Genomic DNA, 112,020 nt, shown 5'->3' with positions numbered 1-112,020 from the left:
TCCTTCCGCCACGCGGCCAGCGCCGGGTCTGCGTTTCCCCTTACCAATGAAAAAGGCCGCCCGAGGGCGGCCTTTTAAAACCATGTGACAAGAAGGCTTAATTTTTCGCCTTGTCGACCAGCTTGTTCTTGGCGATCACCGCGGCCCGCAGGCACAGCCGAGGACGCGCAGCCAAAAAACGTGGATCGTGATTAGTTCTTCGCCTTGTCCACCAGCTTGTTCTTGGCGATCCACGGCATCATGCCGCGCAGCTTCTCGCCGACTTCCTCGATCTGATGCGCATCGTTGCGGCGGCGGATGCCCTTGAAGCGGGCCATGCCGGAACGGTATTCCTGCATCCATTCCGAGGTGAACCTGCCCGTCTGAATATCGTCCAGAACGCGCTTCATCTCCTTCTTGGTCTCGGCGGTGATGATGCGCGGACCCGAAACGTATTCGCCCCATTCAGCGGTGTTCGAGATCGAGTAGTTCATGTTGGCGATGCCGCCCTCATAGATGAGGTCGACGATGAGCTTCACTTCGTGCAGGCACTCGAAATAGGCCATTTCCGGCGCATAACCGGCTTCCACCAGCGTCTCGAAACCAGCGCGGATGAGTTCGACGATGCCACCGCACAGGACGACCTGCTCACCGAAAAGGTCTGTCTCGCACTCTTCCTTGAAGTTCGTCTCGATGATGCCCGAACGGCCGCCGCCAACGCCGCAGGCATAGGAAAGGCCGAGATCGAGCGCGTTGCCCGATGCGTCCTGATGAACGGCAACGAGGCACGGAACGCCACCGCCCTTCTGGTATTCACCGCGAACGGTGTGGCCGGGGCCTTTCGGCGCAACCATCAGGACGTCGACGGTCGATTTCGGCTCGATCAGACCGAAATGCACGTTGAGGCCGTGCGCGAATGCAATGGCCGCGCCGTCGCGGATGTTCGGCGCGATCTCGTCCTTGTAGATGTCCGCCTGAAGCTCGTCCGGCGTCGCCATCATCATCAGGTCTGCCCACTTGGCGGCCTCGGCGACGGTCATGACCTTAAGGCCATCCGCTTCCACCTTCTTGGCGGTCGCCGAACCAGCCTTGAGGCCTATGGCGATATCCTTGGCGCCCGAATCTTTCAGGTTGAGCGCGTGTGCCCGTCCCTGAGAGCCATAGCCGATAATGGCGACCTTCTTGCCCTTGATGAGATTGAGATCGGCGTCGCGATCGTAGTAAACGCGCATGGTGCTTCCTTCCCTTGTTTGGTTAGTGTTTTGCCGTTGCTGACGGCGCATCCGATGCCCCGTAAAGGGCGAAGAACTGCTGCGTTGCGCGCGCGGCATCCCGCACGATCTCCGCTTCAGTCGTTTCCAGCCGGTCGCCGAGAAGCAACCGGATCTGAATGTCGCGGCCGACAAGGCCGAAAAATGTGCGAAACGCCGTCTCGGTGTCGTCGAACGACAAAAGCCCGTTCGCCCTTCCTGCTTCCAGCAGCGGCTTCAGGCGCTCGCCGATAGCGAAGCGGCCATTGTCCAGAACGATCCGGCCAAGATTGCTCTTGCCCGAACCGGCATGACTTACACCGACCCGGTTGAGCGCAATCGACGTACGGCTGGTGATGACGGAGAGCCAGTTGATCGCGAACGCTTCGAGGCTTTCGCGCAATTGAGAGGCGTCGAGATGTTGGGCGTCGAAATTGCCGGCGCGCACGCGCGACGCCTGCCAGCGCACGGTCGCTGCTAGCAATCCGTCACGGTCGCCAAACCATTTGTAGAGCGTTTCCTTCGAGCAATTCGCCTTGCGCGCGACGGCGGCCGTGGTCAGCCCATCGCCGCCGGAAACCAGAAGATCGAGAACGGCGTCCAGAACGTCTTTCTGGCGCTCCGTCCAATCCTGTTCGCTTCCGGTCAGGCTCATAATCGATACAATTCCCAATAAGTACCGTACGGTACGGTTCGGCAAATATCAGGAAACCTGCGTCGATGGCAAGCACGAAATCGATGTCGGGTGGCACTATCCTGTCGCCATCAGACTGCAGGTTCTTTGGAGCGTATTGTCGGTTGCGAGAACGACGCCCATTCATGTTCGGCCAACCCGATGGGACCGAATGGATCGATCGTCGTTCCAGCCACCATCGATGCCAGAAATCGCGGGACCGGCGAGACCTTGGCGAGACTTGCAACGAGCCGGTCCCTGAAGAAAGGCAGGACGATGGAATCCGACTGGTAAAATGGCGTCAGCAGATATGACAACGCCTGGAAAACGCGCACATGGTTCCGGCGCATGCGCGCATAATCTGCAAGGCCAGCAGCGACATCGTTCTCGCTGCCGAACGCTGCCCCCAAAGCGGCTGCGTCCAGCAATGCCATGTTCGCCCCCTGCCCCAGTTGCGGGCTCGTCGAATGCGCCGCATCGCCAATGACGGCGAAGCGAGGTCCAGTCGGGATTGCGAGCGTGTGGTGCCCGTAGCGCGCAAGCGCCAATTGATCGAAATGGTTGATCTGGTCGAGAAAGACGTACGTTTCCGGCCATATCGACGCGACAGTCGCTTTCCACGATTCAAGCCCCCGTGCGCGAACCGCGTCGGCGTTCTCCACCTTCACGCTCCAGAAAAACGCCGCTTGCCGCGCTCCCTGCGGCGAACTGCGTCCGATCGGCATGACGCCGATCATCGTGCTCGCCTTGTCGTATCGCTGCGTCAGCGCATGAGGATCGAAATCGTCATGCCAATCGAGCGAGGCCCAGAACGCGCCATAGGTCAAAGGCCGCGCTTCGCTCGGTTTTCCGACAAACGATTTCAGCCGTGAGCGCGCACCCGTCGCGTCCACAACCAGATCGAATTGTCCGATTGCCCGGTCGTCCGATCCTATGAGGCTCGCTCCGTCAGCACGACGCTCAATGGCCCCAACATCGGTTCCAGTGACGACTTCGATTCGCTCGGACGTCACCGCGCGATGCAAAACGGAAAACAGCGCCGCCCGGTGCACCGCTAGGCCGAACCGCATTCCCGGCGCAGCGTCGTAGCGAACGTCGAGAACGGTTCGCCCGCTTTTGGCGTCGCTGCCATGGAGCCTGTCGATCCTTGCGCCGAGCGCGAGAATGTCCGGCAAAAGACCCAGGGTTTCGAGGACGGTCAGGCCGGTCGGCTGCAATATCAGCCCTGAACCGACGGGCTTTGGCGTCTCGAAACGTTCGAAGCACCTAACGCGATGCCCGGCCCGATGAAGAAAAAGCGCGGCCGCAAGTCCTGCCGGCCCCGCACCGACCACCGCAATGTCAAGAAATCTGGAAGCCAATCAAATCACCAGTTGAGTGCCGATTTCGACCACCCGTCCGCTTGGAATCTGGAAATAAGCGGTGGCGTCGGAGGCGTTGCGCGCAAGCGCGATGTAAAGCCGATCCTGCCAGTTGGGCATCGCCGACTGGGTGGACGCCTTCAGCGTGCGGCGCGACAGGAAAAACGATGTCGTCATGATATCGAATTTCCAACCTTCGATCTGACAATGCGCCAGTCCCTTGGGCACATTCGGACGCTCCGCATAGCCGAAATGAAGAATGACGCGCGTGAACAATTCGTTGATCGGCTCGACCTTGATCCGCTCGTCTCTTTTGACACGAGGGGTCTCTACTGCCGCGACGGTCAGGATGATGTTGCGTTCGTGAAGCACCTTATAGTGCTTGAGGCTGTGCATCAGCGCGGTCGGCGCGCTCTCGGTGTCGCTGGTCAGGAACACCGCTGTGCCCGGCACGATGGTTGGTCGCTTCTTGGCAAGATTTCCCGTCAGGATTTCCAGCGGAACCTCGCTCTTTCGCGTCTTGCGGAACAGAAGCGCGCTGCCGCGCCTCCACGTTATCATGATGACCATCGCGGCAATGGCGACGCCCACCGACACCCAGCCTCCATCGAGAAATTTGAGCGAATTGGCGGCCAGAAAAACGAGGTCGAGAAGAAGGAATGGCACCACCAGCGCCAGCACGGCGAAGAGTGGCCATTTCCACGATTTGTGCATGACGACGATCAGCAACAGTGCCGTGACGACCATCTCGCCCGTAACGGAAATACCGTAGGCGCCGGCCAGCGCACTCGACGAGCCGAATTCCAGAACGAGGATCGTCACGCCGATCAGCAAAAGCGCGTTGACCTGCGGCATGAAAATCTGGCCCGATTGCGTATCGGACGTGTGAAAGACGGCCAGACGCGGCAGGATGCCAAGCTGGATCGCCTGACTGGCCAGCGAGAACGTGCCCGTGATGACAGCCTGGCTGGCGATGATCGTCGCCACCGTCGCCAGTATGACAAGCGGCAGGACGCCCCATTCGGGCACCATCTGGAACAGCGGCTGTTCGGCAATATCATCGTGAGCGAGGATGAAGGCTCCCTGCCCGAAATAGTTCAGCAAAAGCGCCGGAAAAACCAGTCCGAACCATGCCAGAACGATGGGTTTGCGCCCGAAATGTCCAAGATCGGCATAGATCGCTTCCGCGCCCGTAACGGCCAGAAAAGCCGCGCCGATCACAGCGAACGCGACGGTCGAATGCGCGAACAGGAAACCCACCGCATAGGCAGGGTTCAGTGCGGCCAGAACCTGCGGTGCGGAAAGGATGTGCCAAAGGCCGAGTGCGCCGAGAACGATGAACCACAGCGCCGTAATCGGCCCGAAAACGCTCGCCACCGATGCGGTGCCGCGTTTTTGGACGATGAAAAGTCCCACCAGAATGACGAGCGTGATGGGAATGACGTAAGGCGCGAAGGTGGGCGTCGCGACTTCGAGCCCCTCGACCGCAGAGAGAACCGAAATCGCTGGCGTGATCAGCGCATCGCCCAGGAAAAGGCCGGCTCCCGCCATACCGAGCAGCATCACGACCGGCGAAAACCGGCCGGCGTTCTGCCGGGCCAGCGCCATCAGCGAAAGCGTGCCGCCCTCACCGTTATTGTCGGCGCGAAGCACGATCAGCACGTATTTGATCGCGACGATGAGCGTTAGCGACCAGACGATGATCGACAGGACACCGAGCACTTCAATATCGGTCGACTGCTCCGGATTGGCCGTGGCGCGCATCGCCTCGCGCATGGCATAGATCGGGCTGGTCCCGATATCGCCATAGACGACGCCGATGGCAGCGAGCGCCAGAGCGCCGGTGCCCTGCGTTTTAGCCGATGGTGGCTGGGACGTTGCTTCGACGGACGCCTGCATCTTTAGCCCTTGAGGGACGAGCGGAAATCCTGCCTATCCTTCGCAGGAATGCAAGAACCGTCTCACCGTTTCGGCCATTCCGTATTCGAGAGCGTCGGCCGTCAACCCATGCCCGATCGAGACCTCGGCGAGACGCGGAATGTGTTTCACAAGCGGTTTCAAATTGGCGACGGTCAGATCGTGCCCGGCATTGACGCCAAGTCCGAGCGCGAATGCGGCCTCCGCCGTTTTCGCTAGTCTTTCCAGTTCCTTGCCTGCACCGGCGGAATCGGAATGGAAAGAACCGTAAGGCCCGGTGTAAAGCTCGATCCGGTCGGCGCCCGTTGCGCGCGCGGCGTCAAGTCCGCCCGGATCGGCATCGGCAAACAGCGAAACGCGCATACCGGCTCGCTTTAGCCGCGCCACGATCGGATGCAAAAACTCACCGTCCTTGGCGAAATCCCAGCCATGGTCGGAGGTCGGCTGCGCTGGATTGTCAGGCACGAGCGTCACCTGCTCGGGCGCATTCGCTTCCACCAGATCGAGAAAATCGGGCGTCGGGTACCCTTCGATATTGAACTCGGCCTTTGGGAATTCGTCATCGATCAGCGCGCGCAATTCGGGAAGGTCGGTAAGCCGCGTGTGCCGCTGATCGGGGCGCGGATGAACGGTCAGCCCGTGAGCGCCGGCCTGAAGCGCGATGCGCCCGATATGCGTCACGCTCGGCCAGGGCAGGTCCCGCCGGTTCCGCAGCATCGCGACAGCGTTCAAATTGACCGAAAGTTGTGTCGCCACGCTTCTGCCTTCCTTCGAGTTCTGCTCTCTTCTAATGCTTCATTAGCGGAACGAACAGGCTGTTAAAGGTGTTCACCGGATGAGATTTTTGGTCCAGCAACCGGAGTTCTGATGCATTCTCTCGACCGCGTGCCCGCCATTCGCCGTATCGAAACCGACCGCACCGACGTCTTTGCCATTGAGATCATCGGCTACGTTACGGGCGCGGATGTAGAAAACCTCTACGGTCTTATGGAAGGCGCCTACGCCCTTCACGACAAGCTCGACGTGCTTGTGCGCCTGAAAAACTATGAAGGCGTCGAATGGGAAAACGTTTCAGGCGACACGACCGATAAAGGTCGGCTCCACGCGCTTCAGCATGTGCGTCGCTGCGCGGCGGTCGGCGAGCCTGACTGGACTGGCCGCGTCGCCGGCTTCTTCGAACCTGAACTGCCCGTCGAACTCAGGCATTTCGATATGGACGACGAGGCCGAGGCCTGGAACTGGATCGGCGCGCGCGAAATCCCGGAGAAAATCTGACTGTCAGGCTCCGAGCCTCACCGCACGATGGTCAGGTTTTCTGCGGCGCGTGTAATGGCCGTATACAGCCAGCGCTGGCGTGTATCCTTGAACGCGTAGCTTTCGTCGAACAGCACGACCTTGTTCCACTGCGAGCCCTGCGCCTTGTGAACGGTCAGCGCGTAGCCATAGTCAAAATCGTCGAAACGCTTTTTCTGCTGCCAGGGGATATCCGCATCCGGATCGTCGAATGCGGCTTTCAAAAGCTTGATCTTCGCGATGCCGCGATCTGGATCGTCCTCTTCCGGCGAAACGAGAAGGTTGATGCCCGGCTTCACCGTCTCGCGCGATGAGGTCATGACCTTCCAGAGCGAACCGTTGAGAAGCCCCTTGGCGGGATCGTTCCTGAGACAAACCAGCTTGTCGCCGGCCTGCGGATATGCCGCCTCGAAGCCTTTCAACTGCCGCAGGCGCTGGTTGTAGCGGCGGCGTGTGCGGTTCGTGCCGACCAGCACCTGATCGGCGTCGAGCACCAGATCCTGATCCACAGCGTCGCGGCCGATGACCTGCGCCTTGCCGTAGTCGCCATTGACGAATTCACGGCCCTCGCGAACGTCCATCGCCAGCCGGATAATCGGATTGTCCTGTGCCTGCCGGTGGATCTCGGTCAAAAGATAGTCCGGCTCATGTTCGGTGAAGAAGCCACCGCCCGAGATCGGCGGCAACTGCGCCGGATCGCCAAGAACGAGGATCGGCGTGCCGAACGTCATCAGGTCGCGTCCCAGCGCCTCATCGACCATGGAGCACTCGTCGATGACGACGAGCTTCGCCTTGGCGATCGGGCTTTGCCGATTGAGCGAAAACGTCGGATTGATCGATGTCTTGCCGGTTGTCTCGTCCGCCACGGCTTCCTCGCCGCGCGGCCGGTAGATCAGCGAATGGATCGTACGGGCGTTTGTCGCGCCCTTGGACCGCAGGACTTGCGCCGCCTTGCCCGTAAAAGCTGCAAACTGAACCTGACCGTCGACGTGGTCGGCAAAGTGCCGCGCCAGCGTCGTCTTGCCCGTGCCCGCATAGCCGAACAGACGGAATATCTGCGGCCGGCCGCTTTTCAACCATTTGGCGACGGCCTTGAGGGCTTCATCCTGCTGGGGAGAAAATTTCATAACGTTCCTTGCTGATATCGCGGCAGACCTAACCGGAGTCGCGCGCGATGAACAGGCGTGCCTGAAAATCCCCTGCCGTTCAATTCTCGCCGATCTCGTCGAGCGCGGAGGTTGCGAACCGGCATGCCGCAAACGTATCGTTGGTTCCACAGGCGTTCTCGTAGGCGATCTTCGCCTTCTCGATGTCGCGAGGCGTCCCTTCCCCAAACCGATGAGCCTGTCCGAGCATGGCGCATCCCCACTCGCTATCTTCACCGCATGCCGTCTCAAACGTTCTGAAAAGGCAGGCGTTTCGGCCGCTCTCATCCATGGTGACGAACGGATCGTCCTCATATGAACCGTTACGAATTCCCGCGCCTCGATTCGTGCAGCCGGATGCATCGCCCAGCGAGCAGGCCCGCGTGAAAAGCTGCTGATGGTAGCGCCCGTCCTTATCGTCGTCGCTATCCTGCAATGCCAGAGCGAGCCCTAGACAAGCACCACCGGCTGACGATTGCGTGCAGCGTTGGTAGCAATGCATGGCATTTTGTTCGCAGACGAACTGATCGAGATCCTGATCCGGTACGATAATCCGCCAGATGGGCCGTTCGGATTCGAAAAGATCGGCCGGACATTGCGCGTATTGCTCGGCGAAAACGGGTTCGTTTTCCATCGCCTGCCGTACGTCCGCATAATCTGGGCCGTCCTGCGCCAGAACCGACGTGATCGCGAACAACTGAAGTATCATGACGGCAAGGCTGCGAAACATCGGCAAAATCTCCGGCTTTATCCTGCGAACGTCATAACGGAACCGAGGCGGGATGTCCCGCTCTTGCGCTACCGCAACATCGGCACGACTGACGCCGCAAGCAAAACGCCCATCGCGATGTTGAACCATTTGAGCCGCACCGGGTCCGCCAAAAACCCGCGCAGAGCCGTGCCGAATCCTGCCCATGTGGAAACGCTCGGAAAGTTGACGAGCGCGAAGGCGATCGCAACGAAGAACACCGAAAGATATGGCGCATCCGGCCGGGTGAAGAGCGCCATTCCCGTCACCGCCATGATCCACGCCTTCGGATTGACCCATTGGAACGCGGCAGCTTCCATGAAGGTCATCGGTCGGGCGCCTTCCGTCCTGTCGGAGGACATCGAGCGCGCCGTCGCGATTTTCCACGCCAGCCAGAGCAGATACGCGCCGCCGACCAGCTTGAGCACGACATGCAATTGCGGAAAGGCCGAAAACAACGCGCCCAGTCCGAAGCCGACACCCATCAGCAATGTGAAAAACCCGACGCCTATGCCACACATATGCGGGATGGTGCGGCGGAATCCGAAATTCACGCCCGAAGCCAGCAGCATGAAATTGTTCGGCCCCGGCGTGATCGACGAAACGAACGCGAAGGCGACCAACGCGAATGCGGTTTCCAATGTCATGATCCGATCCTTTCGATCGGCAAGGGCGCGCACCGAAGCGCACGCAACAATTCACTGAGCAAATTGAGAGGAAAAGCGGCCGGCGCTTCTACATGCCCTGCGGACCGCGGTTCATCGCCGCGACGCCCGTGCGACATACCTCGACCAGCCCGAGCGGCTTCATGATGGCGATGAACTGCTCGATCTTCGACACGCGCCCGGTGATCTCGAAAATGAAATGCTCGGTGTTCGCGTCGATCACGCTCGCGCGGAAGGCGTCGGCAAGACGAAGTGCCTCGACCCTGTCGTCGCCCGTTCCGGCAACCTTGACCAAAGCCAGTTCGCGCTCCAGCGGTCTGTCGTGGCCTAGTTCGTGCGCGATGACGGTCAAATCGTTGACCCGATGCACCGGCACGATGCGTTCGAGCTGGTGCTTGATCTGCTGCAACACATGCGGCGTGCCGCGCGTGACGATCGTAATGCGCGACAGATGCCGCTCGTGTTCCGTTTCCGAAACGGTCAGGCTGTCGATATTGTAGCCGCGCCCGGAAAAAAGGCCGATCACGCGGGCGAGCACGCCCGGTTCGTTGTCGACGAGGATCGAGAGTGTGTGTGTGACGGGCTTTTCTGTCTCGCTAGCGATGAAATAGGCGGAACCGGTCGGTTGAAGCTGGGCGTTCATTGGCTGAATCTCTTGATCAGGAAATCTGTCTATCTGGCTGGCGGAATCGTCTTTTCTCAGACCAGCGCCCTGCCCTTGGCGTCGATGGCATTCGCCACCGCCTCGTCCGTCGCCTCATCCGGCAGGAGCATCTCGTTATGCGCCTTGCCGGATGGGATCATCGGGAAGCAATTGGCCAGATTGGCGACGCGGCAATCGAAGATCACCGGCTTCTTCACGTCGATCATTTCCTGGATCGCATCATCGAGTTGCCCGGGCTTTTCACAGCGAATGCCGTGCGCGCCGAAGGCCTGAGCCATCAGGACGAAGTCCGGCATCGCCTCGGTGTAGGAATGGGACAGGCGGTTGCCATGCAAAAGCTGCTGCCACTGCCGCACCATACCCATATACTGGTTGTTCAGGATGAAGATCTTGATCGGCGCTTCGTATTGAACGGCGGCCGACATTTCCTGCATCGTCATCTGCACAGAAGCGTCGCCCGCAATGTCGATCACGAGCGCGTCGGGATGCGCGATCTGGACGCCGAGCGCCGCCGGCAGACCATAGCCCATCGTCCCGAGACCGCCAGACGTCATCCAGCGATTGGGATGGTCAAAGCCGAAATGCTGGGCCGCCCACATCTGGTGCTGGCCGACTTCGGTGGTGATGTAGGTCTCGCGCTCCTTCGTCAGTTCGTAAAGCCGCTGGATCGCATATTGCGGCATGATGACGTCGTCGTTCGGCCGGTAGGCGAGCGAATCGCGCGCGCGCCACTTTTCGATCTGTTCCCACCAGGGCCGCAGCGCAGCCTTGTCCGCGCGCACGGTCGCGCGCCACAGCCGCACCAGATCTTCGAGAACACGGCCGACATCACCGATGATCGGCACGTCGACGGGCACGTTCTTGTTGATCGAGGATGGGTCGATATCGATGTGGATTTTCTTCGAATTGGGCGAAAACGCATTGAGCCGCCCGGTGATGCGATCGTCGAAACGCGCGCCGATGCATAGCATGACGTCGCAATCGTGCATGGTCATATTGGCTTCGTAGGTGCCGTGCATGCCCAGCATTCCGAGCCAGTTCTTGCCCGATGCCGGATAGGCGCCGAGACCCATCAATGTGGACGTGATCGGAAAGTCCGTCAGATCGACCAGTTCGCGCAGCAGATGGCTGGCTTCCGCGCCCGAATTGATAACGCCGCCGCCCGAATAGATGACTGGCCGCTTCGCGTTGGCCAGCAACTCGACCGCCGCCTTGATCGCCTCCATGTCGCCCTGAACCGTCGGGTGATAGCTCGTGCGCGGCGCGGTTTGCGGCGGCGTATAGATACCCTTGGCGAACTGGATGTCCTTTGGAACATCGACAACGACGGGACCGGGGCGGCCGGTCGTCGCCACGTGAAAAGCCTCGTGCAGGATAGCCGCAAGCTCGTTGACGTCCTTCACCAGCCAGTTGTGCTTGGTGCAGGGACGGGTGATGCCGACTGTGTCGCATTCCTGAAACGCGTCGGAACCGATCAGCGGGGTGGGAACCTGCCCGCTGATGCACACGAGCGGGATGGAATCCATCAATGCGTCCTGAAGCGGAGTGACCGCGTTGGTCGCGCCCGGCCCGGACGTGACCAGCATGACGCCTGCTTTTCCCGTCGAGCGCGCGTAACCCTCGGCGGCATGCCCGGCACCCTGCTCGTGACGAACGAGGATGTGCTGGATATCGTCCTGCTGAAAGAGTTCGTCATAGATCGGCAGAACCGCACCGCCCGGATAGCCGAAGAGATGTTCGACGCCATTATCGCGTAGCGCCTGGACGACCATCTCCGCTCCGGTCATTTCCCGTCGTCCGCTATCGTGCCTGGCGCTGTTCATGGTTCTGGTCCGTCATCTGTTGCTGGCTTCTGGAAACAAAAAAGGCTCCCTTCGGGAGCCTGCCTTTGCGCATGGGGTGCTTTCGCCCGGCGGTTACACCGCCTTGCCCACGCGCCTTCCTACTACGAGAATGAGTGCTGTCTTGTTCATGGCGCGCACATTAGGCGCAGCACGAAACGACTGTCAATGCCTTTCACAGCGCAATTTCATTGCGCCCGATACTGTTTTTAACCGCCAATGAACCATCTGGCCGAACCCCCACTTAACCGGGACCGGCTAAGGTCCCGCTGTAATCGGGGACTACTTGCAATGTATGTTGAACGGACGGGGGCGCAGGGAGACGCAGTCAGTCAGGAGCGGCGTGATGCGCTGCAGCCGGATTCGCGCGTTCTTGGCCGCGTCGTCCAGTGCGATGGCGCGCGCGCGACGATAGCTGCGACAGCCGATGGCGCACAGTCGGCATCGGATGGTCTTTGGGCCGTTGGGCGCATGATCACGATCAATCTTGGCGCTGCCCGCACGGTCGGTCTGGTCTACGCGATCGAAACGCCGCATGGCGCATGGAAGAACGATGCCGACAACGCGCTGATCGTGCGCGTGGAACTCGTCGGCGAGGTGCGCGACGTTGCCAGCAAGCCCACCTTCGATCGCGGCATCACGATCTATCCGCATGTCGGCGCGATAGCCCATCGCATCCGCTCGCGCGATCTGGAAGCGGTCTACGACCTTGCCGGGCGGGCTGCCGTCTCGGTTGGCCGGTTGTCGCAGGACGAACAGATTTTCGCCCGCATCGCGATGGACACCACCTTAAGCCGCCATTTCGCCGTTCTGGGAACAACCGGTGTCGGCAAATCGAGCGCGGTCGCGCTACTGCTGCGCAAGGCGATCGAAGCCAACCCCGATCTGCGCGTCCTGATCCTCGATCCGCACAACGAGTTTCATTCAGCCTTCCCGCAACAATCGATCCGAATCGACACCAACTCGCTCGACATGCCCTTCTGGCTGTTTCGCCTCGAAGAGTTGTACGAAGTCCTGTTTCGTGGCCGCGAGCCCGTCGCCGAGGAAGTCGATCTTCTTCGCGACATGATCCCGATGGCGAAGAACCGGTACAATCGCCCGTCCGGCTCCGCTGCTCTCTTGCGGCGCGGCGTCGACGCCACGTCCGTTACCGCCGACACACCCGTCCCCTATCGCATGATCGACCTCCTCAAACTCATCGATGAGCGCACGGGTCTTCTGGAATCGAAGGCCGAACGGCCGCATTGCCGGGCGTTGCGGGCGCGTATCGAATCCGCGCTCGCCGATCCGCGCTACCGCTTCATGTTCGCGTCCCGGCTGATCGAGGACACGCTTCACGAAGCGATCGGCAAGATTTTCCGCATTCCGCATCATGGCAAGACCATCACCTGCTTCGAACTGGCCGGCCTTCCCTCCGAGGTGGTCAATTCGGTCTGCTCGGTGCTGTCTCGTCTTGCCTTCGATCTGGCCGCAGGCTCACAAGGCAAGCTCAAGCTTCTCGTCCTGTGCGAGGAGGCGCATCGGTATATGCCCGCCGACCACCGGCTTGGCTTCGCGCCCACGCGTCATGCCCTGTCGCGCATTGCCAAGGAGGGACGCAAATACGGTGCCTATCTCGGCGTCGTCACCCAGCGCCCTGGCGAACTGGACCCAACGGTCCTCTCGCAATGCTCGACCATCTTCGCGATGCGGCTCGCCAACGAGCGCGACCAGGACATCATCCGCTCGGCAATCGCGGACTCGTCGGCGTCCACCCTCGCCTTCCTGTCCTCCATGGGCCAACGCGAGGCGATCGCCTTCGGTGAAGGTGTCGCGACCACAATGCGCATGAAGTTCGAGACGTTGAAGCCGGATGAGTTGCCGGGCCGCGCCGTCGATACGAACGCTATCGATACAGCCAAAGGCGAATTGGACCTGCACGCGCTGGTCAGGGGACTGCGCGGCGACGTGCCTGTATTCGCAGCCGACGACTTTCCGGACAAGATCGGCGACGATCCTTTCGAACGACTGGCCGCCGCACTGGACGCGCCGCCGCCCGCCCTGCCGCGCTCCGGCACACGACGCTTTCCTGAGGATATGTCGCTCAGGCGCCTTTACGAGGATTGAGCGCCGTCAGGCGCAAACCCGGTTTCGACCAAGCCCCTTTGCCTGATAGAGCCGCTTGTCCGCACGGCGGTAAAGCGCGTCGCCCTTTTCAGTGCCGTCCCAGACGGCAAGACCGAGGCTTGCGGTCACCTTCAGCCGGACATTCCCGTTGACGACCGCCAGCGACGAGATCGCCTTGCGAACCCGTTCGGCAAAGGCAATCAGGCGCGCATCGTCCATATCGGCGGCCAGAATAGCGAACTCCTCGCCGCCTATACGTGCCACGACGTCATGGTAGCGCGTCAATTCGCGCAGGCAGCGCGCGACTTCCTTGAGGACCTTGTCGCCGATGTCATGACCATGGGTATCGTTGACGGACTTGAAATAATCGAGATCGATGATCATCAGGCCGACCGGCCGCTCGATCGGCCCGAACGCCGCGAGATATTCGCGCAGCGCCTCATCGAAAAACCGCCTGTTCTGCATCCCGGTCAAACCGTCGGTCAGCGCGGCATGTTCGAGCGTTTCGGAACGGGCGCTCAGTTTTTCGGTCATGGCGCGCAGCTTGCCATGCTCCTGCACCTGTTGGCGGATCAGCGGATAAATGAAAAAGGCACCGAAGAAGATCGCCATGGCCAGGAGCACGCTGATCGCGAAAAGCAGACGCGCGAGATAGCTGACCGGCAAGACGTCGACGACGCTACCACTGAGCGATTGTATCACCCCATAGGCATGAAACGCGGTCACGCTTGCTGCGATGACAACGGTGATGAAGACAAAAAAAGCCAGCTCGGTTTGGTGAAACCGCATGTAGTCCTCGACCTGAGACGGCTGCAAAATGGCGCATCTGTCCTTATCAGCCGTTAACGACTTCGGTCAGAAACGAATGATTTTGAAACAGAAATTCCGCATAAACAATTGATTTTATGATAAGATCTTAAATTACAGCATTTTCCGGAAAAAATTAATTTTCCGCAGTTTTGGACGACTTTGTCTGTTTCAGGCTAAAGCGGTTCCCAATCTGGCGTCAATTGATGACGAAACCACGTGTCCTGACGTTTGGCGTATTGCCGTGTCGCGGCCTTGGCGCGTTCGACGGCATCCACCAGTTGCGCCTTTCCTCCAAGAACATCGCCCAATTCTCGCACGCCGATCGCCTTCATGGCCGGCAGTGCGGGCGGCAAATCCATTGCAAGAAGTTCGCGAACCTCTTCCAGCGCACCGGCCGCGATCATCTGGTCGAAGCGCCGATCAATGTTGGTGCGTAGCAGTTCACGTTCGGGACGAAGAACGATCTTGCGAATGTCCTCTCCCTTTAAGAGGGGCGCGGAGCGGTCGCCCTGCCAGTCGACGATGGAGCGGCCGGATGAATCGAACACTTCGAGCGCACGAACGATGCGCTGACCGTCATTCGGGCGCAGCCGTCCGGCGGCAATCGGATCACGCTCAGCAAGTTGACGATGAAGCGCTTCGGCCCCGTCCTCGACCAACGCCCCACGCCATTTTTTCCGTGTCACCTCGTCGATATCCGGCATCTCGGACAAGCCTTCGGTGAGGGCGCGGAAGTAGAGCCCCGTTCCACCGACGAAAACGCGCGGGCGACTGTCCGTTTCGAGCGCATCGACATCACGCACCCACTGCGCGACCGAATAGGCGACGGACGGTGCCACATGCCCGAAGAGACAATGCGGAATGGCCTCTTCATCGGTAGCATCCGGTCGCGCGGTCAAAACCCGCAGAACCGAATAGACCTGCATCGAATCGGCATTGACGATAACGCCGCCGATCTCGCGTGCGATGTCCATCGCCAGCCGCGACTTGCCGCTGGCGGTCGGCCCCGCTATCAGAACCGCATTCTTCACACGTGCCCCGCCTGTTCTGGAAAGTCTGCCATGTCGTTCGTTGCCGTCCTGATCTCCAATCCGGCTCGCCCGGCGGTAACTGTCGAACTGGCCAATACGGCGTCGCAGACCCTCAACGCAAGCGCTCCGGTCCGTTGGCTTAACGCTGAAGTGGCCTGCGAGATCGACCTGCCTGCCGATATTGCACCTGATGCCGCGCTGATGGCGTTGCGCTCGCTTTTGGGCGACGTTCCCGTCGATGTTGCCGTGGTCAGGACTTCCGGACGCCGAAAATCGATCCTGATCGCGGACATGGATTCGACCATGATCGATCAGGAATGCATCGATGAACTGGCAGATATGGTCGGCATCAAGGACCACGTTGCCACCATTACCGCACGTGCAATGAATGGCGAAATCGCATTCGAACCCGCCTTGCGCGAGCGGGTCGCTCTCTTGCGCGATCTCGACGTCACCGTCATCGACCAGGTCATTGCCGAGCGCATCACGCTGGCGGCGGGTGGGCGCGAACTGGTTGCGACGATGAACGCCAATGGCGCGACGAGCGCACTCGTTTCGGGTGGCTTCGAAAGCTTCACGAGCCGCGTTGCGGAAAAGCTCGGCTTCCACGAACACCGCGCGAATACACTCTTGGTCGCGGATGGAAAGCTGACGGGCAATGTCGCCGAGCCTATCCTCGGGAAAGAAGCGAAGGCTGTTGCCTTGAACGAGCTCGTCGCCAGCCGGAACGTCGGCACCGACGATGTCATCGCCGTCGGGGACGGTGCCAACGATCTCGACATGATCCGCATTGCCGGCATGGGCGTCGCGCTTCACGCCAAGCCGGCGGTCGCGGCGCAGGCTGGAATCCGCATCGACCATGCCGACCTCACCGCCCTTCTCTATCTGCAAGGCTACCGGCACGTGGAATTCGTTGCATGATCCTCGAAACAGAGCGCCTGATCCTGCGCAACTGGACCGATGCGGACCGTGAAACGTTCCATCGTCTGAGTTCGGACGAGCGTATCATGCGTTTCTTTCCGTTCCGCCGCACACGTGCGGAGGCCGATGCGGTGATGGACCGCGTCGCTGCCGGATACGAACAGGAGGGTTTCGGATTTGGCGCTGTCGAGTTGAAGGAAACCGGCGAGCCGATCGCATTTCTCGGCCTCAATCGCGTTACCGATCTGTCGCCGATCCTAAACGGCGCCGTCGAGATCGGTTGGCGGCTGGTGCCCGAACATCAGGGGCGAGGCTACGTCACCGAAGCCGCCCATGCGTGGGCGAAATTCGGCTTTGAAAGCCTTCATCTGGAGGAAATCGTCGCGTTTGCCGTCCCGCAAAACGCACCGTCGATTGCCGTCATGAAGAGGCTGGGCATGACAGCCGATCCGTCGCGAGATTTCGATCATCCGCGTGTGCCGGACGAACATGCGGCCCTGAGGCCGCATGTCGTCTATTCGCTCAAACCGGAAGCGCTCAGTCGATCCGAAGCGTGACGAAGCGCAGCTCGCCTGTCGGGGATGCAAGCATCAACAGAGCGTTGCGCCGGCCCTGCTCGCGCAACGTGTCGATTCGCGCCTGAACGTCCTCGGGCGTCGAAACGGCTTCCTGCGCGATCTCGGTAATGACTTCACCGGCAGCGATATTGCGCTCGGCGGCTTGCGTGTCCATCCCGACATCCATGACGACGACGCCCGAAACGCCATCGCCGATGCCGAATTCGCCGCGCGTCGTCTCGTCGAGCGTCGCGAGCGTCATGCCGAGTACCTCGACTTCCTCGACCGCGACATCACTGTCCTCGTCGCCGTCGTCCGGCGTTTCGACCCCGCCCTGCGCCATGTTTTCGCTGTCTTCCAGGCGACCCAAGGTCACGCTCACCGTCTGTTCCTCGCCGCGGCGCACGATCACCACGTCGACCTCGTCGCCAACCGGCGTCTCGGCGACGATACGCGGCAGATCGCGCATCTGACGGATGGAACGGCCGTTGAAGGAAAGGATCACGTCGCCCGGCTGGATGGTGCCGTCGTCGACCGGACCGCCCTCGATGACGCCTGCGACGAGCGCACCCGACGTACCGGTCATGCCAAGGCTTTCGGCAATATCGTCGGTAACAGGCTGGATGCGTACGCCGAGCCAGCCCCGACGCGTTTCGCCATATTCGCGCAGCTGGTTGATGACGTTCACCGCCATCTGCGACGGGATGGAAAAGCCGATGCCGATCGAGCCGCCCGACGGCGATATGATCGCCGTGTTGATGCCGATGACCTTGCCGTACATATCGAAGAGCGGGCCGCCCGAATTGCCTCGGTTGATCGCGGCATCCGTCTGGATGAAATCGTCATAGCGGCCCGCATTGATGTCGCGGCCGCGCGCCGAGACGATGCCGATCGTCACCGATCCGCCAAGGCCGAATGGATTGCCGACCGCCATGACCCAGTCGCCGATCCGGATTTCCTGCGAATCGCCGAATTCGACCGCTGTCAGTTCACGGGCATCGGGATCGATCTTAAGCACTGCCAGATCGGTTTCCGGGTCCGCGCCGATCAATTCGGCCGAGAGGGTCCCGCCATCGGCGAAATTAACCTCGATCTGGTCCGCATCCGCGATCACGTGATTGTTGGTGATGACGATGCCTTCAACCGCGTCGATGACGAAACCGGAGCCGAGCGACTGCATCGGCCGGGCCGACGGTCCGCCTTCCTGCTGCTGATTGAAGAACTCGTCGAAGAATTCCTGGAACGGCGACCCCTCTGGCAGTTGCGGCACCGGCACGTTGCGCTGTCCGCGACGCGCGGCAGGCGCGCTTTGCGAGGTCGAGATGTTGACGACGGCGTCGAGCAACCCTTCGGCGAGATCGGCAACCGAGGCCGGTCCCTGCTGGCGCGGCTGCGCGCTGCCGGCTTCCGGCTGGGCCTGTGCGAAAGCCTGCGTTCCGGGCGTGGCAAGCCCCGTCAATCCAAGCGCCGCGATGGATACGCCAACGGCAAGTTTGCGGCGGATCGAGATTTTGATGGTCATCAGGCAGTTTCTCCCAGAGCGCGTTGTGCTGCGCATTGATCCGGCCAATTGCGGCGCGTTTGCGGCCTTGGTCAGCCCTTCACGAACCAGACGAGGCCGACACCGGCCACCATCGCAATGAGACCGGCGAAGCGCAAGGTGCTCTCCGGAAGCTCGATTATTTGTGAAGCCATGCGTTTGGCGAAGGCTGGCATGCCGCCATAAAGAAAGCCCTCGATCACGAGAACGAGACCGAGGGCCGTCAGGAACTCCGACACTACAACAACCTCAAGGCTGCGTCGCGCCGGTCGTCAGGTTTGCGCCGGCCGCCGGAGGCGTCGGCTGCGGCTGGGCCGGGTTCTGCACCTGCGGGACGCGACCTGCCGCGCTACCGAAGAAGCGGAAGAACTCCGAATCCGGCGACAGCACCATGGTCGTCGCGTCACCGTTCAGCGCGTTCGTATAGGCGGTCATCGAGCGATAGAACTCGAAGAACTCCGGATCGCGCGTGAAGGCTTCGGCGAAGATCGAGTTACGCTCGGCTTCACCCTCGCCTCGCAGGATTTCCGATTCGCGGCGCGCATCGGCGACGATTTCGACCACCTCGCGGTCGGCGCGAGCACGGATGCGCTGGGCAGCCTCACGGCCACGGGCACGCAGACGCTCCGCCTCGGCCAGACGTTCTGCGCGCATGCGCTCATAGGTCTGCTGCGAAACTTCGGCGGTCAAATCCGTACGGCGAATGCGTACATCGGTGATCTCGAGGCCGAGCGACGTCGCGTCTGGACGAAGCTGGTCGCGCACTTCGCGCATCATCGAGGAACGCTCGTCCGAAAGCGCCGCTTCGAAGCCACGCAGACCGTAGACCCGGCGCAGCGATGCGTCGAGACGGGTACGAAGCCGCTGTTCGGCAAGCGGAACGCTGCCCGACACCGCCTGGCGGAAGCGCCGCGCATCGGCGATACGGTAGGCGATGAAGGCGTCGACCTCGTAGAAACGGCCGCCCGAAACCTGAACGCGAATGTCGTCTAGGTCGAAGCGCATGACGCGATCTTCGATAAACTGCACGTTGTCGGCCTCGGCAAAGCCGAAGGGCAGCTTGAAGTAGAGGCCCGGCTCGGTCTTCACGTCGACGATCTCACCGAAGCGCAGCACGATTGCCTGCTGGCGCTCGTTGACCACGAAGAACGAGGACCAGGCGAGAATGAGAAGCGCCAGAACGACGATGGCGATGATTGGAAGACGATTGGCCATCAGTTAGCCCCTCCCTGGGTCGATGCGGTGGTCGAATTGCGGCGCGCGTCGAGTTCGGGCAGCGGCAGATAGGGAACGACGCCCTGCGCACCGTTGGTGCCCTGCTCCACGATCACCTTGTTGGACGTGCGCAACACGCCTTCCATCGTTTCGATGAAGAGACGCGAACGCGTCACGTCGGGCGCCTTGGCGTATTCGTCATAGACGGACACGAAGCGCTGCGCCTCGCCTCGTGCTTCCTGCACGACACGGTTCTGATAGGCGGCCGCTTCTTCACGAACCTGCGCGGCCTCGCCTCGTGCGGCACCGAGTTGCTGGTTGGAATACTGGTTCGATTCCTCGACGAAGCGGTCTTCGTCCTGCTCGGCACGCTGAACTTCCTCGAAAGCGTCGGCCACTTCACGCGGCGGCGCTGCGTCTTCGATTGAAATCGCGTTGATGGCGATGCCGGCACCGTAATCGCTTACGGACGAATCCATGATCTCGCGAACTTCTTCGGCGATGCCCTGGCGATCGTCGCGGAAAATGTCCTGGGCGGGCCGTCGGCCGACAACCTCGCGCATCGCGCTTTCGGCCACCTGCCGCAGCATGTCGTCCGGCGCGGCGACGTTGAACAGATACTGGGCCGGATCGGCGACCTGATAGGCAACCGAGAACCTGACATCGACGATATTCTGGTCACCCGAAAGCATCAGTCCGGTCGAGGAGCCACCGGAACGCGGCTCGCCGATCTGGATCAGTTGTTCGGCAACGGTTGCCTTTTCGACGGTTTCGACCGGCCACCAGTGGAAATGCAGGCCCGGCTCGGAAATCTCGGCCTTGGGCTTGCCGAATCTGAGCTCGACCGCCAGTTCGTCTGGCTGCACGGTGTAGATCGACTGAAACAGCCAAAGCGCCCCAAGCGCAACGACGCCAATGCCGATCATGGCCGGGCTCACACCGCCGCCACCGCCACCGGGAAACGCCTGCTTCAGGCGATCCTGTCCGCGCCGGATAATGTCTTCGAGATCCGGCGGCGTACCTTGCGGGCCGTTGTTCGGACCACGCGGGCCATTACCCCATGGACCGCCACCGCCGCCATTATTGCCGCCGCCGCCCCACGGGCCGCCATTGCCGCCACTTTGATTGTTCCAGGGCATGAACTTCCTCTTGTTCTGGAATTGTCAACGTTGCGGCGGAACCTCCGACGCTAACCAACGTTACAAAGCGTTATAGGGGTGTAATCTAGCCGTTTCAACGCAAGGCTTTGCGATATCGGCTTTCAGCGTCCGATGGTCGCGGACCTGCGACTGTAAACGACATACCTTGTCGCATGTGAATCCCGTTCCCCGGCCGGAACGTCTTCGCAAGCCCCCTCTTCCCAGACCTCGGGATTTATCGGGGGAAAGAAGGTGTCACCTTCGATGTTCGCGAGGATATGAGTCACATGGAGAACATCTGCGAACGCCATCGTTTCCGCGAAAATCTGCCCGCCGCCGATCACGCAGATTTCATCCGGGCTTTCGCTCGCCGCGAATGACAGCGCGTCTTGCAGCGAGGCGGCCCGCACGGCACCGTCAGCGTCGAAATCATCGCGCCGCGTGATCACGATATTGGTTCGGCCCGGTAATGGGCGCTTGGGAAAGCTTTCCCACGTCTTGCGTCCCATCACGATCGGCTTGCCGAGCGTCAGCGCTTTGAACCGCTTCAAATCCGTGGAGAGCCGCCACGGAAGATCGCCATCGCGGCCGATGACGCCGTTTTGCGATATCGCGACATAGATGCCGATCGGCGGATGCGTTCTGTCCTGCATCAAACTGCGATCGGAGCCTTGATGGACGGCTCGGCGACATATCCTTCCAGCCGGAAATCCTCGAACCGGAAATCGTAAAGGCTCGTCACGTCCGGGTTCAGATGCATCACTGGCAGGGCATGCGCCTTGCGGGTCAATTGCTCATGCGCCTGATTAAAATGGTTCGAGTAAAGATGCGCGTCACCCAGCGTGTGGATGAAATCGCCGGCCTTCAGCCCGGTCACCTGCGCGATCATCATGGTCAAAAGCGCGTAGGACGCGATGTTGAACGGCACGCCAAGGAAAATGTCAGCCGAGCGCTGGTAGAGTTGGCACGAAAGCCGCCCGTTCGCGACATGGAACTGGAACATGCAATGGCAGGGCGGCAGCGCCATCTGGTCGACTTCGGCCGGGTTCCAGGCCGACACGATGAGGCGGCGCGAGTTCGGATTGGTCTTGATCTGATTGACCAGATTGTCGAGCTGGTCGATCGATCCGCCGTCGGGCTTCGGCCAGGATCGCCATTGCTTACCGTAAACCGGGCCGAGTTCTCCGTTCTCATCCGCCCACTCGTCCCAGATCGTAACGCCGTTCTCATTGAGATACCGGACGTTCGTGTCACCCGCGACGAACCACAAAAGCTCGTGGATGATCGATTTCAGATGCAACTTCTTGGTCGTCAGGACCGGAAAGCCGCCCTCCAGATCGAACCGCATCTGGTGACCGAAGACGCCGCGCGTTCCGGTCCCGGTGCGGTCACCCCGATCCACGCCGTTTTCGAGTACGTGGCGAAGCAGGTCGAGATATTGCCGGTCGACATGGTTTTCGGGCGTATCCACTCGCTGCAGCATCGATCTCTCCGGCTCTTTCATCAGCCGATACCCGATTCTGTCATGTCACACCAATGCGCGAGCGAAATCTCACGGCAAGGCGGCAATCGTTCTTCACGCTATCCACTTTATGCCTGTGCAAAAGCCCCTACAAGCTGTGCACAAATTGTGGAACGAGCAAGGACAATATCAGTTCAGAGCCTCCAGCCGGCCGAGTTGTTTGGCAACCAGATAGTAGAACGTCACGCGGCGCTTGTCCGTGTCGGCCGCCATCGCGAGCGCGGCCATGTCGATGGCCATGCCGGCTTTATCTGCGTCTGCGCAGCCAAGCTTTTTTGCGCACCATTTTTCGCGCACGCGAACGGCCTGCTTTTCTTCGTGCGGATCGATGTGAACAGAGCGCGGGTTTTTAAGCGCGACACCGAGATATTTGATGATCCTCTCGACGGCTTCGGCGTCCGCCGTCGGATCGTAGCGACGGATATCAGCGAGATGATCGTCCATCATCCCTCCCTGTAACGACCGCCCCCTTTCGCTGACTGACCGCGTCGCGCGTTTCTGTCAAGCCGGCTGAAGGCTTGCCAAGGGATAAGGAAAAACCTATCTGTGAATTGCCGTCCTTGTGGCGGCTATGGTGCTAAACCGACTGTGCAATAGATGGACCGGACGCGGTTTCGAAACCGCCACCTCCACCAGGAACCCGCAAGGGGCTCCGCCTTCGGCGGGCTGCTGATGGGGGTGAAATGGGATCGACGGACGTTGAAAGACAGTACGCTGTACCCGGCATGGTACCACCGTCATCGGGCTACAATAGTAGTTGCAAACGACAACTATGCGGAAGCACGTCTCGCAGCGTAAGCTGTGCGATCGCTTCAAATTAAGCCCTAGGGGTTCGCACTTCTAGGCGGGGTTCGGAGGTACCTGGCAACAGAAACCTCCACTTTCTCCCCTCCCGACTTCTTTCCCGATCGCACGCCCCTTTTGCGCGCAAGCTGCGCCTGCGCGGCTTTGAATCCGTTTCTTCAGAAAGACAGATAAATGCTTTCCGTGAATCGTTTTTTCGTTCTGACCGGTGGTCCCGGCTCAGGCAAGACCACGTTGGCCGAGGCTCTCGGGCCGAGCGGCTTTCATGTCATGCCCGAGGCAGGCCGCGCAGTCATCCGGGACCGCCAGGCGGCAGGCTTTCCTCCGCGCGGCGAAAACCCGGTTCACTTTGCCGAACTTATGCTTGAGCGCGACCTCACGAATTTCGAAGAGGCAAGAATTCTGACAGGTCCGGTGTTTTTCGACCGGGGCCTGCCCGATCTCATCGGCTATTTGCGTCTGATGGGAGAAGACATCCCGTCTCACCTGATGGATGCGGCAAGGCATCGCCGCTACAACCGCATCGTCTTCCTTGCCCCGCATTGGCCGCAGATTTACGCGACCGACGCACAGCGGGACCAATCCCCAGACGAGGCGTTGCGAACATGTGCGTGCATTGCCGCAGCGTATCGCGAACTGGGCTACGAGACCGTCGAACTGCCGCGCACCGACGTTGCGGGCCGTGTCGCATTTGTCCAGCATATGATCGCTGATGCCGCACATCGAAGCTGAATCCGGTTTACGTCCGCATCAAGCTTGACTACACCATGAGCGAAACGATTCAGGACACGCAGTCGAACAATGGCCGAAGACCTCATCCGCTACGACATTCTGGCGCAGGAAGCCCTGCGCGGCGTCATGCGCAAGGTACTCAGCGAAGTTTCGAAGACGGGCCTGCCGGGAAACCATCATTTCTTCATCACCTTCCACACGCGCGCTCCCGGCGTGCGCATTTCCAGCCGCCTTCGCGAACGCTATCCGGACCAGATGACCATCGTGGTCCAGTTCCAGTATTGGGATCTGAAGGTGACCGACAGCGGCTTCGAGGTCGGCCTGTCTTTCGCCGACGTGCCGGAAAAGCTTGAAATCCCGTTCTCGGCGGTGCGCGGCTTTTACGATCCGTCGGTCAATTTCGAGCTGGAATTCGACGTTCGAGCCGAGGAAGACGAGGCCGAAGAGGCAACCGATCTGCCGGTCGAAACCGTGACAGATTTGAAGCCGGTCCCCGCGCCCGCAAAAAAAACGGCTGCGAAAAAGACCGAGAAGATCGAACTCGCGTCCAAAGACGACGAGGCCGCGGGCGAAAAGACGCCCGACAATACCGGCGCACAGGTCGTCTCCCTCGATTCCTTCCGCAAGAAGTAACGGCCCCGGAATGGGTGAAATCGTCAACCTTCGCATGGCGCGCAAGCGCATGAAGCGGAAGGATGATGAAACACGCGCTGACGAAAACCGACGCCGCCACGGCCGCACCAGGCTTGAAAAGGAACTGGAGCGGCGCGAGGCTGAATCACGCGCATCGCGTCTCGACGCGCATCGTCTCGACCGTGACGACGAAAAATGAGCGGCGTCACCAAACGCTCCTTGTCGATACGCGGCCACAGCACCAGCATTTCGCTCGAAGACGCATTCTTTGAGGAACTGAACCGGATTGCTGCTGAACGCTCGCTGTCCTTTGCGGCGCTGGTATCTATCGTCGACGAGGCGCGCGACCGGCGAACGAACCTGTCATCGGCCCTGCGGCTTTTCGTGCTCGACGACTTGAAGCGTCATTCTGCCTGAACATCACGGCTGCATCTGGAAAGGCGGCGCGTCATTGCCGAGCAGCCCTTCGATGGTAAGGTTGCCGGGCTGGAAGGGGTCGGAAGGCGGCACTTCGGGTGTGGGTTGCTCGATACTCTCCAGAGTTTCGTTCTGGCGCAAAAACTCCTCGACGTCGAACCGCAGCCTGTCGGTATTTGGCCGGGCAGCCTCCTCAGCCCTTTGCCGTTCATCCTCGGCCGCCCGGCGCGCTTCCTCGGCCTCTGCAGCCTCCCGCGCGTTGCGGGCAGCTTCGGCCCGCAGCCAGGCCTCCGCTTCCTCGCGGCGGCGCTCCTCGATGCGTTGCAGGCGTGCGCTCTCCAGCGCCGCATAGTAGCGATTTTCCCGGCGCAGCCTTTGCCCTTCGAGCAGCCCCGCCTGCATCGCCTCGACACGCGCCTGTTCGATTTCCAGCGCGCGCTGGATCAGAAACTGGGCGAGCGGCTGCGTATCGAAACGCACGCTCGGATTGCTCGGCGGACCATCGAGCAGAATGCGCACGGACGGCGACGAACCGACGAGTTCCTCGTTACCCGCATCATAAGCCATCAGGGCATCGACAAAGACGCGACCTTCTGAAAGGTCGGCGCGCAAATCAACGGTCAGATCGGCATCCGCGCCGGACAGGCTGATCGGCGGCGCGCGCAACTGGCCGCCTGCAATCGACAGCGCGACCTGCCCCGGCGTGGCTTCGAACCGGCCTTGCGAGATGATGTCTGGAGCGAACCCGGCGGTGCGCGCCTCGTCGATATCGCGGCCGATCCGGTCTGCCTCGGCGATCAGGGCTGGAAATGCGCCGCCGTCCAGCCCCTCGACGGTGATTTGCGGAACGGTCAGGCTCGCCGTGCCCGAAAGCGCGTTTGCCATCGAACCCAGCGTTCGCCCGCTCGCCGCAACGACGCTCGAAAAATCGAAGCGCCCATCGAGGGCCGGCTGGCCGAGTGCATCGGCAAGCGATGCATCCGAGAGCGAGAACTGCGCGGACAAAAGTCCCGTCCCGCCATTGTTCGAAAGCTCGGCAAAACCACGTAACGCACCGCCTGCAAACTGTGCCGTCATATCGTTGAGGCGAAGGCCGTCGCTGCCGTAGCGAATTTCCCCGTTCACGTCCCGCAGCACCTCGGGGCCGATGGTTGCGCGCAATGCGGACAATGAGATGTTGGCCGCGAAGAGATCGCTCGCGCTGGCGGCGAATGGGTGCTCGGCATCTGCGGTCGCATCCTCACCAAGAACGAGCGACGCCAGCCAATCGAGATCGATCTCCGGTACATCGAGCGATCCCGAAACATGAGGACGCCCATCCCGCATTTCGACATTGAGATCGCCGTTCACCGCCTGATCGAGCGCCGATCCGCCAAGGCCGGAAAGGACGGTCAGCCCGTCCTGAAAATCGAACCCTGCGCGAAGATCGAGCGGCAGCCCCGCCGTCATTGCCGGCAGGGACACTCCGGCCGTTGCCAGCCACCCGGAGAGATCGTCCGCGACAAGCGCCGTCGAACCGACAAGCTCCGGTCCCTTTGGACCAAGCCGCACGGTCCCGTCGAAAAGCGCGTCCAGACCGTCCCCGCGCAGGCGAAGGCTGGTTGCCGCCTCGCGGTACAATTCACCGGAAACGCGGGCAGTCACTTCGGCCGGACCGACAAAGCCGAGCGGCAGCCCCGGCAGGCCGGCAAGGGCATAGAGCGCCGCCGGCTCGTCGTTGCGCAGCGAAACATTCGCCTCGATAGGCAGTTCGGTCAAAAGGCGGTTCGTGCGCGGCGTGGTGAGATTTGCCTGAAACGTCGATCCGCCGAATTCGCCTTCGGCGGTAAAGGTGCCGCCCTCGCCCGGCAGCGCACTTGCAACGACATCGATCCGGGTATCTTCGAGGAGGCCCGGATAAAGATCGGCGCGCTCGGCAAGTCCAGCAAGGATTACGCTTTGCGGTAGTCGGCGCGACAGGTCGGCAACGAGCGGTGCAAGATCTACCGCGATCACCGACGCATCGATATGGCCGGACGGCTCGCTTCCAAGGCCGCGAAGCGAAGCCGTGGCGCTGACATTCGCGCCCGCAAGGTCGGTGATCGCGAGCCTGTCCACCTCGACCTGGCCGTCGCGAAGACGCACAGCCGTGTCGAGCGTGCCGGCGACAAGCCCGTCGAACTCCACCGGTCCGGCCTTGAGATCGATGTCGACGTCTCGCTCTTCCAGCCGCGCTGCGCCCTCACGGTCGACGAACAAAGATGCGAAGGCCTGCATGGCCGGAAGATCGAGCCGATCTCCATCGAGCGCAACGCGCAGCGACGGACGCATGTCGGCCGGCGTGGCGCTGTCGATCTCGCCCCGGAAAACGGCCCCGCCAAGCGCCAGTTCAAGTTCGCGGAAGGACTGGCGCTCGCGCGATAAAGCGACGTTGGCGCTGAACCCGCCGGGCGGCAGGCGGCGCACGGTGTCGTCCACGTCGCGGGCCAGCCACGCAGCGAAGCCCGAAGGCTGGTTGACCGCGAGAAGCAATTCGCCGCTGAAGCCCAGTTCGCCCTGCGTGACGAGACTGCCCCTCGCCTCGATGGTCGAACGGCCCGGCAATGTCGCGCGCAGATCGTTGACCTGCCATCCCGTATCGGCAGGCTCGGCGTTCAGCCGTAAATCGCGGATCATCGTGTCGCCAGCGACGAGCGCTGGAAGGTTCACCTCCACGGTTCCCGGTATCGTCGGCCTCGGCAAGGCGCCCAGAACGCGCTCGACCGTCGCCAGCCGCGTTTCAAAACTTGCGGTTCCCGCCTCGTCCGCCTCATCGAGGCGAATCTGCGCACCGTCCGCTACGACGAGAAAGCGCGGCTCGGCACCGAAATCGAGCGAACCGTGCCCACTTGCGACATACGGGTCTTCAGCCGGCCCGGTCTGGTAGGTGAACTCGGAAATTTCGAGCCTGTCGGCGTCCATCTCGAATTGCCCGGAGACCCGGTGACCGGGTGATTGCTGGCCCTGCCCGTTCCCGCTTTCGGCTGCCGCGAGTTCCGAGCGGAACTGGCCCGAATAAACGGCTTTTTCACCCGAAACGGTCACCGCTCCATCCGTTTCCACCTGAAACAGCGAGCCGGAAGGTGAAGCACGCACGCGAACGCGCATCGAGCCATCCGTGTAAGTCCCGGTCGAAATCGCCAGCGACGTCGCGACACCGTCGATCGATCCGGTTCCGTCGAGCCGCCAAGGCCCGGCCAGCGTCTGCGCCGAAACACGCGCGTCTATATCGGAAATGCGGTGCTCGCGCCCGCTCAGCCCGTGCAAAAGCCGAACTTCGCCATCGGCGACCGAGATGTTTTCCAGCGTAACCTGTCCGCCAGGAAACCCGCTATCGTCCCTTGCGGGCCAGTCAATATGCCCGTTGGCGTCGAGCGCGATTGTCATCACCGGCCGTTCGAGCCGCATGTCGAAGATCAGGATTTCGCCGCGCAGGAAGGGTGCCAATTCGGCGTCCATCCCGAACGTGTCGACATGGACGGCAGGCGCGCCATCGGGACCTCCGGCGACGGTCACATCAGCGAACGTGACCGATGGAAACGGCAAAAGCCGGGCGCTGGCCGCCCCCTCCACCGTGACCTCGCGCCCCAATATCCGGCTGGCCTCGCGCTCGAAATCGGCACGATAGGAGGTCCAGTCGATGAAATACGGGGCCACCAGCGCCACCGATAGCGCCAGGACCAACAAGCCGCCGATGAAGACGAACAGACGTGCCAGCGATCAGCTCCAGATCATGAATCGTGCATTTGACGGGTAGGATTACCCTGTCGGCGCAGATCGATACAGGGGCAAATCGAAACGCTGCTTCACGAATGCGCGGGAGGGAGGATTTTCCCCGGATTCATGATGTTGTTCGGGTCGAGCGCCGCCTTGATCGCGCGCATATAGTCGAGCCCTGCCCCGTGTTCCTTCTCAAGATAGCCAATCTTGCCCTGCCCGACGCCATGCTCGCCGGTGCATGTGCCGTCCATGCCGATCGCGCGCATGTTGAGCCGGCCGACGAAGGATTCGGCACGTTCGACCTCGTCGCGGTCGTCCGTATCGATCATGATCTGAACGTGAAAATTGCCGTCGCCGACATGGCCGACTATCGGCGCGACGAAGCCGTTCGCCGCGATGTCCGCCTCCGTCTCGGTGATGCAGTCGGCAAGGCGCGAGATCGGAACGCAGACATCGGTGATGAGCGCGTTAGCGCCCGGACGAAGCGCCATCCCGGCCCAATAGGCGTTGTGCCGCGCCTTCCACAGTTTTGCTCGTTCCTCGGCGACGTTGGTCCATAAAAACGGCCCACCGCCGAACTCGTCGGCGATTTCGCCGAAGCTTTGCGCCTGTTCGGCCACGCCGTTCTCCGAGCCGTGAAATTCGAGGAAAAGGCACGGGCTTTCCGCGTAGTCCAGTTGCGAATAGGCGTTGAGAGAGCGCATGCCGAGCGCATTGACCAGTTCGATGCGCGCGACCGGAATGCCCATCTGGATCGTCGCGATGACCGCCTGGCACGCCGCCTCGATGCTCGGAAACTGGCAGACCCCGCCGGAGACCGCCTGCGGGATGCCGTAAAGCTTCAAATTGAGTTCGGTGATGATGCCGAGCGTGCCTTCCGCGCCGATCAAAAGCCGCGTCAGGTCATATCCGGCAGACGATTTCCGCGCGCGCCGCGCAGTCTGCATCACGCGCCCATCCGCCATCACCGCACGCAGCGAAATCACATTGTCGCGCATCGTACCATAGCGCACGGCGTTGGTTCCCGACGCGCGCGTCGACGCCATGCCGCCAAGGCTCGCATTCGCGCCCGGATCGATCGGAAAGAAAAGGCCTGTGTCGCGCAGATAGGCGTTGAGGTCTTCACGCGTTACGCCCGGTTCGATCACGCAGTCCAGATCTTCGGCGTGGACCGCGACAATGCGATTCATGCGCGACAGGTCGAGCGAGATGCCGCCGCCCGGCGCGTTGACATGCCCTTCGAGCGACGTGCCCGTGCCGAACGCGATGATCGGCACGCGATTGGCCGCGCAAAGTCGCACGGCCTCCTGCACCTCCGCTTCATTCTCGGCGAAAAAGACGCCGTCGGGAAGCTGGGAGGGAATGTAGCTCGTCGTGTGCGAGTGCTGCCGGCGAATGGCCTCGCCGGTCTGGAAACGATCCCCGAAGCGCGCGGCAAGCTTTGCGACGGTGACTTCGATCCCGGTTTCGTTGCGTTCGATATCGATCAGTTCCGCCAGCGCCATCTCGTTCCTCCGGTCAATGTGGACCACTGCTTCCCGATTCTGTAACGCTATCCAGCCAACCTGCAAAACGCTTTCGATGGGAAGCATGCGTATCAAAGGAGAGAAGCAGAATGTCGATACCGGCCCCGCTCGTGTCCCGAACCATGGAAATCGAAAAGGATTGGATCGACTATAACGGCCATCTCAACATGGCCTACTACAACGTCCTGTTCGACCGGGCGGCCGACGAGGCGTTCGAGATGCTGGGCATGGGTCCGCGCTATGCTGAAGAGCGCAAGCTGACGACCTATACGGCCGAAGTCCACGTCTGTTACGTGCGCGAACTGCATCTAAGTCATCAGGTGAACGCCACGTTCCACCTTCTCGATTTCGACGAAAAACGGTTCCACTATTTTCAGGAACTGCATCATGTCGACGGCTGGCTGGCCGCGACATCGGAATCACTGACGCTTCATGTCGACATGACCGGCCCCAAGGTCGCGCTTTTTCCGGACGATATTCTGACGAATCTCAAAGGCATGCGCTCCGCCCACGCCGCCCTGCCGAAGCCGGAGCGCGCCGGCCGCTCGATCGGCATCAAGCGCAAAGGCTGACGATCAACGCTCGCACAATTGCCGGGCGCCGCCATAGGGTTGATAGCTACAATCGGACGCGCGAAATGAGCGATAGGCTTGCGCGCAAGCCTGCACGTTGCATGCCTGCGCGACGGTTCCGGCCTCAGTGTCGCTGTCCGAACGCGCCAGCGCGTCCATCGTGGTTCCCTCGATAAAGGCCTTCCAGATTTCGGCCGGCAGCGAACCGCCCGTCACGCCCTGCATCGGCGTGTCGTCGTCATTGCCAACCCAGACGCCGACGACGAGATTTTGAGTAAACCCGACGAAAAGCGCGTCACGGTAGTTCTGACTGGTTCCGGTCTTGCCGGCGGCAAATCCGTCGATCCGCGCGGCCTGCCCGGTCCCCTGCTCCACCACCATGCTCAAGAGGCGGATCATCTCGTCCTGAAACGGCGAGATGTCGATGTCCGGCTGCCGCGTCTGACCTATACGAAATGCCTGGCCCGTCTCTGCGGCGCGAAATCCGTCGATACCCCAAGGCTCCACCGGTGCGACGCCGGCAAGGATCGAAGCATACGCGCCCGTCAGGTCCAGAAGCGTGACCTCGGATGCGCCGAGCGCCAGCGCGGGCGTTTCGGTCAGTTCCGCGTCGATGCCCAGATCATGCGCCGCTGCGGCGACGTGGGTGAGGCCGACTTCCTGCGCAAGCACGACCGTTGCCGCGTTGAGCGAACGCACGAACGCCTCGTAGATCGGCACCAGACCGTAATAGCGACCGCCGAAATTCTCCGGCGTCCATCCGTTGATGGTGATCGGCTCGTCCGGCACCAGCGCGCGGGGATCAATGCCCGCCTGAAGCGCCGCGAAGAGAACGAAGGTCTTGAAGGTCGAGCCGGGTTGACGGCGCGCATCGACCGCCCGGTTGAAGCTGTTCTGGCGATAGTCGCGGCCACCGACCATCGCCAGAACGGCTCCATCTGGGCCGAGCGCCACGAGCGCGGCCTGCAGGCCCTCCGCCCGTTCGCCTGCCCCGTCCAGCACCTCGCGCACGACTCGGTCCGCGACGGCCTGCAATTGCGGTTCGATCGTCGTCGAGACGGTGATCGTGCCGCGATAGTCGGCGGCAATCTCGCGCGCCTCGCGCATCGCCCAGTCGGCGAACCAGCTTCCCGAGCGTGCGGCCGGCCGGCTCGGCTGCAACTGCGCGTAAGCGTCTTTCGCCGCTTGGGCTTCTTCCTCTGTGATCTTGCCGTTGGCCGCCATCGCGTCGAGGACGACGCGCGCCCGCTCTTCCGCCCGGTCGGCGTTTGCGATCGGGTTCAGCACGGACGGAGCGATGATCAGCCCGGCGATCGTCGCGGATTCGGCCAGATCGAGTTCGCCCGGTTCCTTGTCGTAGTAAATCCGCGCAGCCGCCGGCACGCCTGTCGCACCTGCGCCAAGATAGATATTGTTCAAATAGCGCGTCAGGACTTCGTCCTTGCCGAGACGCCGTTCGAGCCAGAGCGCGATGACGAGTTCCTGAATCTTGCGCCTGTAGGTCCGGTCGCGCTCCAGATACGAAATCTTGATGAGCTGCTGGGTGATCGTCGAGCCGCCCTGCACCACCTCGCCCGCATCGAGATTGCGCACGAATGCGCGCGCGATGCCGCGCCAGTCGATGCCCCAATGCTGGTAGAAACGCCGGTCCTCTATGCTCAAAACCGCATCGATCAGATGCTGCGGAAACGCATCGAGCGGCGTGTACGCGCCCTGATACGGACCTTCCTGAACGAGCGGCGTGCCGTCCGCACTTTCAAGAACGACGACCGGCGCAATGGTGCCGTCTGCGATCTCGTCCCATGGAACGTCGCGCAAGGCCCATGCCATCACGCCTGCGACGACCACGCAGCCAAGAACGAACAGCGCTGCCGCTGCCGCGAGGATGCGCCGTCGCCAGCTCCATCGGCGGATGTCGAATTTTCGCGAGCCGGACGAATCGTCGTCGTTACGCTCGGCAGTGCCGCTGTTTTCCATGTCCACTCGCGATAGGCCAATCGGCGTTCCCGATAGGCTACATTATGGCTCCTTGCCAAGCCTCTACATCGCCGCGCCCTGACGCTTTGAAATGTTCGCGTTCTGGTCTTTCGGTCCCGAATCACTACATTGCTGCCATCATGTCCGGATTTCCAGACGATATTCCCTTCTTCGACGAGGACGACGGTCCCCGCCGCCCATCTTCCACGCCCGCGCCCCAGCACGGGCAAGGGGGCATCGCCGCACGCGCGATGGCGGCCCGTCGGCCTTCCGCGCCGCCTGTCGATTATCTGAGCGGCCTAAACCCCGAACAGCGCCGCGCCGTGGAGACAACCGAGGGTCCGGTTCTCGTGCTGGCCGGCGCGGGTACGGGCAAGACGCGCGTTCTGACCACGCGCATCGCGCATATCCTGTCTTCCGGGCTTGCATTCCCGTCGCAAATTCTCGCCGTCACCTTCACCAACAAGGCAGCGCGCGAGATGAAGACGCGTGTCGGCGTTCTCGTCGGCGAGGCCGTGGAAGGCATGCCATGGCTTGGCACGTTCCACTCGATCGGCGTGAAGATCCTGCGCAAGCACGCCGAACTCGCTGGCCTGAAATCGGGCTTCACGATCCTCGACACCGACGACGTTATCCGCCTGATCAAGCAGTTGATCCAGGCCGAGGGGCTGGACGACAAGCGCTGGCCGGCGCGCCAGTTCGCGCAGATGATCGACGGGTGGAAGAATAAGGGCCTCGGCCCGAAGGAAATTCCCGAAGGCGACGCCCGCGCCTTCGCGAACGGCAAGGGCCGCGAGCTTTACACGGCCTATCAGGACCGGCTCCAGACGCTGAACGCCTGCGATTTCGGCGATCTCCTGTGCCATCCGATCCGCATCTTCAAGGGCCACCCGGATGTGCTGGCCGAATATCACCGGCGCTTCAAATACATCCTCGTCGACGAGTATCAGGACACCAACACCGCGCAATATATGTGGCTGCGCCTTTTGGCTCAGCGGCCTGGAACCAAGGCTGACCATCCGGCCGAAGGCCGAGCAGCCGACCGGCTGCCGCCCGACTTTTCGGACGCGCCCGCGCAGGCCAGCGAGCGAAGCGAGCGCTCGGCCGCGAGCGTAAACATATGCTGCGTAGGCGACGACGATCAGTCGATCTATGGCTGGCGCGGTGCCGAGGTCGACAACATCCTGCGTTTCGAAAAGGACTTTCCGGGCGCAGCCGTCATCCGTCTTGAGCGCAACTATCGCTCGACCGCGCATATTCTGGGCGCTGCCTCGCATCTGATCGCGCATAATGAGGGCCGGCTCGGCAAGACGCTTTTCACCGACCAGCCGGACCCGGACGATAAGCGCGTCATGGTCCATGCGGCTTGGGATTCGGAAGAGGAGGCCCGCGCGGTCGGCGAGGAGATAGAGGCGACCCAGCGCAAGGGCACAAACCTCAATGACATGGCGATCCTCGTGCGTGCTTCGTTTCAGATGCGCGAATTCGAAGATCGTTTCGTCACGCTCGGCCTGAACTACCGCGTCATCGGCGGGCCGCGCTTTTACGAGCGCCAGGAAATCCGCGATGCGATGGCCTATTTCCGCGTGGTCGCGCAGCCGGCCGACGATCTCGCCTTCGAGCGCATCGTCAACGTGCCGAAGCGTGGGCTTGGCGAAACGACGGTTCGCCTCGTTCACGATACCGCGCGCGCCCTGCGTATTCCCATGCTCGAAGCGGCCGCAAAGCTTGCCGAAAGCGACGAACTGAAGCCCAAGCCCCGCGCGAGCTTGCGCGAGGTCGCGGCGAATTTCGCCCGCTGGCAGGCCGCGCTTGAGACGATGCCGCATACCGAACTCGCGGAAATGATCTTCGAGGAAAGCGGCTACACCGACATGTGGAAGAACGACCGTTCGGCCGAAGCGCCCGGACGGCTCGACAATTTGAAAGAACTGATCCGCTCGATGGAGGACTACGAGTCGCTGCGCTCGTTCCTCGAACATGTCGCGCTTGTCATGGATTCCGAGCAGAAGGAAGAGATGGACGCCGTTTCCATCATGACGCTCCATTCGGCCAAGGGGCTTGAGTTCGACACGGTCTTCCTGCCCGGCTGGGAGGAAGGGCTTTTCCCGCATCAGCGCGCACTCGACGAAGGCGGGCGTTCGGGGTTGGAGGAAGAGCGCCGCCTCGCCTATGTCGGGCTGACGCGCGCCAAGAAGAACCTGCATTTGTGGTTCACGTCGAACCGTCGCATCCACGGCCTGTGGCAGACGACGATCCCCTCCCGCTTCCTCGAAGAACTGCCAGAAGCGCATATCGAGATCGCCGAGGCCGGCAATACCTATGGCGGATACGGCATCGACCATAATGGCGGGTTCGGCGGTAGGCGAAATCCCTACGGCGCATCGCGTTTCGACGACGCCGGGTCCTTTTCCAACACCTATGCGACACCCGGTTGGCAGCGCGCGCAGAAGAACCGCACCGAGGCAACCGACCGCAACTGGGGTTCCCGCTCGGGCCATCAAGTCGAGCGTATCGGCTATGGCGAACCGGATTCAGGCTTCGGCGCAGGTCGCGGCTCGGTCAAGGCGCGCACGATCGAAGGCGAGCTTGTCGCCCGGTCGGTCGCCGACACGCCTTCGGCGTTCTCGGTTGGGGACCGCGTGTTCCACCAGAAATTCGGAAACGGCAACATCCGCACGATCGAAGGCAACAAGCTCACCATCGATTTCGACAAGGCAGGTCAAAAGCGCGTGCTTGATGGTTTTGTCACCGCTGCATAGCGATTTGGTTGCATTATATTTTTAATACACTTTTAAGTTGCAAATGCAAATCTGCGCTTGCACGGCAATGGTGCCTTGCAAAGCTCCGCTTTCGGGCGGTTCGCTTCCGGGACCCCTTCCGTCACACCACCCCCGCGGCGGAAGGGGTTTCGCGGATTTAGCGACGTCGAACCGAGGTCCCATGCGCGCCGTCCTTCTTGCAGCCTCGATCCTGTTCGCAGCCATGCAACCGGGCAGCGCAACCGAAACGAAATCGAACCCGTTTCGCGCAGAAATATCCGCCTCTCGCCATGTCACCGACAACGCGCTCGACGATCCGCTCGCAGTTTCCGACTGGTACACGCTTTTGCGCGGCGCGCTGTCGGGTGATTTTGACCATGATCTCGGCCGCACGACGCTGACGCTCGACGGCGAATTGCGCCGCTTCGATACGTTCACGATCGAGAACGACGCCGCGATCGGCCTTCAGGGCAAGACGACGCTGCGCCTTACGCCGGACACCGAAATTCAGGCGAGCGCGTTCCTGCGGCACACGCGCGAAGGTGACGCCTTCGTCATCGACGATCTCGCGCTCGGCACGAGAACGGACAAGACGGTCGGCGGCGCAAGCATCCTCGTCGGCTTGCGGCTGACGCCCGCGCTCATTTCCACGAGCGAATTGAGCGGCTTTCGCGAACGGGCGGGCGACACGCGCTTCGAGGACGACCTGATCCCTGCGCTGCGCCTCGAACCCGACCGCGACCGTATCGCACTGTCGCAGGGACTGACGCAGACTTTCGACGGCGGCCGGACGCTCGGCATAAGGGCGAACGGTGAACGCACGACGGTCTCCGGCCTGTTCGAGGAAACGGTCGCGCTCGACCGGATTCGGCTTCGCGGCGAGGCGAGCCGTCAGCATTCGTCCGGCATCGCAATCGCTTTTGCGGGCGGTGCGGAATGGCTTCGCGCATCCTACGATTTCGTCGAGATCATCCGCCCCTCCATCGAAGCGAGCATCATCGCACCTGTCGGCGGCGTCGAATTGCGCGGCGCGATCCGCACCGGCTTCGACAGCGACGACACGGACGATCTTCTCGTTTCCTGGTTTCGGCGCGGCGAGGCCGAATTACTGATCCCCCTGGCCGAAACCCTTGCGCTGAAAGCCGGATTGTTCGTCGAGCGCCGGGACAATCTCGTCATTGCTTATGACGAGGACCGGCGCGGGCTTTACGGCGAGATCGGATGGAAAGCGGGCGAACGCGTCACCATGCTGTTCCGCGTCGACTATCGCGAGCAGGACGCGCCGGATATCGGCTTTTCGAAGTCGCGCCTTGAAGCCTCAATCGGCGTCAGAACACAGCTTTGACCGATGAAAAACGGGCGATCCATGCGGACCGCCCGTTATCCGTTACCTGTCCGGCAGATGTCAGCGGCGGCCCTTGACCGAATAGCGCTTGCTGTTGCCGCCGAGAATGCCGAGTGTCGATCCGTTCAGAACACCGCTCAGGATGCCGTTGCCGGTCTTGTTGCCGTTGAGGATGCCAGAAACGACATTGCCCGAGGCGATCGGCGAGTTGTTGAGGATACCCGTGCCGTTGAGCAGGTTGACGTTGCCGGTGCGCACGGTCGGCGAGACGTTGATCAGGCCGCTCGAATTGGCACTGGAATTGTGGCCGCCCCAGCTGCCGCCGCCCCAGCCGCCGGCATGTGCCGACATACCCGAAATGGCCATTGCAAGAGTTGCGGTCGTGACGATGATGAAGGATTTCATGTGGCTTCTCCCGTTGAAAAGATTGCTTCGAAAAACGCTTCGCTTCCGAGAACAAGAGAGCCAGACAAGCAGGGTTAATGCAATCTTAAATTGCAATAATTCATCAATACAACCTATATACGGAAGATTAACTTTACCAGTTGAGTTTAATAGAGACGATTTGAATTAATTTTTATTTTGTCGAAACCGTATATTTGCGAACGAATTCTTCGATCGATATCGCCTGCATGTCCGGAATCGCCGAGGCGAGCTGTTCCAGCGACCAGCCCCACCATGCTATCTCCCGCAGGGCAAAGATGATTTCAGGTGCGAACCGATAGCGCAGATGCCGGGCCGGTGTCCCCACGACCACTTCGTAAGGCTCGACATCGCGCGTGACCACGGCATTCGCACCGATCACCGCGCCGTCGCCGATCGTCACGCCCGGCATGACGACCGCACCGTGCCCGACCCACACATCATTGCCGATATTGACCCGCGCATCGCGGCGACGATCGCGAAAATCGCCGTCGACGCCGTGAAAACGGAAATACTCGTTCGGCCGATAGGTGATCTTGTGGGTCGTCACCCGCTCCATCGGATGATCGAGCGCATTGATGCGCACATTCGCCGCGATCGAACAGAACTTCCCGATCGAAGCATAGATCGCCTCGCCGTGACGCTCGAAATAAGAAAAATCGCCGATCTCGACCTCGCGCAGAATGACGCGCGCGCCGATGGAAACGAATTTGCCGAGACGGCAGCCTTTCAATTCGGCTGTCGTGTGGATTTTCGGCTCGGCGTCGTGCGGCAGGAACTGGTTCATCGCGAAAGCGTGTAAGGGCCATGCGCCATGGCGGCAAGATGACATCTTTCGGCCCGGTCTGTTGCGGTTTATATCAATCCGATGATCAAAGGTCAGTTCGCCACGCCCGTTCTTCTTTCCGCCGGAGCAGTTCTCGTCTCCGGCGTGACCGGGCTGGCCTTCGCCGGCTGGCTCGACAACGGCGCGCGCATCTTCATGGCCATGGCCGAAACCGGCCTTGCCTGGTGCTTTTGACCCCTCCCCACACGACTGGACGATTGCCGAAATGAAAACCCTGATTATCGCCTGCGTGATCGCTGTTGCCGCCGCCGTCGGCTGGGTCAGCTTCGACTGGTATTCGAGCCGCAATGCCGGCCAGCCCTTCGGCGATCCGTTCACGCTGGTCGACCAGCGCGGCGGCGAAATCACCGAGGCAGCCTTTCGCGGCAAACCGTCAGCGGTCTTCTTCGGCTTCACCTATTGCCCGGAAATCTGCCCGACGACCCTTTACGAACTCGATGGCTGGCTCGACGAAATAGGCAGCGAGGGCGAGGATATCGGCGCCTATTTCGTCACGGTCGATCCCGAGCGCGACACGCCGGATGTCATGAACGCCTATGTCGGCAACGTTTCCGAGCGCATCGTCGGCATCACCGGCGAGCCGGCCAAAGTGGAAGCGATGGCGAAGTCGTTTGGCATCTACATGAAGAAAGTCGAACTCGAAGGCGGCGACTACACGATGGACCACACCGCTTCGGTCATTCTTCTCGACAGCACGGGTGACTTCATGGGCACGATCGCCTATGGCGAAAACCCCGAGACGGCGCTCGCCAAACTGAAGCGCCTCGCTGCAAGCTGATCGACGAAGGACAACCGGTGGCCCAGACCAGACTTTTCTTCAGTGCCGCCAAGCCTCAGGCCGAAGCCGCCTATCGCAAGCTCGAAATCCTGCTCGAAGACGACGGATACCCGCTTTCCATCTTCGAACTCGACGAAGATGCCGGCATCGACGAAGTGTCGATCTATGCCGACGACGCAAACACCGGCCTTCGCCAGTTGATCGAAACCACCATCGCGGATGAAGCGCCCGGCGCAACGCTCGAAAGCGAAAATCTCGACGATGTGGACTGGGTCGCGAAATCGCTGGAAGGGCTGAAGCCTGTTCGGGTCGGCCGCTTTCTGGTTCATGGCGCACATGACCGCGACAAGAGACATATCGGCGATCTCGCCATCGAGATCGAAGCAGGGCTGGCTTTCGGCACCGGCCATCATGGCACGACCGCCGGATGCCTCGAACTGATCACCGAGGTCGCGCGCCGCGAGAGGCCGCGAAACGCGCTCGATCTGGGTACCGGCAGCGCCGTCCTGGCGATCTCGCTGGCGAAATCGTGCCGCATCCCCGTCCTGGCGACCGACATCGACCCGGTCGCGGTCGACGTTGCGAAAGACAACGTCCGGCTCAATCACGCGCACGCTTACGTGCATGCTGTCACGGCCGCCGGTTTTCATCACCAGATCTTCGCGAAATGGCGGCCGTTCGATCTGATCGTCGCCAACATTCTCGCCCGTCCGCTGATGACGCTCGCGCCCCAGATGGCCCGCCACATATCACCCGGCGGCTCGCTGATCCTGTCGGGCATTCTCGAGCGCCAGCGCGAGGCGGTGATCGCCGCCTATGTCGGCCAAGCCTTCCGGCATGTGAAGACGATCCGCCGCGAAGGATGGGTCGCACTGCACCTGAAGCGATAACCAGATTGCGCACATGAAAAAAGGCGACCCATTGGGCCGCCCTTTCATGTCGTCTCGCAATGCTCTGCTCAGTAAGGGTAGGACGTTGCCGCCTGCTTCCTGAGGTCCTCACGGCGATAACCGTGGACGCGGAGCGTCTCGTCATCGAGCATGAGAAGTGCGCTGTTTACGTAGCGGTTTGCCTGTCGGGTACGCGCCTCGATGAGTGCGTCCATCGCGTTGCGGAAAAAACCGCGCTTTGCTGCATTTGCCATGTCGCGTCTCCTTGATCTGGTTGGAAGAAGTAACCTCCACGACTTGAAAGGTAAGCAATGCTGACCTTTTTAACCAGATCGACAGCTGCATGGCTGCCATGTTTTTTTGCATGTGCGAAATGATGCTTCGCAATGCAGCATTTCCTTTTGAAGCTTGAGGGTTTCGAACGCCTGCGAGGCGCGCTAGATGTCGGTTCAGTCTGGAGATACCGCCATGTTTCAAAGCTTCGAAAGCCACAGCGATCCGCGTCAGGGAACGGAGCATATTCCTCTGCTGCGGCAGGAACTGGCCCGCATCGGCGTCGACGGCTTTCTGGTGCCTCGCTCCGACGAGCATCAGGGCGAATATGTCGCCGCCCGTTCCGACCGGCTGAAATGGCTGACGGGCTTCACCGGTTCGGCCGGCTCGGTGATCGTTCTGTTAAAGGAAGCAGTCATCTTCGTGGATGGCCGCTACACGCTTCAGGTCCGCTCTCAAACGGACGGCGAGACCTTTTCCTATGACAGCCTCGTCGAGAACCCGCCTGCGAAGTGGCTTGCCGACAATCTGCAATCCGGCGTCCGTCTTGCCTTCGACCCGTGGCTGCACACGGTCGCGGAAACGAAGGCGTTGCGCGCGGCCGTTGAAAAGGCGGGCAGTGAACTAGTCCCGCTCGCCGTCAATCCGATCGATACGATCTGGCAGGACCAGCCCGACGCGCCGAAGGGCGCGGTGGCGATCCAGCCCGTCGGCTTTGCCGGAGAACTGGCCAAGGACAAGCTGGTGCGTATCGCCGCCGCGGTCGGCAATGCCGGCTCGACGCATACCGTTCTCACCGATCCCTCTTCGATCGCGTGGCTTTTCAACATTCGCGGCGCTGACGTGGAGCACACGCCTCTCGCGCTCGCCTTCGCGATTCTGCCCGCCAAAGGCCGTCCCTCGCTCTTCATCGATCCGGCCAAGCTGGGGATCGAGGCAAAAGCCTACCTGACACAGCTTTGCGACCTGCATGCTCCGGCAGCGCTTGAGCCTGCCTTGACCGCGCTGGCAAAGGACGGCGCGACGATCGGGCTCGATCCGCAACTTGCCGCCGAGCGCCTGCGGATGATCGTGGAAGATGCACAGGGCAGGATCGTCGATCTGCCCGATCCGGCTCGTCTGCCCCGCGCGGTGAAGAACGAGGCCGAGCTTGACGGCGCACGCGCAGCCCATCGCCGCGACGGCGTCGCCATGGCGCGGTTTCTTTGCTGGCTGGATGCGCAAAAGCCGGACACGGTGGACGAGATTTCCGTCGCAACGCATCTCGAAACATGCCGCAGCCGCAGTGGCGAGGAAGTGCAGATGCCGCTGCGCGACATTTCCTTCGACACCATTTCGGGCGCAGGTCCGAACGGTGCGATCATCCATTACCGGGTGACGACCGGAACGAACCGCAAGCTGGCTTCGGGCGAACTCTATCTCGTCGATTCCGGCGGGCAATATCAGGACGGCACGACCGACATCACCCGCACGGTGGCGATCGGAACGCCGACGGACGGCATGCGCCGGCACTATACGCTGGTGCTCAAAGGATTGATCGCCGTGTCGACGCTGCGTTTTCCAACCGGCACGCGCGGCATGGATGTCGATCCGTTCGCGCGCCACGCCCTGTGGCAGGCCGGCCTCGACTTCGCCCACGGCACGGGCCACGGCGTCGGCTCGTTCCTGAGCGTCCACGAAGGCCCGCAGCGCATCGCCAGAACCGGCACGCAAGCGCTGCTCCCCGGCATGATTCTGTCGAACGAACCCGGCTACTACCGACCCGGCGAATACGGCATACGCCTCGAAAACCTGATCGTCGTGGAAGAAGCGTCTGCCATCGACGGCGGTGAGATAGCCATGCACGGTTTCGAGACGCTCACGCTTGCGCCTTTCGACCGCAGGCTGATCGATGTCGCGCTTCTGGATGTGTCGGAGATCGTCTGGCTCGACGCCTATCATGCACGCGTTGCGAGCGAACTTGGTGGATTGGTCGAGGACGATGTCGCAAAATGGCTTGAAGCCGCAACCGCGCCGTTGTCAAAATAGATTTCGGCCCACAATCAGGACAATCGCGCCGACGATGAACATCGTCATCAACCCGCTGCGCCATCCGACGATTGCTGCAGCGGCAAGCGCGACGAGTTCGACCGGTCCGCCGGTATAGGCGGCGGGCGCAACGAGCGTCGTCAGGACGGCCGCCGGAACAGCATCGAGTGCCGCTTCCACGCGCGGGTGGACGCGGCTGAAACGGGACAGAACCAGATGCCCGCCAATGCGCGACAGATAGGTCGCGACGGCCGCCCCGAGAATGATCCAGACAGTGGTCGTCATACGTTTTCGCCTCCGCTTGCCCGCACGGGCATAAAGGCTGCCAGCGCCATCCCGGCGATCGCGCCGACGGAAACATGCCAGGGAGAGCCGATCGTCTCATAAGCGATGATCGACGTGATCGCGCTTGTCACCACGATCGCCAGCCACATCGGCCGCATGCGGAACGAGAGAACGAGACCGAGGAAGTAGATCGGCAGCAGAAAATCGAGCCCCAACGCGTAGGTATCGGGAATAAGGCCGCCAAATGTCGCGCCGACATAGGCCTCGAGCACCCACAACACATAGACGGGCAGCACCATGCCGATGAACCAGGCAAACGTCACCGGCAATCCGCGTTCGCCCCGGGCTTCCGATTCGGCATAGGCCGGATCGACCAGAAAGAAGAAGCCGAACGCGCGTTGGGCGGATGTCCAGTGCGGTACGCGCCGTCCCACTGCCGCGGAATAAAGAACATGCCGGAAATTGACAGCGAAGATCGACAGAACGATCAGCCATGGCGCGACGTGCTGGCCGAACAGATCGAGCCCCACCATCTGGCTCGCGCCGGCAAAGACGGTCGCGCTCATCAACACCGCCTCGCCGGCCGTCATCCCGTTATCGACGGCGAGTGCGCCGAAAAGCACGCCGAACGGCGCTGACGACAAGATGACGGGGATGCTGCGGCGCGTGCCGCGCATGAATTCTTCTGTGAAGGACATGTGCCCTCTTAGGTCAGCCGTGCTGTCCTGTCACATGAAAAGACTTGGCACTATCATCATGCTTATAAAGCACTCAGCGTCCGACCCGCTCGAACCACTGGTCTTCGTCGATGACCTCGATACCGAGTTCGCTCGCCTGCTTCAGTTTGGAGCCTGCCCCCGGTCCGGCGACCACGAGATCTGTCTTTTTCGAGACCGATCCAGCCACTTTCGCGCCGAGACGCTCCGCCATCGCCTTTGCCTCGTCTCGCGACATCTTTTCGAGCGAGCCGGTGAAGACGACCGTCTTTCCCGCGACCGGCGACGACACCGCCTGTGGCGCCTCCTCATCGAGCGGCGTCACCTCGCCGAGCAGGTCGGCGACCGCCTGGCGATTATGGGTTTCGGCGAAGAATTCGACGAGCGCCTCGGCGACCACCGAACCGATGCCATTGACGCCGACGATCTCCTGCCATGCGGCATTGCCCGGATCGCCCTTACCTTCGGGCATCTTCGCGGATTCCGCCGCCGCGCGAAGCGCCTCGAAACTCAGAAAGTGGCGCGCGAGCCGTTTGGCGTTCGTTTCGCCGATATGGCGGATGCCCAGCCCGAACAGGAAGCGCGAATGCTCGACGCGGCGGCGCTCGTTGATCGCTGCGAAGAGTTTCTTGACCGACACCGCACCGAAACCGTCGACATTTTCCAGCTTTGCGAGCGATTTGTCCTGTCGCTTCTCAAGCGTGAATATTTCGGCGGGCGTCTTGATCGAAAAATTCGGATCGGAATGATTATAGAAGAACTCGATCTGCTTTTCGCCGAGCCCCTCGATGTCAAGCGCGTTGCGCGAGACGAAATGGCGGATGCGCTCGACGGCCTGCGCCGGACACACCAGACCGCCGGTGCAGCGGCGCACGACCTCGCCCTCCTCGCGCACGGCATGGCTGTCGCAGGCGGGGCATCGGTCGGGAAACACATAGGGCTTCGCGGCGGCCGGGCGTTTTTCGGGCAGTATGTCGAGGATTTGCGGAATGACATCGCCGGCTCGCTGGACGACGACCGTATCGCCGACACGGATATCCCTGCCCTCGCGGATCGGCTGGCCCGAATTGCCGATGCCCTTGATGTAGTCCTCATTGTGGAGGGTCGCGTTGGTGACGACCACGCCGCCCACCGTCACGGGCTTCAGCCTTGCAACTGGCGTCAGCGCCCCCGTGCGGCCGACCTGAATGTCGATCGCCTCCAGTTCCGTCATCGCCTTTTCGGCCGGGAATTTGTGCGCCGTCGCCCAGCGCGGGCTGCGCGAGCGAAAGCCGAGCCGCTCCTGAAGCGCCAGATCGTCGACCTTGTAGACGACGCCGTCGATATCGTAGGGCAGGTCCGCGCGGTCTTCTTCAATGGCGTGATAATGCGCCAGCATATCCTCGGTCGAGGAGCAGCGCTTCATCAGCGAATTGACCGGAAAGCCCCATTTTCCGAGCTTCGCCACCGCGTCGAACTGCGTTTCGGCAAGCGGTTCGGACGTCTCTCCCCAGGCATAGGCAAAGAAACGCAGCGGCCGCGTCTTCGTCACGTTCGGATCGATCTGGCGCAAGGAGCCTGCCGCCGCGTTGCGTGGATTGGCAAACACGCGCCCGCTTTCGGCCATGCGCTCGTTCAGCGCCATGAAGTCCGCGCGGGCCATGTAGACCTCGCCGCGCACTTCAAGGATCTCCGGCGCGCCTTTGATCCGATTCGGGATTTCGGAAATCGTGCGGATGTTTGCTGTGACGTTTTCACCGGTCGTCCCGTCACCGCGCGTCGCCGCCGTGACGAGTTCGCCATTTTCATAGCGCAGCGACATCGACAGCCCGTCGATCTTCGGCTCGGCCGTAAAGACGATCTCGTCTTCCGGCTTGAGCGACAGGAAGCGCCGCACCGACTGCACGAAATCCGCAAGGTCCGAATCCGAGAAGACGTTGTCGAGCGACAGCATCGGACGGGAGTGCCGCACGGATGTGAACGCACCGGCCGGTTCGGCCCCAACCCTCAGGGAAGGCGAATCCTCGCGCACCAGTTCGGGAAAGCGCGCCTCGATCGCCGCGTTGCGCTGGCGCAGGGCATCGTAGTCGGCATCCGAAATCTCCGGCGCGTCCTTGCTGTGATACGCCTCGTCATGCCGCGCGATCTCCGCGCTCAAAAACGCCAGTTCCTCCGCCGCTTCCTCCGGCGTCAGGTCGTCGACAGATTTTATGGAACGGGACATGGGCATAAACTTCCGGTGGAACTGACCGGCAAAATAGCCGGAAACGTCGCCGGCTCAAGCGCCGTTTCAGCCTGCCCCAAGCAAACGCTTCGCCGCCGCGCGCGCCTCGTCAGTAATCGTCGCGCCAGCCAGCATGCGGGCGATCTCTTCCTGGCGGGCATCGATGTCCATCGCCGCGACACGTGTGGCAACGCCGTCCGCATTGCCGGATTTCGAGATCAGGTAATGCGTGGAGGCGCGGGCGGCCACCTGCGGCGCATGCGTGACGGACAGCACCTGCACACGCTCGGACAGCCGTGCCAGCCGTGCGCCGATGGCGTCCGCCACCGCACCGCCGACGCCAGTGTCGATTTCGTCAAAGACGAGCGTCGGCGCGGAACCGCGATCGGCGAGCGCCACTTTCAGCGCCAAAAGGAAGCGGGACAACTCGCCGCCCGATGCGACCTTCATGATCGGCCCTGCCCGCGTGCCGGGATTTGTGCGCACCCAGAACTCGATCTGGTCGATGCCGAACTCGCGGCGATCTTCCGGCTCGGATTTCATTTCCACGATGAATTCGGCGCGTTCCAGCTTCAGGGCCGGCAGTTCGTCCATGACCGCGCGGGCGAGATATTCGGCTGTTCCGATGCGCAGTTCAGACAAATGCCGCGCCTTTTCGTCGAAGGCGTCCCGCGCTTCGCGCGCTTCTTTTTCCAGCGCGGCAAGCCGGCCCTCGCCCGCATCGAGATCGGCAAGATCGGCCATCATCGTGTCGCGCAGTTCGGCGAGGTCATCGACGCTGACCGAATGTTTGCGTGCCAATGCGCGCAGGGCAAACAAGCGTTCTTCCGCACGCTCCAGCACCTGCGGGTCAAACTCGATCGCGCGCAGCGCCTCGTCGACGGCGGTTTGCGCGGCATCGAGCGAGATCAGCGCCTCGTCCAGCGGCGTGATGATCGGGTCGAGCAGGCCCGGCGCTTCTTCGGCCTTGCGCTGCAGGCGGCGCAGGAGGCTCGCAAGCTGCGGCACGGACGAACCCTGCCCCGAAAGCACGTCGAGCGCATCGTTGATTTCGGTCGCGATCTTTTCGGACCGCATCATGTCGGCGCGCTGTTCGGCCAGATACGTTTCCTCGCCAGGCTGCGGATCGAGCTTGCCGAGTTCGTCCACCGACGCACGCAGATAGTCCGCCTCGCGCGCGGCCGCGTCCACCTTGGCGCGGTGACGCTGCAATTGCAGTTCCAGATCGCGCCAGTGCCTGTGGGAGCGCGCGACGCTCCGCGCCTCGCCAAGATGCCCGCCGAACGCGTCGAGCAGGTCGCGATGCGCGGTCACGTCGACCAGCGCCCGATCGTCATGCTGGCCGTGTATTTCCACCAGCGCGCGGCCTACTTCGCGCAAAAGCGTGACGCTTGCCGGCTGATCGTTGATGAAGACGCGGCTGCGTCCGTCGCCCGTCTGGATGCGCCGCAGGATGATGTCGCCTTCGTCCTCGACGCCGTTTTCACGCAGAAGTTCGCGTGCCGCATGCCCGGCGGGGATATCGAAAACCGCGGTGACGTTGCCCTGCCCCGCACCATGGCGAACGAGAGAAGCGTCGCCGCGCGCGCCGAGCGCGAGCGAAAGAGAATCGAGCAGGATCGATTTACCGGCGCCCGTCTCGCCGGTCAGCACCGAAAGGCCCGACCGGAAGTCGATGTCGAGCCGCTCGATCAGAACGATATCGCGGATCGACAGATGGGCGAGCATGAAGGTGCGTGGCCGTCAGGTTCCCAGGATCGCCGCGCCGGCCCGCGAAATCCACGAGCCCGCGTTCTCGCGCGGCTGAAGACCGCCCGATTGCAGGAGCGCGTAGGAATCCCGGTACCACTGGCTGTCCGGATAGTTGTGGCCGAGAACAGCGGCCGCCGTCTGCGCTTCGGACGCAAGGCCCATCGCGTAATAGGACTCGGTCAGACGCGCGAGCGCTTCTTCGACATGACGCGTATTCGAATAGTTTTCGACTACCAAGCGGAAGCGCTTGATCGCCGCGACATACTCGCGCCGTTCCAGATAATAACGCCCCACCTGCATTTCCTTGCCGGCAAGCTGATCGCGGGCGAAGCGGATCTTGGCGTTAGCATCCTCGACATATTCGGATTCCGGCCAGCGCTGCGTGACGGCTTCCATCGCCTCGATGGTCCGGCGCGCGTCGCCCTGATCCTGCGTCACGTCGGAAATCTGACGCCAGTAGCTCAGCCCGACGATGTACTGCGCATATGCCGCTTCGGAATCGTTCGGGTAAAGCTGAACGTAACGCTGCCCCGAATTGATCGCGTCCTGATAGTTGCCCTGCCGATATTGCGTGAACGCACCCATCACCATCGAGCGGCGGGCATATTCGGAATAAGGATGCTGGCGATCGACGGCCTCGAACTTGCGAGACGCCTCGCTAAGCCGTCCGGCTTCCAGATTGGCAAGACCCTGATTGTAGAGCGCATCGGCGGGCTCGACGCTTTCCACGTAGTTGGTCAGGTCCATCGCGTCGTCGGTCGATGCGCAAGCAGTCAGCGAGAATGGTATCGCGACTGTAGCTGCGATGAGCAAGGCGGCTTTGGCGCGACGGGTCTGGCGCTCTGTGCGTTCGAACGTGTCGATGGGCATTGCCCCTCCGGCAAAACTTGATGGCAACAGCACAGCCTTAGAGCATAACGCCCGGCTGGCAGCAACGCTATGGTCACTCAATCGCGCAATTTTGTGGCAGGCTCCACCACAATCGTTAAAGCGCACCTTCCGAAAGCGCGACACGGCTTTCGGATCAAGACATGCGTAAAACCAGATGATTAAAGCAGCTCGAACGCATCTGGCGACGAAAGAAGAGCGTCGAGCGCCGCCGCATTCATGCGGTGCCCGGCCTTGAACGAACGGTAAAGGCCGATGATCGCGCTGCCGCCAATTGCAAGGTCGCCGACCGCGTCGAGCGCCTTGTGGCGCACGAACTCATTCGAAAAACGCAGGCCATCGGCATTGACGACGCTGTCGTCCTCACCGATGACCACCGAGTTTTCCAGCGACGAGCCGAGCGCAAGCCCGGCCGCCCAAAGGCGCTCGACATCGCGCATGAAGCCGAATGTGCGCGCAGGCGCGATCTCGCTGCGATAGGTTTCAGCGTCGAGGTCGAAGGCAATCTCCTGCCGCCCGATGGCAGCCGAGGGAAATTCGATGGCGACTTCGAAACGGCTGCCCTCATGCGGGACGAACTCGGCCCATGCCGATCCGTTCTCGATCCGGACGGGGCGCAACACCCGGATCCGCGCTTTTTCCGCATCCTGCCGCGCGATGCCCGCCGCGTCGATCGCCGCGACGAAACCTGCCGCGCTGCCGTCGAGGATCGGAATTTCGTTCCCCGCGATCTCGATTTCGATATTATCGAGCCCGACGCCGCAAAGGGCGCTCATAAGATGCTCGACCGTGCCGACATGAAATCCGGCCGGATCACCGAGAACGGTCGACAATTCGGTGGAGGCGACGTTTTCGCGCCGTGCGGCGAGCCGCTGGCCACTTTTCGCATCGACGAAGACGATGCCGGTATTGGCATCGGCGGGGCGAAGAAGAAGGCGCGCTTCTTTGCCACCGTGCACGCCGACACCTGCGATGGTCGTCTCATTCGCCAGCGTTGTCTGAAATGTCGCCATACGCTTTCCCGTTGAAAGGTTTGCGCGAACATAGCGGCACGTCGGACGCACGCAAGCGCAAACGAAAACGGGCCCCGAAGGGCCCGTTTTGCAATGCTCGATCCTTGGCGGATCAGTTCGCCTGACGACGCAGGAACGCCGGAATTTCGAGCTGATCGTCTTCCTGCACCTGACGCGGTTGCACTGCCATGCGGCCGTTATCGTCCATCTGGCCGCGGCGCGGCGCATAGTGCTGTGCTTCCGCGCTTGGTGCACGGCGCTGCTCGGGAGCCGGCTGCTGCGGACGCAGGCGCGGTTCGCGCGGCTGTGCCGGCTGGAGACGCGCAGGCTCTTCCTCGCGGCGTGCCAGACCGTTCGTCAGGCGCTTCAGGAGACCCATCGGGCCGCGATCTTCGGCCTGCGGCTCGGGCGCGGCGCGCGTCAGTTCGGCCTGCACCATCGGCGGGAAGTCTTCCACGCGCGGCATGCGGGCCTGCGGAGCGGGAGCTGGAGCGACCGGCGCTGCCACCTGCTGCACGGGTGCGGCATGCTGAACCGGTGCTTCCACCTGACGGACCGGCTCGGCGAAGAGACGGCTCTGCGGGCGGAAATCGTCCTGCGGCGCGGCCGGGCGAAGCTGTGCGGCTTCCGCATCGGCCTGGCGGATCGCTTCGGCGACCGGATCGTGCGAAGCGGCAGCGACCGGCTGCGGACGCTCTTCGACCGCGCGCGGCGCGGGCTGCGGGGCGGCCGGTGCCTGCTGGACCGGAGCGTGAACCGGCTTTTGCTGTGCCTGGCGCGGCGTGATCGCAGGGGCTGCGATGTCGGCAGCGGCCTTATCGATGCCTGTTGCGACGACCGAAACCCGGATGACGCCTTCCAGTTCCTCGTCAAAGGTCGCGCCGAGAATGATGTTGGCGTCGGAATCGACTTCCTCGCGGATGCGCGTTGCGGCTTCATCGACCTCGAATAGCGTCAGGTCGCGCCCGCCGGTGATCGAGATCAAGAGGCCCCTGGCACCCTTCATCGAGGTTTCGTCGAGGAGCGGATTGGCGATCGCAGCCTCGGCAGCGGCCTGAGCGCGGCCTTCGCCGGAAGCTTCGCCCGTGCCCATCATGGCCTTGCCCATCTCGCGCATGACCGAACGAACGTCGGCGAAGTCGAGATTGATGAGGCCTTCCTTCACCATCAGGTCGGTGATGCAGGCAACGCCCGAATAGAGCACCTGATCGGCCATCGCGAACGCGTCGGCGAAGGTGGTCTTGTCATTGGCGATGCGGAAAAGGTTCTGGTTCGGAATGACGATGAGGGTGTCAACGCACTTTTGCAGTTCCTCGATACCCTGGTCGGCGGTGCGCATGCGCCGCTGGCCTTCGAAGTGGAACGGCTTGGTGACGACGCCGACGGTCAGGATGCCCTTTTCGCGTGCCGCGCGGGCAACGACCGGGGCTGCGCCCGTACCCGTGCCGCCGCCCATGCCGGCGGTGACGAAGCACATATGGGTGTTCGACAGATGGTCGATGATCTCGTCGATGCATTCTTCGGCGGCCGCGCGGCCGACTTCCGGCTGCGAGCCCGCGCCGAGGCCCTCGGTCACGTTCGCACCAAGCTGGATGAGGCGCTCGGCCTTCGTCATCGTCAGCGCCTGTGCGTCGGTGTTCGCCACGACGAACTCGACGCCGCGAAGACCTGCGGTGATCATGTTGTTGACGGCATTGCCGCCACCGCCGCCGACACCGAAGACGGTGATGCGCGGCTTCAGCTCGGTGATGTCCGGCTTTTGCAGATTGATGGTCATGAGTGTCGTCCTTTTTTCGCCTGTCCTGCCGCGACGCCGCTGCGGCCGCCGATGGGGCTAAACCCCGTCAAAAACTCAAAAACTGTCCCGTATCCACTGACTTACACGTTGGAAGCGTCCGCCCGTCCCGGTTGCCTGCCAACGCAAGCCTCCACCCCGTCTTAGCTGACTTTCCAGTTCCGAAACTTGCGGGTAGATCAAAAGCCCCGCCGCCGTTGAAAATGCCGGCCCCTTGGCCGCTTCCGGCAAGCCGCTCACGCCGAGCGGCCGCCCGAGACGGACATTGCGGCCGAGAATCCTGCGCGCCGCATCCGCCATTCCCGTCAACTGGCTTGCGCCGCCCGTCATGACGACGCGCTTGCCGACGATATTTCCGTAGCCGGACTTGTTCAGCCGGTCGCGCACGATCTCGAACGTTTCCTCGACGCGTGCGCGGATGATCCGGTTCATCACCGAACGGGGAACCTGGAGCGGCACGTCGCCATCCTCGCCCATCGGATTGATCGTGACGATATCGCGGTCGTCGCCGCCGACGGTCAGCGCAGAGCCGTGCATGACCTTGAGCCGCTCGGCATGGGAAAGGCGCGTCGAAAGCCCTTTCGCCAGATCCATCGTGACATGCGTTCCGCCGATCGGCAGGGAATCGACATGGGCGAGCTTGCCGTCGGCGAAGATCGCCAATGTCGTCGTGCCGCCACCAAGATCGATGCAGGCCGCGCCCATCTCCATCTCGTCTTCGACCAGTGCGGAAAGCCCGCTGGCATAAGGTGTGGCGACGAAGCGCTCGACCGAAAGATGCGAGCGGTTGATGCAAAGTTCCAGATTGCGCAGCGGCGCTGCGTCAGCGGTGAGCACATGCATGTCAACGCCGAGCGTTTCGCCGACCATGCCGCGCGGATCGCGCACGCCACGTTCGGCGTCGAGCGAAAAGTCGATCGGCATGGAATGCACGACTTCGCGCTCCGCACGCTGTACCTGCTTTGCGCCGGCTGCCAGCACGCGGCTGATATCGGATTCGTCGGCCTCGTGGCCGCCAAGATTGACGGTGGCACTGAAGACGCGGCTTTTCAGCCGGCCGGCGGACATGTTGACGATCAGCGAATCGACCGTCAGTCCGGCCATGCGCTCGGCCGCATCCACCGCGAGCCGGATAGCTTGTTCGGCGCGGTCGAGTTCGACGATCACGCCCGACTTGATGCCCAGCGACTTTTGATGGCCAATGCCGATGACGCGGGCCTGATGGGTGCGACCGGGCAGAACGTCGCTTTGCTCGCTCGGCTTCAGCTTCGCGATGATGCAGCAGACCTTGCTCGACCCAACATCGAGGACCGTGACAATACCCGAACGCTTCGCAGAGGCCGGCTTTCCGGAGGGCAACCAGCTCATGTGCGTTTCTCCGGAGAATAGCGTTTGCCCAGACGGTCCTTGAGCATCTTGTCGCGCTCGCCCATCGCCGCTTCGCTCAATTGCAGCACCATCTTTCCGTCGAGACGCATGTCGACGACGGATACGTCGCGGGCGAATAATTCCTGCGCGCGGTCGACATCGACAAGCGCGGCAAGCGCCTGCTCGTAATGTTCGGCCGGAAGCTTGACCGTCGTGCCGTTGCGCATGCGCAGATCCCAGCGGCGATCGGCGACACGAATATAAGCCCGTGTTCGCGAGGCAAGCTGCGGGAAGCCTTCCATGACTTTCAGGAAATCGGCGGCGTGCTCTTCCGCGCCGGAGCCGACCAGGACGGGAAGTTCCGCGTGTTGGCTACGCGCCAAAGGCGTGATCACGCGGCCGTCTTCTTCGATGACCCAAAGGCGCGAGCCCTGCTGCCATACGGCAAAAGGCTGGCGCTCCGTCATCGTCACGGCGAGCGTCGAGGGATAGACTTTCTGAACCTCCACCTTCTCGACCCAGGGCAACCCTGCGATGCGCTCCCGCGCTTCGCCAGCGCTAAAGCCGATCAGCGAGGTCCAGCCATCGAGGCCGACGGACTGGAATACGTCGATCTCCGACGTGTAGCGGTTGCCGACGATCTCGATATTGTCGATGGCGAAGCCGGTGCGCGCGGTGACGGACTGGACGACGCTTGGCATATGCCCGCCGACGATCGTCCCGTAGACAACGGACGAGCCGATCAACAGGGCGCTTGCCATCAGCGCTGCGAAGCGCGGCGGCTCGACCTCGCCCGAGGTCCAGCGATGCAGATGGCGCGCGGGCCGGCGCAGGAAGCGCGGCAGCACGAACGCGTCATGCGACCCCGTCGACCTTCCGGTCCGATCCCCTAACGCAGACACGATGCGTCCTCCACCATCCAACTCAGCAACTCCGCGAAGCTATGCCCCGCATGCACGGCCAATTCCGGCACAAGAGATGTCGGCGTCATACCCGGCTGGGTGTTCACCTCCAGCCAGATGATCTCGCCATTTTCGGAATGACGGTCGTCGTAGCGGAAGTCGGATCGGGAAACGCCCCGACAGCCGATTGCTTGATGAGCCTTGAGCGCGAGTGTCTGTATTTTTTGGTAAATATTTGGTGAAATTTTTGCCGGAAGCTCGTGTTTCGAGCCGCCCACGACGTATTTCGAATCGTAATCGTAGAAGGAATGGCCGACCGGGATGATTTCGGTCACGCCAAGCGCCACATCGCCCATCACGGCGCAGGTCAGTTCACGCCCATGGACGAATCGCTCGACCATCACAGTGTCGCCGTAGCGCCAGTCGGACGAGCCGATAATTTGCGGCGGATGCGTCTGGTCTTCCTTGACGATGACGACGCCGAAGCTCGACCCTTCATTGACCGGCTTGACCACATATGGCGGCCTCATCGGATGCACCTGACCGATCGAATGCCGGTTCATGACCTTCGCTTCGGCCACCGGAATGCCGGCCGCCTTCGCCACGCGCTTCGCCTGCTCCTTGTTCATCGCAAGGGCCGAGGCGAGGACGCCGGAATGCGTGTAAGGAATTTCGAGATATTCGAGAATGCCCTGGATGGTGCCGTCTTCGCCGAACGGACCATGCAACGCATTGAAGACCACGTCCGGCTTGAGCTCAGCAAGAACGGACGCGACATCGCGGGCGACGTCGATACGCGTCACGCGGTATCCCGCCCCCTCGAGCGCATCGGCGCAAGGCTCTCCGGAAGCCAGAGACACAGGCCGCTCGGAGGAAAAGCCTCCCATCAAAACGGCTACGTGTTTTTGCACCATGCCCGGAAATCCCCTCTTCCAACGGGCCAAAATTCACAGGTCACAAGACGTGACTCGACACCCGATCGACCGCAAAAGGCCAACCGTCCCCACACGCTCAAAGCGTGGCCGACTCAAATCAGATAACGCCGCATGCCCAAAGAATCAGATCGGAGATTCCGTGGCAAGGGCCTTGGATTCATGGAAGATTATTTTTTGCATTGAAGCGTGATCGCCAGCGCGACAAAGCTTCGGATCAAGCGCCGGTTTCGAGAAATTCGGAGACTTCATGACCGGGTTTGGCATGGCCAAGCCGCTTGATTTCCCATTCGAGCGCGATGCCCGAATTGGCCAATACATGTGCGCGCACGGTCTCGCCAAGAAGTTCCAGATCGTATGCGGACGCTGCGCCGGTATTGATCATGAAATTGCAGTGCAGCGGCGACATCTGCGCGCCGCCGATTACCAGTCCGCGTCCGCCCGCCTTGTCGATTTCCTTCCAGGCGGACGTGCCTTCCGGGTTCTTGAAGGTCGATCCGCCGGTCTTTTCCCTGATTGGCTGAACGGTCTCGCGGTGATGCTGGACTTCGTCCATCGCCGCGCGGATCGCGTCCTTGTCCTCGGCATATCCTTCCATGAGCGCGCCGGTGAAGATCAGCCCGGCGGGAGCCGCCGAATGGCGGTAGGCATAGCCCATGTCCGCATTCGAAAGCACGTGTCGCTTGCCGCTCCGGTCCAGCGCATAGACGTCCACGACCCGCTCGCGGGTTTCGACGCCGTTTGCGCCGGCATTCATTCGAAGTGCCCCGCCGATTGCGCCGGGAATGCCGTGATAGAAATGGAACCCGCCGACACCCGCATCGAGTGCGGCGGCGGCCACGCGCTTGTCTGGCGCAGCAGCGCCCGCGCGCAGGCGCGTTTCGTCAAGCACCTCGACCTGGCCGAAGCCCTTGGCCGAAAGCCGGATGACGACGCCGGGAATGCCGCCGTCGCGCACCAGAAGGTTCGAACCGATGCCGACGACGAGCACCGACACGTCGTCGGGCAAGAGCTTAAGGAAAGCAGCGAGATCATCCTCGTCGGCTGGCTGGAACAAAAGCTCCGCCGGGCCGCCGACGCGAAACCACGTAACCGTCTCCATCGGCGCATTGGGCGTCAGGCGTCCGCGAATGGCGGTCGTGTCGCCGAGGCGCGCCAGAAGCGCGTTGCCGTCGATCATGCGGCTGCCTCTAGCGAGCCGAGATCGGTCGCGAGCGCATAAGCCCACTGAGTGATGTTGCCGGCGCCCAGAAACACAACGAAGTCGCCCGGCTCGGCAAGGGCGCGGATCGCAGGCGCAATCGCGTCGGGACCGGCAATAATGCGTGCGTCGCGGTGCCCGCCCGCCTTCATCCGTTCGACCAGTGTTTGCGCGCTGATGCCGTCGATAGCGTCTTCGCCAGCCGCATAGACCGGCGCGATCATCACCGTATCGGCCTCATTGAAGCATGAGGCGAAATCGTCGAAGAGATCGCGAAGGCGCGTATAGCGATGCGGCTGTGCGATTGCGATCACGCGGCCGTCCGTCGCCTCGCGGGCCGCGCGCAAAACCGCCTTGATCTCGACCGGGTGGTGCCCGTAATCGTCGAAAATGCGCACGCCGTTCCAATCGCCGGCTGGCGTGAAACGCCGTTTGACGCCGCCAAACGCCGAAAGCCCCTTGCGAATGGCATCCGCGCCGAGGCCAAGCTCGTGCGCGACCGCGATCGCGGCCGTCGCGTTGGAGACATTGTGCCGACCTGGCATCGGCAGGCGCAGTCCCTCGATCGTCAGTGTCGCATCGCGCTTGCGGTTACGGATCATCACGTCGAACAGCGACGTCGCGCCGTCCATGCGGTGATTGTAGAAGCGCACATCCGCCTGCGGGTTCTCGCCATAGGTGATGACGCGCCGGTCTTCGATGCGTGAGACGAGCTGTTGAACCTCGGGATGGTCGATGCACATGACGCCGAAGCCGTAGAACGGCACGTTTTCGACGAACTGGCGGAACGCCTCGCGCACCTTGTCGAACGATCCGTAATGGTCGAGATGCTCCGGGTCGATATTCGTTACGACGGCGATTTCGGCGGGCAGCTTCAGGAAGGTGCCGTCGCTCTCGTCGGCCTCCACGACCATCCATTCGCCCTCGCCCATGCGCGCATTCGTGCCATAGGCGTTGATGATGCCGCCATTGATGACGGTCGGGTCCAGCCCGCCCGCATCGAGGAGGGTCGCGACCATGGAGGTGGTCGTCGTCTTGCCATGCGTGCCGCCGATGGCGACGGCCTGGCGAAAGCGCATCAGTTCGGCGAGCATTTCGGCCCGGCGAACGATGGGGAGCAGCTTTTCGCGCGCGGCCGCAAGTTCAGGGTTCGATTTCCTGATCGCAGTGGAAACCACGACGACTTCGGCCTGACCGAGATTTTCGGCACGATGGCCGACGAAGCATTCGATGCCCTTTTCGCGCAGGCGCTGCACGTTGGCGCTTTCCGACTGGTCGGAACCCTGAACCTTATAGCCCAGATTGTGCAGCACCTCGGCAATGCCGCTCATGCCGATGCCGCCGATGCCGATGAAATGCACGACGCCGATCGTCTGGGGCATTTTCATGGATTCGCTCCCTGCGTGAATTCGCTTGCTGTCTGGCCCGCCGCAATAGCCTCCGCGAGATCGGCAAGCAATGCCGCCGCGTTCGGCTTGCCGACGGATCGGGCCGCGTCGGCCATCTTGGATGCGCGATCGGCATCGGTCATGAAATCACCGATAAGCCCTGCGAGACGCTCCGCCGAAAGCTCCGATTGCGGCTCGACCATCGCGCCGCCCGCAGCTGCCAGCGCAGCCGCGTTCGCCGCCTGATCGTGATCGAGCGCATGCGGATAGGGAACGAGGATCGACGGTCGCCCGATCACCGCCAGTTCCGAAACGGTCGACGCGCCCGAGCGCGAGATGACGAGTTGCGCCGATGCGATGCGGTGCGCCATATCCTTGAAGAAGGGCGAGACCTCCGCCTCGATGCCGAGTTCCGCATAGGCCGCTTTGACCGCCAATTCGTCGTCGGGCCGTGCCTGCTGCGTTACCTTGAGGCGCGCTCGCAACTCGGCGGGCATAAGGCGGATCGCATCGGGAATGGCCTGCGAGAAGAATTGCGCGCCCTGGCTCCCGCCGAAGACGAGAAGGCGAAACGGATCGCTGCCGGCCGAAACGTCATATGGCGTCGACGACGCATGGATGACCGACGGGCGCACCGGATTGCCGGTAACGACGATGCGCTTGTCGCCTCCCGGTTCGAGAAAGCCGCCCGCGATCGCTTTCGCCTTTCCGGCCAGCGCCTTGTTGGCACGCCCCATCACCGCGTTCTGCTCATGCAGCATCGTCGGCACGCTGCGCCGCGTGGCTGCATAAAGCGGCGGCAATGTCGGATAGCCACCGAAGCCGATCACGACTTTCGGCCGGATCGTCTCGATGATCTTCGAGGCCTGCCGCACGCCTTTCCAAAGCGCGAAAAACGTCCGTGCCAACGCGATCGGGTTCTTCGACGCGATCGTCGCCGAATGGACCGGATGCACCCGTGCGGCAGGAAAATCGCCGGCAAAGCGACCCGCGCGGTCGTCCGTCGCCAGATGGACCTGCCAGCCGCGCGCGTTGAGTTCGTGCGCCAGCGCTTCGGCCGGGAAGAGATGTCCCCCCGTACCGCCCGCCGACAAAAGCATCAGACCCCGGCTCATGTCATTCCGCCGCCGGCAGGGGCTGCGCCCCGAACCCGCGCCCCGAAAGCACGCTGCGCTGCTCCGGCTTGCGCCGCGAGAGAGCAAGCACCATGCCCATGGAAATGGCGATCGCGACAAGCGACGAGCCACCATATGAGATGAACGGAAGCGTCATGCCCTTCGTCGGCAGAAGCTGGAGATTGACGCCCATATTGATGATCGACTGGAAGCCGAACAGCGCGACGAGCCCGCTGATCGCAAAGCGCGAGAAATCGTCGGGCTGGCGCGATGCTTTCGCGATGCCGCGCAGGACGACGAAGGCGAAAAGACCCGCGATGATCAGGCACAGGATAAGGCCGAATTCCTCGGCTGCGACGGCAAAGACGAAATCGGTGTGGCTATCGGGAAGGATGCGCTTGACCGATCCTTCGCCCGGCCCCTGCCCGAACCAGCCACCGCGCACCATTGCCTCATGTCCCATATCGACCTGATAGGTGTCGCCTTCGCCGGTCAGGAAGCGGTCGATACGCCCACGTACGTGGTCGAACGACGTATAGGCTCCAAGACCGAGCGTCATGGCAAGACCGCCCAAAATGGCGATCCAGATCCACGGCAGGCCCGCGAGAAAGAACATGACGCCCCACGTCGCCACGACGAGGATCGACTGGCCAAGATCGGGCTGGGCGACGAGGAGGGCCAGAACGACGCCGAGCAGCATCATGGCGAAAAGATTGCCCGGTATCGCGTTCGAGCGCGCCCGTTCCGCAAACAGCCAGGCGCAGATGACGACGAAGGCAGGCTTCATGTATTCGGAAGGCTGGAACGACATGGTGCCGATATGCAGCCAGCGCCGCGACCCCTTGATCTCCGCGCCGACGAACAGGACCATGACCATCGCCGCCAGCGAGGCGAGCAGCATGACGAGCGCCAGCCGCCGCACCATTCGCGGAGAGAGAAACGAAACGCCGATCATCACGCCCACTGCCGGGATCATGAAAATGATCTGGCGCGTGACGAAATGGAAGCTGGAAAGCCCGATGCGCTCGGCTACGGCCGGGCTGGCGGCAAATGACAGGACGACACCCAGAACCATGAGCGCCAAAAACGCCGCCAGGAACCAGCGGTCGATCGTCCACCACCATTGCGCGACGGGACTGCGGTCGACGCGGCTGATCATCTCGATATCCCCTCGTAAGAAACAAACCCGTCGAGCGCCTGAGCAGCGTTTCGAAAGGCATCGCCACGAATTTCAAAGTTTTTGAACTGGTCGAAACTGGCGCAAGCCGGCGAGAGCAGCACGACGGGTTCGGCCGCGTCGTCGCTGCCGGCATCGCGCGCCGCATGTTGAATAGCTGCGTCGAGCGCGCCAGAAATTTCGAACGGAACGGCGTCGCCCAGCGTTGCCGCGAAAACGGGCGCGGCCTCACCGATCAGGTAGGCGCGCGTCACGCGCGGGAAGAAGCCGCGCAAGGCCTCGATGCCACCTTCCTTGGGAAGGCCGCCGGCGATCCAGTAGATGTCGCCGAAGCTTGCCAGCGCAGGCGCAGCCGCTTCGGCGTTGGTCGCTTTGGAATCGTTGACGAACAGGACGCGTCCCTGATGACCGACGAGTTCCATACGATGCGCGAGGCCAGGAAAGCTCTTCAGCCCCTCGAAAATCTCTTCCTCGCCGAGACCGAGTTCGAGACATGCCGCGATCGCCGCCAGCGCGTTTTGCGCATTGTGCTGGCCGCGCAGCGTGCCGATGCCGTCGAGCGATCCGAACGCGCGCCGCACGCCACCGGAAGCGATGAAGAGCTCGCCATCCTTGGCGAACAGGCCAGTATCGAGCCCCGTGCGCTTGGAAATCCGCGCGACGTCGTAACCGGCGTTTTCGAGCCGCCGGGCGATGTCTTCGCTATGGATATCGTCGATGCCGATGACGGCGTGGTCGCTTCCCGCGACGAGCTTTTCCTTGATCGATGCATAGCGCTGCATCGTACCGTGGCGATCGAGGTGGTCCGGCGTCAAATTAAGAAGGATGCCGATGCTCGGGTCCAGCGATGGCGCAAGCTCAATCTGATAGGACGAACACTCGATGACGTAGTGCCTTTCGAGCGCGATCGGGTCGAGCGTCATCACCGCCTTGCCGATATTGCCGCCCATCTGCGCGTCTCGTCCGGCATGGCGCAGAAGATGCGCGATGAGCGCTGTGGTGGTCGACTTCCCGTTTGTGCCCGTGATCGCGATGAACGGCGCATTCGGAACGGTCGCACGGCGTTCGCGGGCAAAAATCTCGATATCGCCGATGATCTCGACGCCGGCGGCACGCGCCAGATCGACCGTCCAGTGCGGCTTCGGATGGGTCAGCGGCACGCCCGGTGCAAGGACAAGACTCGACACGCTCGACCAGTCGATCTTCCGCAGATCGCCAGTGGGAATGCCCGCAGCTTCCGCCTTCGCAACGCTGTCGGGATTGTCGTCGAACGCCGTGACGTCCGCCCCGCCCTCCACTAGCGCACGCGCGGTCGCCACGCCCGAGCCGCCAAGGCCGAAAAGCGCGACGCGTTTGTTTGCGAAGGAGCGGGCAGCGATCATGCCTCTACCTCAACTTCAGCGAGGAAAGGCCGACGAGCGCCAGGATCACGGCGATGATCCAGAACCGGATCACGACCTGGCTTTCCGTCCAGCCGAGCTTTTCGAAATGGTGATGGATCGGCGCCATCAGGAACACGCGCTTTCCGGTCAGCTTGAACCAGCCGACCTGAATGATGACCGACAGTGCCTCCATGACGAACAGACCGCCGATGATGGCAAGCACGATCTCGTGTTTGGTGGCGACCGCGATCGCGCCGATCAGGCCGCCGAGCGCCAGCGATCCGGTGTCGCCCATGAAGATGGCGGCGGGCGGCGCGTTGAACCAGAGGAAGCCAAGGCCGGCACCGATGACCGCGCCGAGAATGACGGCGAGTTCGCCTGTTCCCGTTACGAAATGGATCTGGAGGTAGTCGGCGAAGACAGCGTTACCCGACAGATATGCGATGACGCCGAAAGCGGCAGCCGCGACCATGACCGGCACGATGGCGAGACCGTCGAGACCGTCCGTCAGGTTCACCGCATTGCCAGCGCCGACGATCACGAAGGCGGCGAAGGGAATGAAGAACCAGCCGAGATTGAGAAGGAAATCCTTGAAGAACGGGAAGGTCAGCGACGAGGAAAACGGCGAGTCTCCAACATTCATGATGACAAAGGTCGCAATGCCCGCGATGAAGAATTCGGCAGCAAGCCGGGCCTTGCCCGAATAGCCCATATGCGACTGCTTCGTGACCTTGAGATAGTCGTCGTAAAAGCCGATCGCGCCGAAACCGAGCGTGACGAACAGAACGACCCAGACGTAAACCGAGCCCAGATTGGCCCACAGGAGCGATGCACCGACGATACCCGTCAGCATCATCAGCCCGCCCATGGTCGGCGTGCCGGCCTTCTTGAAATGCGTCTGCGGCCCGTCCGCGCGGATCGGCTGACCACGGCCCTGCCGGATGCGCAGCGCATCGATGATCATCGGCCCGAAGATGAAGACGATGAGCGCGGAGGTGATGAGCGCGCCGCCCGTCCGGAAGGTGATGTAGCGGAAGACGTTGAAGGCCGAGACCTGATCCGCCAGCGCTACGAGAAGCATCAACATGTTGGGTCCTGTCTCCTAGGCGTTTTCGCGCTGCGGATGTGTTTCGGCTGCCGGGAACATATCGCGCAAGGCTGTGACGAGCTTTGAGGCGCCAATGCTCTTCGACGACTTGATCATGACGACGTCGCCGGCACGCACCATGCCGGTCAGCACGTCCTGAAGTTCGGCAACGCTGTCGCGATGCTCGACGCGGATCGTATCGGGCAAGGCCGCCGCCAGCGTCTTCATTTCGGGTCCGACCAGAAGAACGATCCCGGTCGCCGCCGGATCGATGGTTTCGGCGAGTTCGGCATGAAGCGCGCGCGAGTGCTCGCCAAGTTCAAGCATATCGCCCAGAACGGCGATGCGGCGACCGTGGCCACCGACTTCCGTCGCCTGCAACACGTCCATCGCTGCGCGAATGGAAGCCGGGTTGGCGTTGTAGCTTTCGTCGATCAGGACGAAGGAACCCTTGCCCTGCTGGAGGCGATGGCGCGCGCCGCGCCCATCCTCCGGTCGCAAATCTGCAAGCGCGTGGGACGCGCGTGCCATATCCGCACCCGCAAGATAGGATGCAGCGAGCACCGCGACCGCGTTCTGCACCATGTGCCTTCCGGGCGCGCCGATCTTGGCGACCAGTTCCTCGCCCGCCATCTGGGCGGTGAAAGCCGATCCGTCCGCAAAAAGCTTCGTCTTCACGAGCTTGAACGTCGCGCGCGAGTGCTCGCCGAATCCCCAGACATTTTCGACGCCTGCGTCGCGCGCCGCCTTTTCAAGCTGCTTGAAATGCACGTCGTCGCGGTTGAGAAGCGCATGCCCTCCCGGCTCGACACCTTCGAAGATCTCGGCTTTCGCGGCGGCGATCTCCTCGATGTCCTTGAAGAAGCCGAGATGCGCGGCGGCGATCATCGTCACGATCGCGATGTGCGGGCGAACCATCTTCACCAGCGGACGAATTTCGCCGGGATGGTTCATGCCGATCTCGAACACCGCATAATCGATTTCGGCCGGCATGCGGGCGAGCGTCAGCGGCACACCCCAATGATTGTTGAAGGACTTGTCCGACGCGTGGACTGTGCCAACCGCCGACAATGCCGTGCGCAGGCCTTCCTTGGTGCTCGTCTTGCCCGCCGAACCGGTGACGGCAATGATCTTCGCCTTGGACCGTGCGCGGGCCGCTATACCTGTCGCAACGAGCGCGTCGAGCACGTCAGGCACGACGATCAGCGGGATATTGAGGCGGCCCAGAGCGGGCAGCTTGTTTTCCTGGACGACCAGAAGGCTCGCGCCGGCCTTGATCGCTGCGGTCGCAAAATCGTGCCCGTCGAACTGGTCGCCCTTGATGGCGAAAAACGCGTCACCCGGCTTTAGCGTGCGGCTGTCGATGGCAATGCCCGTCACGCTCGGCGGCATCGTGCCGACAGGCCGCCCCGCCATTGCGGAGGCAAGATCGGTTCCGGTCCAAAGCGGGCTCATGCTGCATTCTCCTTCAGCGCCGCCCGCACCTCGTCATGATCGGAAAAGGGCAGCGTCGTGTCGCCGATGGTCTGCCCTTCCTCGTGTCCTTTACCGGCGACGATCAGCGTGTCGCCCTTGCGCAGCATCGCGACAGCTTCACGGATCGCTTGTCGGCGGTCGCCGATTTCGGTTGCCTTCGGGGCCGCTTCCATGATCGCTGCGCGGATCGACGCCGGTTCCTCGGAGCGCGGATTGTCGTCCGTCACGATCACCAAATCGGCGAGGCGGGACGCGATCTCGCCCATGATCGGGCGCTTGCCCCTATCACGGTCGCCGCCGCAACCAAAGACCACGAGCACGCGCCCGGTGGTGAAGGGCCGCACGGCCGACAGCACGTTTTCCAGTGCCTCGGGCTTGTGCGCGTAGTCGACATAGACCGGCGACCCCTCGCCCGTCGTGCCGACGAGTTCGAGCCGCCCGGACGCTCCCTTCAGCTTGCGCAACGCGCCAAGCGCGACTGCTGCCGGCGTTCCCGTCGCGATGGCAAGGCCGGCCGCCACGAGCGCGTTCGAAATCTGGAAGTCGCCCGCCAAAGGTAGGTCGATTTCGTAAATCCGCCCCTCATGGCAAAGCTCGGTGCGCTGGCGGTGGCGCTCATGCTCGACGCGCTTCAGTTCGAGAAATGAACCGGCGCGTCCGACGGTCAGAACCTCCAGCCCGGCTCTTTTGCCCGCTTCGATCGCGCGTGCCGACCATGCATCGTCTGCAAAGACGATCGCCGGCCCGGATTTTTGCATCAACGTGTCGAAAATTCGCATTTTGGCGGCGAAATATTCGTCCATCGTCGGATGGTAATCCATGTGGTCGCGGCCAAGATTGGTGAAACCGGCCGCCGCCAGTTTCACCCCGTCGAGGCGGCGCTGCTCGAGCCCGTGGCTCGACGCTTCCATCGCCGCATGTGTCACGCCATCCTCGGCAAGCCGTTTCAGAAGCTGGTGCAGCGCCACCGGATCGGGCGTCGTCAGGGAGCCGTATTCGTTGAATTTCGGCGAGGTTACGCCTGTTGTGCCGATGCTGGCGGCCACTTCGCCCGCCTGCTCCCAGATCTGCCGCGTGAAGCTGGCGACCGACGTTTTCCCGGCGGTGCCGGTCACCGCAACCATCGTTTCCGGCTGCGCGCCGTAAAAAGCCGCGAGCGCCAGCGAGAGCGACCGGCGCGGGTCATCGGAACGGATGACGGGCACATCCGTCGTCACACTCGAACCGGGATCGGCAATGACCGCGCTCGCCCCGCGCGCGACTGCGTCGGCAACAAAATCAGCGCCGCTCGCCTTGGAGCCTTGCAACGCTGCAAATACGAAACCCGGCTCGACCTTGCGCGAATCGAGCGCGAAGCCCGTCACCTCGATCGCGCCCGCTTCGGACGGAACGACGGTTTGGGCGGTTGCGAGGTCGGCAAGTTTCATGCGTTTCCAATCGGATGGGTGCCGGCGGCCATTGGGCCGCAAGCCGGAATCACTGATAGGCGGCGAGCAAAGCCCCACTTTCATGGCTGAAATCTGGCCTGACGCCAAGAAGTGAGGCCGAGCGGCGCACAATGTTTCCCGCCATCGGCGCAGCGTTGAGGCCGGCGGTTGCGCCCTGCCCCGGCTTCTCGGGCTTCGGCTCGTCGATGATCGTCAAAACGACATATTCGGGATCGGTCAGCGGGAAGCCGGCGATGAACGCGTTGAAGCGCACGCCGCTCACATAGCGGCCATTGACGACCTTCTCGGCCGTACCGGTTTTTCCACCGACGAAATAGCCCGGCACCTCGGCTCGGCGGCCCGAACCGTTTTCCACATTGTAGCGGAAAAGATAGCGCATCTGATCACTGGTCGTAGGCTTGAGCACTTGAAGAGCCGAACCCATCGCCTGTTGCTGCGAACGCGGCAGGAAGGTCGGGTTGATCAATTGCCCACCGTTGAGGACGGCTGCCGCTGCAACTGCCGTCTGCAAGGGCGTCGTCGCAACGCCGTGACCGAAAGAGATCGTAATCGAGTTGATCTTCTTCCACGTCGCCGGTTCGGTCGGGCGCGCGACCTCGGGCAGCTCGGTCGTCATGCGATCGAGCAAGCCGAGTTGCTTGAGATAATTCCGATGGCCCTCGATCCCGAGGACATCGACCATGCGTGCCGTGCCGATATTGGATGAATAAAGAAAAATCTCCGGCACGGTCAGCACGCGGCCCTTGCCATGAAAGTCGCGGATTGTATGCCCGCCGATGCGGATCGGCGCGGTCGCGTCGAACCGGTCCGTCAGCTTGACCAGACCCGAATCGAGCGCCATCGCGGTCGTGAAGCCTTTGAAGGTGGACCCCATTTCGAACACGCCCGCCGACATGCGGTTGAGGCGGTCCTTTTCGAGCGCATTATACGGATTGTTGGGATCGTAGTCGGGCAGCGAGGCCATCGCGACGACTTCGCCCGTCTTGGCGTTGAGGACGACGGCGCCGGCTGCGATCGCGTCGTATTTCTCCATCGCCTGCACCAGTTCGTCATGAACGATGTGCTGGATGCGAAGATCGATGGAAAGCTGGACCGGGGAAAGATCGCCGGCGATCGCAAGCCCGCTCGCCTGAAGATCGGCGAGGCCCTGATCGTCGATATATTTCTCCATGCCCGCCGTGCCGCGATTGTCGACATTGACAAGGCCGAGGACGTGCGACGCGGTCGCACCGCCGGGATAAAAGCGTTTCTTTTCGGTGCGGAAACCAACGCCGGGAATGCCGAGCGCCATGATGTCGGCCTGCTGACGGGGCGACAATTGCCGACGCAGCCACACGAAACCGGCTTCCGTGGAAAGTCGCTGATAGGTGCGGTTGTAGTCGAGGTCGGGCAGAACCGTGCGCAGCTTCTCGATCGCCTCGTTCGGATCGACAATCCTGCGCGGCTCGGCATAGAGCGAAGCCGACTTGATGTCGGTCGCCAGTACCATTCCATTCCGATCGACGATGTCTGGCCGGTTGGCCGTCACGCGGGAGGGCGGTGGGCCGCCTGCGGGCAGGTCTTCGAGGCCGAGATAGACGAGACGGCCGCCGATCACCCCGTAAACGCCCATGAACAGCGCAAAGGTGATCGCCATACGCGCCCGCGTAGAGCCGCCGGAGCGCTTGCGCGCGCCGTCGAGGACGATGCTTTCGTCGTCCGCCTTGCGGGTGGATCGCTTGAGCATGGAGGAAATCCGGCTGACGATCCTCATTGCATGATGCTCCCCGTTGCGGTTTCGTCGATCAAGCCGTCGCCGGCGATCAGGTCTTCGATGGCCAGCGGTCGCCGCGTCAGTTCCGAAACGGTCGCGAACTGCCAGGGCTGCACCGGATAAAGCTTCAGTTCGTCGCGGAAATTGTCCGTCAGCTTCTGGAGCCGTGAAGGCTGCGTGAGCAGGCTCCAGTCCGCGTGCAGAACGTCGATGGAATCCCGCTCGAACGTGATCTGGCTTTGCAGCCGCCTTGCCTCGGCAAGATGGTTTTCGGCGTCGTGCTTGGTCTTGTAGGTAAAGGCCGCGGCCGAGACCATGACGACGATGAGAACGATGTCGGTGGTGCGAAACATGTCAGACCGCCTCCTCGGCGTCGCTGCCGACCGATGGCAGTTTTGGTAGACCGAACAGTGAAAAATCGGCGCGACGGGGCGGCACGGCATTACGAACCGCCGCGCGCAGCTTGGCCGAGCGCGCGCGCGGATTGACATCCGCCTCCGCATCGCTCGCCGCCACGACTTTGCCGGCCTGCGTGAATGTGGGCTCGATGTGGTGCGCCTCGGGCAGATGCCGGGAACCCGATGCCTTGCCGGCGCGGTCGGCGATGAAGCGCTTGACGATACGATCTTCCAGCGAATGGAACGTGACGACGACCAGCCGCCCGCCCGGCTTCAAGGCTCGCTCGGCCGCCAGAAGCGCACGCGCGAGTTCACCCAGTTCATCATTGACGTGGATGCGCAGCGCCTGAAAAACGCGCGTGGCCGGATGGATCTTGTCTTTCGGCCCGCGCCCGACCAGCGTCTGGATCGCGTCGGCCAGTTCAAGCGTGCGCGTGAATGGCCGGCGCGAGCGCTTGTCTTCGATCATGCGGGCGATGCGCCCGGCCTGCCGCTCCTCGCCGAGAAAGCCGAAGACACGCGCCAGATCGCCGATCTTGTAGGTGTTGACGATGTCGACCGCGCTCATCCCCCTGCCCGACATGCGCATGTCGAGCGGCCCATCGTTTCGGAAAGAAAAGCCGCGATCCGCCTCGTCGATCTGCATGGACGAGACGCCGATGTCGAGGACGACGCCGTCGACTTTCTCCTCGACATAGGCGTCGAGCTGCGAGAACGGCCCCTCGACGAGCCGCAAGCGGCCGTCGAACTCCGTTTCCATCGCCTTGCCCGCCACAATCGCGGTCGGATCGCGATCGATCGCGACGACATTTGCGCCACCTTCGAGAATTGCGCGCGTATATCCGCCAGCGCCGAATGTCCCGTCGATGATGGTCTCGCCGGAACGCACTTCGAGTGCGGCAAGCACTTCGGGCAGAAGAACCGGAATGTGGCGGGCCGGTCCGCCACCGGCGCCCATGTCGCCGTGACCCGCCATCATTCCGAAACTCCCTGAGCGCGCGCGGATTGCCTCAGTTTCAAAAGCCGCGCCCGCACCGCCTCTCCATGCGCCTTCAGGCGCGAAGGCTCCCACATCTGAAAGAAAGTCCCGCGCCCGACAAAAGCGACCTCGGTCTGGATACCGGTATGTTCGCGCAGGAAATCGGTCACCGTGATGCGCCCGTCCTGGTCGAGCTTCAGGAACGCGCCGTCCCCATGACAAAAGAAGGACATGTCGTCCGCCGTCTGCAGGAACGGGTCCTCCAGCGCGATGCGCTCCTCGTAGCGGTCCAGCAAATCCGGCCCGCCCACATCGAGCGCCGGAACGTCCAGCGCACGAAGCGCATAAAGGTCCGAATAGCCACGCTTTTGAACGACGGAGCGGAAATGCGCCGGAACGGAAACGCGGCCCTTCGCGTCGATCCTGTTCATGGCACTGGAAAGAAAGCGATCCATCATGCGGCCTGCCGCCTGATTGCGCTGAAATGGCGCGCCCGATCGCCCAAAAATTGCTCTCCCCTCTCGACGCATCCGCGCCGCCAGATTGCAGACAGCATCCGAACGCCAAGCCCGTGGCCCCGGTGTTGATGGACGCTGGAACGTGTACTGGAACGACGACTGAATGTGCTTCAAGGGTTATCATGGGCCACTATGGGCGTCAACGGGATTGAACGGGCTAAGCTTGTTCCAAAGCCCGTTTCAGGAGCCATCGAACCACTCTCGTTTATGATCGATTAAGACTAATGAAATCTTACCGCACGCGACCCGGAGCAACTTGTCGACAGGCACAAAAGCGTCGTTGCGGGAGTGCGGCGCCGGCTCTAGGTTGACGCCCGTTGGCAGCCAAGGAATTGAAGATGTTCGAAGACAGCGCACGACGCACCGCCGCCCTTTCCCACCTGCGTAGCGCAAAGCTGAAGAAGGGCGATCCGGTCGCGCTTCCGCTGACCATGGCGTCGATGTTTCATCTGCCCGGCGCGCCCGCCGGTTTCGCGCAATATGGCCGCTTTTCGAACGACACCTGGGAATCGGTCGAGGAAATGCTGTCGCATCTGGAAGACGCGCCGGCCCTCGGCTTCCCATCGGGAATGGCGGCGATCGCGGCCAGTTTCTTCGCCATCCTGAAAGCCGGCGACAAGATCCTGCTTCCCTCGGACGGCTATTACACGACGCGTGTCCTGACTGAACGCTTTTTGACCCGGCTCGGCGTCACCTTCGATCTGCGCCCCACGGCCACCTTCCTCGATGGCGGCTTCGACGGCTATCGTCTCGTCTTCATCGAGACGCCAGCAAATCCCGGACTGGACCTTTGCGACATCGCGGCGGTGGTCGAGGCCGCCCACGCAGCGGGTGCGATCGTCGTTGCCGATAACACCACGATGACGCCACTCGGCCAGCGCCCGCTCGATTTCGGCGTCGACATCGTCGTCGCGTCGGACACGAAAGCCCCGAACGGTCATTCCGACGCGCTTTTCGGACATGTCGCAAGCCGCGACAGCGAGATCATGACGGCGGTTTCCGACTGGCGAAAGCTTGCCGGCGGCATTCCCGGCCCCTTCGAGGCGTGGCAGCTCCATCGCGGACTGGAAACGCTCGACGTTCGCTTCCAGCGCATGTGCGATAGCGCTGAATTCATTGCCGAAAAGCTCGCCGCGCGTGACGATGTGGCCGCATTGCGCTATCCGGGCCTCAGCAGCGATCCTTCGCACAATCTGGCACGCGCGCAGATGCTGCGCTTCGGCTTTCTGATCGGACTGACGCTGGAAAACGAAACCAAGGCGGAAGCCTTCATCGACGGTTGCGAATATCTCCAGCCGGCGACGTCATTCGGCGGCGTTCACTCGTCCGCCGAGCGGCGCGCACGCTGGGGTGACGCGGTCGCGCCGGGCTTCGTGCGCCTTTCGGTTGGCTGCGAACCGGTAGCCGAACTTTGGCGCGCGATCGAAGCCTCGCTCGACGCCGCGCGGCGTTGAATCGAAACTTCGCGCTTTGCGTGCAAGCACTTGAAATAAAAGCGTCAGTCGGCCTGTAAGCCGGGTTCTGTATGGCCCTTGCGCCTTGCGGCGCAAGAACGTGGCGACCATTCCTCTGGGACGCATCTTGCGATGCGCCTCAAGCAACCAACCCGGACGGCCGGACCGGAAAAGCCCTGAAGGTTGCCCCTCACGCCGCCCCTATTCGGTTTTGCTCCCGGTGGGGTTTACCATGCCGCTCCCGTTACCGGCAGCGCGGTGGGCTCTTACCCCACCCTTTCACCCTTGCCTCGCTCCGAAGAACGAGGCGGTCTGCTCTCTGTTGCACTTTCCCTGGGGTCGCCCCCGCCGGCCGTTAGCCGGCACCGTTTTTCCGTGGAGCCCGGACTTTCCTCCCCGCGCGTTGCGCGAAGCGGCCGCCCAGCCGACTGACAGCGCGTATAAAGGCTGGCGGCGTCAAAAACGCAAGGCGTGAGGGTCAGGCACCGCCGATAATACGCTGAACCTTGGCGCAATAATTCGCCGAGATCGGGTTCATGCGCTTGGCCGCATGTCCTGCGTTGTATTTCAGGATGGTGCCGCAGGTGGTCCCGTCGCCGACGGACTGCGCCATGGCCAGATACTTCATTCCATAGCGAATGTTGACCTCGGGATCGTAAAGGCCCTTGGCGCTGCCGGAATAGCCCATCATCCGAGCCGTCGCGGGCTTGATCTGCATGAGGCCGACTTCACCGGCACGCCCCGTCACGTTCGGCCGGAAATTGCTTTCCACCTGAATGACCGCATGCGCAAGTGAAGCGGGAACCCCGTGTTCGGTCGCGTATTTCGATATGATCTGTGAAAACTGCCCGTTCGTGACCGCTGCCGCTTTCTTCTTCCCGGCAGTGTCGGTGGACGCAATAGCACCCGTCGTCGTCGGATCGACGCCCGGAAGGTCGGTCTTTGCGGGCGGGCCGGGAGGCATTGGTGCGTTGTCGCCGGACCGCGCCATGGAAATCGGCGCAAAGCAGGTCACTCCGGCGGCAAGAGCCACCGCCGCAACGGTCAGTTTGTTCATGAATTACCCGTTCGAATGATGCCGCACTGAACGCGCGGTCTGGTTGGTTTTTTTGACGCGAGCCGAAAACCCGCGCCGTCTGGACGGGCATCTGATGGAAGTCGAACGGGTCTCAAAAATGACCCGGCCAATCACAATGAATATCGCCCTGCAACGCGGCTTCAGCGCGTGGCGAGGCCCGATGGCAGCGTCGAAAGCAGGCGATGAAGCGTTTCGATCGTCGATCGGTCGGCAACGCCATCAACCCGCTTTTGACGAAAATGGCGCTGAAACGCCTCGACGACACGATGTGTCTGCGGGTCGAAAACGGAATTTATTTCAACGTCATAGCCATAAAGCGCCAGCATGGATTGCAGCGCCTCGACCGGCTCGCCCTGATCACCTGCCGCCAGAAATCGACCGCCTTGAACTGAACCCGGATCGACGTGATGTCCGATACCGGCAGCGGCGAGCCGGTCCCAGGGAAACCGCTCGCCGGGATCGATCTTGCGACCAGGTGCCACATCCGAATGTGCCAGCACGCGCTCCGAAACGATCGAGTGCCGGGAAAGAATGTCGCCGCAAAGCGCGATGACCGCGTCGATCTGAACGTCCGGGAAATCGGGCAACCCGCCATCATGTCCGGGATTGACGATCTCGATCCCGATCGAGCACGAATTCATGTCACGGCATCCGCGCCAGAATGACTGGCCCGCATGCCAAGCGCGATCCGCCTCGCGTACCATCTGCACGACGCGTCCGTCTTCATGAATGATGTAATGCGAGGACACGGCGCTTTCGGTGTCGCAAAGCCGGGCTTCCGCGCCCTCGCCGGTCGGCATGCCTGTGTAGTGGATGATCAGGCTGTCGATCTGGGCTGCGTCGGGGCGCGGGCCGAAATTCGGTGAAACACGAGGCTCGGCGGCACAATAGTCGCAGACGAAACCCGTCATGCGTGAACCTGCCGCTGTTCGATCATCTCGAATGCCGCATTGATGGTGGCCAGACGCGTGGTCGCGATTGCGACGAACTCTTCGGGAACGCCGCGCCCGATGAGCCTGTCGGGATGGTTCTCCGCGACGATCTTGCGGTAGGCGCGCTTGATTTCATCGAACGGCATGTCAGTCGGGACACCCAGCACCTGATAAGGGTCGCTTTCCGCACCGAATGTGTGGCGTGCCACGATGCGCTCGAAATGCATCTCGTCGATCTCGAAGATCGAGGCGATCTCGGCCAAAAACGTCAATTCACGCTCATGGATATAGCCGTCCGCTTTGGCGATGTGGAACAAGCCGTCGAGAATATCTTCGAGAAGGGCGCAGTTCGGCTTGCCCGAACCGCAAAGCGCGGCCATCTGGCGCGCATAGGCGTCGAAACCGGCGATGTCCTGCTTGGCAAGATTGTAAAGACGCGAAACGTTTCGAGCCTCATCCTCCGGAATTTCGAAAATTTCCTGAAACGCCCTCACCTCGCGCTCGGTGACGACGCCGTCCGCTTTCGCCATCTTCGCCGAAAGCGCGATCATGGCGACGGAAAACGCGACGCGTTGACGCAATTCAGGATTGGTGGCGAAGATCGAGCGGATGCTGTCCACCAGCGACGTGACCGCCGTGGTGGATACGCGGGAAACGAAATCTCCAAGGCGAAACCAGATCGACATTGCACCATCTGTAAGGAGAAAAATGCAGCTTGGCGACCCCCGGCAAAGCTGCAAACGAAAGGGGCCGGCAAAGCCGACCCCTTAAGGTACTCTAGTACTACCGACTTACTGAGCGGGGGCCGGAGCCATGCCGCCATCAGCCGGAGCCGGTTCAGACGGAGCCGCTGCCGGATCGTCCATCGTCGCCGGGGGCGGCGCCGTGTCGACACCCTGGTTGGCTTCATCCGCATCCGTGCAGGCCGCAAGGCCCATCAGAGCGATACCGGAAACCGAAGCAAGAATGATCTTCTTCATTTGAATTTCTCCTTCTCTCTCTTTCGTCGCCCGCCTTAGCGGACGTTCGAGATAGAAATGCCTCGTTCCCTCTATCGTTTCATAACGTTGAGTGACTCCATGTTACAGCGCTCGAATTACGGAACGTCTTGACCGAGCGTCTCGATGATCGATCCGATCATTTGAACGGGCGAGTAATTCAGTCGCGACGGTGTCAGTCCCAGGCGAAGCACGACGAGATCGTGTGAGGGAACGATGACCATGAACTGCCCGTCATGCCCGCGCAGCCAGTAGGCATCGGCAGGCAGCGCAACTTGTCCGCCACGCTCCGGCCCGGCGAGCCAGAGTTGGCCGCGTCCATACCGGCCGTTCGACGCAGGTGCCGGCTCACGCATCCATTCGACGAAACCCTGCGGCAGAATTTGCGCACCGTTCCATTGACCGTCCTGAAGCAGAAACTGGCCGAAGCGGACCCAGTCACGCGCCGTGGCGTACATATAGGACGATCCCGCGAAGGTGCCCCGTGCATCGGTTTCCAGAACCGCGCTTTCCATGCCGAGCGGCGCGAACAGCGCACGACGTGGCCAGCCCAGCGCCTGCTGCGGATCATCGAACCGGTCCTGCCACAATCGCGACAGCATGACGCTCGTTCCGCTCGAATAGCTGAACACTTCACCCGGGGTGCCAACGAGCGGCTTGTCGGATGCGAAATGCGCCATGTCCGGTTCCAGATAGAGCATGCGCGTGACATCGGTCACGTTCCCGTAATCCTCGTTGAATTCGAGCGCGCTCGACATGGCGAGGAGATCGGCGACCGTGATCTGAGCGCGATCGTCGGACCATTGCGGGAACAGTTCGGCCTCATCGACGTCGATGCGGTCGGTCAGCGTGCCATAGAGCGCGGCACTTACCGTCTTGGTCATCGACCACCCAAGAAGCGGCGTGCTTGCGTCGAATCCTTCACCATAGCGTTCGCCGACGATCCGGCCCTCATGCACGACAACCACCGCACGCATTCCGGAGCCAGTCATAGCGGGGTTATCGAGAATGGCGGTGATAGCAGGATCGTCAGCGTCGACAGCGTCGCCTTCCGGCCAAAGGGCAGACGCGTCTCGTTCTACGGGAGCGGTTCGCGCCGTCGCGCCCAGCGCGGGGATGCGTTCAGACGCCCCATCAGGTGCGCTCGCACAGCCAAGCCCCTCGCGATAGACGGCCTGATTCCTGCCGAACACTCCCAAAAGCCCCGCAGTCACGACGTTGCGCTCGCGGTCCACATCGACATCAATGAAGCGCAATAGCGGGTGGCCGGGCGCCTGCACATCGACCTCAAGTACCTCGTCCGGATCGCGCCCGGCGATAAACACGTTGGAGCAGACGATCTTCGCCGAATAGCCGGCGGCAATTCGGATCGGTTCCGGGGGCACGAGATAGAGCCAGCCGGCAAGCCCGGCAACGACGAGGACGAGCAGCAGCGCTGCCGCCTTCAAAAGCTTTTTCACGATTCGCATCAAATCCCCCTTGGTCGCACCTGCCGAATTCATCGCGTCGGCAGGAAGATTGCAAGTGTGACCGAGACGCCATCGCGCGGTGTGCCTTCGCCTGTTAACCTCGCCTCAACCATGATGACGCAAGCCTTCAGGCGGGACGATTCGGTTCGATGCGTGTGATTGCGTCAGCCGGCTTTTTCAGGAAATCCGATGCGCGCCATTGCAGCCTTGCTGACCTTCGCCATGCTCCTTTCGGGTTGCAACTCGACAGGGCTCGATCTTGCAGCCATCGCACCGGCTTCCGCCGTGCCGACACGAATGGCAGCGAATGTCGAAGCGCCGGTCAAGGTCACGAACCCGCGTTTCGGCGATCGCAAGCCGCATCCGTGGAGCGGTCGCACGCCATGGTCCTATGCCGTCCATGGCACTGACGTTTCGCGCTATCAAAGTGACATCGACTGGCCGACCGCGCGCGACGCGGGCATCTCCTTCGCCTTCATCAAGGCGACGGAAGGCGGCGACATGCTCGATCCGCGCTTCATGGAAAACTGGAACGCGACCCGCCGCCACGGTATTCCGCGCTCGGCCTACCATTTCTTCTATTTCTGCCGCACGGCGTCCGAACAGGCGCAATGGTTCATTCGCAACGTACCGCGCGAGGCAGGCACGCTGCCGCATGTGCTCGACATGGAATGGAACCATTTGTCGCCGACCTGCCGCGCGCGGCCGGACTGGCGCACCGTTCACAGCGAGATGAAAATCTTCCTCGACATGATCGAGCGCCACTACGGTCAGCGCCCGATCATCTATACCTCGGTGGATTTCTACGAGGACAACCGCCTTCACACCTTCAAGGGTTACGACTGGTGGCTCCGCTCCGTCGCCGATCATCCGAATGAACGTTACGACGGCGAGAACTTCCTGTTCTGGCAATATACCGGCACGGGCATCGTGCCGGGCAAGGTCGGCGATGCCGACATCAACGTCTTCAACGGTTCTGTCCGCGAATGGCGCAACTGGGTCGCGCGCAATACCTCGACGAGCTGAAGCTTCTAATCCGCCATCGTCTCGAGGCTGGCAAACCCTTCCGGCTTCGTACCTTCCTCGAACGGCGTCGTGACCTCGACGAACGTGTCGGGATAAAAGCCGTTGAAACGCGTCCTGAGCGACAGGGAATAGGCCCCGATATGGCCGATTTCGATCCAGTCGCCCGTATCGACCGTTTCAGGCAGCCAGAACGGACGCGAAAGAATATCGACCGAATCGCAGGTCGCTCCGCATACCTTGAACGGGACGATGTTTTCCGCATTGCCGTTTCGCGAGCGGATTGCGGGATCGGGAATGAACCGCGCCGGCAGCGTGATCTTGCCGGTCCATGAATCCGACAGCGACGCCCAGATGCCGTCATTGATGTAAAGCCGCTTTCCCTTGCGCAAAAGCACGCGCACGATCAGCGAAAAGGCACGCGCCACGATGACGCGTCCAGGCTCGGCCACCAGCGGCACGTCCGAAAAGCCCCATTCGTCGATGTCGTTTCGAAGCCGCGACATCAACTGCCCGAGCGAGGGCATTTCCGGCTTTTTGCGGTTGGGGTCGTGACCGTATTCGGCCGGGAAACCGCCGCCGACGTCGAGGCCGGCCAGCGGCACGCCGCAGCGGTTGCGCACCCAGTCGGCCGAAGCCAGCGCGCGCTCATAGGTATCCGGGTCCTCGATCTGGCTGCCGACATGGAAGCAGATGCCGACCTTATAGCCCTGCCGGTGAAGCCGCTGCATGAGTTCCACGGCCGCCGCCGGACCCGCGCCGAACTTCTTCGACAATTCGTATGCCGCATGTCCCTTGGTCTGGATGCGCACGAAAACGGTGATCTGGCCCGGATCGATGTCGAGCGCGCGCACGACGCGTGTCACCTTGGTGATCTCGTCCTCATGGTCGAGCGAGATGACCCGGATGCCGTATGTTTCGAGCGCAAGCCTTATGTCTGACTGCGCCTTGACCGGATGCATGTAGAGCATCTCGGCGTGAGGCGCGACGGAGCGAACCGCTTCGAATTCGGCCGGCGAAGCGACGTCGAAGGCGTCGACGCCGATCTCCGCAAGCGTCTTCAGAACCATCGGCTCACCATTGGTCTTGACCGCATAGGCCGTCTTGCCGGGAAACATGCCCATGAATTGCCGCGCGTCTTCCTTCAGGACCTCCGGGCGAAAGCAGTAGACCGGATCGTCGGGACGAAGGGCAAGAGCCGCTTCACGGGCATTTTCGAATTTCTGCATGGTCGCTCCATGGAAAACGTGGCGCAACCTAACGCACGAACATGACGGATAGAACCGAACGTATCTTCAAAGCGGTTGAAAACATGGTTCAGCATTTTCGGGTGGCGTGGCCTGCGCACCGGTCGTAGAGCAATGCGAAAGGATGCCTACATGACCGACACAACGCTGCCCCGCCTGACAACGCAGATGTCAACGCGCGAATGGAGCATGCTCCTGCTGCTGGGGCTGTTGTGGGGCGGATCGTTCTTCTTCGCCCGCGTCGCGGTTCTGGAAATCGCACCGCTGACGCTCGTTCTCTTGCGCGTCGCGCTCGCCGCAGCGGCCCTCCATATCTATCTTGCGCTACGCGGACCTTCCTTCTCGCTCGCCCTGCCGATGGCCGCGAGTTTCGTCCTGCTCGCGATCCTCAACAACATCATTCCCTTTTCGCTGATGTTCATCGGCCAGACGGAACTCGGCGCCGGGCTGGCGTCGGTGCTCAACGCGACGACGCCGTTCTGGACGGTGATTTTGGCGAACGCGTTCACCAGCGACGAAAAGTTCACAGGCCGGAAGCTCGCGGGCATCGCATTGGGCATCGCCGGCACGGCCGTAATGATCGGCCCCAGCCTGCTGGCTGATCTCGGCGGGCCTGTCTGGGCCAAGCTCGCGCTGATCGGAACCGCCTTTTCTTATGGCTGCGCGGCGATCTTCGCGAAACGTTTTCGCGCCCTGCCCCCGCCGATCGTGGCGACCGGGCAATTGACCGCGTCGACGATCATCATGCTGCCGGTCATTTTCGGTATCGGCGGCTTTGCCGAGCTTGGAAGCGTCAGCGGAGAAGCGTGGCTTTCGGTTCTGGCGCTTGCTCTCGCCTCGACCGCCTTCGCCTATATCCTGTTCTTCTCACTGATCGCTTCGGCAGGCGCAACGAACGCCTCGCTGGTCACACTTATCGTACCGGTTTTCGCGATTATTCTGGGCGCTCTGTTTCTTAGCGAGCGGCTTGAGGCATTCGAGCTCGCTGGCATGGCCCTTATCGCATCGGGCTTGATCGTCATCGACGGGCGGTTGCTGGGCCGCAAGTAACGTTACGATATGGCACAATTTCGTCACCCGCATGTCACATTTATGAACAGGTGGTTAAACGCAATTATAAATGTAAAAACAGGATGATAGGCCACGCATCGGGTCGTATTTTCTAAACCGGCGTCGCATTGCAGCAATATTTATCCTTGCCACGGCCGTGAACTTGCCTAGATTCCCGATCTGCGTAGTCTGTAGAGGAGGCACCGCTTATGGGACTTACACGGCCCGTCAACGCATTGATGATTTGTGCTGCGTTTGCATTCATCGGAGCCTTGGTTATGGGGATCGTCGTTTAATAACGGCTCCGCAAAGACCAATCAGACATGAAGGAAAGGCCGGGTTCGCCCGGCCTTTCTGCATTTTGGAGTTGGGTTAGGCTGCGATCCGCTCGCTTTGCGCGCCGGGCCTTATGCCGATGAGGTGGCAAATGGCGAAAACGAGATCGGCCTTGTTCATCGTGTAAAAATGAAAGTCGTCCACGCCGCGCTCGATCAGGTCGAAAACCTGTTCGGCTGAAACCGCCGCTGCGATCAGCGCATGCGTTTGTGGATCGTCGTCGAGACCGTCGAAGCGATCGGCCAGCCATTGCGGCACATGGGTTCCGCAACGCCCGGCAAAGCCCGCCATCTGCGTGAAATTCTGGATCGGCAGGACGCCCGGCACGATCGGGATATAGATGCCCGCCCTGCGAACCCGCTCCACATAGCGCTCGTAAACGTCGTTATCGAAAAAGAACTGGGTGATCGCGCGGGTTGCGCCCGCATCGACCTTGCGCTTCAGCACATCGATATCGGTGGCGAAGTCGGCGCTTTCGGGGTGCTTTTCCGGATAGGCGGAAACAGAAACATCGAAATCTCCGATCCGGCGCAGCGCGGACACGAGTTCCGCCGTGTTCTGATACCCGTCGGGATGCGGCCGGTACGTCGCGCCGACGCCCTCGGCCGGGTCACCGCGCAAGGCAACAAAACGGCGAACGCCGATGCGCACGAATTCCTGAATCACCTCGTCAACTTCCGCGCGGCTGGCATCGACGCAGGTCAGATGCGCGGCGGCAGCCAGGTCGCTTTCCGCGCATAGCCGCGCCAGCGACCGCGTCGTGCGCGCCTTGGTCGATCCGCCGGCACCGTAAGTCACGGACACGAAGCGGGGTGCAAGCGGTTCGAGCCGACGAACGGCTTCCCAGAGCCGGGCTTCCATCGCGTCCGTTTTCGGCGGGAAGAATTCGAAGGAAACGCCGATGCGGCTTCCAAGGTCGGAACGACGGGAAAACTGACTGTCCTTCATCACGCGAGAGCCTTCTGTGACGCGGTTTGCAGGGGAGACGCGATCAGAATGCGAGGATCGCGCGCGATCCATATCCTGACCGTCAATCGTTGGTCGCTTTGCGCATCGGGCGGCACGGTTTCGCTCGCCTCCAGGTCGAGACCGGCCTCTGCCAGCCAGTCGCCGATCTGCGCATCGGAAATTCCCAGCCGCACATGGGCATGCTTATCGCGCAGGAAATCGAGCGCATGCGGCGCGAAATCGATGATCGCCAGCCGCCCGGCGGGCCGCAACAGGCGCGCGGCCTCGCGAATGGCCAGCGCCGGTTCTTCCAGATAATGGAGCACCTGATGCATGGCGATCAGGTCGAAACCGTCACGTTCGACCGGCGGAGCGTATAGATCACCAAGGCGCACCTGCGCATTAGCAACGCCCGCCTTGTCGAGATTGGCGCGCGCGACGGCCAGCATCTCGCGTGACAGGTCGACGCCCGTTCCGCGCCTGTAAAGCGGCGCGAACAGTTCGAGCATCCGCCCCGTCCCGGTGCCGAGGTCCAGCATCGACTGGAACGGTGTCGTTCCTACCAGTTTCGTCAGCACAGCTTCGACTGCCTTGTCCGGCGCGTGCAGCGAACGCAGGCGATCCCATTCCGCCGCGTTGGCGCTGAAATAATCGCTCGCGCGGCTTTGGCGGCGCTGCTTGACGGCGTCCAGACGTTCCAGATCGCGTTCGATGGTCGGGTCCGAAGCGTCGAGCCGCGCAACCATAGTGGACAGGAAATCACGAACCCACTCACGATCCGACAGGCCGAAATACGCCCAGGAACCTTCCTGATAGCGATGGATGAGGTCGGCTTCGAGAAGCAGCTTCAAATGCCGCGAGACGCGCGGTTGCGACTGACCGAGAATTTCCGTCATGTCGGAGACCGTCAGGTCCCCACGCGACAGGAGAACGAGAATGCGAAGGCGGCTGGATTCGGCAGCGGCCTTCAAGCTATCAACGAGCGAGGTCAGGTTTATGGGATGGGAAGCGAGCATCGCCAACTCCGAAAAAGACATAAAGATATGTTTATGTATTCTGACAGATTTGGCAAGAGGCGGCCGGAGGTATTTTGCATGAGCGACATCCGTGACGGGGAAATGGCGCTGCCATTCGACCCGGCAGAACTGCCCGGTGACGCCCGGCTCGTTTTCATCGGGCACATAAGCTCGCCATGGACCGATCGCAGCGAGTGTCCGAAGAATATGGCGGCCGCGCGCGAAACGGGCCGCCCAGCGCGGGCACTGGTGGATGCGCCCTATCGGTCAGGTCTTGCCGGCCTCGACGAGGTTTCACACGTCATTTTGTTGACATGGCTGGATGCGGGCAGAAACCTCATCTTGCAAAAGCCGCGCCATCGTCCCGAACCGACGGGCACCTTCGCCCTGCGCTCTCCGGTCCGCCCCAATCCTGTCGGGTTGCATGTCGTGAAGCTTTTAGGCGTCGATCCGGAAGCGGGTGTCCTCGACCTCGAAGCCATAGACGTGCTCGACGGCACGCCGCTTCTGGACATAAAACCTTATTACGCCTCGACCGACGCCGTCCCCGGCGCAACGGTGACACGCCGATGAAACCATCGACCGGACGGCAAAAGGCGCTCGCCAAGGCGCTGACGGCGCTGATCCCGCTTGCGCCCTATTCGGACGCCGAAGCGATTCGCGAACTTGCCGGCCAGCGAAAGCTGCGCGCCCTGCCGCCGTCGATTGCGATGTGGATTTCGACGATCACCCATATCAGGCACGAGCACACGGACTACGACGCGCTGCTGGACGAAGGATATGACCGCGACTCCGCACGACACTTCGTCGTCGACGCGATCAACAAAGTGCTGACCACATGGCGCGCGACGCGCCTTCTCGACCCGGACGAGGACGAGGCGGACTAGGCGCGATAGACCCACTGCTCGGGCACGCGGACGGAAACGGCCTCGCCATCCTCGATCGTGCCTGGCTTTTCGACCCAGGCGACGAGGCCGCGCAGCCGGCGTCCGACTTTCGGAAAAAGAAGCGCACCCGCCTCGCGGTCGGGCATACCCGCATGGTCGGCAACCGAGCGCCCGGCCAGCCGGCACGGCGCGTTCTGCCCGTCGATCTTGAGCGTTACGCCGTTCTTGAAGAACAGCATCGTACCGGCAGGAAGAAACGAAAGCTGCGGTACGCCACCCAGCACCATATTTGCGCCGATCCATTCCGGCGCGATCCGCTCGATGCCCATGCCCTTTGCGATAGCGGCAAGCTCATCGGCAGCCACGATCGACACATGCCGCTCGTTGCGCATCTCCGTGCCGCGCGGATACCAAGGCTCCCGCCCGCCGGAACGCCGCGTATGCCCGCGATGGAAATCGCCGAGAACGCCCTCGAAATCGAGCGTCAGCCGGTCGACGCGCTGCGTGACGAAATCCCCGCCCGGCGCGTGGAACAGGCCGTCCACCGTGCCGGCAAGCTTTCGCGCCGTAACGATCTCGATCTCATGCGCATGTCGCTCGAAGAGTTGGTCCATCACTGCGCCTTTCGCTTCGCGTATCTTCATGACCGGCACGGAAGCCCACATCCAGTCAATTCGGCTGATGGACCCATGAATGCCGGTCAGTTCATCCGCAGAAGAACGCCGCCGATCGAGTAGCCTGCGCCGAATGCGCACAAAAGCCCGACATCGCCGGCTTTCATGTCGCGGCGGTTCTGGTCGAGCGCGATGATCGCACCGGCAGCGGCCGTGTTGCCGAGTTCGGCGAGTACCATCGGCGCGCGATCATTATCGACCTCGTGGCCGAAGGCCAGCTTGAGGATCATCGCATTCATGCGCGCATTGGCCTGATGCAGCCAGAAGCGCCTGATGTCGTGGACGGAATGACCGTGTTCCTTCAGGAACTCCACGATGAAGCGATGACCGGCGACCGTCACTTCCTTGAAGACCTTGTTGCCGACCTGCTTGATCATGTTGCCGGCCATCGGAACCGATGAAGGATCGTCCAGCCCGGCGCGGTTCAGGAAACCGAAATTGGTGCGGATGTTGTTGGAGAACTGAGTCCATCCGCGCGTATCGATCACTTCGAAGCACCCTTGCCGCTCCTCCGGCGCATCCGTCGCCTCCAGCAGAACCGCCGACGCCGCGTCACCGAAGATGAAATGCGTCTGGCGATCGCGAAAATTCAGATGGCCGGTGATGATCTCGGGCGTGACGACGAGCACGCGCCGTTGCGCCCCGGTGCGAAGCAGATTGAACGCGACGTGAAGGCCAGCCACTGCCGACGAGCAGCCGAGGCTCATGTCGAAGGCCGCACCGGATGTTCCGAGCTCTTTTTGAATCTCGATGGCCTGCGCAGGATAGGGCCGCTGCTGGTGCGAGGCCGCGCAGATCACCATGTCGATGTCAGCGGCGGCGAGCCCTGCGTCCGCGATGGCCTTTTTTGCAGCCCTGACGCCGAATTCGGCCATGACGGAAAGGTCGTCGTCATCGCGTTCGGGGATACGCGGGGTCATACGGTGCGGATCGAGAATCCCGTCTCGCGTATGGACATGGCGCGTTTTCACGCCCGATGCGTAGAGGATGAACTCGCTGTCGGATTTCGCCAAAGGCTCCTCGCCGCGCGCGATGCGCCCCGGATCCTCCAGATCGACCCACGCATTGAAGCTTTCGACGAGTTCCTCGTTCGAGATGACCTCGTCTGGAATCTCCGTTCCGATACCGCTGATGACGACGCGCTTCATGCCTACTCGCTCGTCGGGGCCTCCAAGATGAGACCCGCAAATATCCTGTCCGCCCCAAGAGCGGAGACGGCCGACACGTCATATCAAACGCGCGAACCGAATCATCGCATGAATAGGTTTAGTCAACGTTAGCCGCAAGACGAGCGAAAAAACGCCCGCAAAATCAGTTGCGTCCGGTCACTCTCGCCAGACTTTCCACTACATCGTCCATCGCATAGGGCTTTTGAAGGATCGTATGGCTATGCCAGGTGTCCGGCAGGCCCGCCTGCCCGTATCCGGTGGCGAAGATAACCGGAATACCTTTGCCGACCAATTTCTCGGCGACGGGAAAAACCGGTTCGCCGGCGACGTTGACATCGAGGATCGCAACGTCCGCATGGAAAGTGTCGTTCATCATTTCACTCGCCGCACCGAGACGCAGCGCTGGTCCAATAACCGTGCAGCCGAGTTCGCCAAGTATGTCCTCGAGATTGAGCGCAACGAGCGCTTCATCCTCCACGACGAAAATTTTGAGGCCCTGAAGCACGCCAGAACCATCAGACATCATTTTTCATTCCGTTATGAGAGCAAGCGACACGTCCGTAAGTTCGCGAGAACGCGCGCGCGGCTATCACGCACAAGAATATGTTCCTTGTAAAGCGCCGGCTGCCACGGGATCGTCACGGCAGCCGGAATTATGCTGTTTTATCGCGTCAGGCGTTTGTAGGTCACGCGCTTCGGGTTGACCGCTTCAGGGCCGAGACGGCGAATCTTGTCCTGCTCGTAATCCTCGAAATTGCCTTCGAACCATTCGACATGGCTGTCGCCTTCGAAGGCGAGGATGTGCGTCGCCAGACGGTCGAGGAACATGCGATCGTGGCTGATGATGACGGCGCAGCCGGCGAAATTCTCGAGCGCTTCTTCGAGCGCGGCCAGCGTTTCGGTGTCGAGATCGTTGGTCGGCTCATCGAGCAGCATGACGTTGCCGCCATCCTTCAGCATCTTGGCCAGATGCACGCGGTTACGCTGGCCGCCCGAAAGATTGCCGACCTTTTGCTGCTGGTCGCCGCCCTTGAAGTTGAACGCGCCGCAATAAGCACGACTGTTCATCTCGTGCTTGCCGAGCTTGATAATGTCGTTGCCGCCGGAAATTTCTTCCCAGACGGTCTTGTTCGCATCGAGATGATCGCGGCTCTGGTCGACATAGCCGAGATGCACGGTTTCGCCGACGCGGATAGCGCCGCCATCGGGCTTTTCCTGTCCGGTGATCATACGGAACAGCGTCGACTTGCCCGCGCCGTTCGCGCCGATCACGCCGACGATGCCGCCTGGCGGCAGCTTGAATTCCAACCCGTCGATCAGAAGACGGTCGCCGAAGCCCTTCTTCAGGTTCTCGGCTTCGATGACGACATTGCCGAGGCGTTCGCCGACCGGGATGATGATCTGCGCCTCGCCGGGCCGGCGATCGTTCGCGGCTTCGACCAACTCGTCATAGGCACGGATGCGGGCCTTGGATTTTGCCTGACGCGCCTTGGGGCTGGCCGCCATCCATTCGCGCTCGCGCGAAAGCGCCTTCTGGCGAGCGTCTTCCTCGCGGTTTTCCTGCGCCATGCGCTTGGCCTTGGCGTCGAGATAGGCCGTGTAATTGCCTTCATAGGGCACGCCCCGGCCGCGATCGAGTTCGAGAATCCAGCCCGTCACGTTGTCGAGGAAGTAGCGATCGTGGGTGATGAGCAGGACGGAGCCGGGATATTCGCGCAAATGCTTTTCCAGCCACGCGGTCGTCTCGGCGTCGAGATGGTTGGTCGGCTCGTCGAGGAGCAGCAGATCGGGCTGCGACAAAAGCAGCTTGCAAAGCGCGACGCGGCGCTTTTCACCGCCCGAAAGCTTGGTCACGTCCGCATCGGCCGGCGGGCAGCGCAGCGCCTCCATTGCCATCTCCACCTGGGATTCGAGGTCCCACAGGTTCTGGCTGTCGATGATGTCCTGAAGCTTCGAACCCTCGTCCGCCGTTTCGTCGGAATAGTTCATCATCAGTTCGTTGTAGCGGTCGAGAATCGCCTTCTTGTCGGCGACGCCTTCCATGACGTTGCCCATCACGTCCTTCGACGGATCGAGTTCAGGCTCCTGCGGCAGATAGCCGACGGTCGCGCCGTCCGCGAGCCAGGCCTCGCCCGTATATTCCTTGTCGAGGTTGGCCATGATCTTCAGGATCGTGGACTTACCCGCGCCGTTCGGCCCGAGGATGCCGATCTTGGCATCGGGGTAGAAGGACAGGTGAATGTTGTCGAGCACCTTCTTGGCGCCGTAGGCCTTCGAAAGGCCGGACATGTGATAGATGAACTGGCGTGCCATGGCGCGCGTCGAACTCCGTGTTGTCGTGGTTCGGAAATTGGGTTGCGCCGTATGTAGGCCAAAGCAGGTGCCGGAGCAATGAGGTCCCCTGCCGGCCTTTCCATATGGCCGGCGATACGCTAGAGGGACCGCCCTTCCAACTCCCCGCACCGGATCGCGCGTCCTGCGCCCGCGCGGTATATTCAAGAGCGCGTCATGTCCAAAACCGCCTTCGGCATCGATTTCGGAACCACCAATTCCACGGTCGGGCTCGCCGTTCGCGGACAGACGCCGAAGCTTCTCGCGGTCGAGGGCGCGCATGTGACGATCCCCTCGGCGCTGTTCTTCAGCCTCGAGGACGGGAACACCTATTTCGGGCGCGAGGCGGTATTCGAATATATGGACGGCGCGGAAGGCCGTTTCATGCGCGCGCTCAAATCCATTCTCGGCACATCGCTGATGAAGGAGACGACGCAGGTCGGACGCACGCGCATGTCCTTCGAAATGCTGATCGGGCGGTTCCTGCAGCGCCTGCGTGAGAGCATCGAGCGGGAGCATGGACAGATCCCGGACGCTGTGGTGCTGGGCCGTCCCGTTCGCTTCGTCGACGAAGACGACGCGGCCGACGCCACCGCACAGAACCAGTTGGAAGCCGCCGCCCGCGTCGAAGGGTTCGCGCATGTCGAGTTCCAGTTCGAACCGGTCGCGGCCGCGCTTCACTACGAACGGCAGATCGCAGCCGAGGAACTGGCGCTCGTGGTCGACATCGGCGGCGGCACGTCAGACTTTTCGGTGCTTCGACTTTCGCCCGAACGGGCAACGCGCCTCGACCGGTCGGACGACATCTTGAGCACGTCCGGCGTCCATGTCGGCGGAACGGATTTCGACCGCCTGTTCAACATCGCCAAGGTGATGCCGGAATTCGGCCTCGGCTCCGGCACGAAAGATGGTAAGCGTGCCCTGCCCGTCTGGTACTTCAACGACATGGCGACGTGGCACCGCATCAACACGCTCTATACGGCCAAGAACATGCGCGACATCCAGTCGCTCGCGCGCGAAGCGGCCGAGCCGGAAAAGCTGGAGCGTTACGCGCACCTTCTCGCCAACCGCTCGGGCCACCGGCTAGCAGCGGCGGTGGAAACCGCCAAGATCGCGCTGACAGATGCCGAAAGCACCGAGATCAGCCTGTCGGAACCGGGTCTGACGCTCGATATCCCCGCCACGCGCGCGGAGTTCGAGAATGCGACCGCCGAGCTCGTCACGCGCATCGACGCTTCCATCGACGACGCGATACTTACCGCCGGTGTCGATGCGGAAGATATCTCCACCGTCATCCTGACCGGCGGCGGCGCGCTTGTCCCTGCCGTCCGCATGGCTGCCGAGCGAAAGCTGAAAGGCGCACGCATCAGCCATGCCGACCAGTTCGGCGCGGTCGGGCTTGGCCTTGCTATCGACGCGGCGCGCCGTTTCGGCTGATCATCAAACTCTCGCCATGGTCGTCGCCCATGGCGGAAGGATGATGCGGGGATGCAAAGCGAAATCAGCACTCGCCAGGTTCGGCGCTCTTGCCGTGACCGGGCTTGCTCTGGCGGCTTGCCAGTCGGGTGACGGCGAAAATTCCATGGCAGCCGAGCAGGCGTCGTTTGTCGGCCCCATGCAATGCGCCATGCCGCTGCCTTCCGGCCCGCCTGAAAAGCCGGCGCGCGCGGCAACGTTCGGCACGGCGACGGCGTTGAATGTCGGTCGCAATGTGGGCCGCAGCGCCATCACCGGCGCAGGCACGTTCGTCGCCGGCCCGATGGGCGGAGCCGTCGCGGGCAATCTGGCCGCCCGCGCGCTTCCGTCCGAATTCGACATTCGCGGCAACTGGACCGTCACTGACGGCGCCGCCAATTGCGGCTGTTCGCTCGCATTCGCTGCGCCTGGAAGCTGGTCCGGCGCGAACCCGCCGCGTGGCACGGCGCGCACCTCCGGCTGCAACAATCCGCTGCTGGCATCGGCGGCCGACTGGCGTCTGGACGAGACGATGACGGGACTGGAAGCAGAAATGCTTGTCTATGCGCAAAACGGCAACCGTATCGCCGTCCTCAACCGTGACGGGCCGGACTATTATTCGGGCCAGCTTTCGACGGGACAGACGATCACGGTCTGGCGCGACTGACCCTGCTGGACGCGCCTTCTGCAAGCTTCTACACGAGGCGCAGCAAGGAGACATGCCGTGATCCCCTGGGTTGAACTGGATACGGCCGACGCACCGGGCGGCAGGGAACGCCTGCGCCTGAAGCAGCGCGGCACTGAATTTTCCATCATGCTCGGCACGAACGAGTTGATGAACAGCCGCCTCAGCGGGTCGGAAGAAGCGTTGGCGACATTGTCGGTCGAGCGGATCGGCCATGCGCAAAAACCATGCATCCTGATCGGCGGCCTCGGCATGGGGTTCACCTTGCGCGCAACGCTCGGTGTCCTGCCGGACGATGCCCATATCGACATCGTCGAACTCGTGCCGGCGGTCGTGCGCTGGGCGCGCGGGCCGATGTCCGGCATCTTCGCCGGCAGCCTCGATGACCGCCGCGTCACGGTCATCGAAGACGACGTAGCCCGCGTGATCGGTCAGGCGCGAGCGCGATACGATGCGATCCTTCTCGATGTCGACAACGGACCGGACGGTCTGACCGTCGACGCCAATGACGCGCTTTACGCCCATTCCGGTCTCGCAGCCGCCAGCACGGCACTGAAACCGGGTGGCGTGCTCGCCGTCTGGTCGGCGCATCCCGACCCGCGCTTTACCGCACGCCTGAAGAAATCAGGCTTCGAGGTCGAGGAAAAACGCGTGCGTGCCAGCCGCTCGAAACGTGGGGCGCGCCACGTCATTTGGCTGGCGACACGCCCCGCCTGACCGGGCGTTTATGCATAGACCGTTTGCAGCCAAGCCGATTGCGGCATTCCCCGGTCGGCCATAGCTTGCCGTGACGTGCGTCGGAGGAGCCGCACCTTTCATTCGGGAACAAGCTCCATGAACGACGCATCGGTCACGGCCGCCGCACCGGCCGACATTCCAGCCGCCGAACTCGCCGTCACGAATGTACCGCTGACCATCCTCGCGCTCGCGATGGGCGGCTTTGCCATCGGTACGACCGAATTCGCGGCCATGAGCCTTCTGCCCTATTTCGCCGAGGGACTGGGCGTCAATGAACCGATGGCCGCGCATGCGATCAGCGCCTACGCACTCGGCGTCGTCGTCGGTGCGCCGATCATCGCGGTCGCATCCGCGCGCATGTCGCGCAAATTTCTTCTGATCGTCCTGATGGCCGCCTTCGGCCTGGCAAATTGCCTGAGCGCGATTTCGCCCGGCTACGTGTCGCTGATCGGCTTTCGCTTTCTCAGCGGCTTGCCGCACGGCGCATATTTCGGCGTTGCGGCGCTAATGGCCGCCTCGCTTGTCGAGCGGCGCAAGCGTGCCCGCGCAGTTTCGTCGATCATGCTCGGCCTGACGGTCGCCATGATCTTTGGCGTCGCGCTCGCGACCTTTATCGGCCAGAATTTCGGCTGGCGATGGGGTTTCGCATTGCCCGGCCTGCTCGCACTTGCGACCATGGCGATGATCGCAACCTTCGCGCCGAAGGACGAGGCCGATCCGCAGGCAAGCCCGCTGCGTGAACTGTCCGCGCTGAAAAACCGGCAGGTCTGGCTGACGCTTGCCACCGGCGCGGTCGGTTTCGGCGGCTTCTTCGCGGTCTATTCGTTTACCGCATCCACTCTTCTGGAAGTCACCTCGGTCGATCCGTGGCTGGTGCCGCTCGTCATCGCCATCTTCGGCGTGGGCATGACGCTGGGAACCATCGTCGCGGGCATGGCTGCCGACCGCAATCTGATGGCGACGCCGGTCGTCTTCATGATCGCGAGCGCGGCTTCGCTGGCGGCGTTCCCTTTTGCCGCAGGCCAGTTGTGGTCGATCTGTATCGTCATATTGCTCATCGGCTTTTTCGGCAGCCTCGGCGCGGTTCTTCAAACGCGCCTGATGGATGTGGCGAGCGACGCGCAGACGCTGGCGGCAGCATTGAATCACAGCGCTTTCAACGCCGCGAACGCGCTCGGGCCGTGGCTGGCGGGGATCGCGATCACCATGGGATACGGTTTTCCGTCAGCCGGATTTGTTGGCTCGGCTCTGGCGCTGGCCGGGCTTTGCGTGTGGCTTTACGCCTGGCATGACGCGCGGCGCGCGGGGCAGCTTCCCGCTTAACGGCAGGTGAACGGGCGCTTCAGCCTGCGTTCGGTTCCGGTGGACGATTATCGAATTGTCCAAACGACGTCCCACCGGGACCGGAACCGAACAACAGGAGCGTTATCGCCATGACCGCCAAGCTCGTCTTCGCCGCTGCCCTCGCCGCCCTCATGGGCGTTTCCGCAGTCCCGGCTTCGGCCAACTCCATCTGGATCGATCAGTACGGCTCGCGCAACGAGGCGGGCGGTTCGCAGGATGGATACCGCAACGACACCGGCATCTATCAGGAAGGCCGCCGCAACAGCGCCGCCAGCCATCAGAATGGATGGCGCAATACGGTCGCCGTCGGCCAGAACGGCTGGCGCAACCGGGCCGTCGTCGAGCAGCGCGGCCGCATGAATTCAGGTGGCGTCGCCCAGTTCGGCACGGGTCACAATGCCGTCGTCATCCAGGATGGACGCGGTAACATCTCGGCCGGTGTCCAGGTGGGCCGCAATTGCGACGCCTCGACCCAGCAGACCGGTTCGGGCAACGTCGCAGCCTTCGTCCAGACCTGCCGCTGAGCCTTGACGGGGCGGCCAATGGCCGCCCTCGGCTCCCCCTGAAGAAAGGCGACCTCGATGACCATCAATGCACGACCTAGACATTCCCGCATGGCGGCAGGTTTCGCCATTTTGGGTTCCACGATCCTCATGGCCTGTACGGCCGGCGCCACCGACACGGCCCAGATGGGCGTGACCGCATCATCGCCGGCCTGCGAAATCATCACCCGAAACCTTGGCGGGATGACCGTCATCGAGGGCGTGGTAACGAGCGATAAAGCCGTTTCCGGCTCCTACACCCTGCGCGTCAGCGGAAGCGGCACCAACATCCGGCAGGGCGGCGAATTCGACGCAGCCGCCAACCAGAAGACCGTTCTCGGCAAGGTATCGTTGGGCGGCGGCGCGCGCGCCTACGATATCGACCTGAATGTCGAGGCGGGCGGGCGGACATTGCCTTGTAAGACCCGCGCCTGAATCTTTTTCTTTCAACAAGCGCCCCGGCTCATCCGGGGCGTTTTTCGTTGCGCTAGGCAATGGCATGAACGGCTTGTGAACGTCCCATTCGACGGCAGTTCAGCCGGTGCAGGGCATGATGGTTTCGAAGCATCGGGCCAGCCCCCCGCAACATTAAGGAAATGCCAGCATGAACCGTTTCGCCGCCGCGCTCGCCCTTGCGATCATCATTCCCGCGACAGCCGTCCCTGCCTCGGCGAACGGCCAGTTCTCCTTCCATGTCGCGCCGACCAACAGCCAGGAAGACCGCGCGATGCGCACGGGACTTGCGCTCTACCAGATGTACCGCGACGTTCGCGGCGGGGCGTCGATCATCCAGAACGGCCGGAACAATTCGGCCGGCGTCGCGCAGGACGGACGCGACAATCTCGGCATCGTCAGCCAGCGCGGCAACGGCCACAACGGCACCGTCTCGCAGACCGGCAATGGCAACAGCTACGGCCTCTTCCAGTTCGGGCGAGGCACCAGCGGACAAATCGTCCAGACCGGCAGCAACCGTACGGGCGCGACCTTCCAGTGGGGCTGGTAGGCGATCAGGCGTTGGCGAGCTGGCTGCGATGTGCCCAGCCGGTCATCCGTTTTTCCACCCACGCCATGAGCGCGTACATCACGATGCCCTCGACGGCGAGCATGATCAGCCCGGCGAAGACGAGCGGCACGTTGAACTGCGATTGCGCGGCGGCCATCATGTAGCCGAGGCCGGAATTGGCCGCGATCGTCTCCGAAATCACCGAGCCGACAAAGGCGAGCGTGATCGCGATCTTCAGCGAGCCGAAGAAATAAGGCATCGAGCGCGGGATACCGACCTTGAGCATGATGTCCATCTTCTTTGCGCCGAGGGCGCGAAGGACGTCCTCTGTTTCGGGCTCGATCGTGGCGAGGCCCGTCGCCACGTTCACCACGATCGGGAAGAACGCGATCAGGAATGCCGTCAGCACCGCCGGGATCGTGCCGATACCGAACCAGATGACGAGGATGGGCACGACCGCGACCTTCGGGATCGCGTTGAAGCCGACCATGATCGGATAAAGACCCGCGTAAATCATGCGCGACCAGCCAACGAGAAGGCCGAGTGCCAACCCGCCGACCACTGCGAGGCCGAAGCCGAGTGTCGTCGTGAATAGCGTTTGGAGCGAATGGCGCTGGATCGCGGGCCAGTATTGATAAAGCGCGCCGGCGATGGCGGAAGGCGCGGGCAGGATGGTCGGGCGGATGGCGAAGAACCAGACCGACGCCTCCCAGACGATGAAAAGCGCGGCCGTATAGAGAAACGGCGCAAGCTTGATCCAGTCGACCGTCCAGTTGCGACGGCGTTCTTCGAGGCGCGTCGCGCCGTGATCGGTTTCGCCCGCGCTCATGCCGCCTGCCTCGCACCGGCAATTTCGCCGCGCAGTTCGTGGACCTTCTCGGTGAAGGCCGGTTGGTACATCAGTTCCAGATCGCGCGGACGCGCAAACTCTATGCGGTGTTCGTTGAGAATGCGGCCGGGACGCGCGCTCATGACGAAGACACGGTCGGCAAGATAGACGGCTTCGCGCAGATCGTGCGTCACGAGCACGATCGTCACGCCCTGAGCTGCATGAAGATCGCGGATCACCTGCCACAATTCCTCGCGGGTGAAGGCGTCGAGTGCGCCGAACGGCTCGTCGAGCATCAAAAGGTCCGGCTCATGGATCAACGCGCGGCACAGATTGGCGCGCTGCTGCATGCCGCCGGAAAGCTGCCAGGGGAACTTGTCGCCGAAGCCTTTGAGGCCGACCATGTCGAGCAGCGCCTCGGCCTTGGCGACATATTCGGCCTTGTGCTTGCGCAGCCTCTTGCGGTGACGTTCGACGATTTCGAGCGGCAGCAAAATGTTGTCGAGCGTCGTGCGCCACGGCAGCATGGTTGGATTCTGGAACGCCATGCCGACGATCGAAACCGGTTTCGTCACGCGCTCACCGGCAACGGTCACCGCTCCCGTCTGCGGAATATGCAGGCCGGTAACGAGACGCATCAGGGTCGACTTCCCGCACCCAGAGGGACCAACGACGGCGGCGAATTCGCCCTTGCCGACATTCATGGTCAGGCCGGAGACGGCGAGAACGCCGCCTTGCCCGCCATAGCGCATATCCACATTTTCGATCGTGACGAGGTCGTTCATGGCTTTTCACATAATGAAGCGCCCGGCATCGGCCGGGCGCTGGCGTCCTGCGGACGGGATCAGTCGAACATCCGCTCTTCGGCCGGCGGCAGATATTGCAGGTCGACGACGTCTTCGGGCGACACGGCACCCGTCAGGTCCATCGAAACGGTCAGTTGCTCGAAGGCGCGGCCGAGACGATCCATGTCGATACCGCCGAAACCGTTTTCCTGAACATAGGCCGTGTTGATGTTCATCTCGTTGGCCATCGTCAAACGCTCGGTCTCGACATCGACGTCGAGAATGTCGTTGCGCGTCAGAACGGCTGCGGCACCGGCCGCCGGATCGTTGACCGCATCGCGGAAGCCTTTGACCAGCGCGCGCAAAAAGCCCTTCACCGCTTCCGGGTTCTGCTCGGCGAAGTCGGTGTTGACGAGGATCGCGTTGCCGTAAAGGTCGAGACCTTTCTCGGCCATCAGGATCGGCACGATATCGTCGTCCTCGATGCCCTGCGCCTTCAAATTGAGGATCACGGAAAAGGCAAAGCCGAAGACCGCGTCCACGTCGCCCTGCGCCAGCATCGGCTCGCGCACCGGGAAGCCGATGCTCTCGATAGTGACGGTTGAGGTGTCGATATCCGCGACGTCGACGAAGGCGGGCCACTGCGCGTAGGCGCCGTCCGGCGGCGGCGCTCCGAGTGTCTTGCCTTCCAGCGACTTCGGATCTTCCGTCACGCCCAGCGAACGGCGTCCGACCACGGAAAAGGTCGGCACGTCATAGACCATCATCACCGCCTTGACGTCGGTGCCCGGGTCCTGGTCGAGGAACTTGATCAGCGAATTGATGTCGCCGAAGCCCATCTGGTAGGTGCCGGTCGCAACGCGCGGGATCGCCTCGACGGAGCCAGCGCCCGTATCGATGGTGACGTTCAGACTCTCTTCTTCGAAATAGCCGTTGTCCTGCGCCAGGAAGAAGCCGGCCGCTGGTCCTTCGAAGCGCCAGTCGAGCGTGAAGGCGATGTTGGTGGTTTGCGCGAATGCGGGTGCGAAGCCGGCTGCCGATGCGGCAAGCGTGGTCGCCGCAGCAAGCGTGAACAAACGTCTTGATATCATTGTCGTTACCCCTCTGGCGCTCTGTGGCGCGATGACCCGCATCAAAGCGTCGGGGACATCGGTTTGCAAGCAGGTTTTGCCCAGAGCTTCATCAAAATTGTGCATTGCACATGTACTGCGCAGCTTGCCGGCACTTCGACGCTCTTCTCAATCGCCGGACGCGGCGGTACCGTCACGCCAAAAGGCCGAGGGGGCATATGTCTTTCCAATCTAGTTTTACCATCCGCTCATCGACCGACGCGCAACTGAACGTCTTTCATGAAGCGCCCGCGGCTGCGGCTCGTGGGGTCATCCAGATCAATCACGGCATGTCCGAACACGGCGCGCGCTATGCGCGCTTTGCCGAAGCGATGGCGCGCGAGGGTTTTCATGTCTATGCGCACGACCATCGCGGACACGGCCACACCAAGGCTCCCGATGCAGCGCTTGGCCATTTCGGGACGGAGCCGGCAGCCGCGAAGGTTCTGGCCGATGTCGATGCGGTGCACGATCACATCGAAAAAACACATCCCGGCCTGCCGGTGATCCTGTTCGGGCATTCGATGGGCGGCCTCATCGCGCTGAATTACCTCTTCGCGCATTCCGAGCGTGTCGCTGCCGCAGCCATCTGGAACGCCAATTTCTCTGCTGGCATTGCGGGCAAAGCGGCGCTGGCGGTTCTGGCATGGGAGCGCTTTCGGCTGGGATCGGACGTGCCGTCGCGCATTTTGCCGAAGCTCACCTTTCAGGCGTGGGCTAAACAGATGCCCGACCGGAAAACCGATTCCGACTGGCTCTCGCGCGATGATGCAGAGGTAGCGAAATACGTTGCCGATCCGCTTTGCGGCTTCGATGTCTCGATCGGCGCATGGCGTACCGTCTTCGGCTTCATCCTTGCCGGCGGCGGCGACGGAAACTTTTCCACCATCCGCCGCGACTTGCCGGTGCTGCTCGTCGGCGGCGAGAAAGACCCGGCGACGGACGGCGGCAAGGCCATCGAAAAGCTCGCTGCGCGAATGAAGCGGATGGGCTTTTCGAATCTGCGATCAACGGTTTACGCCGAAACCCGCCACGAATCCCTCAACGAGTTGAATCGGGACATCATCACCGCCGATTTCGTCAAATGGGCGAACGCGTCGCTGGCCTGACCGATACCGGGTTCCGTGGCCCGTTCCGGTCTGCTACCCACGACCGGAACGAAACGGAGCTCGTCGGAAAATCCATGTCCCAGCCGCCGCTTAAAGGTGTCCGCGTCATCGAACTCGCCCGTATTCTCGCCGGGCCGTGGGCCGGTCAGGTGTTGGCTGATCTGGGCGCAGACGTCATCAAGGTCGAAAATCCCGATGGCGGCGACGACACCCGCAAATGGGGACCGCCCTTCGTGATGAGCCATGACGGCGAGAACCTTTCTGCCGCCTATTACCATTCGACCAATCGCGGCAAGCGCTCCGTTGCGATCGATTTTTCGAAGCCCGAAGGAGCTGAGCAGATCCGCAAGCTCGTTGCCACTGCCGACGTTCTGATCGAGAATTTCAAACTCGGCGGGCTGAAGAAATACGGGCTCGACTATGAAAGCCTGAAAGCGATCAATCCGCGCCTCGTCTATTGCTCGATCACCGGCTTCGGGCAGAACGGCCCCTATGCACCGCGCGCAGGCTACGACTTCATCATCCAGGGCATGTCCGGCATGATGTCGATCACCGGCGAGGCCGGGCGCGAGCCGCAAAAGGCCGGCGTCGCCATTTCCGACATCTTCACCGGGCTTTATTCCGTTATCGCCATTCAGGCGGCGCTGCGTCATGCAGAAGCGACCGGCGAAGGCCAGCATATCGACATGGCCCTGCTCGACACGCAGATTTCCGTACTCGGCAACCAGAACTTGAACTACCTCGTGTCTGGCAACGCACCCGTTCAGATGGGGAACGCCCATTTGAACATCGCGCCTTATGAAGTCCTGCCGACAAAGGACGGCCATTTCATTCTCGCTGCCGGCAATGACGGCCAGTTCGCGCGCTTCTGCAAGGTCGTCGGCCTCGATGAATTGCCGCTCGATCCCGATTTCGCAACCAATCCCGCCCGCGTCGTCAATCGCGTCCGCCTGCGCGAAAAGCTCGTCGAGACGCTGGCGAACTGGACCCGCGCCGATCTTTTGCCGAAGCTCGACGCGGCAGCGGTCCCGGCGAGCCCCATCAACAACATCGCCGAAAGCTTCGCCGACCCGCAGACAATAGCGCGCGGCATGCGCATCGACCTAGACGACGGCCACGGCAACTCACTGCCGTCGGTGCGCGCGCCGATGGTGATGTCGGGAACGCCCCTGCAATACGACCGTCCCTCGCCCCGCCTTGGCGAGCATACGGACGAAATCCTTTCAGAAATCGCGGAGAAGAACGTATGAGAACCGGCGGCCAGTTGATCGTGGAAGCGCTTGAGGCAAACGGCATCGAGCGGATCTATTCGGTGCCGGGCGAAAGCTACCTTGCCGTTCTCGACGCCCTTCACGATTCGAGCATCGAAAACGTCATCTGCCGTCAGGAAGGCGGCGCGGCGATGATGGCGGATTGCGAAGGCCGCCTGACCGGCAAACCCGGCATCTGCTTCGTCACGCGCGGCCCCGGCGCGACGAACGCGTCGGCAGGCGTTCATATCGCCGCGCAGGATTCCAATCCGATGATCCTGTTCATCGGTCAGGTCGCGCGCGGCATCAAGGAGCGCGAGGCGTTTCAGGAAGTCGATTATAAGGCATTTTACGGATCGATCGCCAAATGGGTGGTCGAGATCGATGATGCGACACGCATTCCGGAACTCGTCACCCGCGCCTTTGCGGTCGCCACATCAGGGCGTCCCGGCCCAGTTGTTATTTCCCTGCCCGAGGACATGCTACGCGACGAGGTCGAAGCACCGAAGCCCCTGCCCTTCACGCCGGTCGAGACCCGCCCCGGCCAGCCGGAAATGGAGCGCCTCGTCGAACTTTTGAACGGCGCGGAACGTCCCTTCCTCGTCCTCGGCGGCACGCGCTGGAGCGAGGAAGCGGTCAAACAGGTTTGCGCCGGCATCTCGAAATGGAAGCTGCCGGTCGGCTGCTCTTTCCGCCGCCAGACTTTGTGCGATCAGTTGCACGAGTGCTACGCGGGCGACATCGGCATCGGCGCGAACCCGAAGCTGGCGCAATACATCAAGGACGCCGATCTCGTCGTTCTCGTCGGCTGCCGTTTCGGCGAGATGCCGTCAGCCGATTATACGCTTTTGAAGAGCCCCTACCCGGACCAGAAGCTCGTCCACATCTTCCCCGACCCCGAGGAATTAGGCCGCGTCTATCGTCCCGATCTGCCGATCAACGCCTCCAACACCGCGTTTGCCGCAGCTTTTGCCGAGACCGCGCCGAGCGGAACGCCAAGCTGGGCGAACCGCACCGAGGAGCTTCATCAAAGCTACCTTGAATGGTCGACCCCGCCGCAAGGCGGCGCAGGCGACGTCAAGATGGGCCGTGTGATGGAGTGGCTTGAGGCAAATCTGCCCGAAGACGTGATCGTCACCAATGGTGCGGGCAATTTCGCGACATGGATGCACCGCTTCCACCGCTATCGCCGCTTCAACGGCCAAGCCGCGCCGACGTCCGGCTCGATGGGCTATGGCGTTCCAGCCGGTGTCGCGGCCAAGGGCATATTCCCCGAGCGCGAAGTGGTGGTCTGGGCCGGCGACGGCGATTTCCTCATGCACGGGCAGGAATTCGCGACCGCCGTTCAATATGATCGGGCGGTGATCGTGGTGATCCTGAACAACGGCATCTATGGCACGATCCGCATGCATCAGGAGCGCGACTATCCCGGCCGCGTTTCCGGCACGACAATCAGGAACCCCGACTTCGCGGCCTATGCTCGTGCTTTCGGCGGTCACGGCGAGACTGTGGCGACGACGGACGAGTTCGCTCCCGCATTCGAACGCGCTCGCGCCAGCGGCAAGCCGTCGATCATCGAGATTAAGCTCGACCCGGAAGCCCTGACGCCGATGAAGACGCTGACGCAGATCAGAAACGGCGCATGAAATTGTAGGACTGCAACGAAACAGGATATTTTGAGCAACGCTCTAAGGATGACGACTTCTGCCGATGATCAGGACGTGAAGGTGAAAATATGAGCTGGGATCAATGTCGATTAATAGATTCAGCCATTCATCAAGCCAGTGAGATCGCATCAACTCCCTTTCAAGATGCCGAACCCAGTTGGTCTTCGGAGGCGGCGCTAGCACTTCTGTTAATTAACTTGAAGGACGCCCTAATCACACTGAAAGCGATGGGGCATCCTATAACATTTACAGATGATATTAGCGATGGCAAGAATATTACTGATCTGATTGCAACCATGAGAAATACGATCTGCCATATCGGATCGCCACAAAGATTGTTTGACGCGGCAAGAAATAACAGCCTTACGTTTGGCCGCGTTCATGGCGCAGGTATTCTTCTAAAAACTGAAACCCTTGAGATTGGCAGCCCGTATTCCGATGATGTTGCTTTTTTCTATGGCCCACACCGGATATTTCTCGTTAGGCATATTTATCGCGCTATTAGAGAGGCGGATAAAGCATTTGCCAGAGTTGCAGATTGCCATAATTACCAGCGCCGTCCAAGATATGACCGCTCGTAGCTCTCTCATACCGCGTCGAAATCGAGCACCAGTCTTTTCGAGGTCGGGCGCGTCTGGCACGCCAGCGTAAACCCGGCCTCGATTTCCCACGGCTGGAGCGAATAGTTCACGGCCATTTCCGACTGGCCTTCGACCACGCGGCAGCGGCAGGTGCAGCACATGCCGTTCGCGCAGGAATAGGGAAGTTCCAGCCCCTTGCGGTGCGCGGCGTCAAGCACATTGGCGTCTTGCTCGATCATGTCGAAGTTACGGCGTACGCCGTCGACCACCACCTCGATCTGAACCCCATCTTTCACCGCCTGTTCGGCCTCGACCGAACGCGCACGCGGCGGCGGCGCGTCGCCGGATGGGGTAAAGCGCTCGAACCGGATCTTGTCCTCGTCCACGCCCAGCGCCTTCAACGTGTCGGTGACGCTATCGATCATTTCGCCCGGCCCGCACAGGAAAACGCCGTCCGCACCCGCCGGATCGATCGCGCCACGGGCCGCAAGTTGGCGAATGCGCTCGCCGTCGATGCGGCCGTTGAGCAGGTCCACATCCTGCGCTTCGCGCGACAGCACATGGATCAGGCTGAAGCGCTGCATCTGCCGATCTTTCAAATCCTCAAGCTCTTCCAGAAACATGATCTGGTCGGATGCGCGGTTGCCGTAAACAAGGGTGATCGTGCTGTCCGGCTCATGGCGAAGAACCGTGCGTGCGATCGACAGCATGGGCGTGATGCCCGATCCGGCCGCGATCAGGATATAGTCGTGCCGCTCGCCGATAAGCGAAGTAAAACGCCCTTCCGGCGGCATGACACGGATGACGTCACCAACCGTCAGATGTTCATTGACGAAGCTTGAAAACCGCCCGTCCGCAACGCGCTTGACGCCGACGCGCAGATGCGGATCGCCCGGCGCCGAACAGATCGAGTAAGACCGCCGAGCTTCCTTCCCGTCGATGTCGGTCGCCAGCGTCAGGTACTGGCCAGGCGTGAACACGAAAGCATCGCGCAATTCAGCCGGCACCTCGAACGCGACAGCAACGGATTCAGCCGTCTGCCGCTCGATTCCGGCCACCTTCAATTCGTGAAAACGCGCTGCCATCTGAGCCTCAGATACATTTGAAATAGTCGAAGGGTTCGCGGCACGCCGTGCAGCGATAAAGCGCCTTACACGCCGTGGAGCCGAATTCGGAGACGCGTTCCGTCTCGCTCGAGCCGCATTGCGGACAGGCTACTTGCGTTTCACCGAACAGCGCACGCACGGAGTTGAAGGCGTTCACCGGCGGCGCGATACCATAAGCCCGCAGTTTTTCGCGGCCCTCCGCCGTGATCCAGTCCGTCGTCCATGGAGGCGATATCACACGCTCCACCCTTGTATCGAAACCGGCATCGAGAAGCGCGGCCTCCACGGCAAGTTCGATGGCCAGCACGGCCGGACAGCCCGAATAGGTCGGCGTGACTTTGGCCACCGCTATGCCCTCCACGATTTCGACCGAGCGCAAAATGCCAAGCTCGGCAACCGTCACGCACGGGACTTCGGGATCTGGCACGGCGGCAGCGGCGTTCCAGGCACGCCGGCTCTCGAAGGATGTGTCGAGCATCGCCAGCATCGCCGTTACCACACTGCTCCCGGATAGGTCCGCTGCATGTATTGAAGATCGGCGAGCAGGAACCCCATCGCCTCCCCGTGTCGTCCGTCGCGCCCGCCACGCTGCGCGAATGGCGCGGTCGGCATGTCGAGAAACGCCTCGGCAAAGATGGTCGCGACAGTCCGGTCGAATTCGGCGCGCAGGCTCGCCGGATCAGGCGCTATACCAGCTTTCACCATCGCCTGCGTTACATCATCTGCGTCGAAAAGCTCGTCGACATAGGGCGCAAGGTCGTCGACGGCCTGCGTCATGCGCGCCGCGCTTTCCTCCGTACCATCGCCGAGACGGATCACCCATTCGCCCGCATGGCGAATGTGATACGCGACTTCCTTCACCGCCTTTTGCGCGATCCCCGCCAGTTTCTCATCGCTCGACGTCGCCATCGCGCGCCACATCGGCTCCATGAAAGCGGCGAAGTAAAGCTGGCGCAGCATGGTGTGTGCGAAGTCGCCGTTCGGCCGCTCCACCATCAGGCAGTTCGTGTATTCGCGCTCGCGCCGCAGATAGGCGAAGTCGTCTTCCGTGCGTCCTTCGCCTTCGAGTTCGGCCGCATATTGATAAAGCGCCCGCGCCTGCCCGATCAGATCCAGCGCCATGTTGGGCATGGCAAGGTCTTCTTCCAGCATCGGCGCATGGCCGCACCATTCCGACAGCCGGTGGCCGAGGATGAGATGATCGTCGGCAAGCCGAAGGACGAATGCGAGAAGCGGATCGCGACCGGCCATCACATATGCCCTACTTCGTCGGGGATTTCGTAGAAGGTCGGGTGACGATAAATCTTGGACGCCGCCGGCTCGAAATTCTCAGCCTTCTGGTCCGGGTCCGACGCCACGATAGAAGCCGACGGCACGACCCAGATGGAAACGCCTTCGCCGCGCCGCGTATAGACATCGCGCGCCGCTTGCAGCGCCATTACCTCATCGGCTGCATGAACCGAGCCGCAATGCTTATGCGACAGGCCATTACGCGGCCGGATGAAGACTTCCCAGAGCGGAATTTCATTCTTTGCCATGTTGCTTACTCCGCCGCCATCTTTGCCGCCTCGCGGCGCGCCTTGCGCTTTTCGCCATGGGCAAGCGCGGCCTCGCGCACCCATTCGCCATCGGCCCACGCCTTGCGGCGCATTTCGATGCGCTCCTTGTTCATCGTCCCGCCGCCCTTCACGACACGCCAGAATTCGTCCCAGTCAATCGCGCCGAAATCGTAATGTCCGCGCTCTTCGTTCCATTTCAGGTCCGGGTCGGGCAGCGTCAGCCCGAGATACTCGGCTTGCGGAACGGTGGAATCGACGAATTGCTGGCGCAGTTCGTCATTGGTGAAGCGCTTGATCTTCCACGCCATCGACTGGTCGCCATGCTGGCTGTCGCCGTCATGTGGGCCGAACATCATCAGGGATGGCCACCACCAACGGTTCAGCGCATCCTGCGCCAATTCCTTCTGCTCCGGCGTCCCTTTCGCCAAGGTCATCATGATCTCGTAGCCCTGACGCTGGTGAAAGCTTTCCTCCTTGCACACGCGGATCATCGCGCGCGCATAAGGACCGTAGGAGCAGCGGCAAAGCGGGATTTGGTTCATGATCGCCGCGCCGTCGACCAGCCAGCCGATCGCGCCGATATCGGCCCATGTCTGCGTCGGGTAGTTGAAGATCGAGGAATATTTCGCCTTTCCGGACAAAAGCTCCTCGGTCATCTGCTCGCGGGAAACGCCTAGCGTCTCGGCAGCGGCATAAAGATAAAGCCCGTGGCCGCCCTCGTCCTGCACCTTGGCGAGCAGCGCGGCCTTGCGCTTCAGCGACGGCGCGCGCGTGATCCAGTTGCCCTCCGGCAGCATACCGACGATTTCGGAATGCGCGTGCTGGCCGATCTGGCGGACGAGCGTGCGTCGGTAACCCTCCGGCATCGGATCGTTCGGCTCGATCTTTTCCTCGGCATCGATCCGCGCCTGGAATGCGGCAAGAAAGCCTTCATCCTCTTTGGTGTCGGTCTTCGCGCCAATCAGGCCCTGACTGTACATCGCTTATCCTCCGCGTTCGGACTGTATCCGACGCCCAATATGTAACAATAAATTTGCGTAATTGCAAATTTTCGTAACATATTGGGAAATGCTCGTGAGGACGTGATCTTGCTTCGAATGTCAGGAAAATCGGCGTGTGGCCTGCGGCTTGGGCAATCCGGCGCGATCGAGCCAGTCCTCGCTGGTTGGCGCGAGGACGGCATAGACATTGCGAACAAGCGCGCGCGCCTTTTCCCCCGGCCAATCGCCCGGCTGAAGCGCCAATGGCAGGCCGGGATCGCGCAACACGATACGCCGCCAGCCATGGATGACGAGCACCCTCGCAGCCATCGCATCGATCGGGGAAAGTTTTGCTCCGCCACCAAGCGCGGCGGCCAAGGGTTCGAGTTCATCGATGAGAGCACGATAGGCGTCGGCGACTTCATGGGATGGCCAAAGCGCGTGGAACGCTTCGGGGTGTTCCGCGCTCGATCCATGAACGACGAGTGCGCCGGCCAATGCATCCGCGACGTCTGGTGCTCCTTCGGTCTCGGGCCGGATATGGACGCCGCCATTGACGCGCACGAAACCGAGGCCCGCAGCACCAGCCAGAACATCGTTCTCGCTGTCGGGTGGCGCGATTGCGACCGTCCACGTGCCGTCCCATTCGGGCGGGCCACCCGCGTAGATGCGGCGGGTGGCAAGGTCGAAAGCGTGGCGACCGTTTTCGGCGAGGCGGTAGAACGCGTTTCTCCCCTCACGCTCGCGGATCACCCACCCGTCGGAGGCCAGCCGCGACATGGCCGTGCGCAACGCGCCGGGCTCAACCCGCAGCCGTCCCATGACATCCTGCAATACGCCAAGTCCCACGCGTCCGCCGCGCGGCATGATCGCATCGCCGAACATGGTGACGACCAGCGACCAGACCCGCAGCCTGCCTCTTTGGTGGAGCCGGTCGATCAGGGCTTCAAGCGGCCGCTGCGCAGGGTTCAGGGGTTGGATCATCTTGTCGCCTTCGCACGGAGAGAAGCGCCTCGCAAGCTTCATGCCGAAGGCTGCGGCTCACTCTTCAACGTCGAAATGCCGTCCGCCGATGGTTCGCGATGCGCCGCGAAACTCCGCGATCACGTCGCCATCCTGATTGGTCACGCGCACATCGTAGAGACCCGACCGGCCCGAGCGCGTCAGTTCGCTTGCATTTGCAATCAGCCTGTCGCCCAATCGCCCCGGCCGGAGAAAACTGATCGTATTGTGCTGCGCCACGGCAATCTCGTTATAGGAGTTGCAGGCAAAGGCGAACGCGCTGTCGGCCAGCGTGAAGATGAAGCCGCCATGGCAGATGTCGTGCGCGTTCGTATGGTGAGGCTCGACAGTCATGGACATTGCCGCCGTTCCCGGCCCCACGCCGTCGAGCGAAAGACCGAGCCATTTGGAGGCGTCGTCGCGCGCCCACATGGCTTTTGCGCTCTTGTCTGCGATTTCGGCGTCCGTCGGCATCGTCTCATCCTTGGTCATGCGCCTGCGCTCACATGGCAGCACCGCGATTCAATAATAAACACGGAATTCGAAGGGAGGATTCACAATGCTGTCCTTGCAAAGCTTTGCAGCGGGCGAATGGGTCGCGCCGTCTGGCCGCATCGCCAGACTGAAAAGCGCTATTTCCGGCGAAGTCTTCGCTGAAATCGGTTCCGGCGATCTCGATTTCGCGGCGATGGCCGATCACGCACGGAATGTCGGCGGCCCTGCCCTGCGCACGCTCACATTTCATCAGCGCGCGCTTTTGTTGAAGTCGCTCGCGCAATATCTGAACGATCGCCGCGAAGCACTTTACGAATTGTCCTACGAGACTGGCGCGACAAAAGCCGATTCCATGATCGACATCGACGGCGGCATCGCAACACTCTTCGTCTACGCTTCGAAGGGACGGCGCGAACTGCCAGATGACACGATCTATATCGATGGCGGATTGGAACAGCTCTCGCGCTCCGGCAATTTCGTCGGCCAACACGTCGCGACATCACTGCAAGGCGTGGCGCTTCACATCAACGCGTTCAATTTTCCGGTCTGGGGCATGCTGGAAAAGCTGGCGCCCACACTGCTTGCCGGCGTTCCCGCCATCGTCAAGCCGGCGTCATCGACAGCCTGGCTCGCGGAGGCCGCGTTTCGCTTGATCATTGAAAGCGGCCTTCTGCCGGAGGGCGCGGTGCAGTTCATCGCCGGATCGACCGGCGATCTTATCGACAGGCTGACGGGACAGGATGTCGTCTCATTCACGGGCTCGGCAGCTACCGCGTCGATGCTGCGCGCCAATCCCAATGTGATCCGCCAATCGGTGCGTTTCGTCGCCGAGCAGGATTCGCTCAACGCTTCCATCCTCGGGCCGGATGCAGCGCCCGGCACGCCTGAATTCGACGCGTTCATCCGCGAGGTCCATCGTGAGATGACTGCCAAGGCCGGCCAGAAATGCACCGCCATTCGCCGCATCATCGTGCCGGATGCTCGTAAGGCTGCGATCATCGAAGCACTGTCCGATCGACTGTCGAAAACCATCATCGGCAATCCGCGTGACGACGCAACCGGCATGGGCGCGCTCGCCAGCCTCGCCCAGCGCGACGATGTGCGCAAAAAAGCCCGCCTGATCGGGCGCGAGGCGCGGCTGGCCTTCGGCAGAATCGACACGGTCGAGGTGGCGAATGCCGACGCCAATGCCGGCGCGTTCGTCTCACCGCTTCTCTTCGACTGCGCCGACCCGGACAGCGCGAAGAGCGTTCACGAGGTCGAAGCCTTTGGTCCTGTTTCGACCGTAATGGGCTATCGCGATCTCGGTCACGCACTGGCGCTGGCCAATCGCGGACAGGGCTCGCTCGTCGCATCTATCTTCACGCGTGACGGCGCGGTCGCGCGCAAAGTCATCGAGAATGCCGGCGCGTTTCACGGCCGTCTCTATTTCGCCAACCGCGACACCGGCAAGGATGCGACAGGCCACGGCTCACCGCTGCCCCACATGGTCCATGGCGGGCCGGGACGCGCCGGCGGCGGCGAGGAGATGGGCGGCATACGCGGGGTGATGCACTACATGCAGCGCACGGCGATCCAGGGCAGCCCCGATCTCCTGACGGCAATCACGAAAAGCTGGACGCCGGGTGCAACGACGCTGGAAAAGGACACGCACCCATTCCGCATGACTTTCGGCGATCTCGAAATCGGCCACACCTTCTGGACGCCGATACGGACGATATCGCTCGCAGACATCGAGCATTTCGCGAACTTCACCGGTGATATTTTCTACGCCCACATGGATGAGGAAGCGGCCAAGGCGAACCCGTTCTTTCCCGGCCGCGTAGCGCATGGCTATCTGATCCTCAGCTTCGCTGCCGGTCTTTTCGTCGAACCTTCCCCCGGTCCGGTGCTCGCGAATTACGGGCTCGACAATCTGCGCTTCATGAAGCCGGTTTCCCCCGGCGACACGATCAAGGTCCGGCTGACGGCGAAGCAGAAGACGCGCCGAAACGACGATTATGGCGAAGTGCGCTGGGATGTCGGCGTCTACAACCAGGACGACGAGCAGGTGGCCAGCTACGAGCTTTTGACCATGAACGTGATGTGATCAGTGGCGCGGCTGGAATTGCAGGCCGTCAAGCAGTTTCAAGGCAGTGTTCAGCGCCGTCCCGGTCGCGATCACCATCTGCGGCAGCAGCATCCATTCCAGCGTCCACGCCGCGCCCGACCGTTCGTTCTCGTGAACGAGCGAATGGTGCATCCCCGAAACGAGCGTCGCGTTGAAACGGGCGAGCGATACCAGCGTCTCCGCGCCGACCGGGTTCTGTTTGTGCGGCATGGCGGACGACCCGCCGCCGCCGGAAAGCTTCACCTCGCCCACCTCGTTCTGCGCCATCAGCGCGATGTCCTGCCCCATCTTGCCGAGGCTTCCGGTGACGAGCGACAACCACGATGCGAATGCGGCAACGCCGTCGCGCTCCGAGTGGCGCGGCGGCATCGCCTGCGACAGGCCGAAATGTTCGGCAAGCAACGCCGAAACCGTCTCGCCCTTGTCGCCGAGTTTTTCGAGCGTTCCAGCCGCCCCACCGAACGACAGCACGCGAACGCCTTCGACCGCATCCGCCAGCCTTTCGCGGTGACGGATGAGCGGATTGCGCCAGCTTGCGATCTTGCGGGACGCGGTTACGGGAATTGCCGCCTGCATGCGCGTATGCGCCATCGTCTCGACTTGCCCGTCGCGCGTGTCGATTTCGCCAAGCAGATCGATGATCTTGCGCAACCGTATGTCCAGAAGCGCCGATGCTGAGGTCAGGCGAAGCGCGAGGCTCGTGTCGATCGTGTCCTGACTGGTCGCACCGAAATGCACATAAGCGGCATTCGGCTCACCGACTGCGCGCCGCAATTGCCCGACAAGCGACGGGATCACCACGCCGTCGCGCGCTGTGCCTTCTCGCAGATCGTCCATATCGGGAACGAATGCCGCCAGTTTCGCCTCGATAACCGGCGCGGCATCGGCTGGGATCACACCGGCTTTCGCCTGCATTTCCGCCAGCGCCCGTTCGAAAAGAACGATGGTACCGATATCGGTTTCGGCGGCGAACAGCGATCCGATTTCCTCGTCACCGAGAAGGCCGGACAAGAACGGATGATCGAAAGGCGATATGCTCAACAAAGACCTCAAAGACGGCTTGAGAATTCGCTTCCGGCAAGGCCGCCGGTATGGTTTTCGAGAACCGGAACGCAATTGGCGGTCTGGTCAATGAGCACCGGAAGCGCAGCAATCGCGTCAGATGCCCGTCGGAGTAGAACTATCAACCCGCCTCTTAAATGTCGAAGAAGATCGTTTCCTTCTCGCCCTGCAAATGAATGTCGAAGCGATACGTATCGCCCTCGCGCGGCGCGATCAGCGTTGCGACGCGGGACCGATGTTCGACACGGGCCAGAACCGGGTCCTTGTCGTTCGCCTCGGCTTCGTCACCGAAATACATGCGCGTATTGAGGCCGAGATTGATCCCTCGCGCCACGATCCAGAACGATACGTGCGGTGCCATTTTCCGACCGTCCTTGAACGGCACCTGGCCCGGCCTGATCGTCTCGAAGCTAAATTCGCCGGTGTTCATATCCGTCGCGCAGCGGCCCCAGCCGGTGAAGTTCGGATCGGCCGAGCCGCGCATTTCGGACGGCGAGTTGTAGATCCCTTCGGCATCCGCCTGCCAGATCTCGACCAGCGCGTCCTTCAATGGTGCCCCGGTTCCGTCGAAAATGCGCCCGACGATGGTGATGCGCTCGCCCTTGGTCTTGTCGTTGACCATGGAGATGCCGAGGTCTTCGCCATAGACGCCGCCGATTTCGGCGAAGTTCGGCGTCAGCCCGATATGAACGTAGGGGCCGGCCGTCTGCGACGCGGATTCTTTCAGGCGGTTGAGCGTCTGAGCCATGTCAATTTCCTCCTAGCGGTAAACTTCCCGGCGATGGCCGATGTCGATGACGAGAACCACCACGCGGTGATCCTGAATTTCGCAGATCAGGCGATAATCCCCGACGCGGTAACTCCAGAGTTCGTTCAAAACGCCTTGCAGCGGCTTGCCGAGTTGACGCGGATCATCAAGTTCTTAAAGCTTATGATCGATGAATTTCCCGATCCGGCGCGCCGCCTCTCGGTCGAGCTTTCGCAGAGCTTTTTCCGCCGTTTTTGAAAACTCAATCGCCCAGGCCAAGGTCGCGCCTTACGTCCGCCCAAGGTCGGGTCGTTTCCTCTCCGCGCCTGATGCGTTCGGAAATTTCTTCTGCACGATAGTAATCTTCGAGATCGTCAATCCCGTCCTCGACCATCTGCCTGAGATAAAACGCTTTCGTCCGGCCTGTCTTCGCGGCGAGTGCGTCAAGGCGCGCTTCGATTTCGGGCTTCAACCTCACGGAAGTCGGCATCGTCGCCTCCTCATTGAATACATGTATTCAATGTATTCAATATTGCAAAAATCGCAATCAATTTCCTTCCATGCGGTTTTCGAACATGGTCGAACGGCGGCCTCGCAGCACCATATCGAATTTGTAGGCGCGTGAATCCATCGGGATGGTCGCTTCGCGATCGAGCGCGGCCGTCAGCCCCTCGATCGCCGCGCGGTCGTTGATCGTCTTGACGATCGGGCACTGCCAGATCATCGGGTCGCCGTCGAAATACATCTGCGTGATGAGCCGCTGCGCGAAACCATGCCCGAAAATCGAGAAATGGATGTGCGCGGGCCGCCAGTCATTGATCCCGTTCGGCCACGGATAAGGGCCGGGCTGGATCGTACGGAACGCGTAGTTCCCATCCTCGTCGGTGATGGTACGCCCGCAACCGCCGAAATTCGGGTCGAGCGGCGCGATATAACCTTCCTTGCGATGGCGATAGCGACCGCCGGCATTGGCCTGCCAGAATTCCAGAAGCGCACCCGATACCCCCTTGCCGCGCTCGTCGAGCACCCGGCCATAGACGACGATGCGCGGGCCGATCGCCATTTCGCCCGGTTTGGCGAAATTGGTGATGAGGTCGTCGTCAAGTTCGCCGAGGATGTTGTGGCCGAAGACCGGCCCGGTGATTTCCGAAAGCGTGTTATCGAGCGAAAGCAACGCCTTTTGCGGCGAACGCAAAACGGACGTCTTGTAACCGGGCGTGAACGCGGCCGGATGCCAGTCGCGGTCACGCTGGAAGAATGCGCCCGTCTCCGGCTTAAGATTGGAATTGCGAATGTCGCTCATGCCTTTTCCTTTTCCATCTCGGCCAGCACCTGCTTCACGATCTTGATCGCATGGTTGGCACGCGGAACGCCGGCATAGATCGCGACATGCAGCATCGCTTCCATGATGTCGTCGGCGCTGGTGCCGGTATTGGCCGTCGCGCGCGTATGCAGCGCGAGTTCCTCGTAATTGCCGAGCCCGGCAAGCAGCGCCAGCGTCATCATAGAACGCTCGCGCTTGGTGATCGTGTCGCGCGACCACACATGGGCCCATGCGGCTTCGGTGATCAGCGTCTGGAACGGCTCGTCATAGCCGCTCGCCTTCTTCGTCGCCGCATCCACATAGGACGCGCCGAGCACCGAGCGGCGTGTCGCCATTCCCTGATGAAAACGTTCCGATTTTTCGCTCATCTGTCCTCTCTCAGTATGGCAATCCGACATAGTTCTCCGCCAGCGACGTCGATGCCGCAGGCGAATGAACCAGATAATCGAGTTCAGCTTCCTGAATGCGCTGGCCGAAGGCACCCGTATCGGGAAAGCGGTGCATGGTCGAGGTCATCCACCATGAAAACCTTTCGGCCTTCCAGACGCGAGACAGCGCCTTGGCGGAATAATCGTCGAGGCCTGCACCCGATTTTTCGGCATAGTGCTCGCGCAATCCGTCGAAAAGATAGCGCACGTCGCTGGCAGCGAGATTCAGCCCCTTCGCGCCGGTCGGCGGGACGATATGGGCCGCGTCGCCGACGAGGAAAAGCCGCCCGAACCGCATCGGTTCGGCCACGAACGAACGCAGCGGCGCAATGGATTTTTCAATTGAGGGTCCGGTCGTCACGCGCTCGGCCGAATCCGGCGGCAGACGATGGCGCACCTCGTCCCAGAAGCGCTCATCCGACCAGTTTTCGACCTTGTCGTCGAGCGCGCACTGGACGTAATAGCGGCTGCGCGTCGTGGAGCGCATCGAGCAAAGCGCGAAGCCGCGCGGATGATTGGCATAGATCAGTTCGTGATGGACCGGCGGCACATCGGCGACGATCCCAAGCCACCCGAACGGATAGACCCGCTCGAACGTCTCCAGCCCCTTCCCTTCGACAGCCCTGCGCGACGCGCCGTGATAGCCGTCGCACCCGGCGATGAAGTCGCAGTCGAGCCGGTGGGTTACGCCGTCCTTTTCATAGGTCAGATAGGAACGGTTGCCATCGAAATCATGCGGCTCGACATTGCCGGCCTCATAGATCGTCGAGGCTCCGGTCTCGGCACGCTTGTCCATCAGGTCGCGCGTCACTTCCGTCTGGCCATAAACCATGACGCGCTTACCTGTCAGCGCATGGAGGTCGATGCGATGATGCCGGCCGCCGAAAGCGAGATCAAAACCGTCATGCGGCAGGCCTTCGCGATGCATGCGCGCGCCGACGCCCACCTCGTCGAGCATGCCGGCCGTTCCCTCTTCGAGTACGCCGGCTCGGATCCGTCCGAGCACATAGTCACCCGTCTGACGCTCGAGAATGACGTTGTCGATGCCCGCATTCGTCAGGAGTTGGCCAAGCAGCAGCCCGGACGGTCCAGCACCAATTATGGCGACCTGCGTGCGCATCGATTTCCTCCCGAATTCCTCGCTGCCACGAATGACGCAGGAAACGCACGCACTCAATGGACATAAGCGGCATCTGATTGCACTATCCGACCATCATGCGCCAAATACCGAAAATCCCCTCCTATCGCCTATATGCCGAAAAGCCCGACGATCCCGCCGATTTTTGGCTCCATTGCGAGCCGATGGCGGATCGCACACACCTGCACAATTGGGAAATTGCGCTTCATCGCCACGAGCAGTTCTTCCAGATATTTTTGCTGCCAACCGGCTCCGGCGAAGTCGTTACTCCAGACGGCACGCACAGTTTTCAGGCACCCGTGATCCTGTTCATCCCGCCCGACACGGCGCATGGCTTTCGCTTCGCGCGCGACATTGACGGGCGCGTGGTCACCGCCCTTGCCGACCGGTTGCGCGCACTGACCGCCGCCGACAGGGAAATCGCGGGTTTTGCCTCGCGCCTGCGCATCTTGCCGGTCGGGGCGCACGACGCAGAGGCGAAGAAGGCCGTCGACGCCATCGAGCGTATGGACGCCGAACTTGCGGGACGCGGTGCCGGGCGAGCGCTTCTGCTGGAGCCACTGATGATCGAGGCACTCGTCGCGTTGACCCGCAGCGCTGGCGCGAGCGCACCTGTTGCAACCATCGACCCGGAACACAGGTGCGTCGAGACGCTTTTGACCGTGATCGACACGCATTTTCGCGACCGGCCCCCGATCGCCTTTTTCGCCGAGCGTCTCGGAATCTCGCCCACCCATCTTGCGCGGATCGCGCGAAACGCCACGGGCTTGAGCGTTCAGATGCTTCTCGACCGCCGCACGCTGGAAGCGGCGCGGCGCGATCTCATCTTCACGCCATCGCCGATCCAGAAGATCGCGTTTTCGCTTGGCTTTTCCGACCCCGCCTATTTCAACCGTTTCTTTCGACGCCAGACCAGCATGACGCCAGGTGCTTTTCGCGAGCGCGAACGCAAGAGGCTATCGACATGAAAAAGGGGCGGTCGCCCGCCCCTTCCAATCGATCTGAATGCCGATCAGTCGAGCTGATCGGTCACGACCGTCGAGAATGCGCCTTCCGGCTCGGCGGTGATCGCCGGATTGTCGGGCGAAACGGCCGACAAAAGCGTCTGTACGGTCTGCTCGTAGGAGGCCGGATCGAGCGCTGCCGTATCGCCGACGAGGCCGGCCGCGACTTCCACCTGCCAGACCTGACCGTCCTCGGTCAAAGCGCCCGAAAGGTCGTTCTCCAGAACGATATTGGCGGCTTCCTCGACATTGTCTTTGGCATAGGCCCAGCCTCGCATCGAGGCGCGTGTGAAGCGGACCATTTGGTCGACGAATTCAGGGTCTTCCAGCCGATCTTCCATCACGTAGAGCCCGTCTTCCAGCATGCCGACGCCTTCATCCGCATAGTTGAAGACCTTCAGGCTGTCTTCCGGCACGCCCGCGTCGAGCAATTGCTTGAACTCGTTATACTGCATGGTCGAGATACAGTCGGCCTGGTTCTGGAGAAGCGGATCGACGTTGAACGCCTGACGCAGAACCTCGACGCCATCGTCGCCGCCTTCGGTCGACAGGCCCAGCTTCGCCATCCACGCATAGAACGGATATTCGTTTCCGAAGAACCAGACGCCGAGCGTCTTGCCGGGAAAGTCGTCGGTCGACTGGACGCCGCTTTCCTGCGAACAGACAAGCTGAAGCGCCTGACGCGCGAAGGGCTGCGCGATGTTGACCAACGGGACGCCACGTTCGCGCGCCGCGAGGCCCGCCGCCATCCATGTCGTGATGACGTCGGCGCCGCCGCCGGCGATTACCTGTTCAGGGGCGATGTCCGGCCCGCCCGGATTGATCGTGACGTCGAGGCCTTCTTCCTCGTAATAGCCGAGATTCTTGGCGACGAGGTAGCCGGCGAACTGGCCCTGATTGACCCATTTCAACTGGAAGGTGAGCGCGTCCAGATCCTGCGCCATCGCCGGCAGCGCTGCAAGCGCAACGGATGAGGCGAGCGCACCCATGATAAGCTTTTTCATGTCAGTTCCCCTTTTTATTATTCACGCCTTTCCACCACGGATCGACGGATGCCAGAAGGTCACGCCGCGCTCGATCAGCGCGATGAGACCGTAAAAGACCGAGCCGGCAAGAGCGGCTACCGCGATTTCAGCCCAGACCATGTCGACATTCAAGCGCCCGATGGCCGACGAGATGCGAAAGCCCATGCCGACGACCGGAGTGCCGAAGAATTCGGCCACGATCGCGCCGATCAGCGCCAGCGTCGAGTTGATCTTGAGCGCGTTGAAGATGAACGGCCAGGCGGCCGGCAGGCGCAATTTGAACAGCGTGTGCCAGGTGCTCGCCGCATAAGTGCGCATCAGATCCTGCTCCATGCGGCTTGCGGCGTTGAGGCCAGCAACGGCGTTCACCAGCATCGGGAAGAAGGTCATGACGACGACGACCGCCGCCTTCGACTGCCAGTCGAAGCCGAA

At 62.0% G+C, this 112,020-nt stretch carries 112 protein-coding genes and 2 other RNA genes (2 of these 114 only partly in view); 35 read left to right on the top strand and 79 right to left on the bottom strand.

The genetic code is table 11. The features are described from left to right. Positions 1-50: the end of a BA14K family protein gene (locus ACX82Z_RS03865; protein WP_459586832.1), read on the top strand. 367 nt of this gene lie to the left of the window's left edge; only the last 50 of its 417 coding nucleotides appear in the window; its start codon lies off the left edge, out of view; the stop codon is at positions 48-50. A 141-nt stretch (positions 51-191) separates the two neighbouring features. On the opposite strand, the gene ilvC is transcribed toward ACX82Z_RS03865, so the two are convergent. The 5 genes from ilvC to ACX82Z_RS03840 all read right to left on the bottom strand — a co-directional run bounded on the left by ilvC (position 192) and on the right by ACX82Z_RS03840 (position 5,936). Continuing rightward, positions 192-1,211, bottom strand: coding sequence for a ketol-acid reductoisomerase (gene ilvC / locus ACX82Z_RS03860; protein WP_459586831.1), 1,020 nt, complete (start codon positions 1,209-1,211; stop codon positions 192-194). Positions 1,212-1,233: 22 nt separating this feature from the next. Then, positions 1,234-1,884, bottom strand: coding sequence for a TetR/AcrR family transcriptional regulator C-terminal domain-containing protein (locus ACX82Z_RS03855; protein ID WP_459586830.1), 651 nt, complete (start codon positions 1,882-1,884; stop codon positions 1,234-1,236). A 110-nt stretch (positions 1,885-1,994) separates the two neighbouring features. Beyond that, positions 1,995-3,263, bottom strand: coding sequence for an FAD-dependent oxidoreductase (locus ACX82Z_RS03850; protein WP_459586829.1), 1,269 nt, complete (start codon positions 3,261-3,263; stop codon positions 1,995-1,997). Beyond that, the gene (locus ACX82Z_RS03845) at positions 3,264-5,162 is read right to left on the bottom strand and encodes a potassium transporter Kup (RefSeq protein WP_459586828.1); all 1,899 of its coding nucleotides are present in this window, start codon (positions 5,160-5,162) and stop codon (positions 3,264-3,266) included. Positions 5,163-5,195: 33 nt separating this feature from the next. Beyond that, positions 5,196-5,936: a pyridoxine 5'-phosphate synthase gene (locus ACX82Z_RS03840; RefSeq protein WP_459586827.1), complete on the bottom strand. Its 741-nt coding sequence runs from the start codon at positions 5,934-5,936 to the stop codon at positions 5,196-5,198. Between the two features lie 111 nt (positions 5,937-6,047). Between ACX82Z_RS03840 and ACX82Z_RS03835 the strand changes: the two genes are divergently transcribed. Then, positions 6,048-6,455 carry a SpoIIAA family protein gene (locus tag ACX82Z_RS03835; protein ID WP_459586826.1) on the top strand — a complete coding sequence of 136 codons (408 nt, stop codon included), beginning with the start codon at positions 6,048-6,050 and terminating at the stop codon, positions 6,453-6,455. Positions 6,456-6,472: 17 nt separating this feature from the next. Here the strand turns inward: ACX82Z_RS03835 and ACX82Z_RS03830 are convergent, their stop codons facing one another. The 5 genes from ACX82Z_RS03830 to ACX82Z_RS03810 all read right to left on the bottom strand — a co-directional run bounded on the left by ACX82Z_RS03830 (position 6,473) and on the right by ACX82Z_RS03810 (position 11,518). Next, complete coding sequence (locus ACX82Z_RS03830) at positions 6,473-7,600, bottom strand: ATP-dependent DNA helicase (protein WP_459586825.1); 1,128 nt, start codon at positions 7,598-7,600, stop codon at positions 6,473-6,475. Positions 7,601-7,679: 79 nt separating this feature from the next. Next, positions 7,680-8,348, bottom strand: coding sequence for an SEL1-like repeat protein (locus ACX82Z_RS03825; RefSeq protein ID WP_459586824.1), 669 nt, complete (start codon positions 8,346-8,348; stop codon positions 7,680-7,682). A 68-nt stretch (positions 8,349-8,416) separates the two neighbouring features. Then, positions 8,417-9,013 carry a LysE family translocator gene (locus ACX82Z_RS03820; RefSeq protein ID WP_459586823.1) on the bottom strand — a complete coding sequence of 199 codons (597 nt, stop codon included), beginning with the start codon at positions 9,011-9,013 and terminating at the stop codon, positions 8,417-8,419. An 88-nt stretch (positions 9,014-9,101) separates the two neighbouring features. Beyond that, complete coding sequence (ilvN, locus tag ACX82Z_RS03815; RefSeq protein ID WP_459586821.1) at positions 9,102-9,674, bottom strand: acetolactate synthase small subunit; 573 nt, start codon at positions 9,672-9,674, stop codon at positions 9,102-9,104. Positions 9,675-9,730: 56 nt separating this feature from the next. Further along, complete coding sequence (locus ACX82Z_RS03810) at positions 9,731-11,518, bottom strand: acetolactate synthase 3 large subunit (RefSeq protein ID WP_459586820.1); 1,788 nt, start codon at positions 11,516-11,518, stop codon at positions 9,731-9,733. 309 nt (positions 11,519-11,827) lie between these two features. Between ACX82Z_RS03810 and ACX82Z_RS03805 the strand changes: the two genes are divergently transcribed. Beyond that, the gene (locus ACX82Z_RS03805; RefSeq protein ID WP_459586819.1) at positions 11,828-13,642 is read left to right on the top strand and encodes an ATP-binding protein; all 1,815 of its coding nucleotides are present in this window, start codon (positions 11,828-11,830) and stop codon (positions 13,640-13,642) included. A 6-nt stretch (positions 13,643-13,648) separates the two neighbouring features. Here ACX82Z_RS03805 and ACX82Z_RS03800 read toward each other — a convergent pair whose 3' ends face one another. Both ACX82Z_RS03800 and miaA read right to left on the bottom strand, forming a co-directional pair. Beyond that, a complete protein-coding gene (locus ACX82Z_RS03800; protein ID WP_459586818.1) occupies positions 13,649-14,431 on the bottom strand; it encodes a GGDEF domain-containing protein in 783 nt (260 codons plus the stop codon). Positions 14,432-14,625: 194 nt separating this feature from the next. Beyond that, positions 14,626-15,483 (bottom strand): tRNA (adenosine(37)-N6)-dimethylallyltransferase MiaA, encoded by an 858-nt coding sequence (gene miaA / locus ACX82Z_RS03795; protein ID WP_459586817.1) that lies wholly within the window; start codon positions 15,481-15,483, stop codon positions 14,626-14,628. 30 nt (positions 15,484-15,513) lie between these two features. Here miaA and serB point away from each other — a divergent pair, with 30 nt between their 5' ends. Continuing rightward, entirely contained in the window at positions 15,514-16,404 is an 891-nt protein-coding gene (serB, locus tag ACX82Z_RS03790; protein WP_459586816.1) for a phosphoserine phosphatase SerB, read from the top strand. Next, positions 16,401-16,961, top strand: a complete 561-nt coding sequence (locus ACX82Z_RS03785; protein ID WP_459586815.1) for a GNAT family N-acetyltransferase — start codon at positions 16,401-16,403, stop codon at positions 16,959-16,961. Before serB ends, ACX82Z_RS03785 begins: the two co-directional genes overlap by 4 nt. Here the strand turns inward: ACX82Z_RS03785 and ACX82Z_RS03780 are convergent. From ACX82Z_RS03780 to ACX82Z_RS03750, 7 genes are all read right to left on the bottom strand, one after another. Next, on the bottom strand, positions 16,942-18,483 hold the full coding sequence (locus ACX82Z_RS03780) for a Do family serine endopeptidase (RefSeq protein ID WP_459586814.1): 1,542 nt from the start codon (positions 18,481-18,483) through the stop codon (positions 16,942-16,944). The genes ACX82Z_RS03785 and ACX82Z_RS03780 overlap by 20 nt on opposite strands. Positions 18,484-18,554: 71 nt before the next feature. After that, positions 18,555-18,740 (bottom strand): DUF2065 domain-containing protein, encoded by a 186-nt coding sequence (locus tag ACX82Z_RS03775; RefSeq protein ID WP_459586813.1) that lies wholly within the window; start codon positions 18,738-18,740, stop codon positions 18,555-18,557. A 10-nt stretch (positions 18,741-18,750) separates the two neighbouring features. After that, positions 18,751-19,716 (bottom strand): protease modulator HflC, encoded by a 966-nt coding sequence (hflC, locus tag ACX82Z_RS03770; RefSeq protein WP_459586812.1) that lies wholly within the window; start codon positions 19,714-19,716, stop codon positions 18,751-18,753. After that, complete coding sequence (hflK, locus tag ACX82Z_RS03765) at positions 19,716-20,855, bottom strand: FtsH protease activity modulator HflK (RefSeq protein WP_459586811.1); 1,140 nt, start codon at positions 20,853-20,855, stop codon at positions 19,716-19,718. The genes hflC and hflK overlap by 1 nt, the downstream gene beginning before the upstream one ends. A 122-nt stretch (positions 20,856-20,977) precedes the next feature. After that, complete coding sequence (locus ACX82Z_RS03760; protein ID WP_459586810.1) at positions 20,978-21,508, bottom strand: dihydrofolate reductase; 531 nt, start codon at positions 21,506-21,508, stop codon at positions 20,978-20,980. Next, positions 21,508-22,338: a thymidylate synthase gene (locus ACX82Z_RS03755; RefSeq protein WP_459586809.1), complete on the bottom strand. Its 831-nt coding sequence runs from the start codon at positions 22,336-22,338 to the stop codon at positions 21,508-21,510. The genes ACX82Z_RS03760 and ACX82Z_RS03755 overlap by 1 nt, the downstream gene beginning before the upstream one ends. 168 nt (positions 22,339-22,506) lie before the next feature. Next, complete coding sequence (locus tag ACX82Z_RS03750; RefSeq protein WP_459586808.1) at positions 22,507-22,821, bottom strand: DUF2853 family protein; 315 nt, start codon at positions 22,819-22,821, stop codon at positions 22,507-22,509. 70 nt (positions 22,822-22,891) lie between these two features. Here ACX82Z_RS03750 and ssrA point away from each other — a divergent pair. The 5 genes from ssrA (at position 22,892) to ACX82Z_RS03725 (ending at position 24,963) form a co-directional block, all read left to right on the top strand. Continuing rightward, positions 22,892-23,259: a transfer-messenger RNA gene (ssrA, locus tag ACX82Z_RS03745) on the top strand. A 96-nt stretch (positions 23,260-23,355) separates the two neighbouring features. Further along, entirely contained in the window at positions 23,356-23,913 is a 558-nt protein-coding gene (locus tag ACX82Z_RS03740) for an AAA family ATPase (protein WP_459586807.1), read from the top strand. A gap of 69 nt (positions 23,914-23,982) precedes the next feature. Further along, positions 23,983-24,546, top strand: coding sequence for an SspB family protein (locus ACX82Z_RS03735; RefSeq protein ID WP_459586806.1), 564 nt, complete (start codon positions 23,983-23,985; stop codon positions 24,544-24,546). Positions 24,547-24,556: 10 nt separating this feature from the next. Next, positions 24,557-24,745, top strand: a complete 189-nt coding sequence (locus ACX82Z_RS03730) for a DUF4169 family protein (RefSeq protein ID WP_459586805.1) — start codon at positions 24,557-24,559, stop codon at positions 24,743-24,745. Next, positions 24,742-24,963, top strand: coding sequence for a ribbon-helix-helix domain-containing protein (locus ACX82Z_RS03725; RefSeq protein WP_459586804.1), 222 nt, complete (start codon positions 24,742-24,744; stop codon positions 24,961-24,963). The genes ACX82Z_RS03730 and ACX82Z_RS03725 overlap by 4 nt, the downstream gene beginning before the upstream one ends. 3 nt (positions 24,964-24,966) lie before the next feature. On the opposite strand, the gene ACX82Z_RS03720 is transcribed toward ACX82Z_RS03725, so the two are convergent. Together ACX82Z_RS03720 and ACX82Z_RS03715 are read right to left on the bottom strand one after the other, a co-directional pair. Next, the gene (locus ACX82Z_RS03720) at positions 24,967-28,677 is read right to left on the bottom strand and encodes an AsmA family protein (RefSeq protein WP_459911610.1); all 3,711 of its coding nucleotides are present in this window, start codon (positions 28,675-28,677) and stop codon (positions 24,967-24,969) included. A 110-nt stretch (positions 28,678-28,787) separates the two neighbouring features. Beyond that, complete coding sequence (locus ACX82Z_RS03715) at positions 28,788-30,206, bottom strand: FAD-binding oxidoreductase (RefSeq protein WP_459586803.1); 1,419 nt, start codon at positions 30,204-30,206, stop codon at positions 28,788-28,790. Positions 30,207-30,316: 110 nt separating this feature from the next. Here ACX82Z_RS03715 and ACX82Z_RS03710 point away from each other — a divergent pair, with 110 nt between their 5' ends. After that, a complete protein-coding gene (locus tag ACX82Z_RS03710) occupies positions 30,317-30,799 on the top strand; it encodes a thioesterase family protein (protein WP_459586802.1) in 483 nt (160 codons plus the stop codon). 3 nt (positions 30,800-30,802) lie between these two features. Here the strand turns inward: ACX82Z_RS03710 and ACX82Z_RS03705 are convergent, their stop codons facing one another. Beyond that, positions 30,803-32,776: a PBP1A family penicillin-binding protein gene (locus ACX82Z_RS03705; protein WP_459586801.1), complete on the bottom strand. Its 1,974-nt coding sequence runs from the start codon at positions 32,774-32,776 to the stop codon at positions 30,803-30,805. 140 nt (positions 32,777-32,916) lie between these two features. Between ACX82Z_RS03705 and ACX82Z_RS03700 the strand changes: the two genes are divergently transcribed. Together ACX82Z_RS03700 and ACX82Z_RS03695 are read left to right on the top strand one after the other, a co-directional pair. Continuing rightward, on the top strand, positions 32,917-35,538 hold the full coding sequence (locus ACX82Z_RS03700) for an ATP-dependent helicase (RefSeq protein ID WP_459586800.1): 2,622 nt from the start codon (positions 32,917-32,919) through the stop codon (positions 35,536-35,538). A 181-nt stretch (positions 35,539-35,719) separates the two neighbouring features. Continuing rightward, positions 35,720-36,883, top strand: a complete 1,164-nt coding sequence (locus ACX82Z_RS03695; RefSeq protein ID WP_459586799.1) for a hypothetical protein — start codon at positions 35,720-35,722, stop codon at positions 36,881-36,883. A gap of 60 nt (positions 36,884-36,943) precedes the next feature. On the opposite strand, the gene ACX82Z_RS03690 is transcribed toward ACX82Z_RS03695, so the two are convergent. Continuing rightward, positions 36,944-37,288, bottom strand: coding sequence for a hypothetical protein (locus tag ACX82Z_RS03690; RefSeq protein ID WP_459586798.1), 345 nt, complete (start codon positions 37,286-37,288; stop codon positions 36,944-36,946). A gap of 172 nt (positions 37,289-37,460) precedes the next feature. Beyond that, complete coding sequence (locus ACX82Z_RS03685) at positions 37,461-38,093, bottom strand: DapH/DapD/GlmU-related protein (RefSeq protein ID WP_459586797.1); 633 nt, start codon at positions 38,091-38,093, stop codon at positions 37,461-37,463. 81 nt (positions 38,094-38,174) lie between these two features. Here ACX82Z_RS03685 and ACX82Z_RS03680 point away from each other — a divergent pair, with 81 nt between their 5' ends. From ACX82Z_RS03680 to ACX82Z_RS03670, 3 genes are read left to right on the top strand one after another with little or no spacing between them, the layout of a single operon-like run. Beyond that, positions 38,175-38,327 (top strand): hypothetical protein, encoded by a 153-nt coding sequence (locus ACX82Z_RS03680; RefSeq protein WP_459586796.1) that lies wholly within the window; start codon positions 38,175-38,177, stop codon positions 38,325-38,327. Between the two features lie 31 nt (positions 38,328-38,358). Beyond that, on the top strand, positions 38,359-38,931 hold the full coding sequence (locus ACX82Z_RS03675) for an SCO family protein (RefSeq protein ID WP_459586795.1): 573 nt from the start codon (positions 38,359-38,361) through the stop codon (positions 38,929-38,931). Between the two features lie 17 nt (positions 38,932-38,948). Further along, positions 38,949-39,821, top strand: coding sequence for a 50S ribosomal protein L11 methyltransferase (locus tag ACX82Z_RS03670; protein ID WP_459586794.1), 873 nt, complete (start codon positions 38,949-38,951; stop codon positions 39,819-39,821). Between the two features lie 68 nt (positions 39,822-39,889). Here the strand turns inward: ACX82Z_RS03670 and ACX82Z_RS03665 are convergent, their stop codons facing one another. Then, positions 39,890-40,075, bottom strand: a complete 186-nt coding sequence (locus tag ACX82Z_RS03665; RefSeq protein WP_459586793.1) for a hypothetical protein — start codon at positions 40,073-40,075, stop codon at positions 39,890-39,892. 214 nt (positions 40,076-40,289) lie between these two features. Here ACX82Z_RS03665 and ACX82Z_RS03660 point away from each other — a divergent pair, with 214 nt between their 5' ends. Then, the gene (locus ACX82Z_RS03660; RefSeq protein ID WP_459586792.1) at positions 40,290-42,122 is read left to right on the top strand and encodes an aminopeptidase P family protein; all 1,833 of its coding nucleotides are present in this window, start codon (positions 40,290-40,292) and stop codon (positions 42,120-42,122) included. Here ACX82Z_RS03660 and ACX82Z_RS03655 read toward each other — a convergent pair. The 22 genes from ACX82Z_RS03655 to mraZ all read right to left on the bottom strand — a co-directional run bounded on the left by ACX82Z_RS03655 (position 42,114) and on the right by mraZ (position 67,835). Further along, positions 42,114-42,407, bottom strand: coding sequence for an AzlD family protein (locus tag ACX82Z_RS03655; protein WP_459586791.1), 294 nt, complete (start codon positions 42,405-42,407; stop codon positions 42,114-42,116). The two genes, ACX82Z_RS03660 and ACX82Z_RS03655, sit on opposite strands and share 9 nt — an antisense overlap. Beyond that, on the bottom strand, positions 42,404-43,105 hold the full coding sequence (locus ACX82Z_RS03650) for an AzlC family ABC transporter permease (protein WP_459586790.1): 702 nt from the start codon (positions 43,103-43,105) through the stop codon (positions 42,404-42,406). Before ACX82Z_RS03650 ends, ACX82Z_RS03655 begins: the two co-directional genes overlap by 4 nt. A gap of 73 nt (positions 43,106-43,178) precedes the next feature. Beyond that, entirely contained in the window at positions 43,179-45,332 is a 2,154-nt protein-coding gene (gene ligA, locus ACX82Z_RS03645; protein WP_459586789.1) for an NAD-dependent DNA ligase LigA, read from the bottom strand. A 60-nt stretch (positions 45,333-45,392) separates the two neighbouring features. Beyond that, positions 45,393-47,054: a DNA repair protein RecN gene (gene recN / locus ACX82Z_RS03640; RefSeq protein ID WP_459586788.1), complete on the bottom strand. Its 1,662-nt coding sequence runs from the start codon at positions 47,052-47,054 to the stop codon at positions 45,393-45,395. Between the two features lie 15 nt (positions 47,055-47,069). After that, positions 47,070-47,948 (bottom strand): outer membrane protein assembly factor BamD, encoded by an 879-nt coding sequence (locus ACX82Z_RS03635; RefSeq protein WP_459586787.1) that lies wholly within the window; start codon positions 47,946-47,948, stop codon positions 47,070-47,072. Positions 47,949-48,127: 179 nt separating this feature from the next. Beyond that, a complete protein-coding gene (gene lpxC, locus ACX82Z_RS03630) occupies positions 48,128-48,979 on the bottom strand; it encodes a UDP-3-O-acyl-N-acetylglucosamine deacetylase (RefSeq protein ID WP_459586786.1) in 852 nt (283 codons plus the stop codon). A gap of 112 nt (positions 48,980-49,091) precedes the next feature. Further along, a complete protein-coding gene (gene ftsZ, locus ACX82Z_RS03625) occupies positions 49,092-50,756 on the bottom strand; it encodes a cell division protein FtsZ (protein WP_459586785.1) in 1,665 nt (554 codons plus the stop codon). A 75-nt stretch (positions 50,757-50,831) separates the two neighbouring features. Continuing rightward, positions 50,832-52,142, bottom strand: a complete 1,311-nt coding sequence (gene ftsA / locus ACX82Z_RS03620) for a cell division protein FtsA (RefSeq protein ID WP_459586784.1) — start codon at positions 52,140-52,142, stop codon at positions 50,832-50,834. After that, on the bottom strand, positions 52,139-53,044 hold the full coding sequence (locus tag ACX82Z_RS03615) for a cell division protein FtsQ/DivIB (protein ID WP_459586783.1): 906 nt from the start codon (positions 53,042-53,044) through the stop codon (positions 52,139-52,141). Before ACX82Z_RS03615 ends, ftsA begins: the two co-directional genes overlap by 4 nt. Beyond that, positions 53,032-53,958: a D-alanine--D-alanine ligase gene (locus tag ACX82Z_RS03610; protein ID WP_459586782.1), complete on the bottom strand. Its 927-nt coding sequence runs from the start codon at positions 53,956-53,958 to the stop codon at positions 53,032-53,034. Before ACX82Z_RS03610 ends, ACX82Z_RS03615 begins: the two co-directional genes overlap by 13 nt. Positions 53,959-54,193: 235 nt before the next feature. After that, a complete protein-coding gene (gene murB, locus ACX82Z_RS03605; RefSeq protein ID WP_459586781.1) occupies positions 54,194-55,156 on the bottom strand; it encodes a UDP-N-acetylmuramate dehydrogenase in 963 nt (320 codons plus the stop codon). Continuing rightward, entirely contained in the window at positions 55,153-56,565 is a 1,413-nt protein-coding gene (gene murC, locus ACX82Z_RS03600) for a UDP-N-acetylmuramate--L-alanine ligase (RefSeq protein ID WP_459586780.1), read from the bottom strand. The genes murB and murC overlap by 4 nt, the downstream gene beginning before the upstream one ends. Further along, entirely contained in the window at positions 56,562-57,680 is a 1,119-nt protein-coding gene (gene murG / locus ACX82Z_RS03595; RefSeq protein ID WP_459586779.1) for an undecaprenyldiphospho-muramoylpentapeptide beta-N-acetylglucosaminyltransferase, read from the bottom strand. The genes murC and murG overlap by 4 nt, the downstream gene beginning before the upstream one ends. 1 nt (position 57,681) lies before the next feature. Next, positions 57,682-58,839, bottom strand: coding sequence for a putative lipid II flippase FtsW (gene ftsW / locus ACX82Z_RS03590; protein ID WP_459586778.1), 1,158 nt, complete (start codon positions 58,837-58,839; stop codon positions 57,682-57,684). Next, complete coding sequence (murD, locus tag ACX82Z_RS03585; RefSeq protein WP_459586777.1) at positions 58,836-60,239, bottom strand: UDP-N-acetylmuramoyl-L-alanine--D-glutamate ligase; 1,404 nt, start codon at positions 60,237-60,239, stop codon at positions 58,836-58,838. The genes ftsW and murD overlap by 4 nt, the downstream gene beginning before the upstream one ends. 4 nt (positions 60,240-60,243) lie before the next feature. Continuing rightward, a complete protein-coding gene (gene mraY, locus ACX82Z_RS03580) occupies positions 60,244-61,326 on the bottom strand; it encodes a phospho-N-acetylmuramoyl-pentapeptide-transferase (protein ID WP_459586776.1) in 1,083 nt (360 codons plus the stop codon). Between the two features lie 15 nt (positions 61,327-61,341). After that, positions 61,342-62,781 (bottom strand): UDP-N-acetylmuramoylalanyl-D-glutamyl-2,6-diaminopimelate--D-alanyl-D-alanine ligase, encoded by a 1,440-nt coding sequence (locus ACX82Z_RS03575; protein WP_459586775.1) that lies wholly within the window; start codon positions 62,779-62,781, stop codon positions 61,342-61,344. Continuing rightward, complete coding sequence (locus tag ACX82Z_RS03570; protein WP_459586774.1) at positions 62,778-64,229, bottom strand: UDP-N-acetylmuramoyl-L-alanyl-D-glutamate--2,6-diaminopimelate ligase; 1,452 nt, start codon at positions 64,227-64,229, stop codon at positions 62,778-62,780. The genes ACX82Z_RS03575 and ACX82Z_RS03570 overlap by 4 nt, the downstream gene beginning before the upstream one ends. A 49-nt stretch (positions 64,230-64,278) precedes the next feature. Next, complete coding sequence (locus ACX82Z_RS03565; RefSeq protein ID WP_459586773.1) at positions 64,279-66,003, bottom strand: peptidoglycan D,D-transpeptidase FtsI family protein; 1,725 nt, start codon at positions 66,001-66,003, stop codon at positions 64,279-64,281. Continuing rightward, the gene (ftsL, locus tag ACX82Z_RS03560) at positions 66,000-66,356 is read right to left on the bottom strand and encodes a cell division protein FtsL (protein ID WP_459586772.1); all 357 of its coding nucleotides are present in this window, start codon (positions 66,354-66,356) and stop codon (positions 66,000-66,002) included. Before ftsL ends, ACX82Z_RS03565 begins: the two co-directional genes overlap by 4 nt. Before the next feature lies 1 nt (position 66,357). Next, positions 66,358-67,380 (bottom strand): 16S rRNA (cytosine(1402)-N(4))-methyltransferase RsmH, encoded by a 1,023-nt coding sequence (rsmH, locus tag ACX82Z_RS03555; RefSeq protein WP_459586771.1) that lies wholly within the window; start codon positions 67,378-67,380, stop codon positions 66,358-66,360. After that, the gene (mraZ, locus tag ACX82Z_RS03550) at positions 67,377-67,835 is read right to left on the bottom strand and encodes a division/cell wall cluster transcriptional repressor MraZ (RefSeq protein ID WP_459911608.1); all 459 of its coding nucleotides are present in this window, start codon (positions 67,833-67,835) and stop codon (positions 67,377-67,379) included. Before mraZ ends, rsmH begins: the two co-directional genes overlap by 4 nt. Before the next feature lie 401 nt (positions 67,836-68,236). On the opposite strand from mraZ, the gene ACX82Z_RS03545 reads away from it, so the two are divergent. Then, positions 68,237-69,352: a cystathionine gamma-lyase gene (locus ACX82Z_RS03545; RefSeq protein ID WP_459586770.1), complete on the top strand. Its 1,116-nt coding sequence runs from the start codon at positions 68,237-68,239 to the stop codon at positions 69,350-69,352. A 40-nt stretch (positions 69,353-69,392) separates the two neighbouring features. On the opposite strand, the gene rnpB is transcribed toward ACX82Z_RS03545, so the two are convergent. The 6 genes from rnpB to ACX82Z_RS03515 form a co-directional block, all read right to left on the bottom strand. Continuing rightward, an RNA gene (gene rnpB / locus ACX82Z_RS03540) (RNase P RNA component class A) lies at positions 69,393-69,784 on the bottom strand. Between the two features lie 46 nt (positions 69,785-69,830). Beyond that, on the bottom strand, positions 69,831-70,316 hold the full coding sequence (locus ACX82Z_RS03535) for a lytic transglycosylase domain-containing protein (protein ID WP_459911607.1): 486 nt from the start codon (positions 70,314-70,316) through the stop codon (positions 69,831-69,833). A gap of 254 nt (positions 70,317-70,570) precedes the next feature. Further along, the gene (locus tag ACX82Z_RS03530; protein ID WP_459586769.1) at positions 70,571-71,341 is read right to left on the bottom strand and encodes an N-acetylmuramoyl-L-alanine amidase; all 771 of its coding nucleotides are present in this window, start codon (positions 71,339-71,341) and stop codon (positions 70,571-70,573) included. Then, positions 71,338-72,048, bottom strand: a complete 711-nt coding sequence (locus ACX82Z_RS03525; RefSeq protein WP_459586768.1) for a TerB family tellurite resistance protein — start codon at positions 72,046-72,048, stop codon at positions 71,338-71,340. Before ACX82Z_RS03525 ends, ACX82Z_RS03530 begins: the two co-directional genes overlap by 4 nt. A gap of 105 nt (positions 72,049-72,153) precedes the next feature. Further along, entirely contained in the window at positions 72,154-72,342 is a 189-nt protein-coding gene (locus ACX82Z_RS03520) for a hypothetical protein (protein ID WP_459586767.1), read from the bottom strand. 116 nt (positions 72,343-72,458) lie between these two features. Next, complete coding sequence (locus ACX82Z_RS03515; protein ID WP_459586766.1) at positions 72,459-73,829, bottom strand: serine hydrolase domain-containing protein; 1,371 nt, start codon at positions 73,827-73,829, stop codon at positions 72,459-72,461. A gap of 189 nt (positions 73,830-74,018) precedes the next feature. On the opposite strand from ACX82Z_RS03515, the gene ACX82Z_RS03510 reads away from it, so the two are divergent. Continuing rightward, positions 74,019-74,855, top strand: a complete 837-nt coding sequence (locus ACX82Z_RS03510; protein ID WP_459586765.1) for a glycoside hydrolase family 25 protein — start codon at positions 74,019-74,021, stop codon at positions 74,853-74,855. A gap of 5 nt (positions 74,856-74,860) precedes the next feature. Here the strand turns inward: ACX82Z_RS03510 and ACX82Z_RS03505 are convergent, their stop codons facing one another. Beyond that, a complete protein-coding gene (locus ACX82Z_RS03505) occupies positions 74,861-76,081 on the bottom strand; it encodes an alanine racemase (protein ID WP_459586764.1) in 1,221 nt (406 codons plus the stop codon). 150 nt (positions 76,082-76,231) lie between these two features. Between ACX82Z_RS03505 and ACX82Z_RS03500 the strand changes: the two genes are divergently transcribed. Next, the gene (locus ACX82Z_RS03500; RefSeq protein ID WP_459586763.1) at positions 76,232-77,149 is read left to right on the top strand and encodes a DMT family transporter; all 918 of its coding nucleotides are present in this window, start codon (positions 76,232-76,234) and stop codon (positions 77,147-77,149) included. 372 nt (positions 77,150-77,521) lie between these two features. Here ACX82Z_RS03500 and metF read toward each other — a convergent pair whose 3' ends face one another. Both metF and ACX82Z_RS03490 read right to left on the bottom strand, forming a co-directional pair. Then, positions 77,522-78,433 (bottom strand): methylenetetrahydrofolate reductase [NAD(P)H], encoded by a 912-nt coding sequence (gene metF / locus ACX82Z_RS03495; RefSeq protein ID WP_459586762.1) that lies wholly within the window; start codon positions 78,431-78,433, stop codon positions 77,522-77,524. Beyond that, positions 78,433-79,449 carry an ArsR/SmtB family transcription factor gene (locus ACX82Z_RS03490; protein WP_459586761.1) on the bottom strand — a complete coding sequence of 339 codons (1,017 nt, stop codon included), beginning with the start codon at positions 79,447-79,449 and terminating at the stop codon, positions 78,433-78,435. The genes metF and ACX82Z_RS03490 overlap by 1 nt, the downstream gene beginning before the upstream one ends. Positions 79,450-79,527: 78 nt before the next feature. On the opposite strand from ACX82Z_RS03490, the gene tsaA reads away from it, so the two are divergent. Together tsaA and ACX82Z_RS03480 are read left to right on the top strand one after the other, a co-directional pair. Continuing rightward, a complete protein-coding gene (tsaA, locus tag ACX82Z_RS03485; RefSeq protein ID WP_459586760.1) occupies positions 79,528-80,022 on the top strand; it encodes a tRNA (N6-threonylcarbamoyladenosine(37)-N6)-methyltransferase TrmO in 495 nt (164 codons plus the stop codon). Further along, positions 80,019-80,336 (top strand): DUF2293 domain-containing protein, encoded by a 318-nt coding sequence (locus ACX82Z_RS03480; protein ID WP_459586759.1) that lies wholly within the window; start codon positions 80,019-80,021, stop codon positions 80,334-80,336. The genes tsaA and ACX82Z_RS03480 overlap by 4 nt, the downstream gene beginning before the upstream one ends. Here the strand turns inward: ACX82Z_RS03480 and ACX82Z_RS03475 are convergent. The 4 genes from ACX82Z_RS03475 to ettA all read right to left on the bottom strand — a co-directional run bounded on the left by ACX82Z_RS03475 (position 80,333) and on the right by ettA (position 84,492). Beyond that, a complete protein-coding gene (locus ACX82Z_RS03475; RefSeq protein WP_459586758.1) occupies positions 80,333-80,980 on the bottom strand; it encodes an MOSC domain-containing protein in 648 nt (215 codons plus the stop codon). The genes ACX82Z_RS03480 and ACX82Z_RS03475 overlap by 4 nt on opposite strands. Before the next feature lie 56 nt (positions 80,981-81,036). Then, positions 81,037-82,158, bottom strand: a complete 1,122-nt coding sequence (locus tag ACX82Z_RS03470; protein ID WP_459586757.1) for a beta-ketoacyl-ACP synthase III — start codon at positions 82,156-82,158, stop codon at positions 81,037-81,039. 163 nt (positions 82,159-82,321) lie between these two features. Next, complete coding sequence (locus tag ACX82Z_RS03465; protein ID WP_459586756.1) at positions 82,322-82,705, bottom strand: response regulator; 384 nt, start codon at positions 82,703-82,705, stop codon at positions 82,322-82,324. A gap of 137 nt (positions 82,706-82,842) precedes the next feature. Then, positions 82,843-84,492 carry an energy-dependent translational throttle protein EttA gene (gene ettA / locus ACX82Z_RS03460; protein WP_459586755.1) on the bottom strand — a complete coding sequence of 550 codons (1,650 nt, stop codon included), beginning with the start codon at positions 84,490-84,492 and terminating at the stop codon, positions 82,843-82,845. A 195-nt stretch (positions 84,493-84,687) separates the two neighbouring features. On the opposite strand from ettA, the gene ACX82Z_RS03455 reads away from it, so the two are divergent. From ACX82Z_RS03455 to ACX82Z_RS03425, 7 genes are all read left to right on the top strand, one after another. Next, a complete protein-coding gene (locus ACX82Z_RS03455) occupies positions 84,688-85,947 on the top strand; it encodes an Hsp70 family protein (protein WP_459586754.1) in 1,260 nt (419 codons plus the stop codon). 43 nt (positions 85,948-85,990) lie between these two features. Next, positions 85,991-86,632, top strand: coding sequence for an AprI/Inh family metalloprotease inhibitor (locus ACX82Z_RS03450; RefSeq protein WP_459586753.1), 642 nt, complete (start codon positions 85,991-85,993; stop codon positions 86,630-86,632). Between the two features lie 57 nt (positions 86,633-86,689). Then, entirely contained in the window at positions 86,690-87,367 is a 678-nt protein-coding gene (locus tag ACX82Z_RS03445; RefSeq protein ID WP_459586752.1) for a spermidine synthase, read from the top strand. A 117-nt stretch (positions 87,368-87,484) separates the two neighbouring features. Then, positions 87,485-88,711, top strand: coding sequence for an MFS transporter (locus tag ACX82Z_RS03440; protein ID WP_459586751.1), 1,227 nt, complete (start codon positions 87,485-87,487; stop codon positions 88,709-88,711). A gap of 110 nt (positions 88,712-88,821) precedes the next feature. After that, the gene (locus ACX82Z_RS03435) at positions 88,822-89,256 is read left to right on the top strand and encodes a curlin (protein WP_459586750.1); all 435 of its coding nucleotides are present in this window, start codon (positions 88,822-88,824) and stop codon (positions 89,254-89,256) included. A 57-nt stretch (positions 89,257-89,313) separates the two neighbouring features. Further along, positions 89,314-89,709 (top strand): curli-like amyloid fiber formation chaperone CsgH, encoded by a 396-nt coding sequence (gene csgH, locus ACX82Z_RS03430; protein ID WP_459586749.1) that lies wholly within the window; start codon positions 89,314-89,316, stop codon positions 89,707-89,709. A 169-nt stretch (positions 89,710-89,878) separates the two neighbouring features. Next, positions 89,879-90,277, top strand: coding sequence for a curlin (locus ACX82Z_RS03425; RefSeq protein WP_459586748.1), 399 nt, complete (start codon positions 89,879-89,881; stop codon positions 90,275-90,277). A 4-nt stretch (positions 90,278-90,281) separates the two neighbouring features. Here the strand turns inward: ACX82Z_RS03425 and ACX82Z_RS03420 are convergent, their stop codons facing one another. Genes ACX82Z_RS03420 through ACX82Z_RS03410 form a run of 3 tightly spaced genes read right to left on the bottom strand, consistent with a single transcriptional unit; the run spans position 90,282 to position 92,982 of the window. Then, positions 90,282-91,106 carry an ABC transporter permease gene (locus ACX82Z_RS03420; RefSeq protein ID WP_459586747.1) on the bottom strand — a complete coding sequence of 275 codons (825 nt, stop codon included), beginning with the start codon at positions 91,104-91,106 and terminating at the stop codon, positions 90,282-90,284. After that, on the bottom strand, positions 91,103-91,891 hold the full coding sequence (locus ACX82Z_RS03415) for an ABC transporter ATP-binding protein (RefSeq protein WP_459586746.1): 789 nt from the start codon (positions 91,889-91,891) through the stop codon (positions 91,103-91,105). The genes ACX82Z_RS03420 and ACX82Z_RS03415 overlap by 4 nt, the downstream gene beginning before the upstream one ends. A gap of 59 nt (positions 91,892-91,950) precedes the next feature. Then, the gene (locus tag ACX82Z_RS03410) at positions 91,951-92,982 is read right to left on the bottom strand and encodes an ABC transporter substrate-binding protein (RefSeq protein WP_459586745.1); all 1,032 of its coding nucleotides are present in this window, start codon (positions 92,980-92,982) and stop codon (positions 91,951-91,953) included. A gap of 197 nt (positions 92,983-93,179) precedes the next feature. On the opposite strand from ACX82Z_RS03410, the gene ACX82Z_RS03405 reads away from it, so the two are divergent. From ACX82Z_RS03405 to ACX82Z_RS03390, 4 genes are all read left to right on the top strand, one after another. Beyond that, positions 93,180-94,109: an alpha/beta fold hydrolase gene (locus ACX82Z_RS03405; RefSeq protein WP_459586744.1), complete on the top strand. Its 930-nt coding sequence runs from the start codon at positions 93,180-93,182 to the stop codon at positions 94,107-94,109. Between the two features lie 74 nt (positions 94,110-94,183). Next, complete coding sequence (locus ACX82Z_RS03400; protein WP_459911605.1) at positions 94,184-95,359, top strand: CaiB/BaiF CoA transferase family protein; 1,176 nt, start codon at positions 94,184-94,186, stop codon at positions 95,357-95,359. Then, positions 95,356-97,005 carry a thiamine pyrophosphate-binding protein gene (locus ACX82Z_RS03395; RefSeq protein WP_459586743.1) on the top strand — a complete coding sequence of 550 codons (1,650 nt, stop codon included), beginning with the start codon at positions 95,356-95,358 and terminating at the stop codon, positions 97,003-97,005. The genes ACX82Z_RS03400 and ACX82Z_RS03395 overlap by 4 nt, the downstream gene beginning before the upstream one ends. An 89-nt stretch (positions 97,006-97,094) precedes the next feature. Further along, on the top strand, positions 97,095-97,607 hold the full coding sequence (locus ACX82Z_RS03390; protein WP_459586742.1) for a hypothetical protein: 513 nt from the start codon (positions 97,095-97,097) through the stop codon (positions 97,605-97,607). 5 nt (positions 97,608-97,612) lie between these two features. Here ACX82Z_RS03390 and paaE read toward each other — a convergent pair whose 3' ends face one another. The 7 genes from paaE to paaI all read right to left on the bottom strand — a co-directional run bounded on the left by paaE (position 97,613) and on the right by paaI (position 102,746). Beyond that, complete coding sequence (gene paaE / locus ACX82Z_RS03385; protein WP_459586741.1) at positions 97,613-98,692, bottom strand: 1,2-phenylacetyl-CoA epoxidase subunit PaaE; 1,080 nt, start codon at positions 98,690-98,692, stop codon at positions 97,613-97,615. A 7-nt stretch (positions 98,693-98,699) separates the two neighbouring features. Further along, entirely contained in the window at positions 98,700-99,200 is a 501-nt protein-coding gene (gene paaD / locus ACX82Z_RS03380; RefSeq protein ID WP_459586740.1) for a 1,2-phenylacetyl-CoA epoxidase subunit PaaD, read from the bottom strand. A gap of 5 nt (positions 99,201-99,205) precedes the next feature. After that, positions 99,206-99,964, bottom strand: coding sequence for a 1,2-phenylacetyl-CoA epoxidase subunit PaaC (gene paaC, locus ACX82Z_RS03375; RefSeq protein ID WP_459586739.1), 759 nt, complete (start codon positions 99,962-99,964; stop codon positions 99,206-99,208). Continuing rightward, the gene (gene paaB, locus ACX82Z_RS03370; RefSeq protein ID WP_459586738.1) at positions 99,964-100,251 is read right to left on the bottom strand and encodes a 1,2-phenylacetyl-CoA epoxidase subunit PaaB; all 288 of its coding nucleotides are present in this window, start codon (positions 100,249-100,251) and stop codon (positions 99,964-99,966) included. Before paaB ends, paaC begins: the two co-directional genes overlap by 1 nt. A 5-nt stretch (positions 100,252-100,256) precedes the next feature. Further along, a complete protein-coding gene (gene paaA / locus ACX82Z_RS03365) occupies positions 100,257-101,252 on the bottom strand; it encodes a 1,2-phenylacetyl-CoA epoxidase subunit PaaA (RefSeq protein WP_459586737.1) in 996 nt (331 codons plus the stop codon). A gap of 120 nt (positions 101,253-101,372) precedes the next feature. Continuing rightward, positions 101,373-102,236, bottom strand: a complete 864-nt coding sequence (locus ACX82Z_RS03360) for a PaaX family transcriptional regulator (RefSeq protein WP_459586736.1) — start codon at positions 102,234-102,236, stop codon at positions 101,373-101,375. A gap of 57 nt (positions 102,237-102,293) precedes the next feature. Beyond that, positions 102,294-102,746 (bottom strand): hydroxyphenylacetyl-CoA thioesterase PaaI, encoded by a 453-nt coding sequence (paaI, locus tag ACX82Z_RS03355; RefSeq protein WP_459586735.1) that lies wholly within the window; start codon positions 102,744-102,746, stop codon positions 102,294-102,296. 67 nt (positions 102,747-102,813) lie between these two features. On the opposite strand from paaI, the gene paaZ reads away from it, so the two are divergent. Further along, the gene (gene paaZ / locus ACX82Z_RS03350; RefSeq protein ID WP_459586734.1) at positions 102,814-104,838 is read left to right on the top strand and encodes a phenylacetic acid degradation bifunctional protein PaaZ; all 2,025 of its coding nucleotides are present in this window, start codon (positions 102,814-102,816) and stop codon (positions 104,836-104,838) included. Here the strand turns inward: paaZ and ACX82Z_RS03345 are convergent, their stop codons facing one another. From ACX82Z_RS03345 to pobA, 7 genes are all read right to left on the bottom strand, one after another. Further along, entirely contained in the window at positions 104,839-105,900 is a 1,062-nt protein-coding gene (locus ACX82Z_RS03345; protein WP_459586733.1) for a 3-carboxy-cis,cis-muconate cycloisomerase, read from the bottom strand. Positions 105,901-106,054: 154 nt separating this feature from the next. Beyond that, complete coding sequence (gene pcaG / locus ACX82Z_RS03340; RefSeq protein WP_459586732.1) at positions 106,055-106,669, bottom strand: protocatechuate 3,4-dioxygenase subunit alpha; 615 nt, start codon at positions 106,667-106,669, stop codon at positions 106,055-106,057. A gap of 12 nt (positions 106,670-106,681) precedes the next feature. After that, positions 106,682-106,798, bottom strand: a complete 117-nt coding sequence (locus tag ACX82Z_RS03335) for a type II toxin-antitoxin system RelE family toxin (RefSeq protein ID WP_459586731.1) — start codon at positions 106,796-106,798, stop codon at positions 106,682-106,684. A gap of 133 nt (positions 106,799-106,931) precedes the next feature. Beyond that, a complete protein-coding gene (relB, locus tag ACX82Z_RS03330; RefSeq protein WP_459586730.1) occupies positions 106,932-107,159 on the bottom strand; it encodes a type II toxin-antitoxin system RelB family antitoxin in 228 nt (75 codons plus the stop codon). 57 nt (positions 107,160-107,216) lie between these two features. After that, a complete protein-coding gene (gene pcaH, locus ACX82Z_RS03325) occupies positions 107,217-107,972 on the bottom strand; it encodes a protocatechuate 3,4-dioxygenase subunit beta (RefSeq protein WP_459586729.1) in 756 nt (251 codons plus the stop codon). After that, on the bottom strand, positions 107,969-108,361 hold the full coding sequence (gene pcaC / locus ACX82Z_RS03320) for a 4-carboxymuconolactone decarboxylase (RefSeq protein WP_459586728.1): 393 nt from the start codon (positions 108,359-108,361) through the stop codon (positions 107,969-107,971). The genes pcaH and pcaC overlap by 4 nt, the downstream gene beginning before the upstream one ends. 10 nt (positions 108,362-108,371) lie before the next feature. After that, positions 108,372-109,541 carry a 4-hydroxybenzoate 3-monooxygenase gene (pobA, locus tag ACX82Z_RS03315; protein WP_459586727.1) on the bottom strand — a complete coding sequence of 390 codons (1,170 nt, stop codon included), beginning with the start codon at positions 109,539-109,541 and terminating at the stop codon, positions 108,372-108,374. Between the two features lie 77 nt (positions 109,542-109,618). On the opposite strand from pobA, the gene ACX82Z_RS03310 reads away from it, so the two are divergent. Further along, the gene (locus ACX82Z_RS03310) at positions 109,619-110,527 is read left to right on the top strand and encodes a helix-turn-helix domain-containing protein (protein WP_459586726.1); all 909 of its coding nucleotides are present in this window, start codon (positions 109,619-109,621) and stop codon (positions 110,525-110,527) included. 44 nt (positions 110,528-110,571) lie between these two features. On the opposite strand, the gene ACX82Z_RS03305 is transcribed toward ACX82Z_RS03310, so the two are convergent. Further along, complete coding sequence (locus ACX82Z_RS03305) at positions 110,572-111,567, bottom strand: ABC transporter substrate-binding protein (RefSeq protein ID WP_459586725.1); 996 nt, start codon at positions 111,565-111,567, stop codon at positions 110,572-110,574. 21 nt (positions 111,568-111,588) lie between these two features. Beyond that, positions 111,589-112,020, bottom strand: partial view of an ABC transporter permease gene (locus ACX82Z_RS03300; RefSeq protein WP_459586724.1) — the final stretch only. The gene runs 435 nt beyond the window's last position; only the last 432 of its 867 coding nucleotides appear in the window; its start codon lies beyond the right edge, outside the window; the stop codon is at positions 111,589-111,591.

Source organism: Aliihoeflea sp. PC F10.4 (assembly GCF_054612275.1).
This window is presented reverse-complemented; position numbering and strand designations above follow the sequence as displayed.

Bases quoted from the DNA above. Each gene is read 5' to 3' on its own strand.
- rsmH (WP_459586771.1), bottom strand. From the start codon at position 67,380: ATGATGGCGGGTCACGGCGACATGGGCGCCGGTGGCGGACCGGCCCGC.
- ACX82Z_RS03515 (WP_459586766.1), bottom strand. From the start codon at position 73,829: ATGCGAATCGTGAAAAAGCTTTTGAAGGCGGCAGCGCTGCTGCTCGTC.
- pobA (WP_459586727.1), bottom strand. From the start codon at position 109,541: ATGCGCACGCAGGTCGCCATAATTGGTGCTGGACCGTCCGGGCTGCTG.
- ACX82Z_RS03470 (WP_459586757.1), bottom strand. From the start codon at position 82,158: ATGAAGCGCGTCGTCATCAGCGGTATCGGAACGGAGATTCCAGACGAG.
- ACX82Z_RS03800 (WP_459586818.1), bottom strand. From the start codon at position 14,431: ATGCGGTTTCACCAAACCGAGCTGGCTTTTTTTGTCTTCATCACCGTT.
- mraY (WP_459586776.1), bottom strand. From the start codon at position 61,326: ATGTTGATGCTTCTCGTAGCGCTGGCGGATCAGGTCTCGGCCTTCAAC.
- ACX82Z_RS03480 (WP_459586759.1), top strand. From the start codon at position 80,019: ATGAAACCATCGACCGGACGGCAAAAGGCGCTCGCCAAGGCGCTGACG.
- paaD (WP_459586740.1), bottom strand. From the start codon at position 99,200: ATGCTGGCGATGCTCGACACATCCTTCGAGAGCCGGCGTGCCTGGAAC.
- ACX82Z_RS03420 (WP_459586747.1), bottom strand. From the start codon at position 91,106: ATGAGCGCGGGCGAAACCGATCACGGCGCGACGCGCCTCGAAGAACGC.
- paaE (WP_459586741.1), bottom strand. From the start codon at position 98,692: ATGGCAGCGCGTTTTCACGAATTGAAGGTGGCCGGAATCGAGCGGCAG.
- ACX82Z_RS03755 (WP_459586809.1), bottom strand. From the start codon at position 22,338: ATGCTGCAGCGAGTGGATACGCCCGAAAACCATGTCGACCGGCAATAT.
- ACX82Z_RS03735 (WP_459586806.1), top strand. From the start codon at position 23,983: ATGGCCGAAGACCTCATCCGCTACGACATTCTGGCGCAGGAAGCCCTG.
- ACX82Z_RS03835 (WP_459586826.1), top strand. From the start codon at position 6,048: ATGCATTCTCTCGACCGCGTGCCCGCCATTCGCCGTATCGAAACCGAC.
- lpxC (WP_459586786.1), bottom strand. From the start codon at position 48,979: ATGGCGACATTTCAGACAACGCTGGCGAATGAGACGACCATCGCAGGT.
- ftsW (WP_459586778.1), bottom strand. From the start codon at position 58,839: ATGATCAGCCGCGTCGACCGCAGTCCCGTCGCGCAATGGTGGTGGACG.
- ACX82Z_RS03680 (WP_459586796.1), top strand. From the start codon at position 38,175: ATGATCAAAGGTCAGTTCGCCACGCCCGTTCTTCTTTCCGCCGGAGCA.
- ACX82Z_RS03715 (WP_459586803.1), bottom strand. From the start codon at position 30,206: ATGGCGCTGGCGGAACTGATCGATATCGAACGCAACGAAACCGGGATC.
- ACX82Z_RS03530 (WP_459586769.1), bottom strand. From the start codon at position 71,341: ATGACGGGTTTCGTCTGCGACTATTGTGCCGCCGAGCCTCGTGTTTCA.
- murG (WP_459586779.1), bottom strand. From the start codon at position 57,680: ATGAGCCGGGGTCTGATGCTTTTGTCGGCGGGCGGTACGGGGGGACAT.
- ftsZ (WP_459586785.1), bottom strand. From the start codon at position 50,756: ATGACCATCAATCTGCAAAAGCCGGACATCACCGAGCTGAAGCCGCGC.
- ftsL (WP_459586772.1), bottom strand. From the start codon at position 66,356: ATGTTTCGCACCACCGACATCGTTCTCATCGTCGTCATGGTCTCGGCC.
- ACX82Z_RS03405 (WP_459586744.1), top strand. From the start codon at position 93,180: ATGTCTTTCCAATCTAGTTTTACCATCCGCTCATCGACCGACGCGCAA.
- ACX82Z_RS03525 (WP_459586768.1), bottom strand. From the start codon at position 72,048: ATGTCGATCTGGTTTCGCCTTGGAGATTTCGTTTCCCGCGTATCCACC.
- ACX82Z_RS03660 (WP_459586792.1), top strand. From the start codon at position 40,290: ATGTTTCAAAGCTTCGAAAGCCACAGCGATCCGCGTCAGGGAACGGAG.
- serB (WP_459586816.1), top strand. From the start codon at position 15,514: ATGTCGTTCGTTGCCGTCCTGATCTCCAATCCGGCTCGCCCGGCGGTA.
- hflK (WP_459586811.1), bottom strand. From the start codon at position 20,855: ATGCCCTGGAACAATCAAAGTGGCGGCAATGGCGGCCCGTGGGGCGGC.
- ftsA (WP_459586784.1), bottom strand. From the start codon at position 52,142: ATGAGCTGGTTGCCCTCCGGAAAGCCGGCCTCTGCGAAGCGTTCGGGT.
- ilvC (WP_459586831.1), bottom strand. From the start codon at position 1,211: ATGCGCGTTTACTACGATCGCGACGCCGATCTCAATCTCATCAAGGGC.
- ACX82Z_RS03305 (WP_459586725.1), bottom strand. From the start codon at position 111,567: ATGAAAAAGCTTATCATGGGTGCGCTCGCCTCATCCGTTGCGCTTGCA.
- csgH (WP_459586749.1), top strand. From the start codon at position 89,314: ATGACCATCAATGCACGACCTAGACATTCCCGCATGGCGGCAGGTTTC.
- paaI (WP_459586735.1), bottom strand. From the start codon at position 102,746: ATGACCAAGGATGAGACGATGCCGACGGACGCCGAAATCGCAGACAAG.
- pcaC (WP_459586728.1), bottom strand. From the start codon at position 108,361: ATGAGCGAAAAATCGGAACGTTTTCATCAGGGAATGGCGACACGCCGC.
- ACX82Z_RS03635 (WP_459586787.1), bottom strand. From the start codon at position 47,948: ATGCCCATCGACACGTTCGAACGCACAGAGCGCCAGACCCGTCGCGCC.
- ACX82Z_RS03450 (WP_459586753.1), top strand. From the start codon at position 85,991: ATGCGGGGATGCAAAGCGAAATCAGCACTCGCCAGGTTCGGCGCTCTT.
- ACX82Z_RS03395 (WP_459586743.1), top strand. From the start codon at position 95,356: ATGAGAACCGGCGGCCAGTTGATCGTGGAAGCGCTTGAGGCAAACGGC.
- ilvN (WP_459586821.1), bottom strand. From the start codon at position 9,674: ATGAACGCCCAGCTTCAACCGACCGGTTCCGCCTATTTCATCGCTAGC.
- murD (WP_459586777.1), bottom strand. From the start codon at position 60,239: ATGATCGCTGCCCGCTCCTTCGCAAACAAACGCGTCGCGCTTTTCGGC.
- ACX82Z_RS03805 (WP_459586819.1), top strand. From the start codon at position 11,828: ATGTATGTTGAACGGACGGGGGCGCAGGGAGACGCAGTCAGTCAGGAG.
- ACX82Z_RS03410 (WP_459586745.1), bottom strand. From the start codon at position 92,982: ATGATATCAAGACGTTTGTTCACGCTTGCTGCGGCGACCACGCTTGCC.
- ACX82Z_RS03675 (WP_459586795.1), top strand. From the start codon at position 38,359: ATGAAAACCCTGATTATCGCCTGCGTGATCGCTGTTGCCGCCGCCGTC.
- ACX82Z_RS03570 (WP_459586774.1), bottom strand. From the start codon at position 64,229: ATGAAACTTGCCGACCTCGCAACCGCCCAAACCGTCGTTCCGTCCGAA.
- ACX82Z_RS03750 (WP_459586808.1), bottom strand. From the start codon at position 22,821: ATGGACGATCATCTCGCTGATATCCGTCGCTACGATCCGACGGCGGAC.
- ACX82Z_RS03690 (WP_459586798.1), bottom strand. From the start codon at position 37,288: ATGAAATCCTTCATCATCGTCACGACCGCAACTCTTGCAATGGCCATT.
- ACX82Z_RS03610 (WP_459586782.1), bottom strand. From the start codon at position 53,958: ATGGTGCAAAAACACGTAGCCGTTTTGATGGGAGGCTTTTCCTCCGAG.
- ACX82Z_RS03760 (WP_459586810.1), bottom strand. From the start codon at position 21,508: ATGCAGGACAGAACGCATCCGCCGATCGGCATCTATGTCGCGATATCG.
- ACX82Z_RS03455 (WP_459586754.1), top strand. From the start codon at position 84,688: ATGTCCAAAACCGCCTTCGGCATCGATTTCGGAACCACCAATTCCACG.
- pcaG (WP_459586732.1), bottom strand. From the start codon at position 106,669: ATGGCTCAGACGCTCAACCGCCTGAAAGAATCCGCGTCGCAGACGGCC.
- ACX82Z_RS03500 (WP_459586763.1), top strand. From the start codon at position 76,232: ATGACCGACACAACGCTGCCCCGCCTGACAACGCAGATGTCAACGCGC.
- ACX82Z_RS03435 (WP_459586750.1), top strand. From the start codon at position 88,822: ATGACCGCCAAGCTCGTCTTCGCCGCTGCCCTCGCCGCCCTCATGGGC.
- ACX82Z_RS03725 (WP_459586804.1), top strand. From the start codon at position 24,742: ATGAGCGGCGTCACCAAACGCTCCTTGTCGATACGCGGCCACAGCACC.
- ACX82Z_RS03685 (WP_459586797.1), bottom strand. From the start codon at position 38,093: ATGAACCAGTTCCTGCCGCACGACGCCGAGCCGAAAATCCACACGACA.
- ACX82Z_RS03520 (WP_459586767.1), bottom strand. From the start codon at position 72,342: ATGAAGAAGATCATTCTTGCTTCGGTTTCCGGTATCGCTCTGATGGGC.
- ligA (WP_459586789.1), bottom strand. From the start codon at position 45,332: ATGCCCATGTCCCGTTCCATAAAATCTGTCGACGACCTGACGCCGGAG.
- ACX82Z_RS03475 (WP_459586758.1), bottom strand. From the start codon at position 80,980: ATGAAGATACGCGAAGCGAAAGGCGCAGTGATGGACCAACTCTTCGAG.
- ACX82Z_RS03785 (WP_459586815.1), top strand. From the start codon at position 16,401: ATGATCCTCGAAACAGAGCGCCTGATCCTGCGCAACTGGACCGATGCG.
- paaC (WP_459586739.1), bottom strand. From the start codon at position 99,964: ATGGCCGGTCGCGATCCGCTTCTCGCATTCGTCCTTCGGCTTGCCGAC.
- ACX82Z_RS03845 (WP_459586828.1), bottom strand. From the start codon at position 5,162: ATGCAGGCGTCCGTCGAAGCAACGTCCCAGCCACCATCGGCTAAAACG.
- metF (WP_459586762.1), bottom strand. From the start codon at position 78,433: ATGAAGGACAGTCAGTTTTCCCGTCGTTCCGACCTTGGAAGCCGCATC.
- ACX82Z_RS03505 (WP_459586764.1), bottom strand. From the start codon at position 76,081: ATGCAGAAATTCGAAAATGCCCGTGAAGCGGCTCTTGCCCTTCGTCCC.
- ACX82Z_RS03400 (WP_459911605.1), top strand. From the start codon at position 94,184: ATGTCCCAGCCGCCGCTTAAAGGTGTCCGCGTCATCGAACTCGCCCGT.
- ACX82Z_RS03415 (WP_459586746.1), bottom strand. From the start codon at position 91,891: ATGAACGACCTCGTCACGATCGAAAATGTGGATATGCGCTATGGCGGG.
- ACX82Z_RS03730 (WP_459586805.1), top strand. From the start codon at position 24,557: ATGGGTGAAATCGTCAACCTTCGCATGGCGCGCAAGCGCATGAAGCGG.
- ACX82Z_RS03695 (WP_459586799.1), top strand. From the start codon at position 35,720: ATGCGCGCCGTCCTTCTTGCAGCCTCGATCCTGTTCGCAGCCATGCAA.
- ACX82Z_RS03855 (WP_459586830.1), bottom strand. From the start codon at position 1,884: ATGAGCCTGACCGGAAGCGAACAGGATTGGACGGAGCGCCAGAAAGAC.
- paaB (WP_459586738.1), bottom strand. From the start codon at position 100,251: ATGGCAAAGAATGAAATTCCGCTCTGGGAAGTCTTCATCCGGCCGCGT.
- ACX82Z_RS03510 (WP_459586765.1), top strand. From the start codon at position 74,019: ATGCGCGCCATTGCAGCCTTGCTGACCTTCGCCATGCTCCTTTCGGGT.
- ACX82Z_RS03425 (WP_459586748.1), top strand. From the start codon at position 89,879: ATGAACCGTTTCGCCGCCGCGCTCGCCCTTGCGATCATCATTCCCGCG.
- ACX82Z_RS03665 (WP_459586793.1), bottom strand. From the start codon at position 40,075: ATGGCAAATGCAGCAAAGCGCGGTTTTTTCCGCAACGCGATGGACGCA.
- ACX82Z_RS03780 (WP_459586814.1), bottom strand. From the start codon at position 18,483: ATGACCATCAAAATCTCGATCCGCCGCAAACTTGCCGTTGGCGTATCC.
- ACX82Z_RS03810 (WP_459586820.1), bottom strand. From the start codon at position 11,518: ATGAACAGCGCCAGGCACGATAGCGGACGACGGGAAATGACCGGAGCG.
- murC (WP_459586780.1), bottom strand. From the start codon at position 56,565: ATGAAAATGCCCCAGACGATCGGCGTCGTGCATTTCATCGGCATCGGC.
- recN (WP_459586788.1), bottom strand. From the start codon at position 47,054: ATGCTCGCCCATCTGTCGATCCGCGATATCGTTCTGATCGAGCGGCTC.
- ACX82Z_RS03650 (WP_459586790.1), bottom strand. From the start codon at position 43,105: ATGTCCTTCACAGAAGAATTCATGCGCGGCACGCGCCGCAGCATCCCC.
- ACX82Z_RS03440 (WP_459586751.1), top strand. From the start codon at position 87,485: ATGAACGACGCATCGGTCACGGCCGCCGCACCGGCCGACATTCCAGCC.
- paaZ (WP_459586734.1), top strand. From the start codon at position 102,814: ATGCTGTCCTTGCAAAGCTTTGCAGCGGGCGAATGGGTCGCGCCGTCT.
- relB (WP_459586730.1), bottom strand. From the start codon at position 107,159: ATGCCGACTTCCGTGAGGTTGAAGCCCGAAATCGAAGCGCGCCTTGAC.
- ACX82Z_RS03705 (WP_459586801.1), bottom strand. From the start codon at position 32,776: ATGGAAAACAGCGGCACTGCCGAGCGTAACGACGACGATTCGTCCGGC.
- murB (WP_459586781.1), bottom strand. From the start codon at position 55,156: ATGATCGACGGCAACGCGCTTCTGGCGCGCCTCGGCGACACGACCGCC.
- hflC (WP_459586812.1), bottom strand. From the start codon at position 19,716: ATGGCCAATCGTCTTCCAATCATCGCCATCGTCGTTCTGGCGCTTCTC.
- ACX82Z_RS03575 (WP_459586775.1), bottom strand. From the start codon at position 62,781: ATGAGCCCGCTTTGGACCGGAACCGATCTTGCCTCCGCAATGGCGGGG.
- ACX82Z_RS03360 (WP_459586736.1), bottom strand. From the start codon at position 102,236: ATGATCCAACCCCTGAACCCTGCGCAGCGGCCGCTTGAAGCCCTGATC.
- ACX82Z_RS03535 (WP_459911607.1), bottom strand. From the start codon at position 70,316: ATGCCTCCCGGCCCGCCCGCAAAGACCGACCTTCCGGGCGTCGATCCG.
- tsaA (WP_459586760.1), top strand. From the start codon at position 79,528: ATGAGCGACATCCGTGACGGGGAAATGGCGCTGCCATTCGACCCGGCA.
- ACX82Z_RS03820 (WP_459586823.1), bottom strand. From the start codon at position 9,013: ATGACATTGGAAACCGCATTCGCGTTGGTCGCCTTCGCGTTCGTTTCG.
- ACX82Z_RS03565 (WP_459586773.1), bottom strand. From the start codon at position 66,003: ATGAGGATCGTCAGCCGGATTTCCTCCATGCTCAAGCGATCCACCCGC.
- ACX82Z_RS03700 (WP_459586800.1), top strand. From the start codon at position 32,917: ATGTCCGGATTTCCAGACGATATTCCCTTCTTCGACGAGGACGACGGT.
- ACX82Z_RS03490 (WP_459586761.1), bottom strand. From the start codon at position 79,449: ATGCTCGCTTCCCATCCCATAAACCTGACCTCGCTCGTTGATAGCTTG.
- ACX82Z_RS03740 (WP_459586807.1), top strand. From the start codon at position 23,356: ATGCTTTCCGTGAATCGTTTTTTCGTTCTGACCGGTGGTCCCGGCTCA.
- paaA (WP_459586737.1), bottom strand. From the start codon at position 101,252: ATGTACAGTCAGGGCCTGATTGGCGCGAAGACCGACACCAAAGAGGAT.
- ACX82Z_RS03545 (WP_459586770.1), top strand. From the start codon at position 68,237: ATGTTCGAAGACAGCGCACGACGCACCGCCGCCCTTTCCCACCTGCGT.
- ACX82Z_RS03710 (WP_459586802.1), top strand. From the start codon at position 30,317: ATGTCGATACCGGCCCCGCTCGTGTCCCGAACCATGGAAATCGAAAAG.
- ettA (WP_459586755.1), bottom strand. From the start codon at position 84,492: ATGGCACGCCAGTTCATCTATCACATGTCCGGCCTTTCGAAGGCCTAC.
- ACX82Z_RS03465 (WP_459586756.1), bottom strand. From the start codon at position 82,705: ATGATGTCTGATGGTTCTGGCGTGCTTCAGGGCCTCAAAATTTTCGTC.
- ACX82Z_RS03655 (WP_459586791.1), bottom strand. From the start codon at position 42,407: ATGACGACCACTGTCTGGATCATTCTCGGGGCGGCCGTCGCGACCTAT.
- pcaH (WP_459586729.1), bottom strand. From the start codon at position 107,972: ATGAGCGACATTCGCAATTCCAATCTTAAGCCGGAGACGGGCGCATTC.
- ACX82Z_RS03825 (WP_459586824.1), bottom strand. From the start codon at position 8,348: ATGTTTCGCAGCCTTGCCGTCATGATACTTCAGTTGTTCGCGATCACG.
- mraZ (WP_459911608.1), bottom strand. From the start codon at position 67,835: ATGGATCGCTTTCTTTCCAGTGCCATGAACAGGATCGACGCGAAGGGC.
- ACX82Z_RS03830 (WP_459586825.1), bottom strand. From the start codon at position 7,600: ATGAAATTTTCTCCCCAGCAGGATGAAGCCCTCAAGGCCGTCGCCAAA.
- ACX82Z_RS03390 (WP_459586742.1), top strand. From the start codon at position 97,095: ATGAGCTGGGATCAATGTCGATTAATAGATTCAGCCATTCATCAAGCC.